Source organism: Kitasatospora sp. NPDC101176 (genome assembly GCF_044768035.1).
Lineage (GTDB): Bacteria > Actinomycetota > Actinomycetes > Streptomycetales > Streptomycetaceae > Kitasatospora.
On sequence record NZ_JBIWPA010000005.1, the window covers coordinates 307,346 to 421,114 of the forward strand.

92 protein-coding genes and 1 riboswitch (2 of these 93 only partly in view) are annotated in these 113,769 nt (G+C 74.7%); of the genes, 45 read left to right on the forward strand and 47 right to left on the reverse strand.

What is annotated here, in order from left to right; all coding sequences use genetic code 11:
- Positions 1-873, reverse strand: the 5' portion of a protein-coding gene (locus ACIRS1_RS11090) for an aldo/keto reductase (RefSeq protein ID WP_360217896.1). It extends 123 nt beyond the left edge of the window; the window shows 873 of its 996 coding nt (coding positions 1-873); it begins with the start codon at positions 871-873; its stop codon lies off the left edge, out of view.
- A 143-nt stretch (positions 874-1,016) separates the two neighbouring features.
- Between ACIRS1_RS11090 and ACIRS1_RS11095 the strand changes: the two genes are divergently transcribed.
- Positions 1,017-1,802 carry an SDR family NAD(P)-dependent oxidoreductase gene (locus ACIRS1_RS11095; RefSeq protein WP_402838642.1) on the forward strand — a complete coding sequence of 262 codons (786 nt, stop codon included), beginning with the start codon at positions 1,017-1,019 and terminating at the stop codon, positions 1,800-1,802.
- A gap of 60 nt (positions 1,803-1,862) precedes the next feature.
- On the opposite strand, the gene ACIRS1_RS11100 is transcribed toward ACIRS1_RS11095, so the two are convergent.
- Entirely contained in the window at positions 1,863-3,212 is a 1,350-nt protein-coding gene (locus ACIRS1_RS11100; protein WP_402838506.1) for an MFS transporter, read from the reverse strand.
- Positions 3,209-4,492 carry a hypothetical protein gene (locus ACIRS1_RS11105; RefSeq protein ID WP_402838507.1) on the reverse strand — a complete coding sequence of 428 codons (1,284 nt, stop codon included), beginning with the start codon at positions 4,490-4,492 and terminating at the stop codon, positions 3,209-3,211. The genes ACIRS1_RS11100 and ACIRS1_RS11105 overlap by 4 nt, the downstream gene beginning before the upstream one ends.
- Before the next feature lie 148 nt (positions 4,493-4,640).
- On the opposite strand from ACIRS1_RS11105, the gene ACIRS1_RS11110 reads away from it, so the two are divergent.
- The 3 genes from ACIRS1_RS11110 (at position 4,641) to ACIRS1_RS11120 (ending at position 7,747) form a co-directional block, all read left to right on the forward strand.
- The gene (locus ACIRS1_RS11110; protein ID WP_402838508.1) at positions 4,641-5,453 is read left to right on the forward strand and encodes a class II glutamine amidotransferase; all 813 of its coding nucleotides are present in this window, start codon (positions 4,641-4,643) and stop codon (positions 5,451-5,453) included.
- On the forward strand, positions 5,366-6,181 hold the full coding sequence (locus tag ACIRS1_RS11115) for a hypothetical protein (RefSeq protein WP_360217885.1): 816 nt from the start codon (positions 5,366-5,368) through the stop codon (positions 6,179-6,181). The genes ACIRS1_RS11110 and ACIRS1_RS11115 overlap by 88 nt, the downstream gene beginning before the upstream one ends.
- Positions 6,182-6,346: 165 nt before the next feature.
- Positions 6,347-7,747 carry a glutamine synthetase family protein gene (locus ACIRS1_RS11120; RefSeq protein ID WP_402838510.1) on the forward strand — a complete coding sequence of 467 codons (1,401 nt, stop codon included), beginning with the start codon at positions 6,347-6,349 and terminating at the stop codon, positions 7,745-7,747.
- A 174-nt stretch (positions 7,748-7,921) separates the two neighbouring features.
- Here ACIRS1_RS11120 and ACIRS1_RS11125 read toward each other — a convergent pair whose 3' ends face one another.
- The 10 genes from ACIRS1_RS11125 to ACIRS1_RS11170 all read right to left on the reverse strand — a co-directional run bounded on the left by ACIRS1_RS11125 (position 7,922) and on the right by ACIRS1_RS11170 (position 18,573).
- Positions 7,922-9,295 carry an MFS transporter gene (locus tag ACIRS1_RS11125; RefSeq protein ID WP_402838512.1) on the reverse strand — a complete coding sequence of 458 codons (1,374 nt, stop codon included), beginning with the start codon at positions 9,293-9,295 and terminating at the stop codon, positions 7,922-7,924.
- 74 nt (positions 9,296-9,369) lie between these two features.
- Positions 9,370-10,671 carry an ATP-grasp domain-containing protein gene (locus tag ACIRS1_RS11130; protein ID WP_402838514.1) on the reverse strand — a complete coding sequence of 434 codons (1,302 nt, stop codon included), beginning with the start codon at positions 10,669-10,671 and terminating at the stop codon, positions 9,370-9,372.
- 149 nt (positions 10,672-10,820) lie between these two features.
- Positions 10,821-12,098 (reverse strand): DegT/DnrJ/EryC1/StrS family aminotransferase, encoded by a 1,278-nt coding sequence (locus ACIRS1_RS11135; RefSeq protein WP_402838515.1) that lies wholly within the window; start codon positions 12,096-12,098, stop codon positions 10,821-10,823.
- Positions 12,099-12,281: 183 nt separating this feature from the next.
- Positions 12,282-13,091, reverse strand: a complete 810-nt coding sequence (locus ACIRS1_RS11140) for an SDR family NAD(P)-dependent oxidoreductase (protein ID WP_387899930.1) — start codon at positions 13,089-13,091, stop codon at positions 12,282-12,284.
- The gene (locus ACIRS1_RS11145; RefSeq protein WP_360217867.1) at positions 13,088-13,822 is read right to left on the reverse strand and encodes a cupin domain-containing protein; all 735 of its coding nucleotides are present in this window, start codon (positions 13,820-13,822) and stop codon (positions 13,088-13,090) included. The genes ACIRS1_RS11140 and ACIRS1_RS11145 overlap by 4 nt, the downstream gene beginning before the upstream one ends.
- On the reverse strand, positions 13,822-14,988 hold the full coding sequence (locus ACIRS1_RS11150) for a 2-deoxy-scyllo-inosose synthase (protein ID WP_402838518.1): 1,167 nt from the start codon (positions 14,986-14,988) through the stop codon (positions 13,822-13,824). The genes ACIRS1_RS11145 and ACIRS1_RS11150 overlap by 1 nt, the downstream gene beginning before the upstream one ends.
- Entirely contained in the window at positions 14,985-16,301 is a 1,317-nt protein-coding gene (locus tag ACIRS1_RS11155) for a D-arabinono-1,4-lactone oxidase (protein WP_402838519.1), read from the reverse strand. Before ACIRS1_RS11155 ends, ACIRS1_RS11150 begins: the two co-directional genes overlap by 4 nt.
- Entirely contained in the window at positions 16,298-17,392 is a 1,095-nt protein-coding gene (locus ACIRS1_RS11160) for a polysaccharide deacetylase family protein (RefSeq protein ID WP_402838520.1), read from the reverse strand. The genes ACIRS1_RS11155 and ACIRS1_RS11160 overlap by 4 nt, the downstream gene beginning before the upstream one ends.
- A 34-nt stretch (positions 17,393-17,426) precedes the next feature.
- Complete coding sequence (locus tag ACIRS1_RS11165; RefSeq protein WP_360217855.1) at positions 17,427-18,257, reverse strand: phytanoyl-CoA dioxygenase family protein; 831 nt, start codon at positions 18,255-18,257, stop codon at positions 17,427-17,429.
- Positions 18,258-18,306: 49 nt separating this feature from the next.
- The gene (locus ACIRS1_RS11170; RefSeq protein ID WP_396317250.1) at positions 18,307-18,573 is read right to left on the reverse strand and encodes a hypothetical protein; all 267 of its coding nucleotides are present in this window, start codon (positions 18,571-18,573) and stop codon (positions 18,307-18,309) included.
- A 295-nt stretch (positions 18,574-18,868) separates the two neighbouring features.
- Between ACIRS1_RS11170 and ACIRS1_RS11175 the strand changes: the two genes are divergently transcribed.
- From ACIRS1_RS11175 to ACIRS1_RS11185, 3 genes are all read left to right on the forward strand, one after another.
- Entirely contained in the window at positions 18,869-20,080 is a 1,212-nt protein-coding gene (locus tag ACIRS1_RS11175) for a helix-turn-helix domain-containing protein (RefSeq protein WP_360217849.1), read from the forward strand.
- 192 nt (positions 20,081-20,272) lie between these two features.
- Entirely contained in the window at positions 20,273-22,162 is a 1,890-nt protein-coding gene (locus tag ACIRS1_RS11180) for an ABC transporter ATP-binding protein (RefSeq protein ID WP_402838522.1), read from the forward strand.
- A complete protein-coding gene (locus ACIRS1_RS11185; RefSeq protein WP_402838524.1) occupies positions 22,159-23,985 on the forward strand; it encodes an ABC transporter ATP-binding protein in 1,827 nt (608 codons plus the stop codon). The genes ACIRS1_RS11180 and ACIRS1_RS11185 overlap by 4 nt, the downstream gene beginning before the upstream one ends.
- Before the next feature lie 223 nt (positions 23,986-24,208).
- Here the strand turns inward: ACIRS1_RS11185 and ACIRS1_RS11190 are convergent, their stop codons facing one another.
- From ACIRS1_RS11190 to ACIRS1_RS11205, 4 genes are all read right to left on the reverse strand, one after another.
- Complete coding sequence (locus ACIRS1_RS11190; RefSeq protein WP_402838526.1) at positions 24,209-25,315, reverse strand: hypothetical protein; 1,107 nt, start codon at positions 25,313-25,315, stop codon at positions 24,209-24,211.
- Between the two features lie 140 nt (positions 25,316-25,455).
- Entirely contained in the window at positions 25,456-26,637 is a 1,182-nt protein-coding gene (locus ACIRS1_RS11195; RefSeq protein ID WP_387899916.1) for a glycosyltransferase, read from the reverse strand.
- Positions 26,638-26,897: 260 nt separating this feature from the next.
- Positions 26,898-27,299 (reverse strand): YccF domain-containing protein, encoded by a 402-nt coding sequence (locus ACIRS1_RS11200; protein ID WP_360217834.1) that lies wholly within the window; start codon positions 27,297-27,299, stop codon positions 26,898-26,900.
- 579 nt (positions 27,300-27,878) lie between these two features.
- Positions 27,879-30,281, reverse strand: a complete 2,403-nt coding sequence (locus ACIRS1_RS11205; protein WP_402838529.1) for a collagenase — start codon at positions 30,279-30,281, stop codon at positions 27,879-27,881.
- Positions 30,282-30,565: 284 nt separating this feature from the next.
- Here ACIRS1_RS11205 and ACIRS1_RS11210 point away from each other — a divergent pair, with 284 nt between their 5' ends.
- The 3 genes from ACIRS1_RS11210 (at position 30,566) to ACIRS1_RS11220 (ending at position 35,104) form a co-directional block, all read left to right on the forward strand.
- The gene (locus ACIRS1_RS11210; RefSeq protein ID WP_402838531.1) at positions 30,566-31,054 is read left to right on the forward strand and encodes a hypothetical protein; all 489 of its coding nucleotides are present in this window, start codon (positions 30,566-30,568) and stop codon (positions 31,052-31,054) included.
- Positions 31,055-31,141: 87 nt separating this feature from the next.
- A complete protein-coding gene (locus ACIRS1_RS11215; RefSeq protein ID WP_402838533.1) occupies positions 31,142-32,782 on the forward strand; it encodes a multicopper oxidase family protein in 1,641 nt (546 codons plus the stop codon).
- A gap of 510 nt (positions 32,783-33,292) precedes the next feature.
- Positions 33,293-35,104 carry an amino acid transporter gene (locus ACIRS1_RS11220; protein WP_402838644.1) on the forward strand — a complete coding sequence of 604 codons (1,812 nt, stop codon included), beginning with the start codon at positions 33,293-33,295 and terminating at the stop codon, positions 35,102-35,104.
- A gap of 274 nt (positions 35,105-35,378) precedes the next feature.
- Here the strand turns inward: ACIRS1_RS11220 and ACIRS1_RS11225 are convergent, their stop codons facing one another.
- Together ACIRS1_RS11225 and ACIRS1_RS11230 are read right to left on the reverse strand one after the other, a co-directional pair.
- Positions 35,379-36,014, reverse strand: coding sequence for a transglycosylase family protein (locus ACIRS1_RS11225; RefSeq protein WP_402838535.1), 636 nt, complete (start codon positions 36,012-36,014; stop codon positions 35,379-35,381).
- Between the two features lie 293 nt (positions 36,015-36,307).
- Positions 36,308-36,748: a hypothetical protein gene (locus ACIRS1_RS11230; RefSeq protein ID WP_360214921.1), complete on the reverse strand. Its 441-nt coding sequence runs from the start codon at positions 36,746-36,748 to the stop codon at positions 36,308-36,310.
- A 579-nt stretch (positions 36,749-37,327) separates the two neighbouring features.
- Between ACIRS1_RS11230 and ACIRS1_RS11235 the strand changes: the two genes are divergently transcribed.
- Positions 37,328-38,980 (forward strand): purple acid phosphatase family protein, encoded by a 1,653-nt coding sequence (locus ACIRS1_RS11235; RefSeq protein WP_402838538.1) that lies wholly within the window; start codon positions 37,328-37,330, stop codon positions 38,978-38,980.
- Between the two features lie 87 nt (positions 38,981-39,067).
- Here the strand turns inward: ACIRS1_RS11235 and ACIRS1_RS11240 are convergent, their stop codons facing one another.
- A complete protein-coding gene (locus ACIRS1_RS11240; protein ID WP_402838540.1) occupies positions 39,068-39,661 on the reverse strand; it encodes a hypothetical protein in 594 nt (197 codons plus the stop codon).
- A gap of 328 nt (positions 39,662-39,989) precedes the next feature.
- On the opposite strand from ACIRS1_RS11240, the gene ACIRS1_RS11245 reads away from it, so the two are divergent.
- Entirely contained in the window at positions 39,990-41,117 is a 1,128-nt protein-coding gene (locus ACIRS1_RS11245; protein ID WP_402838541.1) for an NADH:flavin oxidoreductase, read from the forward strand.
- Positions 41,118-41,282: 165 nt separating this feature from the next.
- Here ACIRS1_RS11245 and ACIRS1_RS11250 read toward each other — a convergent pair whose 3' ends face one another.
- A complete protein-coding gene (locus ACIRS1_RS11250) occupies positions 41,283-41,987 on the reverse strand; it encodes a sirohydrochlorin chelatase (protein WP_402838543.1) in 705 nt (234 codons plus the stop codon).
- The gene (locus ACIRS1_RS11255) at positions 41,987-43,108 is read right to left on the reverse strand and encodes a uroporphyrinogen-III synthase (RefSeq protein WP_402838545.1); all 1,122 of its coding nucleotides are present in this window, start codon (positions 43,106-43,108) and stop codon (positions 41,987-41,989) included. Before ACIRS1_RS11255 ends, ACIRS1_RS11250 begins: the two co-directional genes overlap by 1 nt.
- A 191-nt stretch (positions 43,109-43,299) precedes the next feature.
- Here ACIRS1_RS11255 and nirB point away from each other — a divergent pair, with 191 nt between their 5' ends.
- From nirB to ACIRS1_RS11275, 4 genes are all read left to right on the forward strand, one after another.
- Positions 43,300-45,909, forward strand: a complete 2,610-nt coding sequence (gene nirB / locus ACIRS1_RS11260; RefSeq protein ID WP_402838547.1) for a nitrite reductase large subunit NirB — start codon at positions 43,300-43,302, stop codon at positions 45,907-45,909.
- Complete coding sequence (nirD, locus tag ACIRS1_RS11265; protein ID WP_360214900.1) at positions 45,906-46,280, forward strand: nitrite reductase small subunit NirD; 375 nt, start codon at positions 45,906-45,908, stop codon at positions 46,278-46,280. Before nirB ends, nirD begins: the two co-directional genes overlap by 4 nt.
- Positions 46,277-47,608, forward strand: coding sequence for a nitrate/nitrite transporter (locus ACIRS1_RS11270; RefSeq protein WP_402838548.1), 1,332 nt, complete (start codon positions 46,277-46,279; stop codon positions 47,606-47,608). Before nirD ends, ACIRS1_RS11270 begins: the two co-directional genes overlap by 4 nt.
- 117 nt (positions 47,609-47,725) lie before the next feature.
- Positions 47,726-48,322, forward strand: coding sequence for a hypothetical protein (locus tag ACIRS1_RS11275; protein ID WP_402838550.1), 597 nt, complete (start codon positions 47,726-47,728; stop codon positions 48,320-48,322).
- Positions 48,323-48,425: 103 nt separating this feature from the next.
- Here ACIRS1_RS11275 and ACIRS1_RS11280 read toward each other — a convergent pair whose 3' ends face one another.
- Both ACIRS1_RS11280 and ACIRS1_RS11285 read right to left on the reverse strand, forming a co-directional pair.
- Positions 48,426-50,063 (reverse strand): amidohydrolase, encoded by a 1,638-nt coding sequence (locus ACIRS1_RS11280; RefSeq protein ID WP_402838551.1) that lies wholly within the window; start codon positions 50,061-50,063, stop codon positions 48,426-48,428.
- 55 nt (positions 50,064-50,118) lie between these two features.
- On the reverse strand, positions 50,119-51,537 hold the full coding sequence (locus ACIRS1_RS11285) for an APC family permease (protein WP_402838553.1): 1,419 nt from the start codon (positions 51,535-51,537) through the stop codon (positions 50,119-50,121).
- Positions 51,538-51,819: 282 nt separating this feature from the next.
- On the opposite strand from ACIRS1_RS11285, the gene ACIRS1_RS11290 reads away from it, so the two are divergent.
- Positions 51,820-52,449 carry a hypothetical protein gene (locus ACIRS1_RS11290; RefSeq protein WP_402838555.1) on the forward strand — a complete coding sequence of 210 codons (630 nt, stop codon included), beginning with the start codon at positions 51,820-51,822 and terminating at the stop codon, positions 52,447-52,449.
- Here the strand turns inward: ACIRS1_RS11290 and ACIRS1_RS11295 are convergent.
- On the reverse strand, positions 52,437-52,901 hold the full coding sequence (locus ACIRS1_RS11295; RefSeq protein WP_396317244.1) for a hypothetical protein: 465 nt from the start codon (positions 52,899-52,901) through the stop codon (positions 52,437-52,439). The two genes, ACIRS1_RS11290 and ACIRS1_RS11295, sit on opposite strands and share 13 nt — an antisense overlap.
- Positions 52,902-53,371: 470 nt before the next feature.
- On the opposite strand from ACIRS1_RS11295, the gene ACIRS1_RS11300 reads away from it, so the two are divergent.
- Positions 53,372-54,181 carry an FAD binding domain-containing protein gene (locus ACIRS1_RS11300; protein ID WP_387899890.1) on the forward strand — a complete coding sequence of 270 codons (810 nt, stop codon included), beginning with the start codon at positions 53,372-53,374 and terminating at the stop codon, positions 54,179-54,181.
- A 103-nt stretch (positions 54,182-54,284) separates the two neighbouring features.
- Here the strand turns inward: ACIRS1_RS11300 and ACIRS1_RS11305 are convergent, their stop codons facing one another.
- Entirely contained in the window at positions 54,285-54,770 is a 486-nt protein-coding gene (locus tag ACIRS1_RS11305; protein ID WP_360214876.1) for a universal stress protein, read from the reverse strand.
- A gap of 332 nt (positions 54,771-55,102) precedes the next feature.
- On the opposite strand from ACIRS1_RS11305, the gene ACIRS1_RS11310 reads away from it, so the two are divergent.
- Both ACIRS1_RS11310 and lysA read left to right on the forward strand, forming a co-directional pair.
- Positions 55,103-55,297 (forward strand): hypothetical protein, encoded by a 195-nt coding sequence (locus ACIRS1_RS11310; RefSeq protein WP_402838557.1) that lies wholly within the window; start codon positions 55,103-55,105, stop codon positions 55,295-55,297.
- A 185-nt stretch (positions 55,298-55,482) separates the two neighbouring features.
- Entirely contained in the window at positions 55,483-56,838 is a 1,356-nt protein-coding gene (gene lysA, locus ACIRS1_RS11315) for a diaminopimelate decarboxylase (RefSeq protein ID WP_402838559.1), read from the forward strand.
- 41 nt (positions 56,839-56,879) lie between these two features.
- On the opposite strand, the gene ACIRS1_RS11320 is transcribed toward lysA, so the two are convergent.
- Together ACIRS1_RS11320 and ACIRS1_RS11325 are read right to left on the reverse strand one after the other, a co-directional pair.
- Entirely contained in the window at positions 56,880-57,767 is an 888-nt protein-coding gene (locus tag ACIRS1_RS11320) for a LysR family transcriptional regulator (RefSeq protein WP_402838561.1), read from the reverse strand.
- Positions 57,768-57,920: 153 nt separating this feature from the next.
- Entirely contained in the window at positions 57,921-58,586 is a 666-nt protein-coding gene (locus ACIRS1_RS11325; protein WP_402838563.1) for a hypothetical protein, read from the reverse strand.
- A 316-nt stretch (positions 58,587-58,902) separates the two neighbouring features.
- Here ACIRS1_RS11325 and ACIRS1_RS11330 point away from each other — a divergent pair, with 316 nt between their 5' ends.
- Positions 58,903-60,810, forward strand: coding sequence for a transglycosylase domain-containing protein (locus tag ACIRS1_RS11330; protein WP_402838564.1), 1,908 nt, complete (start codon positions 58,903-58,905; stop codon positions 60,808-60,810).
- Between the two features lie 120 nt (positions 60,811-60,930).
- Here the strand turns inward: ACIRS1_RS11330 and ACIRS1_RS11335 are convergent, their stop codons facing one another.
- Positions 60,931-62,217: a hypothetical protein gene (locus ACIRS1_RS11335; protein WP_402838566.1), complete on the reverse strand. Its 1,287-nt coding sequence runs from the start codon at positions 62,215-62,217 to the stop codon at positions 60,931-60,933.
- A 382-nt stretch (positions 62,218-62,599) separates the two neighbouring features.
- Between ACIRS1_RS11335 and ACIRS1_RS11340 the strand changes: the two genes are divergently transcribed.
- The 5 genes from ACIRS1_RS11340 to ACIRS1_RS11360 are packed head-to-tail and all read left to right on the forward strand — an operon-like array spanning position 62,600 to position 68,486.
- Positions 62,600-63,943, forward strand: coding sequence for an extracellular solute-binding protein (locus ACIRS1_RS11340; protein WP_360214856.1), 1,344 nt, complete (start codon positions 62,600-62,602; stop codon positions 63,941-63,943).
- Positions 63,940-64,884, forward strand: a complete 945-nt coding sequence (locus ACIRS1_RS11345; RefSeq protein WP_402838569.1) for a carbohydrate ABC transporter permease — start codon at positions 63,940-63,942, stop codon at positions 64,882-64,884. The genes ACIRS1_RS11340 and ACIRS1_RS11345 overlap by 4 nt, the downstream gene beginning before the upstream one ends.
- Positions 64,881-65,708: a carbohydrate ABC transporter permease gene (locus ACIRS1_RS11350; protein ID WP_402838571.1), complete on the forward strand. Its 828-nt coding sequence runs from the start codon at positions 64,881-64,883 to the stop codon at positions 65,706-65,708. The genes ACIRS1_RS11345 and ACIRS1_RS11350 overlap by 4 nt, the downstream gene beginning before the upstream one ends.
- A 2-nt stretch (positions 65,709-65,710) precedes the next feature.
- The gene (locus ACIRS1_RS11355; protein ID WP_402838573.1) at positions 65,711-67,429 is read left to right on the forward strand and encodes a glycoside hydrolase family 36 protein; all 1,719 of its coding nucleotides are present in this window, start codon (positions 65,711-65,713) and stop codon (positions 67,427-67,429) included.
- Between the two features lie 37 nt (positions 67,430-67,466).
- Entirely contained in the window at positions 67,467-68,486 is a 1,020-nt protein-coding gene (locus ACIRS1_RS11360) for a LacI family DNA-binding transcriptional regulator (protein ID WP_360214844.1), read from the forward strand.
- 16 nt (positions 68,487-68,502) lie between these two features.
- Here the strand turns inward: ACIRS1_RS11360 and ACIRS1_RS11365 are convergent, their stop codons facing one another.
- A complete protein-coding gene (locus ACIRS1_RS11365) occupies positions 68,503-69,387 on the reverse strand; it encodes a DeoR/GlpR family DNA-binding transcription regulator (protein ID WP_402838575.1) in 885 nt (294 codons plus the stop codon).
- A gap of 154 nt (positions 69,388-69,541) precedes the next feature.
- On the opposite strand from ACIRS1_RS11365, the gene galT reads away from it, so the two are divergent.
- Together galT and galK are read left to right on the forward strand one after the other, a co-directional pair.
- On the forward strand, positions 69,542-70,642 hold the full coding sequence (galT, locus tag ACIRS1_RS11370; protein WP_402838577.1) for a galactose-1-phosphate uridylyltransferase: 1,101 nt from the start codon (positions 69,542-69,544) through the stop codon (positions 70,640-70,642).
- Positions 70,639-71,829, forward strand: coding sequence for a galactokinase (gene galK / locus ACIRS1_RS11375; RefSeq protein WP_402838579.1), 1,191 nt, complete (start codon positions 70,639-70,641; stop codon positions 71,827-71,829). The genes galT and galK overlap by 4 nt, the downstream gene beginning before the upstream one ends.
- A 6-nt stretch (positions 71,830-71,835) precedes the next feature.
- On the opposite strand, the gene ACIRS1_RS11380 is transcribed toward galK, so the two are convergent.
- Complete coding sequence (locus tag ACIRS1_RS11380; RefSeq protein WP_402838581.1) at positions 71,836-72,498, reverse strand: NADPH-dependent F420 reductase; 663 nt, start codon at positions 72,496-72,498, stop codon at positions 71,836-71,838.
- A 167-nt stretch (positions 72,499-72,665) separates the two neighbouring features.
- Here ACIRS1_RS11380 and ACIRS1_RS11385 point away from each other — a divergent pair, with 167 nt between their 5' ends.
- Positions 72,666-73,550, forward strand: a complete 885-nt coding sequence (locus tag ACIRS1_RS11385; protein ID WP_402838583.1) for a helix-turn-helix domain-containing protein — start codon at positions 72,666-72,668, stop codon at positions 73,548-73,550.
- Between the two features lie 165 nt (positions 73,551-73,715).
- Positions 73,716-75,035 (forward strand): cytochrome P450, encoded by a 1,320-nt coding sequence (locus tag ACIRS1_RS11390; RefSeq protein ID WP_402838585.1) that lies wholly within the window; start codon positions 73,716-73,718, stop codon positions 75,033-75,035.
- A gap of 73 nt (positions 75,036-75,108) precedes the next feature.
- Here ACIRS1_RS11390 and ACIRS1_RS11395 read toward each other — a convergent pair whose 3' ends face one another.
- Complete coding sequence (locus ACIRS1_RS11395; RefSeq protein WP_360214826.1) at positions 75,109-75,522, reverse strand: Fur family transcriptional regulator; 414 nt, start codon at positions 75,520-75,522, stop codon at positions 75,109-75,111.
- Positions 75,523-75,710: 188 nt separating this feature from the next.
- Between ACIRS1_RS11395 and katG the strand changes: the two genes are divergently transcribed.
- Entirely contained in the window at positions 75,711-77,927 is a 2,217-nt protein-coding gene (katG, locus tag ACIRS1_RS11400; protein ID WP_402838587.1) for a catalase/peroxidase HPI, read from the forward strand.
- A gap of 208 nt (positions 77,928-78,135) precedes the next feature.
- On the opposite strand, the gene ACIRS1_RS11405 is transcribed toward katG, so the two are convergent.
- On the reverse strand, positions 78,136-78,717 hold the full coding sequence (locus ACIRS1_RS11405) for a histidine kinase (protein WP_402838589.1): 582 nt from the start codon (positions 78,715-78,717) through the stop codon (positions 78,136-78,138).
- Positions 78,718-79,385: 668 nt separating this feature from the next.
- Between ACIRS1_RS11405 and ACIRS1_RS11410 the strand changes: the two genes are divergently transcribed.
- Both ACIRS1_RS11410 and ACIRS1_RS11415 read left to right on the forward strand, forming a co-directional pair.
- Complete coding sequence (locus ACIRS1_RS11410) at positions 79,386-81,395, forward strand: ATP-binding cassette domain-containing protein (RefSeq protein WP_402838591.1); 2,010 nt, start codon at positions 79,386-79,388, stop codon at positions 81,393-81,395.
- A 14-nt stretch (positions 81,396-81,409) separates the two neighbouring features.
- The gene (locus tag ACIRS1_RS11415; RefSeq protein WP_360214814.1) at positions 81,410-81,880 is read left to right on the forward strand and encodes a DUF5990 family protein; all 471 of its coding nucleotides are present in this window, start codon (positions 81,410-81,412) and stop codon (positions 81,878-81,880) included.
- Positions 81,881-82,015: 135 nt separating this feature from the next.
- Here ACIRS1_RS11415 and ACIRS1_RS11420 read toward each other — a convergent pair whose 3' ends face one another.
- Complete coding sequence (locus ACIRS1_RS11420) at positions 82,016-84,331, reverse strand: M9 family metallopeptidase (RefSeq protein WP_402838593.1); 2,316 nt, start codon at positions 84,329-84,331, stop codon at positions 82,016-82,018.
- Positions 84,332-84,691: 360 nt separating this feature from the next.
- Here ACIRS1_RS11420 and ACIRS1_RS11425 point away from each other — a divergent pair, with 360 nt between their 5' ends.
- On the forward strand, positions 84,692-85,294 hold the full coding sequence (locus tag ACIRS1_RS11425) for a superoxide dismutase (protein ID WP_387899865.1): 603 nt from the start codon (positions 84,692-84,694) through the stop codon (positions 85,292-85,294).
- A gap of 218 nt (positions 85,295-85,512) precedes the next feature.
- Positions 85,513-86,358, forward strand: a complete 846-nt coding sequence (locus ACIRS1_RS11430) for a polysaccharide deacetylase family protein (protein WP_402838596.1) — start codon at positions 85,513-85,515, stop codon at positions 86,356-86,358.
- 112 nt (positions 86,359-86,470) lie between these two features.
- Here the strand turns inward: ACIRS1_RS11430 and ACIRS1_RS11435 are convergent, their stop codons facing one another.
- Complete coding sequence (locus ACIRS1_RS11435) at positions 86,471-87,652, reverse strand: methyltransferase domain-containing protein (protein WP_402838598.1); 1,182 nt, start codon at positions 87,650-87,652, stop codon at positions 86,471-86,473.
- The gene (locus ACIRS1_RS11440) at positions 87,649-87,822 is read right to left on the reverse strand and encodes a hypothetical protein (protein ID WP_360214799.1); all 174 of its coding nucleotides are present in this window, start codon (positions 87,820-87,822) and stop codon (positions 87,649-87,651) included. The genes ACIRS1_RS11435 and ACIRS1_RS11440 overlap by 4 nt, the downstream gene beginning before the upstream one ends.
- Positions 87,823-88,136: 314 nt before the next feature.
- Between ACIRS1_RS11440 and ACIRS1_RS11445 the strand changes: the two genes are divergently transcribed.
- Positions 88,137-88,988: a helix-turn-helix transcriptional regulator gene (locus ACIRS1_RS11445; RefSeq protein ID WP_360214796.1), complete on the forward strand. Its 852-nt coding sequence runs from the start codon at positions 88,137-88,139 to the stop codon at positions 88,986-88,988.
- A 13-nt stretch (positions 88,989-89,001) separates the two neighbouring features.
- Positions 89,002-89,571 (forward strand): class IV adenylate cyclase, encoded by a 570-nt coding sequence (gene cyaB, locus ACIRS1_RS11450; RefSeq protein ID WP_396317236.1) that lies wholly within the window; start codon positions 89,002-89,004, stop codon positions 89,569-89,571.
- Between the two features lie 97 nt (positions 89,572-89,668).
- On the opposite strand, the gene ACIRS1_RS11455 is transcribed toward cyaB, so the two are convergent.
- From ACIRS1_RS11455 to ACIRS1_RS11470, 4 genes are read right to left on the reverse strand one after another with little or no spacing between them, the layout of a single operon-like run.
- Positions 89,669-90,106, reverse strand: a complete 438-nt coding sequence (locus ACIRS1_RS11455) for an SRPBCC family protein (RefSeq protein ID WP_402838599.1) — start codon at positions 90,104-90,106, stop codon at positions 89,669-89,671.
- A gap of 3 nt (positions 90,107-90,109) precedes the next feature.
- Complete coding sequence (gene meaB, locus ACIRS1_RS11460) at positions 90,110-91,114, reverse strand: methylmalonyl Co-A mutase-associated GTPase MeaB (RefSeq protein ID WP_402838601.1); 1,005 nt, start codon at positions 91,112-91,114, stop codon at positions 90,110-90,112.
- A 12-nt stretch (positions 91,115-91,126) separates the two neighbouring features.
- A complete protein-coding gene (gene scpA, locus ACIRS1_RS11465; RefSeq protein WP_402838602.1) occupies positions 91,127-93,334 on the reverse strand; it encodes a methylmalonyl-CoA mutase in 2,208 nt (735 codons plus the stop codon).
- Positions 93,331-95,208, reverse strand: a complete 1,878-nt coding sequence (locus ACIRS1_RS11470) for a methylmalonyl-CoA mutase family protein (protein WP_402838604.1) — start codon at positions 95,206-95,208, stop codon at positions 93,331-93,333. Before ACIRS1_RS11470 ends, scpA begins: the two co-directional genes overlap by 4 nt.
- 337 nt (positions 95,209-95,545) lie before the next feature.
- Between ACIRS1_RS11470 and ACIRS1_RS11475 the strand changes: the two genes are divergently transcribed.
- Positions 95,546-96,616, forward strand: coding sequence for an NlpC/P60 family protein (locus tag ACIRS1_RS11475; RefSeq protein ID WP_387899857.1), 1,071 nt, complete (start codon positions 95,546-95,548; stop codon positions 96,614-96,616).
- 142 nt (positions 96,617-96,758) lie between these two features.
- Here the strand turns inward: ACIRS1_RS11475 and ACIRS1_RS11480 are convergent, their stop codons facing one another.
- From ACIRS1_RS11480 to ACIRS1_RS11495, 4 genes are all read right to left on the reverse strand, one after another.
- Positions 96,759-97,658, reverse strand: a complete 900-nt coding sequence (locus ACIRS1_RS11480; RefSeq protein ID WP_402838607.1) for a M56 family metallopeptidase — start codon at positions 97,656-97,658, stop codon at positions 96,759-96,761.
- Positions 97,655-98,023 carry a BlaI/MecI/CopY family transcriptional regulator gene (locus ACIRS1_RS11485; RefSeq protein WP_387900023.1) on the reverse strand — a complete coding sequence of 123 codons (369 nt, stop codon included), beginning with the start codon at positions 98,021-98,023 and terminating at the stop codon, positions 97,655-97,657. Before ACIRS1_RS11485 ends, ACIRS1_RS11480 begins: the two co-directional genes overlap by 4 nt.
- A gap of 186 nt (positions 98,024-98,209) precedes the next feature.
- Positions 98,210-100,975 carry an FtsX-like permease family protein gene (locus ACIRS1_RS11490; RefSeq protein ID WP_402838609.1) on the reverse strand — a complete coding sequence of 922 codons (2,766 nt, stop codon included), beginning with the start codon at positions 100,973-100,975 and terminating at the stop codon, positions 98,210-98,212.
- On the reverse strand, positions 100,972-101,733 hold the full coding sequence (locus tag ACIRS1_RS11495; RefSeq protein WP_360214770.1) for an ABC transporter ATP-binding protein: 762 nt from the start codon (positions 101,731-101,733) through the stop codon (positions 100,972-100,974). Before ACIRS1_RS11495 ends, ACIRS1_RS11490 begins: the two co-directional genes overlap by 4 nt.
- Positions 101,734-101,900: 167 nt before the next feature.
- Positions 101,901-102,077, forward strand: a riboswitch (M-box (ykoK) riboswitch).
- Between the two features lie 355 nt (positions 102,078-102,432).
- Between ACIRS1_RS11495 and ACIRS1_RS11500 the strand changes: the two genes are divergently transcribed.
- The 3 genes from ACIRS1_RS11500 to ACIRS1_RS11510 all read left to right on the forward strand — a co-directional run bounded on the left by ACIRS1_RS11500 (position 102,433) and on the right by ACIRS1_RS11510 (position 105,662).
- Complete coding sequence (locus ACIRS1_RS11500; protein WP_402838610.1) at positions 102,433-104,097, forward strand: NRAMP family divalent metal transporter; 1,665 nt, start codon at positions 102,433-102,435, stop codon at positions 104,095-104,097.
- A gap of 69 nt (positions 104,098-104,166) precedes the next feature.
- The gene (locus ACIRS1_RS11505) at positions 104,167-104,901 is read left to right on the forward strand and encodes an MgtC/SapB family protein (protein WP_360214764.1); all 735 of its coding nucleotides are present in this window, start codon (positions 104,167-104,169) and stop codon (positions 104,899-104,901) included.
- An 80-nt stretch (positions 104,902-104,981) separates the two neighbouring features.
- Complete coding sequence (locus tag ACIRS1_RS11510) at positions 104,982-105,662, forward strand: YoaK family protein (protein ID WP_402838612.1); 681 nt, start codon at positions 104,982-104,984, stop codon at positions 105,660-105,662.
- 62 nt (positions 105,663-105,724) lie between these two features.
- Here the strand turns inward: ACIRS1_RS11510 and ACIRS1_RS11515 are convergent, their stop codons facing one another.
- Positions 105,725-106,384: a hypothetical protein gene (locus tag ACIRS1_RS11515; protein ID WP_402838614.1), complete on the reverse strand. Its 660-nt coding sequence runs from the start codon at positions 106,382-106,384 to the stop codon at positions 105,725-105,727.
- A gap of 432 nt (positions 106,385-106,816) precedes the next feature.
- Between ACIRS1_RS11515 and ACIRS1_RS11520 the strand changes: the two genes are divergently transcribed.
- Genes ACIRS1_RS11520 through ACIRS1_RS11530 form a run of 3 tightly spaced genes read left to right on the forward strand, consistent with a single transcriptional unit; the run spans position 106,817 to position 110,255 of the window.
- Positions 106,817-107,341, forward strand: coding sequence for a PadR family transcriptional regulator (locus tag ACIRS1_RS11520; RefSeq protein WP_360208132.1), 525 nt, complete (start codon positions 106,817-106,819; stop codon positions 107,339-107,341).
- Complete coding sequence (locus ACIRS1_RS11525) at positions 107,338-108,024, forward strand: ABC transporter ATP-binding protein (RefSeq protein WP_402838616.1); 687 nt, start codon at positions 107,338-107,340, stop codon at positions 108,022-108,024. The genes ACIRS1_RS11520 and ACIRS1_RS11525 overlap by 4 nt, the downstream gene beginning before the upstream one ends.
- Positions 108,021-110,255, forward strand: a complete 2,235-nt coding sequence (locus tag ACIRS1_RS11530) for an FtsX-like permease family protein (protein ID WP_402838618.1) — start codon at positions 108,021-108,023, stop codon at positions 110,253-110,255. Before ACIRS1_RS11525 ends, ACIRS1_RS11530 begins: the two co-directional genes overlap by 4 nt.
- 143 nt (positions 110,256-110,398) lie before the next feature.
- Here ACIRS1_RS11530 and ACIRS1_RS11535 read toward each other — a convergent pair whose 3' ends face one another.
- Positions 110,399-110,848 (reverse strand): NUDIX domain-containing protein, encoded by a 450-nt coding sequence (locus tag ACIRS1_RS11535; protein ID WP_360208124.1) that lies wholly within the window; start codon positions 110,846-110,848, stop codon positions 110,399-110,401.
- 20 nt (positions 110,849-110,868) lie between these two features.
- Positions 110,869-112,377, reverse strand: coding sequence for an SDR family NAD(P)-dependent oxidoreductase (locus ACIRS1_RS11540; RefSeq protein WP_387899845.1), 1,509 nt, complete (start codon positions 112,375-112,377; stop codon positions 110,869-110,871).
- Positions 112,378-112,656: 279 nt separating this feature from the next.
- Here ACIRS1_RS11540 and ACIRS1_RS11545 point away from each other — a divergent pair, with 279 nt between their 5' ends.
- Positions 112,657-113,769, forward strand: partial view of a GuaB1 family IMP dehydrogenase-related protein gene (locus ACIRS1_RS11545; protein WP_360208121.1) — the 5' portion only. The gene runs 327 nt beyond the window's last position; the window shows 1,113 of its 1,440 coding nt (coding positions 1-1,113); the start codon lies at positions 112,657-112,659; its stop codon lies beyond the right edge, outside the window.

A 113,769-nucleotide genomic window follows, 5' to 3' on the forward strand; every position in this document is an offset into this window, starting at 1 on the left:
GGTGCGGGCGCCCGGGATGACGCTGGTGACGCCCGGCTGCTGGACGATCCAGCGCAGCGCGGTCTGGGCGGGGGTGGCGCCCTCGGGCGCCAGCGCGGAGAATTCGGCGGCCGCCTCCACCCCGGTCGCGTAGTCGACGCCGGAGAAGGTCTCGCCGACGTCGAAGGAGTCGCCGTGCCGGTTGTAGGTGCGGTGGTCCTCGGCGGGGAACACCGTGTCGTGCCGGTAGGCGCCGGAGAGCAGCCCGGAGGCCAGCGGGACGCGGGCGATGACCGCCACGCCGGCCTCCCGGGCCGCCGGCAGCACCTCGGCGAGGGGCTTGCGGCGGAACGGGTTGAGGATGATCTGGACGCTGGCCACGTTCGGGCGGGCGATCGCGGCGAGGGCCTCCGCGCAGGTCTCGACGCTGACCCCGTAGGCGGCGGTCCGCTTCTCGGCGACGAGCGTGTCGAGCGCCTCGTAGACGGCGGGGGTGGCGAGGACCGCGGTCGGCGGGCAGTGCAGCTGGACCAGGTCGAGGGTGTCCACGCCCAGGTTCTCCCGTGAACGGTCGGTCCAGCTGCGGAAGGCGTCCAGGGTGAAGGCCTCCGGCTGCTGGGGGCCGCGGCGGCCCAGCTTGGTCGCGACGGTGATCGCGGCGGCCCGGTCGGGGGCGAGCCCGCGCAGGTACCCGCCGATCAGGCGCTCGCTGCGGCCGTCGCCGTAGACGTCGGCGGTGTCCAGGAAGGTCACGCCGGAGCCGACCGCGGCGTCCAGGACGGCGTGGGCGTCCGGTTCGGAGACGTGCCCCCAGTCCGCGCCGAGCTGCCAGGTGCCCAGGCCGATCACCGACAGCTGCCGGTGGCCGAGCCTGCTCGTCGTCCGCTTCTCCATGAGGGCCGTCCTCGGGTCGTGGGGGTGGGGTTTCCGGACACCATCCTGGCACAGGAATTGCCAGACTAGACAAATGTTTGCCAAGTTCCTATCGTCCAGAGCAGATATCCGGAGGAAGACCGATGAACCGGGAGGTTCCGACCATGCGGTTGAACAAGGCGACCGTGTTGCTCACCGGTGCGGCCGGAGGCATCGGCCGCACCCTGGCGCGCCGGCTCGCCGGGGCGGGCGCCACCCTGATCGTCACCGGCCGGCGCCGGGAGCCGCTGCGGTCGCTGGCGGCCGAACTCGGCGCCCGGCCGGTGGTCGCCGACCTCGCCGACCCGGAGCAGGTCCGCCGGCTCGCCGAGGACTGCCCGGACGTCGACGTGCTGGTGGCCAACGCCGCCCTGCCCGCCAGCGGCGAGCTGCTCGACTACACGCCCGAGCAGATCGACCGGGCGCTGGCCGTCAACCTGAGCGCACCGGTGATGCTCAGCCGGCTGCTGACGCCCCGGATGGTGGCGGCCGGCCGCGGGCAGCTCGCCTTCGTCGGCTCGATGTCGGGGAAGGCCGCGACGCCCTACTCGTCGCTGTACACCGCGGGCAAGTTCGGGCTGCGCGGCTTCGCGCTGAGCCTGCGGCAGGACCTGCGCGGCACCGGGGTCGGGGTCTCGCTCGTCCAGCCCGGGTTCGTGGGCGGGGCCGGGATGTTCGCGGACACCGGGGCCGAGGTGCCGAGCGGCGTGCGCACGGTGTCGCCGGAGCAGGTCGCGACCGCCGTCCTCCGGGCGATCGAGGAGGACCGGGCCGAGACCAACGTGGCACCGCTCACCCTGCGGCTGCGCTGCGCGGTGGCCGGGCAGTTCCCCGGCTACGCGGAGCGCGGCGGGCGCGGGGACGAGACGGCGGCCCGGCGCATCGTCGCGGCGCAGCGCGCGCTGCGCTGAGGCCGGCCGGCCGTGCTCCGGGGCGCCCCGTGACGCCCCGGAGCACGGCCGGCCGCGGGCTCACACCCCGGCCCCGGCCCCGGCCCCGGCCCCGGCCCCGGCCCCGGCGCGGCGCCCGGGGCGGGCGGCCCGGGCCACCAGCGGCCCGGTCAGGGTGCCGACGGCGAGCAGCAGCGCGGCCAGCAGCAGCCATCCCGGCCGGCCCCAGGAGAGCACGAAGACCCCGAGGACGGCGGGGCCGAGTGCGTCGCCCAGGCCGGCGCCGAAGCCGAACACCCCGGAGTACTGGCCCTGGGCCCCGGGCTCGGCGAAGCCGAAGGAGTACTCCATCGACGCCGCGGCGTGCCAGAGCTCGCCCGCCGTGTACACCGCCGTCCCGACGGTGAGGAGCAGCGCGGCCGCCCACCACGGCGGCCCCTCGGCGGCCGCCGTCAGCAGCAGGGCGGCGGCCAGCGCCCCACCGGCCCAGCGCAGCCGCCGGCCGGCCGCGTCGACGCCGGTCACGTTGCGCGCCGCCCGGACCTGGAACGCCGCGATCAGGCCGGTGTTGAGCAGCAGGACGGCGGAGGTGGTCCAGCGGGGGGCCGAGGTGTGCCCGACGATCCACAGCGGGAGCGCGAACGCGGGCACCGAGTAGTGCAGCTCCAGCAGCCCGTTGGCCGCCGTCGCGACCAGGAAGGGGCGGTTGCGCAGGGCCGTCCAGCCGGTCCGCGGCCGGTCCGCCCCGGCCGCCCGCGGGGCCGGCCGGGGCAGCCGGGCCAGCACCAGCGCGCAGGCCAGGAAGGCCAGCACCCGGCCGACCAGCAGGGCGGTGTAGGCGCCGCGGGTGTCGGCCTGGACGGCCAGCCCGGCCAGCACCGCGCCCAGCGACAGGGCGAGGTTGGTCACCGCCTGCAGGTAGGCGCGGAACGCGGCCGGCCGGGTGCCGCCGAACGCGCGGACCAGCGGGTCGCGGCTGGCCGGGTTGGCCGCGTGCACGGCCGCGGTCAGGCAGGCGACGGCCAGGAACGGCCAGAACCCGCGGACGAACAGGTAGCCGGTCGTGAAGGCGGCGCCGAGCAGCATGACGCCGATCTGGGTCCGGCGGGCGCCCCAGCGGTCGGCGATCCGGCCGCCGGCGAGCCCGGCGAACAGCCCGGTGACGCCGCCAGCGGTGAGGCCGAGCGCGACCTGGCCGGTCGGCAGGCCGACCACCCGGGTGAAGTAGAGGGCGCTGCTCGCGACGAACAGGCCGCTGCCGAAGGTGTTCACCACCGTCGCGGCGGCGAGGACCCGCTGCGGCCCCGGCTCGGGGAGCAGCCGGGCCCACGGCGCCGGGCGGTCGGCAGCGGCGGGTGCCGCCGGTGTCCCGGGTGCCGCGGGTGCGGTGGGGGTCGGGGGTGCGGCGGGGGTCGGGGCGGTGAGCGTCATGCCGGGACCCCGACCGGCGCCGCGGACCCGTTCGGTACGGTGACCAGCCGGTCGTCGAACCAGCGGCGCAGCTCGTCGAAGCGGCGCAGCAGCGCGGCCTCGGACTCCGCGGCCACCAGGACCTGGGCGGCCCGCTGGTCGGTGCTCGCGAGCGAGTCGGACCAGCTGGTGCCCGGGGCGGCCTCCACCCGGGCGTACTCGACGCCGGGCAGGGCCTCCAGCTCCCCGGCGGAGGGGCAGGCGACCACGGTGCCCGGCCGGCCCGGCAGGAAGCTGCTGCCGATCACCCGGGGGTCGGTGCGCACCTCCCGGTCCGGCAGGCGGCCCAGCCCGCAGAGCAGCATGGCCTCGCCGAGGTCGATCCCGAACTTGGCCAGCGTCTCCTCGTGGATCAGCCCGCCGCCGCGGCGGGCCGCGCACTCGCTGAAGACCAGCCGGCCGTCGGCGGGGTCGTGGAAGAGCTCCATGTGGAACACCCCGTCGGTCAGGCCGAGGGCGCTGAGGGAGCGGCGCACGAGCGGCTCGGCCAGGGCGTACCGCCAGGCTTCGCGCTGCGGGTCGATCCGGCGCATCCAGAGAGGGCGGTCCTGGTCGACCACGCTCAGGCAGGGGCTGCCGTAGGCGCCGAGGGCCAGGAAGCGGACCTCGCCGTCGAGCACGAAGCCGTCCGCGATCCACTCCTCCCCGCTGACGAACTCCTCCAGCAGGAAGGTCCGTTCGGTGGAGCGCCCGGCCCGCAGGCGGTCGCCGAAGGCGCGCAGTCCGGCGAGGTCGGTGACGGTGGCGGTCAGCCGGGTCGAGGCGCCGGCGACGGGCTTGACCACCGCGCGCGGGTAGGGGAGCGCGGTCAGCCCGGTCAGGTCGTGGACGTCCTCGATCACCGTGGTGCGGGCGGTCGGGACGCCGGCCGCGCGGACGGTGCGCTTCTGGACCTCCTTGTCGCGGAAGCGCACCGCGGTGTCCGGGTCGATGGCCCGGCAGCCCAGGTGGCGGGCCAGCAGTCCGGCCGTCACCAGGGCGAACTCGTCGGTGGTGACCACCGCGTCGTAGCGCAGACCGGCGAGGCCGGCCCGGTGCAGGGCGGCCAGTACGGACTCGGCGTCGCTCTGGCTGTCGGCGTGGACGGCGGTCAGCTGCGCCGGGACGGGCACCGCGCCGGCGTCCCGTTCCGGGGCGCCGGTGACCACGACGGCGTCGACGCCGAGGCGTACGCACGCGTCGAGGGTGTACCTGGCCGCGCCCAGGAGCAGGACGAGCGGCCGGGGGTCGTTCTCTGTCACGTTCCCTCCCTGTTCTCCGACCGAGCATATACAGATGTTGCCAGTGAGAGGCAAGTTATTGCCAAGAGTTGCCAGGCCTTCTAGAGTCGACCCCGACAACCGGCGCCCAGCGCAGCCGCCCACTCAGACAAGGAGGGCATCCGGACCCATGTGCCGCCTGATCCTGGCCTCCGGGACGTTCGACCCGGCGGACATCGTGGCCGCCGCCGTACAGATGAGCCGTGGCCTGACCGCCGACCACGACAACGCCACCACCGTGCACGCACACGGCTGGGGCGCGGTCTGGCGCGACCCCGGGAGCGGAGCGCTGCGGGCGCACCGGGACGAGCGCCCGGCGGCCGAGAGCGCCCCCGACTCCCCGGTGGCCACCGCCCGCACCGACTTCCTGGCCATCCACGTCCGCAACGCCACACTGCCCGAGAACCGCGGTCCCGCCTTCACCCACCCGCTCGAACGCCCCGGCGACCCCTGGTACTTCATGCACAACGGGTACCTGCCGACGGCTTACCGCGGGCTCGGGCTGGCCGCCTCCGCCTTCGACTCCGCGGAGTACTTCGACTACCTGATCCCGCCCGGCACCGACCGGCTGGACGAACGGACGGCGCTCGCCCGGCTCCGGGCCCTGGAGCCCGGCGGCACCTCCGGCAACGCCGTCGCCGTGCACCCCGACCGGGCCCACCTCGTGCACTGGAGCCCGCCGGACACCCGCACCCCGCGCTTCTTCGCGATGCGGCGCACCACCACCGCGACGGCGCAGATCGTCGCCTCCGAGACCGTCCCGGCCCTGGCCCCGTCCGCCGCCTGGCGGCCGGTGGCCCCCGGCACCGTGCTGACCTTCCCGTTCACCGCCCCCACCACCGAGAGGACCCCGACATGCCCGAGCTCTGGGGCCGCGTCGTCCACCACCTCGACCAGCCCGGCGAGCCCGCTCCGGACGGTCCCGGCCTCCTCAAGGGCCTGATCTCCGGCGACCACGCCGTCGTCGTCCTGCGCGGCCTGCTGTCGGAGGAGGAGTTCACCGCCAACCGGGAACGCGTCGTGCCGCTGTTCGGCCGGGCCGACACCACCGAGTACAGCAACGGCAGCCTGACCACCCTCGGGCCCTACCTGGCCAAGCACCTGGCCGCCCCGGACACGTACTTCGAGCAGGCGGCCGCCGCCGAACGGCTCACCGCCGGCGTCGGCTTCGACCTCGCCGACCGGGTGCGCGCCCGGCTCGCCGAGGTGCTCGGGCTGGACGCCTTCGACGTGGCCGCCGAACCGGACGGCCGCGAGTACGCCCGGAAGAACGTCCGGATCTACTCCGACGGCGTCCGCACCCCGCTGCACAACGACAACATGATGCGCGACGCCGCCGGGACCGGCCTGGTGCTGGCCGGGCTGCTGCATCACCTGAGCGTCGTGGTCTGCATCCAGGAGTGCGACGGCGGCGGCGAGCTGGAGATCCACCGCAAGCAGTGGGAGCCCCTGGACGAGGAGTTCAAGGTGGTCGGCGGCCTCGGCTACGACCAGGCCGTCACCCGCGGCGCCCCCGCCCACCGCTTCAAGCCGCAGACCGGCGACGTCTACCTGCTCAACCCGACCCACTACCACTCGATCGAGAAGCCGACCGGGACGGACCGGGTCACCATGGGCTTCTTCTTCGGCTTCTTCGACCCCGCCCTGACCCGCGCCGTGGCCTGGGTCTGACCCCCACCTCCCCCGGCCGCGCGGCGCCGGCCCCCGCCCCCGCCCCCGCGGGCGGCGGACAGGCCGGCGCCACGCCCGGACCCCGGCCGCACCGGCGGCCCGGACCCCGGCCGCACCGGCGGCCCGAGCCCCCGGCCCGAACCCCGAGAGAGAGCCGAACCGACGATGGCGAGCCCTGACAGCAACGGCGGCGTGCCCGCCGCCGAATCCCGCGCGAGGATCCAGCGGATCGTCGAGCAGGAGGACATCGAACTGATCCGCTTCCTGTGGGTCGACCACAACTCCGTCACCCGCGGCAAGGCGGTCTCCCGCCAGGCCCTGCCCGGCCGGATGGACTCCGGCATCGGCCTGGCCCGGAGCCGGCAGGCGTCCAGTCTGCTCGACCTCGGCCAGCCCGTCCCCGGGTTCGACGCCGTCGGCGAGGTCCGGCTCGTCCCCGACCCCGACTCCTTCGTCCGCCTGCCGCACGCCCCCGGTTCGGCCGCGATGCTCTGCGACCTGCTCACCGTGGACGGCGACCCCTGGGACGCCTGCCCGCGCACCTTCCTCAAGGAGGCCCTGGCCGCCGCCGGCGAGTACCAGGTGGTCGCGGCCTTCGAGCCGGAGTTCACGCTCTGCTCCACCCAGCCGTCGCCGGGCGTGCTGGACCTGTTCGACGACAGCCTCTGCTTCGACAACGAGGGCTTCGACGCCGCCGACTCCTACACCGTGGACCTGCTGCGCGCGCTGCGCTTCCAGGGCCTGACCGTGGAGACGTACCACCCCGAGTTCGGCGCCGGCCAGCACGAGATGACGCTGCGGCACGCGCCGGCCCTGCGCGCCGCGGACAACTACGTCTGGCAGCGCGCCACCACCCGGGGCACGGCCCGGCGCAAGGGCCTGTGGGCGACCTTCGCACCGGTGCCGGCCCCCGGCATGCGCGGCAACGGCAACCACGCCCACCTCTCGCTCTGGCAGCCCGGCCAGGACGGCCGCCCCCCGGTGAACCTGTTCGCCGACCCCTCCGACGAGCTCGGACTCTCCACCCTGGCCCGGCACTTCATCGGCGGACTGCTGGCGCACCTGCCCGGGCTCACCGCGCTCACCAACGCCAGCGTCAACAGCTACCACCGCCTGCGGCCCGGTATGTGGGCGGGCGCCTTCGGCGCGTACGGACTGGACAACCGCGAGGCCGCGATCCGCATCCCCACCCGGCTGCGCGGCGACGAGACGGGCTCCACCAACGTCGAGGTCAAGATCTGCGACTCCACCGCCAACCCCTACCTGGCGCTGGGCGCCCTGATCCACGCCGGGATGGACGGCATTCGCCGAGGCCTGGACCCGGGCGAGCCGCTGCACGCCGACCCCAACAGGCTCTCCGCCGACGAGCTGCGCCGGCTCGGCGTCACGGCGCTGCCGCGGACGCTGGAGGAGGCCGTGGACGCGCTGGAGCGGGACGAGTTCCTGATGTCCGTGCTCGGCCCGGCCCGCGCCGCCCTCTACCCGGCGATCAAGCGGGCGGACGTCCGGGACATGAAGGAACTGGGTTCCGACTCCGAGTACTTCACCCACGCCGTGCGGTTCTGAACCGGCACGGTCTGCACCGCCACCCGGCGGTCCGGACGGCCCCGTCCCGGACAGCCCCGTGGTCTCCCGTCCTGAGCGCCGCCCCGGACCCCCGTCCCGGGCCGCCGGGCGGCAACGATCGGAGGCGCCGGCCATCGCGGCCGGCGCCTCCGATCGTGTGCGTTCGGGCCCCGCTCAGCGCCTGGCCGCCCGGGCCGCCAGCGGCGGCGCCAGCACGGCGGCGGCCGCGTAGCCCAGTCCGAGCACCACCCACCCGGCGCCGCCCAGCCCGGACAGCGCCAGCGTGATGACGAACGGCCCGCAGGAACGGCCCAGTTGGGTCCCCACGCTCCAGGCGCCCTGGTACTCGCCGAGCCGGCCGTCGACCGCGAGCTCGTAGGACAGGCCCCAGGCACCGGCCGACTGCAGCAGCTCGGCGGCGGTCAGCAGGGCCACCGCGAGGAGCAGCACCGCCACCGCGGGCAGCGGCGGCAGCGACCCGGTGGTGGCGAAGACCAGCGAGCAGGCGAGCACGGCCAGCCCGCCCCGGCGCATCGCCCGGGCCGCGCTGCCGGTGTCGGTGACGCCCCGCCCCGCCCGCATCTGGAAGCCGATGGCCAGGAACACGTTGGCCAGCAGCAGCGCCGAGGCCGTCCAGGACGGCGCCGCGGTGTGCTGGGTGACCCACAGCGGCACGGCGATCTCCAGCAGCTCGCCGTGCAGGATCAGCAGCCCGTTCACCAGGGCGAGGCCCAGGTACCAGCGGTCGCGCAGCACCGTGGCCCCGCCGCCGGTGCCGGCCGGGCGGCCGCGCGGCGTCTCCGGCAGGCGCAGCGCGACGAGCCCGACCAGCAGGACGCACACCGCGCCGCCGGCGATCAGCAGCCGGAAGGCGAACGGGGTGCCGACGACCAGCGCGGCGCCGAGCGCGGGCGTGCCCAGGGTGGCGCCGACGTTGTGCACCACCCGGTTGTAGGCCAGCGTGTCCACCCGGTTCTCCGGGGTGGTCAGCGCCCCGAGGTAGGCCTGCCGCACCGGGTCGACGGCGCTCTCGGCGAGCCCCGCCAGGCAGACCACCAGGAGGAACTCCGCGAAGGAGTCGACCAGCAGGTAGCTGCCGAGCAGCAGGCCGCGGACGACGCCGAGCCCGACCAGCAGCCGCCGGTGGCCGATCCGGTCGCCGAGCAGCCCGGCGGGCAGCGCGGCCGAGAGCCCGATGAGCGTCGCCATCGAGAGCCCGGTGCCGACCTGCACGGCGCCGAGCCCGGCGACCCGGGTGAAGAACAGCACGCCGCCCGCGAGCATCACCCCGCGGGCGAGCGAGTCGAAGAACGACAGGGCGGCGTAGACCCGCAGCGGCCCCCGCGGGGGCACCGCCCGGGCCCACCGGTCGGCGGCCGGGCCCGGCTCCGCGGCCGGCGGGGCGGCGGTGCCGCCCTCGGCGGTCCCCGGGGCGGTCTGGTCCGCGGCCGACCCGGAGGTGGCCGTCGTCGCGGTGGCGGCCGGGCCGACGGCGGTCGTGGTGGTGCTGGTGGCCGTCCCGTCGCCCGACGGGTTGTCACCGGCCATGGTCTCTCCTCTCCCGGTGTGCGGCGGCGGGGCCGGTGCGCACTGCCCCCGGCCCCGCCCTGGTCCCCGTGTGCTCAGCGCAGGCGGTACACCCGGTCCTTGAGGGTGTCGACCACCTCGCGGTCCCGGCGCAGCTCCTCCTGGTCCGCGCCGGCCATGAACAGCCGCAGCGGGCTGGACAGCAGGTCCACCGTCGGCCGGATGCGCCGGCCGGGCGCGGAGCGGACCACCACCGAGTGCACGGTGGGCAGTGCCGCGATCCGGTCCACGACGGACTCGTCGACCGAGTCGACGACCCCGTCCAGCGCGGTCGGGCTCTCGTAGACCGCCGCGGCCAGCCGCGGCCGGTAGACCCGCCCGCCGAAGCGGCGGGCGAAGTCCTCGGGCTCCAGCAGCGCGCGGGCGACCAGGGCCGCCGGGTTGGTGCCGAGCACGTGGTCGTAGAAGTCGGGCTGCATGGCGCCGTTGAACCGGGCGCCGACCTCCACCAGCGCCGGCCCCTGCGGGGTCATGATGACCTCGGCGTGCGAGGCGCCGTGCCGGATGCCGAGCGCGTCCAGCACCCGGCGCACGTACGCGACGAGGGCGGGCACCGGCTCCGCGTCCGGGTCGCGCAGGACGTCCCGGTCGTAGATCTTCCGGCCGCCGTCCACGACGTTCTTCTCGTACTCCCACACGGCCGCGACGAAGCTGTGGCCGTCGGCGCTGACCGAGTCCACGCAGTACTCGGTGCCCGGCAGGAAGGACTGCACCAGGACCTCGGTGTTGCGCTCGGCGAACATCGAGGTGCCGGCCAGCACCCGGTGGGCCGCGGACTCCACCTCGGCCTCGTCGTGGCAGATGTAGACGTTGTCCGAGGAGGCGGAGGACAGAGGCTTGACGACCACCGGGTAGTCGGCGCGCGCCCGGGCCCAGCCGACCACCGCCTCCGCGGTGTCGGCCTTGAACTGCTCGGCGCAGCGGATGCCCGCGGCCCGCAGCGCCTCGATCATCCGGAACTTGTCCCGCCGGGCCGCCGACAGCGCGGTGCCGTTGCCGGGCAGGCCGAGCCGCTCGGCGAGTGCGTCGGCCAGCGGGACGCCCGGCTCCTGCCCGGCGACGACGGCGACCGGCGCGAGCGCGGCCAGCCGGGCGACGGTCGCCTCGAAGGCGGAGGCGTCCGGGCAGACCAGGCTCTCCCGGTAGTCCTCGGCGCGGGGCGGGATCATGGCGGGCCTGGGCTCGGCCGTGCTGAGGACGTGGACGGCCGGGTGGCCCGCGGCGGCGAAGGCGCTCACCAGGGCCGAAGCGTTGGAGTAGCCGTCCACGATCACGACGGGCCGGTCGGAGGGCACGGGGTGGGCGGCGCGCGGCGCCGGCGCGGTAGACGTGGTCAACGTGGGGTCGCTTTCTGGGAGTTCTGCCGGGAGGCGGCGCCGTGGTGCGGCACGTTCCCCGAACGGTCGAGGGCTGGACGGGGCAGTCGAGGGCGGGGCGGTCGAGGGCTGGTCGGGCGGGGAACAGGTCGGGCGGAGGGCGGGGCCGGTCAGCGGGCCAGCGCGGCGCGCCCGGCCAGCACCTTGCGGAAGGCCGCGGCGAGGTCGCGCACGTCGGACTCGTCGCCCAGCAGCGCGGCGTGGTGGAAGGTCAGGAAGCCGGCCGCCACCCGGCGGCTGACCGGCAGGTCGTAGCGGCCCGGGTCGAGCCGCTTCAGGTGGTCCGGGCCGAGGTCGAAGCGGCGCCTGGTGGCCGGGGCGTACAGCGGGCTCTCGTACAGCGGCCGGTACACCGGCCTGACGTGCAGGCCGAGTTCGGCGGTCAGGGCCTCGGCGACCAGGCCCGCGGGCAGGCCCCGGAACTCCTGCTCGGGCAGGCCGACCGCGTAGCCGAAGTACGTCCGGTCGGTGGTGCCGGGCGCGCTCGTCTGGGGGCGGAAGCCGTCCGCCGCGAGCAGCGCGTCGAGCCGCTCGGCGTTGGCCCGGCGGGCGGCGTTCTGGGCGTCCAGCTCCCGCAACTGCGCCACCAGCAGGGCGGACTGGAACTCGGACAGGCAGCGGTTGCTGCCCATCAGCTCGCCCGTCTCCACCAGCTCCGGCAGACCGACCGGTGGCGGTGCGGCGGCCCGGGTCCGGCCGTCGGCCCGCAGGTGCGCGATCCGGCGGGCGAGGACCGGGTCGTCGGTGACGGCGGCCCCGCCCTCGCCGCTGGTGAGCACCTTGGTGTGGTGCATGCTGAACGTCCCGACGTCGCCGAGCGTGCCGGCCCGGCGGCCGCGGTAGACCGCGCCGTGGGCCTGGGCGGCGTCCTCGATCAGCGCCAGCCCGTGCCGGTCCGCGACCGCCCGCAGACCGTCCAGGTCCGCCACCGCCGAGTACAGGTGCACCACGACGACGGCCCGGGTCGCGGGGGTGACGGCCGCCTCGACGGCCGCCGGGTCCAGGCACAGCGTGTCCGGGTCGACATCGGCGAAGACCGGCACGGCGTTGACGCCGGCCACCGTCGAGGCCGAGGCGGCCCAGGACACGGCGGGGACGATCACCTCGTCGCCCGCGCCGACCCCGCAGGCCTCCAGGGCCGTCATCAGGGCCGCCGTGCCGCTGGCGGTGGGGACGCAGTGGGCCGCGCCCAGGTATCCGGCGAACGCGGCGGCGAAGCGCTCCTCCTGGGTCGGGGCCCCCAGGTACGGGCTGGCGATCGACCAGCGGCCGGAGTCCAGCACCTCGTTCAGCGCGGCCCGCGCGCCGGCCGCCGGGCGGGGCCAGCGCGGCCAGGCCCGGCCGGTCCGGACGGGTGCGCCGCCGTGGACGGCCAGTGCCGTGCTCATGCGCGCACCTCGCCGGGCCCGGCGGGGGCCGCCGCCCCGGCGCACCTCGCGGTGCCGAACTGGTCTCGCTCGCGCATGGGACGTCCTCCTGAGGGGGTGCGGGGTGGGTGCCGCCGGGGCCGGCGGCACCGGACGGGCCGGGCCGGTGGGCGCCGACCCGGGCCGGGGCCGGCCGGCGCCGGTTCAGAGCAGGCCGCGGACGGTCCCGCCGTCCACGCCCCAGACCGAGCCGGTGACGAAGGACGCGGCCTCGGAGGCCAGGAAGGCGATCACCCGGGCCACCTCCTCCGGCGTGCCCATCCGGCCGAGCGGCAGCTGGCGCTTGCTCAGCTCGTGTTCGACGGCGGCCTTGGCGTCGCGGCCGTGGACGCTGCCGAGGGTGTCGGCGAAGCCGCCGGGGCGGGTCCACAGCGGTGTCCAGACCGGGCCCGGCGCGACGGCGTTGACCCGGACGGCCGGGCCCTCGGACAGGGCCAGGCTCTTGGTCAGGCTGAGCAGCGCCACCTTGGAGACCTGGTAGTCGGCGGGCCCGGCCTCCGGCTGGCGGGCCAGGTCGGAGGCGTTGGTGACGATGCTGCCCCGGCCGCGCCGGCGCATCCCGGGCAGCACCAGTCGGGCGGCCCGGACGGCGCTCAGGAAGTTGAGCTCGAAGGTGTCCAGCCAGTCCTGGTCCGAGAGCTCGTCGAAGGTCCGGGCGTAGCACTGGCCGACGTTGTTGACCAGGACGTCCACCCGGCCGCCGAGGCCGTCCAGGGCCGCGCCGACGGCGTCGGCGACGCCGCCGGCGGTGGCGAGGTCCCCGGTCACCGTCAGGACGGCGGGTGCGCCGTCCGCCCCGCCCAGCTCGGCCGCGAGCTGCTTCAGCCGGTCCTCGTCGCGGTCGACCAGGGCGAGCCGGGCGCCCTCGGCGGCGAACAGCCGGGCCGTCTCGGCGCCGATGCCGCTCGCGGCGCCGGTGATCAGGGCGTGCTGCCCGTCGAGTCCGAGCCTCATCCGACCCCCACCTCCGTGCTGATCAGCCGGAGGCGGTCCGAGACACCGGTGTTGGCCACGGTGACGGCGTACCCGGGGGGTACGGCCACCGACAGCCCGGCCGAGCCGACGGTGGGCACGCCGTCCACCGAGATCACGGCGCTGCCCTCCAGGACGTGCAGCACGATGCTGCGCCCGGCCGGCACCCGCTCCTCCAGCCGGCCCGAGGCCGGTACCTCCAGCAGCCGGAACCGGTGCCAGTCCCCGGTGAAGTACGGGGTGAGGTCGACCTCGGCGGCCAGGCCGGTGCCGGCCGGGGCGAGCAGGTCGGGGACGTGGATCCGGCCGGGGGCGGCGGCGGGGCCCTCGCCGGGGAAGACCTCGGTCACGAAGAAGTGCATGTCCTCGGTGCCGCGGTTGGCGATCGAGTGGGCGGAGCCGATCGGGGTGGTGACGAGGTCGCCGGCGGCCACCTCGATCTCGACCCCGTCCATGGTGACCACGGCCCGGCCGGAGACGATGTAGTAGATCTCCTCGGTGCGCAGGTGCACGTGCTCGCCGACCGAGCCGCCCGGCTCGATCACCACGTACTCGACGCAGTTCCACTCGCCTTCCAGGTGCATGCCGTTCATCAGCATCTTCCAGCGGCACACCCCCTCGCCGCCGACCTGCGCCCGGGTGACGGCAGGGCCGGAGACGTCGTTGGTGATGGGGCCGAAGGGGCGGCGCTCGCCGCGGACGACGGTGGCCATCAGGCGCTCACCAGCTCGGCGCGGCGGGCCAGCACGGAGTCGATGCCGATCCGGACCACGGCCTCCTCGACCTGGGTGATCTGGGCGCCGCCGGGGCGGTGCGGGCGGCCCAGGCCCTCCAGGAGGATCAGGTCGCAGCTGCCGTCGCGGTGCGGCAGGTAGCCGCGCTTGTTGTCGAGCCGCACGACGCCCAGCAGCGCGTCGGTCTCCAGCCCCTCGGGCAGCGCGGTGGGCGCGCCGTTGAGTTCCAGCAGGCGGCGGTGGGCCGCCTCGTCGGCGCGGTCGAGCAGCCCCAGCTCGCGGGAGACGCGGGCGGCGGCGAGCATGCCGACGCCGATGGCGAAGCCGTGCCGCAGCCGGCCGTCCGTCAGCAGCTCGGCCGCGTGGCCGACGGTGTGCCCGTACTCCAGGGCCAGGGCCTCGTGCTTCTCGGTCGGGTCGTCGTGCATCACCGAGGTCTTGGCGTCCACGCACAGGTCGATGAACGAGGTGATCACGTCGGGGGAGTAGCGGCCGTCCGGGCGCAGCAGCGCGGCGACCTCGTCGTACCGCTCCGGCACGATGGCCAGCACGTTCTTGATCATCTCGCAGAGCGCGGACTGGGTCTCCGCGGCCGGCAGCGACTCCAGGAAGTCCAGGTGGTTCCAGACCAGCACGGGGGCGTGGAAGGTGCCCAGGTGGTTCTTGCCGCAGCGGGAGTTGACCGCCTGCTTCAGCGAGAGCACCGAGTCGGACATGCCCAGCAGGGTGGTCGGCATGTGCACCAGCCGGATCCCGCGGAAGATCAGCGCCGCCAGCAGGCCGGCGATGTTCCCGACCACGCCGCCGCCGAGGGCCACCACGACCGAGCGCCGGGTGATGCCGCTGCGCAGCGCCTGCTCGGCGAGGCGGTCCAGCGTGGTGAGGCTCTTCTCGGTCTCGTCGGCGGCGGCGCTCAGGACGACGGTGGGGGCGAGCAGGGACAGCTGCCGCTCGGTCTCGGCGACGACGTGGGCGGGCAGGCCGGCGTCCGCGACGACCACGAAGCGGTCGGCGTCCAGCCGGGCGAAGCGGGTGCGCAGGTCGAGCCAGGCGGTGCGTCCGTGCCGGACGTGGAAGTCGTAGCGGACGTCGCCGAAGCGCACCTCGCGGTCGAGGCCGGCGGTCGGGGCGGTCATGACGCTCATGGGTTCTCCCTCACGGAGACGGGGCGGTGGGTGTCGGTCGGGTGCGGGGCCGGGTGCGGCCCGCGCGGGAAGAGGGCGTCGACGAAGCCGTTGCGGAACTTGCCGTCGGGGTCGAGCCGGTGGGCCAGCGCCGCGAAGTCGGCGGCCCGCCGGTAGCCGGCGGCGGTCGCGGCCGGGGCGGCGGCGGTGAGCTTGCCCCAGTGCGGCCGGGCGCCCAGCGGCATCAGCCGCCGCTCCACGGCCTCCAGGACGGGCCGGACGGCGGGCAGGTCCCGCACCCAGGTGAAGTGGAAGGTCGCCGAGTCGCGCCGGTAGGCGGGGCTCAGCCACAGGTCGTCCGCGCGGACCGTCCGCAGTTCGGCGACGTGCAGCACCGGGGCGACCAGCTCGCCGAGTTCGCGCACCGCGGCGATCGCGGCCGGGGCGGCCTCCCGCGGCAGGTAGTACTCGGACTGCAGTTCGGCGCCGGCGCCCGGGGTCAGGTCCGGCCGGAAGTGCGGCAGGCGTTCGTGCCAGGGCCCGGCGACGCCCAGCTGCGGCGTGCTGGAGCCGGCCGGCATGCCGGGGACGGGGTGCATCGGGCGGTCCGCCGGGCGGCCGCCGCTCCAGGTGCCGGCGGGGCGGTCGACGCGGTGCTTGAGCCAGACATCGGCCCGGCCGCTGCGCCAGTCGGTGAATGCGCTGACGCTGTAGGCGGCGCCGAACACCTCGTCGTAGCGGTCGGCGACCTCCTCAAGCGGCACGTCGACCCGCACCCGCTGGGCGACCCGGTAGGCCGGTTCGACGGCCAGGGTCAGCCGGGTGACGACGCCGAGCGCGCCGAGCGCGACCACCGCGCCGGGGAAGACCTCCGGGTCGTCGGCCCGGCTGAGCCGGACGGTCCCGCCGTCGGGGCCGACCAGTTCCAGTGCGGTGACGGCGCCGGACAGGCACTGCTGCCCGTCGCCGGAGCCGTGCGTGCCGGTGGCGACGGAGCCCGCCACCGAGATGTGCGGCAGCGAGGCCAGGTTCGCCAGGGCCAGGCCGGAGCGGTGCAGGGCGGCCGCGACGTCGCCGTAGCGCAGGCCGGCCGCCACGGTCGCCGTCGACCGGTCGGGGGCGACGACGACCTCGGGCGGGAGGCCGTCCAGCACCACCTGGTCGTCGACGGTGTCGGCGACCAGGCTGAAGGAGTGGCCGCTGCCCAGGGCGCGGATTCGGGCGGCCCGTGCCACCAGACGGCGCAACTCCTCGACGCTGCCGGGGCGGTGGAGCCGCTTGCGGGCGTAGACGACGTTCCCGGCCCAGTTCGCGGCCGGTTCCCGGGCGCTCACCGGGCACGCTCCGCGCGGCCCGCGCCCGCCGGGGACGCGCCGCTGAGGCCCGCGCCCGCCGGGGGCGCCTGGGTGGGCGGCGCCAGCTCGTCGACGGTGACGAAGCGGTAGCCGCGCCCGTGCAGCCCCTCGATGATGGCGGGCAGCGCGTCCACGGTCTGGGTGCGGTCGCCGCCGCCGTCGTGCAGCAGCACGATGGAGCCCGGCCGGGCCTGCTCCAGCACCAGGGCGGAGATCGCCTCGGCGCCCGGCATGGTCCAGTCGTCGGGGGCGACGTCCCAGAGCGCGATCCGCGCGAAGGTCTCCTCCAGCCAGCCCAGCACCTCGGGCGTCCGCGCCCCGTACGGGGGGCGGAACAGGGTGGGGGCCGGGCCACCGGAGGCCGTGGCGATGGCCTCGTCGGTGCGCTCCAGCTGCTCGACGAGCTGCGCGCGGGTCAGCTCGGGCAGGAACGGGTGGGACCAGGTGTGGTTGCCGATCAGGTGGCCCTGCTCGCGCATCCGGACCAGCAGGTCGGGGTGCGCGCCCGCGTTCATGCCGACGCAGAAGAACGTCGCGGGGACGCGGTAGCGCTCCAGCACGTCGAGGATCCGGTCGGTGTAGGGCGGCAGCGGGCCGTCGTCGAAGGTCAGCGCGACCTCGCGGCGTCCGGCCCCGCCGTGGCTGATCAGGCGTCCGGCCCGGGTGAGGGCGGCCACCTCGGCGGTGGTGGAGGCGATCCAGGCCTCCAGCTCGCCCTCCCGGCCGGTCTGGGTGCCGCGCCGGCGCTCCAGCGGAACGAGTGCGGAGGGCCGCAGCCGTGCGGTGCGGGCCAGTTCCTCGGCGCCGACCGAGCTGAACGGCGGGCGCGCGGGCAGGGCGTGGGCGTCGATCCGGTGCACGGTGATCCCGGCGGCCATCAGGCGGCCGTCGAGGATCCCGTTGGTGCTCTCCACCACGGTGACCAGCGGCCCGTCGAGGCCGCGCAGGTGGCGGATCAGTTCCTCGGTGCGCGCCGGTGCGAAGTGCAGCGGCGCCGCTGCGAGGCCGTCCTGGTCGACGGTGTGGACGTGGTACCCCTCGGCGCTCCAGGAGACTCCCGAGTAGAACATCCGAGTTCCTTCCTTGGGTGGTCCGGTGGTCCGGTCACGCGGGCTTGCGGTACTCCGTGAAGTGCCGCTCGGCGAAGAGCTCCGGCCGCGTCCCGCGGTCGAGCTCCAACTCGCGTGCCCGGCGCAGCATGTGGCGCCAGTACGGCTTCACCGGCGGCCACAGGGCGCCGGTCTGGCAGTACGACGCGTCGACGAAGTAGCGCTCCTTGCCGGGGTGGTGCGGGTTCGGCCGGCGGGCGTGGAACAGCGCCGAGTGCAGCACCACCGTGGAGCCGGGCGGGAGTTCGTCGACGACGACCTCGCCGGGCAGCACCCCGGTGTCCAGGTGGGCGAGGGCGGTCTTGGGCGCGGCCCGGTGGTGCGAGCCGGGCAGCACGACCAGGGCCGAGGTCTCGCGGTCGAGCCCGTCGAGGTAGTGCAGGGTGTGCACCATGCCGTACGCGCGGTCCGAGGCGAGCGCCTGCTCGTAGTCGTGGTGCCACTGCTTGCCGGCCAGGCCGGGGGCCTGGCGGTCGCTGTGCAGGTGGTGGAAGACGAAGGACGGGCCGAGCAGCCGGTCGAGCACGGCCAGCAGCGGCGGGTGACCGATCAGTTCGCCGTGGGCGGGCAGTTCGAGTTCCAGCACGGGCGGGTCGCCGTGCACCGCGGGTTGGAGGCAGCAGGCGATGGAGCGGGCCCGCAGGCCCTCGTCGACCCAGCGGTCGACCTCCGGTCTGAGCCGGTCCACCAGGTCTGCGGGGAGGAACGAGGGGAGGATCAGGTAGCCCTGTTCCGCGAACCGGTCGAGCTGTTCGGGGCTCAGCGGCGCCGTGGCGTCGAGTGGGGTCGCGGTGGCGTCGAGGCGGGTCGGGTAGTGGAGCGACACGTGCGTTGACTCCGTTCGGCTGGTTCGGACGAGCGGGCGTGGGGGCCGCTTACGGCCAGTCGATGCCGTTGCCCGGGGTGTTGATCCCGGGGCCGTGGGTGCCGCCGGTGGCGGTGGGCGTCGGGGTGGCGGTGGGAGTGGCGCCGGACGGCCCGGTGGGCCAGTCGATGCCGTTGTCCGGGCCGCTGGCGGCGCTGGTGCGGGTCGGCGGGGCCGGCCAGTCGATGCCGTTGCCGGGCCCGTTCAGGCCGGCCACGGCGGCGAGGCCGAGGACGGCGAACAGGGCGGCGGCGGTCAGCCGGGTGCGAGCACGCATGGGTCACTCCAGGACATGGGTGTGTGTGGGGGGTGTTGCTGGGGGCAACTCGTGGTGTCTGCCGTTGCCAACGAGGCCAACTTAGTCAGGCCGTCCGAGCCTTGGCAATAGGTTGCCTCAAGTTGGCAAGTCTAGACCAACTGACGTAGCCTAGGTTTGCCCATCTGTCCCGATTTCCACTACGCTGCGGTGCTGTCATCAGCTCTCGCCCGCCATCGGATGCTGAATTCAGGCGGCTTCGCACTCGCTGAGCAGCACCTGAATGCGGGCCTCCGGACATCAGGGACTCACATTGATGGAACAGCCTCTTTTCGGGCGCCGACTGAAGGAATTGCGCGCCAAGCGCGGCCTCTCCCAGGCGGCACTGGCCGGCGAGGAGATCTCCACCGGATACCTCTCGAGACTGGAGTCGGGGCTGCGGCAGCCGACCGACCGGGTGGTGGGTTACCTCGCCGGGAAACTCGACGTGGACCGGTCCGCCTTCGACCTGCCGCCGTCGGGCAACTCGCTTGCCCAGGCGCTGAGCATCGCCACCTCGATGGAGGGCGACGAGGCCGTCGAGGGGCTCATCACCGCCCTCGAGTCCGGCGACGAGCAGGACCCGCTGCAGCGCTGGCAGGCGCTCTGGCTGGTCGCCCGGCACTGGCGCACCCTCGGCGACCGCCCCCGGGAGCTGGCCTGCCTGCAGGAGCTCGCCGCGATCGGCGGCGAGCTGGCGCTCCCCGAGCTGCAGTGCCGGGCGTGGACCCAGCTGGCCCGCTTCGAGCGCTCCGCCGGCGAGATCGACGAGGCCATCGGGCACGCGGCCGGCGCGCACCGCCTGGCCAAGGAGTCCGGGCTGTCCGTGCTCACCGTGGCCGGGGCCCTGCTGGCCCTGGTCTCCGCGGAGGCCGAGGCGGGCCGGCTGCCGGACGCGCGGGCGCACGTGGACGAGCTGCTCGGCCTGGTCGGGGACCGCACCGACGCGCTGCGCGCCGAGGCGCTCTGGGCGGCCGCCACCGTGCGCTACCGCCAGGGCGACCACGAGGGCGCGATCGAGCACCTGGAACGGGCCATCGAATGGCTGGACAGCCGGGTGGACCTCACCCTCTGGATGCGGCTGCGCCTGGCCGGCGCGTCCCTCGCGCTGCAGCTGACGCCGCCGCGCACCGAGCTGGCCCGGGCCAGGATGGCGGAGGCCGAGTCGGCGCTCGCGCTGGTCGGCACCCCGATGCTGCGCCAGGAGTTCCGCACGCTGCAGGCCTACCTCGCCTTCGAGGAGGGCCGCTACGCCGACGCGCGGGCCGCCCACGACGAGCTGTTCCGGGGCGACCTGCGGCTGACCTACCGGGACCAGATCCGGCTGAGCATCATGAACAGCCGGCTGCTGATCATCGAGGGCCGGCGGAGCGAGGGCATCAAGCAGCTGAAGGAGCTGGCCGAACAGGCCCGGCAGGCCTCCAACATCGATCTCGCGGCCGAGGTCTGGCGCATTCTGGCGGAGATCCTGGAGGAGGGTCCGGCCTGAGACACTTTTCTTGTCACGTCGTTGCCTGAGAGTTGCCTACTCTGGCACAGTTGCTTCATGGCCCGCGGTCGCGACCCTCACTGCCCGCGGGCCTGACCCCGGCAACTGAAAGGAGACCCAGGCCGTGACAAGACGTGCCAACGGGCACCACCAGGCAGCAGCGCACCGGCCCGCCCCCCGGTCGGAGCGGACATGAGCGCCACCACCGCCGAACTGCGCCGTCGCACCGCCCGCTGGCTCTCGGTGGCCCGGCTGCTGCGCCACGTCCCACCCGGGACCCTCGCGGCGACCCTGCTGCTGAACGTGCTGCTCGGGATCCTGCCCGTCGGCTTCGTCGTGGCCATGAGCGTCCTGCTCCAGCGGGTGCCCGCCGCCGTCACCGGCGCCGCCCCGCACGCCTGGACCGCCGTCCTGACCGCCCTCGGGGTGGCCGCCCTCGCACTCGCCCTGCAACAGGCCCTCGCCCCCTTCCAGGCCGCCGCGGGCGAACTGGTGATGCGTCACGTCGACCAGCGCTGCCGCGGCCTGCTGATGCACGCGGCCCTCACCGACGCCCCCGCGATGGCCCTCGACGACCCGCGCCTGCTCGACCGGCTCGACGCCGCCAGGACCGCCTTCGACCGTGAGTCCGCCTCCCCCGGCGACGCCGCCGCCGGCGCCCTCGCCCTGGTCGCCCGCTACACCCAGCTCACCGGCTCGGTGCTCCTCGTGGGCTTCGCGCTGTCCCCCGCCGCGGCCGTGGTGATCGGCCTGACCGCCCTGGTGATCCGCTTCGGCCAGCGCGGCTCGCTCGGCGCCTTCGGCGACTTCTACGACGGCATCACCGGCCACAAGCGCCGCGTCGGCTACCTGCGCACCCTCGCCTCGGGCACGCACGCCGCCAAGGAGATCCGGCTGCTCGGCCTGATCGGCTGGCTGCGCGACCGGTACGCGCGCGAGAACCTCGGCTACCTGACCACCATGTGGCAGGGCCGGCGGCGCATCCTCGGCCGCCCCTTCGTCCTGCTGTCGGCCGTCGGCGTGGCCGGATCGGCCGCCACCGTCGCCATGCTCGCCGTCGCCGCGGTGGACCACGGCCTCGGCCTGCTGGAACTCGGCATCGCCCTGCAGGCCGTCCTCACCCTGATGCGCTTCGGCGTCTACTTCCCCGAGTGCGACGTCCAGACCCAGTACGGCGCCATCGCGCACCAGGCCCTGCTGGACTTCCGCGACGGCGCCCGCGCCCTGCCCGCCCTGACCCCCGGCGCCGACCGCCCGGCGGCCGGCCTGCCCGAACGCTCGATCCGCTTCCACGACGTCGGCTTCCGCTACGGCGCGGGCGGCCGCGCCGTCCTCGACGGCCTCGACCTGGAACTGCCCGCCGGCACCTCGACCGCACTGGTCGGCCTCAACGGCGCCGGCAAGACCACCCTCGTCAAGCTCCTCACCCGGATGTACGACCCGACCGCCGGCCGGATCACCGTCGACGGCCACGACCTCACCGACATCGCACCCGAGGAGTGGCACCGGCGGCTCGCCGTCATCTTCCAGGACTACGTCCGCTACGAGCTGAGCGCCCGCGAGAACATCGCCCTGGGCGCACCCGGCTTCGCCGGCGACGAGGCCGACCTGCTCGCCGCCGCCCGCCGCGCCGGCGCCACCGAGGTCCTCGCCGCGCTCCCGCAGGGCCTGGACACCGTGCTCTCCCGCCAGTACCGCAACGGCCGCGACCTCTCCGGCGGCCAGTGGCAGCGGATCGGCCTCGCCCGCGCCATGTACGCCGTGCGCGCCGGCGCCTCGGTCATGGTCCTCGACGAGCCCACCGCCCAACTCGACGTCCGCGCCGAGGTCGAGTTCTACGACCGCTTCCTCGAGATGACCCGCGGTCTCACCACGCTGATCATCTCCCACCGCTTCTCGACCGTCCGCCGGGCCGACCAGATCGTCGTCCTGGAACACGGGAAGGTCGTCGAACGCGGCAGCCACGACGAACTGGTCGCCGCCGGCGGCCGGTACGCCACCCTGTTCCGCCTGCAGGCCGAGCGCTTCACCGACCAGGCCGAGCCGGCGGAACCCGACCTGCTGACGGACGCCGCCTCATGACCCACCTCGCCCGCACCATGCGCTGGCTGTTCGGACTCGCCTGGCGCACCGACCGCGGCCGGTTCCTCAAGGCCGCCACCCTGATCTCCCTCGGCCACCTGGCCGTCCCGCTGGGCGCGCTCGCCCTGCGGGCCTTCACCGACGACCTGCTCGACCACCGCCTCGCCCCCGCCCTGCTGCTGGCCGGTGTCATCGCGGCGGCCCTGGTGGCCGAACTGATGATGGGTCACTTCGCCCACCTCCACTACTTCGAGCTCGGCGAGCAGGCCGAGGGCGAGGTCACCTCCGAACTGATGGCCCTCGCCAACGGCACGCCCGGGATCGAGCACCTGGACAGCTCCGAGTTCGCCGACACCGTCGAACTGGTCCGGGAGGAGGTCCAGCGGATGCGGGCCTACGTCGAGGCGCTGCTGCAGATCGTGGCCCTCGTCGTGCAACTGGCCATCACCACGGCCGTCCTCGGCTCGCTGGAACCCTGGCTGCTGCTCCTCCCGCTCGCCGCCCTGCCCCCGGTGCTGACCGGCCGGTCCGCACAGCGCCGCATCGACCGCTCGCGCACCGCCGCCGCCGAACAGAACCGCCGCGCCCGCCACCTGCTGCACACCGCGACCACTGCCAGGTCGGCCAAGGAGGCCCGGCTGTTCGGGACGGAGGCCGCGCTGGTCCGCCTGCACGACCGCAGCTGGGAGCAGGCCACCGGGCGGCTCTGGCGCGGCCAGCTGTCCGCCGCCGCGTTCCGGGCGCTCGGCCAGCTCGCCTTCGCCGCGGCCTGTTGCGGGGCGGTCTACCTGGTCATCCGGCAGGCCGTCCGCGGCCGGCTGACGATCGGTGACGTCGTCCTGGTGATCACCCTGGCCGTCCAGGTCAACGGCCAGGTGGCCGCCGCCCTGAGCACCCTGTCGACGCTCCAGGCGGCCGGGCACACCGTCCAGCGGCTGCTCGGCCTGCGGGCCTGGCCCGCCCGGCAGGCCGGCACGGCCACCGCGGGCGGGGCCGCGCCGGGAGCCGGCCCCGCGGCCGCCGCGCCGGCCGGGAGCGTCCCGTTGCGGCTGAGCCGCGGCATCCGGCTGGAGGGCGTCGGCTTCAGCTACCCCGGGACCGACCGCCCCGTCCTGCGCGGTGTCGACCTCGACCTGCCGGCCGGGAGCACGGTGGCACTGGTCGGCGAGAACGGCGCCGGCAAGAGCACGCTGGTCAAGCTGCTCTGCGGGCTCTACCAGCCGACCTCGGGGCGGATCCTGGTCGACGGCGTGGACCTGCGCGACGCACCGCCGCAGGAGTGGCAGGCCCGGGTCTCCGCGCTGTTCCAGGACTTCGCCCGGTTCGAGCTCACCCTGCGGGAGAACGTCGGCGTCGGCGACCTCGGCCGGATCGACGCGGACGAGGTCCTCGTCGCCGCGCTCGAACAGGCCGGTGCCGGGCCGGTCCTGCCCCGGGTCCCCGGCGGCCTGGACGGCCCGCTCGGACGCGGCTACGTGGACGGCGCCGAACTGTCCGGCGGCCAGTGGCAGAGCCTCGGCCTGGCCCGCTCCGCGCTGCGGGACGAACCGCTGCTGCTGATCCTGGACGAGCCGGCCGCCGCGCTGGACGCCGCCGCGGAGCACCGCGTGTTCGAGCGCTACGCGGGCTCCGCCGAGCAGGTGGGCCGGCACGGCGGCGTCACGCTCTTCGTCTCGCACCGCTTCTCCACGGTCCGGATGGCCGACCGGATCGTCGTACTGGACGGCGGCACCGTCGCCGAGTGCGGCGACCACGTCGAGCTGGTGGCGCGCGGCGGCCTCTACGCGGACCTGTTCGCGCTCCAGGCGCGCAGCTACAGCTGAGGGACGACCGCGGGGACGGACGACGGCGGTGCGGCAGGCCCCGGGCCCGCCGCACCGCCGTCGTCCTCCGTACGCCCCCGTCCGTCCTCCCTCGTCCGAGCACCGTCGTCCGGGTGTTCTCGTCCGGGCGCCGGGCCCGGTCACGCCTCGGGGCCGTGGACCGCTCGGCAGCGGTCCACGGCCCCGGAGAGGCGGGCCCGAACGGGTGGGCCGGGTCAGGCGGTCAGCCGGCCACCGCCGCGGCGCCGGCCAGGACGGCGTCCCGCACCAGCGGACGGAGCAGCGCGCCGACCGCCGGCAGCAGCCGGTCCGGCACCACCCGGCGGACGGCGCCCGGGCCGAGGGTCGCCAGCGCCGCGCCGGCCAGCGGGCGGTCAGGGTCGATGCCCGCGCCGCGCCCCGGGTCCACCTCCGCGGTGATGACGCCGAGCAGGAACGAGACGATCCAGACCTCGGTGAGCACCACCTCGCTCACCCGGTCGGTCAGCAGCTCGCTCTCCGGGCGCCGGCCCAGCGACTCCCGAAGCTCGGCCGCCAACCGGTCCACGGTGACGCCGCGCTCCAGCAGGGCCTCGCGCGCCGAGGTCCGCACCCGCCCGTCCACCGTGGAGTCGTCCGGCACGCAGGCGTCCGAGTACTGGCCCCAGAAGTCGTAGTACGGGACGGTCTCCAGGCCGGTGAGCAGCGAGTACGGGCCGCCCGCCGGGAGGGCCGCGCCGACCGGGGCCAGACAGGCGGCGGAACGGCGGCCGTGCACGTTGTTGCCGACCAGGCTGACGTCGTTGTGGTGGTCGACCAGGTTGGCCACCGGGATCAGCGTCCGGGTGCCCCGGTCCGCCAGGTAGTTCAGCAGCGCCAGGTCGTCCGGGTGCCCGCTGTCGGCCTTGGTCCGGACGAACTCGCCGAAGCCCAGCGCCACGTCGGCGGGCAGGACGAGTGCGACCGAGGGCACGTAGTCGTCGACGGCGGGCGCCAGGTCGTGCCCGAGCAGCGCGGCGATCCGGACCGCGTACGAGGTGCGCGAACCCCACTCGGTGAACAGGCACAGAGCGGCGTCCGGTTCGGCCTCGATCAGCGGGAGCAGGCGGTCGAGGAGGTCCTCGACCGGCAGGGCGTCGTCCTGGAGCACCAGGTGGTGGGTGGCCCCGGGGCGGACCGACTCCCAGGCCACCCGGGCGCTGCGCAGCGCCGAGGGCGGGCCGTCGGGCTCCGGGTCGAGCACGACGGTGAGGTCCAGGCCGGGGAAGCGCTCGACCAGGGCGTGGGCGGCCGCGGCCCGCCGGGGGTGGGTCATCACGGCGGCGGAGAGCCGGATCGGGGGCGGGGTCATGTCTCGTCTCCTCGTCTTCGGTGTCTTCTGGTGTCTGCTGGTGCCGGCGGTGGAGCCGGCGTCGTCGGCGAACGGACGCGGGGCCGGCGAAACGGGTGCGGGGCCGGCGGCACGGCCGCGCGCCGCCGCCCCCGGGGCGGTCAGCGCCGGTCGTCGCCGGCCGGTGCGCCGACCTTGCGCGCGACCCGCTCGGCGGAGTTCCGGACGGCCGCCCGGTAGGGCTCGCCGAGGCCGCAGACCGGTGCCAGCAGCCGGCACTCGTCGACGCTCGCGTCCTCGTACGGCAGGGCGAAGCCGACCAGCGGGAGCACCTCGGCCGGGGCGCGTCCGGCGAACAGCGCCGCCGCCTCCGGGTCGGCGATCCGCCCGTGCTCGTCGAGCAGCACGCCGAGGGCCAGCACGTCGCGTCCGTCGACGGTGCCGCGGACGGCACCGAGGGTGTGTCCGGGGGCGGCTGCGGCCAGCTCCCGCTCGACCTCCGGCATCAGGCGGTCGGCCTCCAGCCACCCGCCGAAGGCGAGGGCCAGTTCCAGGTCGAGCCGGGGCCACTTGGCCAGGTAGTACCGGTTGGTCTCGACGGCCGAGCGGTCCTGGGCGCCGGAGTCCCGCCGGTGCGGCAGGTGGACGCCGTAGACGTCCTGGCCGAGCGTGATCGGGAGCCCGGCCCGGGCGATCCGCAGCCCCCACTCCTGGTCCTCGGCGCCCCAGCCGAGGAAGCCCTCGTCGAGCAGCAGCCCGTGGGTGCGGACGGCCGCGGTCGGCAGGGCCATCAGGCCGGTGCGGGCGAAGGCCCAGGGGAACCGGGCGAAGGCCGGGGCGTGTCCGGCGGACCAGCGAGGGTCCAGCCGGGCCCGGTCCGCCGACTCCAGGTCGGCGAGAACCTGGCGGTAGTGCGCGTAGTCCGGGGCCTCGACGGTGTCCAGGTCGGTGGAGATCACCTCGTCGTAGCCGAAGACCTGGCCGAGCACGCAGACCTGCTGGCCGTGCTGGAAGTGCCGTTCGTAGAGGGTGCGCAGGGCAGCCGGGGGGATGACGACGTCGGCGTCGAGCACCATGACGGCCTTCCCGGTGGCGTGCCGGATGCCCAGGTTCCGGGCGTGGCTGGTGTTCCACTCCTTGCTGGTGAGCACCGAGACGATGTCGAGCCGCCCGGTGAACTCGCGGCACAGCGCGACGTACGCCGGGTCGTACTCCATCACCCCGACCACGACCTCGAACTCGGAGCGGTCCAGGGTCTGTTCGGCGAGCGAGGTGAACACCGCCCGGATGTTGTCCAGGCGCTGCTTGTAGGGGATCACCACGCTGATCTTCGGTTCGGTCACTGCTGCCTCTCGTCTGGCCGTGGGGAGCTGAACTGGCGCACCCCAGCCTAGGAGGATTGGCAACCTCAGGCAATAACGTGACTGAAGTTTGGAAACCTAAGGCAAGCTCTGGCAAGGTGGCTGGTGCGGCCGGGTTCCGACCCGCCCGCACCTGCCCGGACGTGCGAAAACGGCTCCGCACCGGTGAACCTGCACCGGTGCGGAGCCGTTTCCGTTCCGCCGCCCGCCGCCCGCCGCGCGGGGGCGCCGTCCAAGGATCCCTAGCGGGCGCCCCACGCCTCGTCGGTCGGCACGACCTCGCGGCCGAGCGGCATCAGCGAGATCGGGATCATCTTCAGGTTCGCCCACCCGAAGGGGATCCCGATGATCGACAGGAACAACGGGACGCTGGTGATCAGGTGCGCGAGGGCCAGCCACCACCCCGCGAAGATCAGCCAGATCACGTTCCCGATGCAGGACGCCGCCCCGGCCTCCGGCTTCTCCACCGTCGTCCGCCCGAACGGCCAGAGGATGAAACCGGCGATCCGGAAGGACGCAATGCCAAATGGAATGGTGATGATGAGAATGCAGCAGATGATTCCCGCGACCGCGTAGGCGATCGCCATCCAGATCCCACAGAAAAGCAGCCAGATGACATTGAGGATGAATTTGAAAACCGTCATGGCTGACACCTTCTCACGGCTGGCGGGCTGGCCCCTACGATCCAGCCATTCCCGCCCCGCCCCGTGTCTACGCCCCTAGGGGTCGATCGTCGGGGTCCGCTCGGGGGTGCGGGTCGGGACGGCCGTGCAGGCGCGGGACCAGCCACGGGCACCGGACCCCCGTCCGGCCGGGTGGGGGCGGGCCGAGGCGTCGACCGCCGGGCCCGCCCCGCCGCCGGTGGCCGGGGCCGGGGCCGCGGGGTCACGGCCGCGGCCGGGCGGCGGATTTCCGCGGACGGGAATTCCTCCTCGCCTCTGCCGGTGTGTGACGGCCCGGTTCCCCGGAATCCCCGCGCCGGCGGTCGGGGCGGGATATCCCGCGATTCCGGCAGTCGGCCGCGGCGGCGGGCGGACGGATCCGGCCGGCGGATTCGGGCCGCGGTCGCGGCGGCGGCCGGGCGGCGGGTGCAGGGCCCGCCGCCCGGCCTTCGGGGGCCGCACGGCCCGCCCGGCGCCGGCGGGCGGTGTGGCCGTGCGGCGGCTCCGTCGGCCCGGTGCGGATCCCACACGGTCCGCACCGGGCCGGGTCGAGGGGAGGGCCTACCGGCGCAGCGGGCCCTCGCAGGTGTAGTCGGCGGTGCCGGCCCGGCCGGTGGGCCAGACGTCGACCTTTCCGAAGGTGCAGTTCATGTCGTTGAGGTTGTCGGCGCCGGCGACGTCCCTGGTGCGGGCGAGGACGAAGTAGTCGACGGTGTCGGACATGTCCTTGAAGACCTTGTCCGGGTCGGTGGCGTCGGTGAGGTTGGCGGTGATGCGGCCGGTGCAGACGAAGCGCATCGGCTTGTTGGCCCAGTCGCCGTTGTCCGTGCAGTCCGGGGTGTTCTGGGTGGCCGCGGCGAAGGCAGTCCGGACCTCGGAGGCCCAGGCGAGGTCGAGCGAGCCGTTGGCGGTGAACGAGGTGGACGGCACGAACAGGTGGTCGACGTCCTTGATCTGCGCGTCGAGGAAGGCGGAGTACTCGCGGTTCAGGGCGGCGTCGGCGCCGAGGCGCTCGCGCCAGGCGTCGAAACCGGCCGGGTCGTCGGCGCGCTGGTGGTCGTACATCTCGCGGAGCAGCGAGGGGTGGGCGGTCCAGAGGAACTCGAAGAAGGTGCCGGCGTAGTTGTAGAAGTGGAACGCCGGGGTGTCGTCGTAACCGGCGTGCAGGATCTGGGCGATGGTCATCCGGGGGATGCCGGAGGCCTCGTCGGAGGCGAGCTTGGCGACCAGCGACTTGCGGACCCGGATGCCCTGGTCGCGGGTGGATCCGTCGAAGAACTCGGCGGTGCCCTCGTCCATCGCGGTGGTCCGGTCACCGGCGTACCAGCGGGTGTCACCGAAGTAACCCGGCACCGCCCAGCGGCCGTTGAGGTAGTGCACGTACTCGTGGCGGAAGAGTTCCTCGAGGGTCAGGGTGGAGTCCTGCGGGACGCGCCGCTGGTAGGTGTAGAAGGTGGCGCCGCGCTCGATGTAGATGCCGCCGTTGTTGGTGCTGTAGCCCGTGAGGATCGGGTGGTAGACCTCGTAGTCGGCGCGGGAGGCGTAGAGCTGGATGTGCAGGGTGCTGTTGACGTCGCCGGCGAGCGGCTGGTCGGTGCCGAGGACGCGCAGGAACTGGCTCTTGACCTGCTTGCTGGCGTAGTACATCTGGTCGACGGTGGCCTTGTCGAGGGCGGTGCGGACCTCGATGGCGCCGTTGTCGTAGGTGTAGGTGTTGGGGAAGAGACGCTTCTCGAGGTCGGCGACGCAGACGCCGAACTGCTGGCAGACGCCGTAGGTGTTGGCCCAGCCGATGAGCTTGGCCCACGGGTCGGACCACTCGCCGAAGGTGGCCTTGGTGGTGGTGAGCAGGGCGCCGAGTTCGGCGACCACGCCGTCGTGCAGGGCCGCGACCTGGCCGAGGCGGCCGTACTCGCCCATCGCGTCGCGGGCCGCCCAGGCGTTGGCGGTGCCCTTGAGGTGGCCCCAGCCGGCGTAGGCGCGGATCGCGGCGCGGAAGTCGCCGTCGGCGGTGACGGCGGCGAGGTAGGCCGGGTCCTGGTTGGCGACGCCGAGGTAGTTCATGTTGAGGGCCTGGAGGACGGCGTTGCCCCACGCGGAGCTGTCGGCGACCGTGGTGCCGGGGGCGAGGACGCCGAGCAGGCGACGGGCGAGGCCGAGGTTGTGCTGGCGCAGCCCGTCGGCGCCGGCGGTGATGGTGGCCTCGCGCAGGATGTCGGCGGCGAGGTCGGTGCGGTCGAAGGCGTGCGCGCTGCCGGTGTAGGCGGTGACGGCCTCTTGGAGGACCGCGAGCGTGCCGGGGTCGGTGACGTTCAGTTCGTGGTGGCTGAAGCCGTGGTAGACGGTGGCGTGCAGGTACGTCCACAGCTCGTAGAGGTGCGAGGCGTTGCTGCCGTCGTCGGTGGCGGACAGCTGGGTGATCCGGTGGGCGACGGCCTGGACGTGGGCGTTGTCCATGGTGGTGGTGAAGCGGGCGTCCCAGGTCCAGATGATGCCGCGCAGGCAGCCGTCGGCGGTGACGGCCGGGTCGGTGAGGAAGGCGACCAGCTGGTCGGCGCCGAGGCCGGTCAGTCCGTCGACGGTGCAGGGCACGCCGGCGCGGGTGGTGGGTGCGGCGGTGGCGGTGGCGGGGGAGGCCGGGGCGGCGGTGGGTGCGGGGGCGCCGACGCGGTCGGGCAGCAGGCCGGGGACGGGGGAGCCGCCGAGCGAGCCGCCGCCGGGCGCCGGGGCGGCGGAGCCGGGTCGGGCGGCGGCGCTGCCGAGGTGGTCGGCGTCGTCGTAGGCGGTGCGCTGGTCGGCGCCGACGGGGCTTCCGGCGGTGGGCGCGGTGGCGCCGGGGGTGGGGGCGGTGGCCGTCGTGGCGGCCGGGGTGAGCGCCTGGGCGGTCTGCAGGCTGGGCAGCGTGAGGGTGGCGGCCATGGTGGCGGCGAGCAGGACCCGCTTGGCGACACGGGAGGTTGACACCGGTACTCCTGGTGGGGGAAGTGGCAGGGCGGTGCGAGGCGGCAGTGCCGTGGGTTTCCGGCCCGGGACTGCCGGGGGGTGGGGTGGGGCCGGGGCGGACGGTGGGGTCGTCGGTGCCCTTGGGGTGCTGCGTAACATAGCAATGTGAAATTGCACCTGCCAAGAGGGTGAACGAAGTTGACCCCGGATCGGGCGGACGCACCGGCTCCGGGTAGCCTTCGGGATACCCTGCGGGGGTACGTGGGCGGCCTCGCTCGGAGGCACGGACGGTCGGGAGGCGGAGGATGGCGCGGTCGCGACCCCTCGGGCCGACCCGGCTCGCCCTGCCCCCGGCGCCCCGGGCACTGCGGCTGCTGCTCCTCGCCGCCCTGCTGCTCGGCCTCGTCACCATGCACACCCTCGGCCACCCCGCGGGCGGGCACGGTCCCGGTGGCGACGGCACGGGCGCCCGGGGGCACGCGGCCGCCGCCGCGCCGCACCGGGCGACGGCCGCGCAGCCCGGCGAGCCCGCCGCGCCGCACCCGCCGACCGCCGGACGGCCGGCCGGCTCCGCCACCGCCCACCCCGCGGCGGCCGGTACCGACCCGATGTCCGTCTGCCTCGCCGTCCTCGTCGGCTGGACGCTGCTGCTCCTCGCCGCCGGCCCGCTGCCGCACCGCGACCGCGACGCCGCGGCCGCCGTCCGGGCCCGGCTGCTGGCGGCCGTCCGCGCGCTGCCCCCGCCCGGGGGCGGGCGGATCCTCCTCGCCCGGCTGTCGGTGCTGCGTCAGTAGGCGCGCGCCGGCCGTCCCGTGCCCGCGCGCGGAACGGCCGACGCGTCGTCCGACTCACCCACACCACCGCACGAGGTGCACTCCGTCATGCGCACACCCACCCGTCGTACCCTGCTCGGCGCGGCGCTCGCCGCCGCCGGCACCGGCCTGCTCACCGCCTGCTCCTCCGGCGGCACGGGAGGCATGGACCACTCCGCCATGGGCCACCCCGGCACGAAGGGCCCGAACGGCACGCCCGTCCCGCCCGGCGCGAGCGACCCGAACGCCCCGGCCGCCACCGCCACGACCGCCGCCCCCGGCGGCTTCGTCACCCCCGACGGCCCCGAGGTCGCCGCCGCCGAGGCCGCGCGCCGGCCCGGACCCGAGCGCAGGGTCGCCCTCACCGCCACCGAGACGACGCTCGACCTCGGCGGCCGGACCGTCAGGAGCTGGGCCTACGGCGACCGGCTGCCCGGCCGGGAGATCCGCGCCACCGCCGGCGAGACCCTCGCCGTCACCCTCGCCAACCACCTGCCGCAGCCGACCTCGCTGCACTGGCACGGTCTCGCGCTGCGCAACGACATGGACGGCGTGCCGGGCCTCACCCGGGAGGCCGTCCGGCCCGGCGCCGCCGCCGAGCACCGCTTCGCGCTCGGCCACCCGGGCACCCACTGGTTCCACCCGCACTCCGGGGTGCAGCAGGAGCGCGGCCTGTACGCGCCGCTGATCGTCGAGGACCCCAGGGAGCCGCTGCGCTACGACCGGGAGTGGGTCGTCGTCCTGGACGACTGGCTGGACGGCGTCGACGGCAGCACCCCGGACGCCGTCCTGGCCGAACTCACCGCAGGCACGGGCGGGACGGACCACGCGGCGGGCGGCCACGACATGCCGGGGACGTCCGGCACGGCCGGCGCCACCGGTCCCTCCCGGATGCTGATGGGAGCCCGCAGCGCCCTGCTCGGCGGCGACGCCGGCGACGTCGCCCACCCCTTCCACCTGGTCAACGGCCGCCTGGCGGCCGCACCCGAGACCTTCACCGCCAAGCCCGGCGACCGGGTGCGGATCCGGCTGGTCAACGCGGGCGGCGACACCGCCTACCGGGTCGCCCTCGGCGGCCACGAGCTGACGGTCACCCACACCGACGGCTTCCCCGTGGAGCAGACCACCACCCAGGCGCTGCTGCTCGGCATGGGCGAGCGCTACGACGTCCTGGTCACCGTCAAGGACGGCGTCTTCCCGCTCACCGCGCTCGCCGAGGGCAAGGGCGCCACCGCGCTCGCCCTGCTGCGCACCGGCGGCGGCACGGCCCCGGACGCCTCGGTGCGCCCGGCCGAGCTGGACGGGCAGCTGGTCACCGCGGCACGGCTCAAGGCCGATCCGGCGGTGCGGCTGCCGGCCAGGGCGCCGGACCGCACGGTGCGACTGGACCTCACCGGCGGTATGGCGAAGGCCGATTGGGCGTTCAACGGCCGCCGGTACGAGCCGTCGCAGCGCCATCCGGTGGCGGCGGGGGAGCGGGTCCGGCTGGAGTTCCGCAACACCACGGGCATGTGGCACCCCGTCCACCTGCACGGGCACAGCTTCGCGCTGGCCGGTGACGGGCCCCGCAAGGACACCGCGGTGGTGCTGCCGGGCGAGACGCTGGCGGTCGACTTCGACGCCGACAACCCGGGTCTGTGGATGGTGCACTGCCACAACGTGTACCACGCGGAGGCGGGCATGATGACCGTCCTGGGGTACCGGGCCTGACCGGCGGGTGCCGGGGCGGGGTCGGCCGTCCGTCCCGCTCCGGCGCCTGCTCGGCGGAGGCCCGCCCCGGCGCCCTTTCGCCCGGGTCCCGCTCTCGCCGTTCGCCCCTCCCTCGCAGGAGTCCCGCCGCGGTGCCGTGGGAGTCCCGCCCGGGGCCGGGCTCCGGCGGCACCCCCGCGCCCCCGCCGTGCCACCCGCCGCGACCTGCGGAGCAATGACGCTTTCTTAACGCGGGCCGATGACGATTCCTTGACGCCCGTCGCATAGCCTGGCGCACTGCCGTCGCCCGACGGCGCTTTTACGGGGTCTTTAAACAAGAGGTGCAAGGTGGCTTCGTCGGGGTCGACGGACACGGCGACGGCGGATCCGTCGTCGGCGCGAATACGGTTGCGCAACTGGCTGCTGGAGGACGTGTCCGCGGAGAAGCCCTCCGCCGCCGAGGGCTCCGGGCACGGTGGGGCGGAGTCGGGGGACTCCGGCGCCCACAAGGGCGAGCGCTGGTGGCGGGTGATGTGCCTGACCGGCCTGGACTACTTCTCGACGCTCGGCTACCAGCCGGGCATCGCCGCCCTGGCCGCGGGTGTGCTGTCGCCGATCGCGACGATCGTGCTGGTGGTCGTCACCCTGCTGGGAGCGTTGCCGGTCTACCGCCGGGTCGCCCAGGAGAGCCCGCGCGGCGAGGGTTCGATCGCGATGCTGGAGCGGCTGCTCTCGTTCTGGAAGGGCAAGCTGTTCGTCCTCGCACTGCTGGGCTTCGCGGCGACGGACTTCCTGATCACCATCACGCTGTCGGCCGCCGACGCGAGCGCGCACCTGGTGGAGAACCCGCACCTGACCGGCGTCCTGGGCGGCAAGCAGGTGCTGATCACGCTGGTCCTGGTCGCGATGCTCGGAGCGGTCTTCCTCAAGGGCTTCGGCGAGGCGATCGGCCTGGCCGTCGTCCTGGTCGGGATCTACCTGGTGCTCAACGTGGTCGTGGTGGCCGTCGGCCTCTGGAAGGTCGTCGAGGCCCCGCACGTCGTCACCGACTGGACCGACGCGCTGACCGCCCAGCACGGCAACCCGGTCCTCATGGTCGGCGTCGCGCTGGTGGTGTTCCCGAAGCTCGCGCTGGGCCTGTCCGGCTTCGAGACCGGTGTCGCCGTGATGCCGCACATCGAGGGCGACCCGGACGACACCGAGGAGGAGCCCACCGGCCGGATCCGCGGCACCCGCAAGCTGCTCACCACCGCCGCCGTGATCATGAGCTGCTTCCTGATCGCCACCAGCTTCATCACCACGCTGCTGATCCCGGCCGACCAGTTCAAGCCGGGCGGCGACGCCAACGGCCGCGCGCTGGCCTACCTGGCGCACCAGTACCTCGGCGGGGCCTTCGGCAGCGTCTACGACCTCTCCACCATCGCCATCCTCTGGTTCGCCGGTGCCTCCGCGATGGCCGGCATGCTCAACCTGCTGCCCCGCTACCTGCCGCGCTACGGCATGGCGCCGCACTGGGCGCGCGCGGTGCGGCCGATGGTGATCGTGCTGACCCTGATCGGCTTCCTGGTCACCTGGATCTTCCACGCCGACGTGGACGCCCAGGGCGGCGCCTACGCGACCGGTGTGCTGGTGCTGATCAGCTCGGCCGCGATCGCGGTCACCATCGCCGCGTACAAGGCGCGCCAGCGCGGCTGGACCACCGCCTTCGCGATCATCGCGGTGATCTTCCTCTACACCACGGTGCTGAACGTGACCGAGCGCCCCGACGGTCTGAAGATCGGCGCCTGCTTCATCGCCGGCATCATCCTGGTCTCGCTGCTGTCCAGGCTCCGGCGGGCCTTCGAGCTGCGGGTCACCGACGTGGCGCTGGACGAGGTGGCGGAACGCTTCGTCAGGGACTACGCGCACCGCCCGCTGCGGCTGATCGCCAACGAGCCCACCCACCGCGACGTCGCCGAGTACCGCGACAAGATCCGCCAGATCCGCGCCGACAACGACATCCCCGGTGAGGACGACCTGGTCTTCGTCGAGGTCACCGTCCGGGACGCCTCCGACTTCGAGGCCGCGCTGACCGTGCGCGGCGAGGTGCTGCACGGCCGCTACCGGGTGCTGACGCTGGAGAGCTCCAGCATCCCCAACGCGATCGCCGCTCTCGCCCTCACCGTCCGCGACCGCACCGGCCAGCAGCCGCACCTCTACTTCGAGTGGACCGAGGGCAACCCCTTCGCCCAGTTCCTGCGGTTCTTCCTGTTCGGTCAGGGCGAGGTCGCGCCCGTCACCCGTGAGGTCCTGCGCGAGGCCGAGCCGGACCGCTCCCGCCGCCCCCGCGTCCACGTCGGGTAGGGCGTCCGTCCGGCCCCTGCACCCGCGGCAACGCCGTGGGGGCCCCCCCCCCCCGCCCCCCCCCCCGGGGCCGGGGGGGGGGCCCCCCGGCCGGGGGGGGCCGCGGACCGCCCAAGCACGCCCGGCCAGCGGGTGGCGGGCCCCCCCCCCCCCGCCCCCGCCCCCCCCGCGCCCCCGGGGGGTGGGCCGCCCGCCCGCCCCCGCCCCCCGCGCCCCCCCCGGGGCCCCCCCGGCCCCCCCGGGCCCGGGGGGGCCCGACGGCGTTCACGGATCGCTAGGAGGGCAGGCGCAGCAGGAGTCCGGGCTGGATGAGGTCCGGGTCCCCGCCGACGGCGGCGCGGTTGAGCGCGTAGAGGGCGGGCCAGCCGCCGGGCACGCGCAGGGCGTCGGCGAGGTCGGCCAGGGTGTCGTCGTCGCGGACCGTCCAGGTGCCGGCCCCGGCGGTCGGGGTGGTGGTCGGGGCGGTGGCCGGGGCCGCGGCGGCCGGTGCGGCCGGCAGGGGGAGGGCCTCGTCGTGCGCGCGCCCGTGGTCGCGGGTGGCGCGGGCGCCGCACACCGGCCAGGGCGAGAGGCCGCGCTTCGCGGCGAGGTGCTGGGCCACCGCGATCTGCTCCTCGCGGCTGGCGAGGTCGGCGCGCGGGGCGTAGGCGAGGCCGCCGTACTCCCGCCAGGTGGGGGCGTCGAACTGGAGGCCGCCGAAGTAGCCGTTGCCGGTGTTGACGTGCCAGTCGCCGCTGCTCTCGCAGGCCGCCACGCTCTCCCAGTCGTACCTGCCGCCGTGCCTCCCGCCGGGGTCGGAGCCGGTGGCGCGGCCTGGTGGCGCGGCCTGGGCCGTGGGGGCGGCGACGGCGACGGCGACGGCGCACAGGGCGGCGGGGAGGAGACGTCGGAGACACGCGGTGGCAGGCATGGGCGGCTCTCAGCTTCGGGAACAGGGCCTGCACCGCCCGGAGGCGGCGCACTCCCACCGACGCACGCCGAGTGGGGCGGGCCGCCGCCGACACGTCCGGCAGGTCACCCGCCCGGCCGCGCCGGACCACCCCGCCGGCCCGCGGCCATCCGGCCGTACCGGCCGTTCGGGATCCGGGCGGGATCCGGGCGGGAACGGAGCGGCGAACGGAGCGGGGAGGGGCCTGGAGCGCCTCCCGGAGGACCGGCGCCCCGAGCCCGGGCCGGCACCCCGGCCCGGGCCGATCCGCGGGGTCAGGCCTTGATGGTGAGCCAGGCGCCCAGGCCGTTGCAGCCGCCAGCGTCGTAGCTGGTGCTGCGGTAGCCCGCCGGGATCGGCGAGTAGGGGCAGGTCCAGACGCCGTTGCGGACCAGCTCCTGGAACCAGGCGCCGACGCCGCTGCACCCCTGGGGGTTGTAGTTGGTCAGCACGTAGCCGGAGACGATCGGGGAGCCCGAACAGGTCCAGAGGCGGTTCTGCGCGGGCTGCTGGTACCACGAGCCGTGGTTGTTGCAGCCGCTCGCGTTGTACATGGTGATCACGTATCCGGCCGGGACGGGCGCCCCGGAGCAGCTCCAGCCGCCGGCCGCGGAGGCGGTGCCGGCCGTCGTGCCGGTGAGGGCGGCCGCCAGCACGGCGACCACCGCGGCGGCCCTTCCGAAGCGGGTCATCAGTCGGCGCAGGATCCTGGTCACGGCGACACCGTTCCGATCGTCGTCAGCCGGCCGTCGGGACGGCGCGGGGAGGGAGGAGCAGAGGAGGGCGGGGCTGCGCCGCACCCTAGCGGCGGACGATCGGTCGGCGGCAGGCCCGGACCGAAAGATCGCCGAAGCTGACCGGAAACGATCCGTCAGCCGCGGGCGGGCGGGCACGAGCACCCGCAGTGGCGGGCGGCGGACGTGGAGTAGGGGGTACGGCCGACGTCTTGTCGCAGCTCGGGGCATCTGGCAGGCTCGGCCGCGACGCCGCGAAGGGTGCCGCCGGGGCACTCCTGACCGAGGGGCCGAGAGGCGGTTGGGCGACAGCCGCACGCGTGGTGCACGACCGGCACCCTGCAAGACCCCCTGGACCCCGGCGCCAGCTTCCACCTCCCCTGCGGGGTGCCCGGGCGCGGGCCCGTGCCGGGGGCCCGTGGCCCGGTGCGGCCGCGGTCCGGGCGGGACCGCCGGCCGAGCGTTCAACTGCCGTTCGCCGGCCGCACCGTCCGAAGTGGCGCGCCGGTTCCCGTCCGGCTGGGACTCTCCTGGGCGTTTCCCCGAGCCCAGGAGGCGGCAGTGGCACACCCTTCGGAGCACCCCACGCACCCCACGCACCCGGCGCACCTCGCGCCCCCGGCGCGCCCCTCGCGCCGGACGGTCCTGCGCACCGGTACGGCGGCCGGCGCCCTCGCCGCGCTGCCCGCGTCCACCCTGCTGTGGACCCGGCCGGCGATCGCCGGCACCCCCGGCCCCGAACAGATCCACCTGCAGTGGGGCGAGGAGCCCTCCCGCGAGATGACGGTCTCCTGGGCGACCGCCGGCAGCGTGCGCCGGCCCCGGGTCCGGATCGGCACCCCGCGCGGCGGCGCCGGCCACAGCGTCGACGCCGAGACGCGGACCTACGTGGACGGGCTCAACAAGGTCGAGACCTACACCCACCACGCCCGTCTGGACGGCCTGCGGCCCGACACCACCTACGTCTACGAGGTGCTGCACGACGGCTCCGACCCGGTGCGCGGCACCTTCCGCACCGCCCCCGCCCGCGGCCGGGCCGCCTTCCGCTTCACCAGCTTCGGGGACCTGGGCACCGGCGACGGAGTGTTCAAGAAGTCCTCGATCCACGGCGCCGCGGCCGTCCGCCAGGTGGAGCGGTTCGCGCCGCTGTTCCACCTCCTCAACGGCGACCTCGCCTACGCCAACAACAACACGGACCTCCAGCCGCAGTGCTGGAACGCGTTCATGAACAACCTGTCCACCTCCGCCGCGAACCGCCCGTGGATGCCCGCGCCCGGCAACCACGAGGTCGAGGCCGGCGGCGGGGACCTCGGCTACGCCTCCTACCTGACCCGCTTCGAGCTCCCCGACAACGGCACCCGGGACCACTGCGGCACCTGGTACAGCTTCCAGATCGGCGCGGTGCTCTTCGTCAGCCTCGACGGCAACGAGATCGCCGTCGAGGACGACGCCAGCATCGACCCGGCCACCGGGCTGTCCATCTACATCAGCGGCTACAGCGAGGGCGCCCAACTCCGCTGGCTGGAGCGGATCCTGGCGCGCGCCCGGCGCGGCCGCGAGGTGGACTGGATCGTCGTCAACCTGCACCAGTTCGCGATGTCCTCCTCGGCCGCCAGCCACGGCGGCGACATGGGCATCCGCGAGCACCTGCTGCCGGTGCTCGACCGCTACTCCGTCGACCTCGTGCTGGCCGGTCACGACCACGACTACGAGCGCACCCACCCGGTCCGCGGCACCGAGCCCGGCGGCCTGCTCACCCCGGCCGTCGCCGACGACGACCTGCGCCTGATCGACACCTCCAGGGGCACCGTCCACCTGATCCTCGGCGGGGGCGGCACCGCCGGGCACGACGACGTCTACCTGCCCACCGACCCCGACGGCGTGCGGCAGGCCTCGGTGCGCACCCAGCGCCTCACCTTCAAGGCCGACCCGGACGCGAAGGAGAAGGCGCACTGGTCCGCGGTCATCGACCCGGACACCGCCTTCCCCCACGGCGTCGCGGTGTTCGACGTCGACCCGGGCACCCTGCCGGGCGGCCGGACCACCATCACCGTCAGCTACTACCACTCGGCGGCCGCGACCGTCGCCGACCCGTTCCCCGTGCCGGTGCTCTTCGACCGCTTCACCCTCCGGCGCGACCGCAGCGACGGCCGGCACCGCCACGACGAGGACGGCGCCACCGACGCGCGGGCGGAGGCGGCCGCCGGCCGTTAGGGCGTGTCCGACCCGGGGTCACGCCGAGGGCGGGAGCGGGACGTCGGACCGGCCGACCTCCCGCTCCCGCCCTTCGGCGCGCGGTGGTCAGCCGAGCAGGAGGAACTTGGTGGAGGTGGCGCCACGGTAGGTGCTGCAGTCGTAGTTCTGGGTGGTCTGGCTGTAGGTGAAGCCGCTGGGGACGTCACAGGCCCAGAGGCCGCTGACCGGCTTGCGGAGGTGGAAGGCGTTCGACTGGACGCCCTGGGTGAGGCTGCAGGCGGTGCCCCAGGTGAGGTAGTCGTAGGTGAAGTCCGGCGTGCCCATGCAGGCGGTGAGACCGTCGTAGGGCTTGCGCAGGTGGTACTGGTTGGACGTCACGCCGGAGATCTGGCTGCAGGCACTGCCCCAGGTGATGGCGTCGTAGACGAAGCCGGGCGCGCTCTTGCAGGCCGTCAGACCGTCGACGGGGGTCCGCAGGTGGAACTGCGGCGAGTTCCAGCTGCCGCCGCCGCTGCAGGAGCGGTTCATCGACACCTGGTCGTAGACGTACCCGGCCGGGACGTCGCAGGCCCAGGCGCCGTCGAGGCTGCTGGTGGTGGCCTGCGCCGGGGTGGCGGCGACCGCGCCGGAGAGCAGCAGGACGAGGGCCGCCAGTGCGGCGATCACCAGACGGACGGGGCGGGTGTGTGCGGCGGGCATGTCTCTCCCAGGGTCGAGGCCGGACGAGGGGGGTGGCACGGGAACGACGGGGCGTGCGGTACCGGGCGGGCAACGGGAGTTGCGGCCCGCCGACGGTTCTAGCGCGGCGTGCTCACGGCCGCCTCGGGCGCCGGTCGAGGTGGGCGGCGCCGCCCGGCGGCGCGCCGCGGTGCCGTGACGCCGGACGGGCGGCTGCGGCCCGCGGGGGAGTGCCGCGGATCACACCGCCGATCGCCCGGTGCGCGAAATGCGCCGGACGCCGTGGCGGTTGGAACCGCACGTATTCCATGCACGTGCACATAACGTCCGCTACCCGCGAGGAACACCCATGACCGTCACCGCGTCCGCCGCCTCCCGCGCGGCCGAGATCCTCTCCCGCCCGGTCACCCTGAACGGCCTGACCGTCCCGAACCGCATCGTGATGGCGCCGATGACGCGCATGTTCTCCCCGGGCGGCGTCCCCGGCGCGGACGTGGCGTCGTACTACGCCCGCCGTGCGGCCGCGGGCGTGGGCCTGATCGTCACCGAGGGCACCTACGTCGGCCACGCGTCCGCCGGGCAGAGCGACCGGGTGCCCCGGTTCCACGGCGAGGAGCAGCTGGCCGGGTGGGCGAAGGTCGCCGAGTCCGTGCACGCGGCGGGCGGCACGATCGTGCCGCAGCTGTGGCACATCGGCATGGTGCGCAACCAGGGCGAGCCGCCCTACGCCGACGCCCCCGCCGTCGGCCCCTCCGGTCTGCGCCTCGACGGCACCGAGGGCGCCGGCCGGGCGATGACCCGGAGCGACCTGGACGAGGTCGTCGGCGCCTTCGCCGAGTCCGCCGCGGCGGCCGAGCGGATCGGCTTCGACGGCGTCGAGCTGCACGGCGCCCACGGCTACCTCGTCGACCAGTTCCTGTGGGCGGGGACGAACCGCCGCACCGACGCCTACGGCGGCGACCCGGTAGCCCGCACGAAGTTCGCGGCGGAGATCGTGGCCGCGGTCCGCGAGCGGGTCTCGGCCGACTTCCCGGTGATCTTCCGCTACTCGCAGTGGAAGCAGGAGGCGTACGACGCGCGGCTCGCCGAGACCCCGGAGGAGCTGGAGTCGATCCTGGCCCCGCTCGCCGCGGCCGGCGTCGACGCCTTCCACGCCTCGACCCGCCGCTACTGGGTGCCGGAGTTCGAGGGCTCGGACCTCAACCTGGCGGGCTGGACCAGGAAGCTCACCGGCCGGCCCACGATCACCGTCGGCTCCGTCGGCCTCGACGGCGACTTCATCCACGCGTTCGCCGGCGAGGGCGCGCCGGTCCAGGGCCTCGACAACCTGCTGGACCGCATGGAGCGCGACGAGTTCGACCTGGTCGCGGTCGGCCGTGCGCTGCTCCAGGACCCGGAGTGGGCGGCGAAGGTCCTCGGCGACCGGTTCTCCGAGCTGAAGCCGTACGACGCGGCGGCGGTGCGGACGCTCAGCTGACGCCGGTCGTCAGCCCGGCCCCCGGCCCCGGCCCCCGGCCCGTCGCGCGCAGCAGCGCGGCGGGCCGTCGCACGCTCCGGTGGTGGCCCGGGCCCGGGCCGTGGTGCGTCGCCCGGCCGGGCGGACGGGCGGACGGGCAGACGGGCGGGCGGACGGCCAGGCCGCTCAGGCCGCCGGGCGCAGCGCCGTCGCCTCCCGGGCCTCGTCGTAGCGGTGCAGCACGAGGCGGGCGACGGCCGGGTGGGCGGACAGCGGAGCGCTGGTCCAGGTCGCGGCGGTGGTGGCGGCGCGGCGGGCGAAGAAGCCGGGGGCGAGCAGGTAGCTGGCGAGCGCGGTGCGGGGGTGACCGGCCTCCCGGAGGGCGGCGACGGCCCGGTGCGGGGTGGGCTCCGCGGCGGAGAGGTGGGCCGGGGTGACGGTGCCGCCGAGGCGGGCGGCGAGCAACCGGGCCATCCGGGCGGTGTCGGCGAGGGCGGTCGGGTCGGTGGAGCCGGCACCGGCGAGGACCACCGGGGCGCCGGGCGGGGCGCCGGCCTCGGCGAGGCGGTCGGCGAGGGCGTCGGCGAGCAGCGGGTGGGGGCCGAGCGCGGGGGCGAGGTGGGAGAGCGGCAGACGGGCGTCGGCCAGTGCCGCGGGCAGGTCGACCCGCACGTGGTGGCCGGTGCCGAGGAGGAGCGGGACGAGGACCGGCCGCGCACCGGAGAGCCGGGCGAGGGCGTCGCCGAGCGAGGGGCGGGCGAGGTCCAGGAAGCAGCAGCGGACGGTCAGTCCGGGCCGGAGGGCGCGGACCAGCCGGAGCAGGGACCGGGTCGAGGCGGCGGCCACCGGGTCCCGGCTGCCGTGGGCGACGGCGAGCAGGACGGGCGGCATCAGCCGGCCGCCAGGCGGTAGCCGCGCTTGGGGACGGTGCGGATCAGGGCGGCGTGCGGTCCGAGCGCGGCCCGCAGCCGGCCGACGGCGGCCTCCACGGCGTGCTCGTCGGCGGTGGCGTCCGGCCAGGCGGCGCGCAGCAGCTCGGCGCGGCTGAGGACGCGGCCGGGCCGTTCGGCGAGGGCGCGCAGGACGGCGGCGCCGCGCGGGCTGAGCCAGTGGCTCTCGCCGTCGACCAGGGCGGCGTTGCCCTGCAGCGTCAGGACCGTTCCGGACAGGGCGAGTTCGCGCCTGCCGCGGTTGGGCAGGGTGTCGGCCAGCAGCCGGACCAGCGAGCCGAGCCGGCCGCGTTCGGGGTGGACGGCGGGCAGGCCGAGGTCGGTGAGCGGCCGGGCGCACAGGGCGCCGACGCAGACCGGCAGGACGTCGGTGCGCAGGGCGTCGACCAGTGCCTCGTACAGGCCCTCGGCCTCCGCGGTGGCCAGCAGGGCGGTGATGGCGGGGGCGCTGGTGAAGGTGAGCGCGTGCACCTGCCGGCGGACGGTCTGGTCGAGCAGGCGCCGCACCGCGCCCGGGTCCTCGGGCGGCGCCCACCGGTAGACCGGGACGGAGATGACCTCGGCGCCGCGTTCGCGCAGCGCGGCGGCGAAGGAGTCCAGGCGCACGCCGTGCTCCTGAACGGCGATCCGGCGCCCGGCGAGCGGGCGGGCGAGCAGCCAGGTGAGCAGCTCGTCGGTGGCCTCGGTGCCGGGGGAGTAGCCCTCGTCGAGCCCGCTGGCGCGCACCGCGCCGGTGGCCTTGGGGCCGCGGCTGAGCACGACCGCGCCCCGGCAGGCCAGGGCGAGCTCCGCGCCCCGGCCCCAGCCCTCCGCGGCGCTCATCCAGCCGCGCCAGCCGACGCCGGTGGTGGCGACGACGTAGTCGAGCGGGCCGGCCAGGCAGCGGTCGGTGGCCGCGCGCAGGGCGAGGTCGTCCGCGAGGGGGAGGATGCGCAGCACCGGGGCCTCGACCACCTGGGCGCCGCGCCGGCTGAGCAGGGCGCTGAGCTCCTCGCGGCGGCGCGCCGCGGTGACCCCGACGGTGAAGCCGGTGAGCGGTCCTGGCTGGGTGAGGGTTGCCATGCCGGGAAGCGTGCGGTGCCCGTGTTACGGGGGCGTTGCCCGGCCGTCACCCACAGGTAAGCGAAACCGCGGCTCCGGTTACGGCGGATGTCCGGGAGCGCACCCGGTGGCCCGGGCGCCGTGAGCGAGGCGTACCGCGCCCGCAACACCCGTGACCCGGACCGGAAACAGCGGGCGGTCAGATTTCCGGCATGACGACAAGCACCCACGACCGGATCCGGGACCTCGTCCTCGTCGGCCACGGCATGGTCGGCCAGCGCTTCCTGGAAGCCTGGACGGAGCAGCCCGCGGCACGCGGCTGGCGGGTCACGGTGCTCGCCGAGGAGCCCCGGCCCGCCTACGACCGGGTCCACCTCAGCTCGCTGTTCGACGGCAGCACCCCCGAGGACCTCTCGCTCTGCCCGGACGGCTTCGTCGCCGAGCACGGCGTCGACCTGCGCCTGGGCGATCCGGTCACCGCGATCGACCGGACGGCACGGACCGTCACCACCCGCTCCGGCGCGACCGTCCGCTACGACGCGCTGGTACTGGCCACCGGATCCGTGCCGTTCGTGCCGCCGGTGCCCGGCAAGGACGCCCCGGGCTGCCACGTCTACCGCACCGTCGAGGACGTGGCCGCGATCCGGGAGGACGCGGCCACGGCCGGCACCGGCGTGGTGGTCGGCGGCGGGCTGCTCGGACTGGAGGCGGCCGGAGCCCTGCGGGCCGGCGGACTGGCCACCCACGTGGTCGAGTTCGCGCCCCGTCTGATGGCCGTGCAGGTCGACGACGGCGGCGGCGCGGTGCTGCGCCGCAAGATCGAGGACCTCGGCGTGACGGTCCACACCGGCGCCGGCGCGAGCGCCGTGCTGACCGGCCCGGACGGGCGGGTGCGCGGCCTGGCCCTCTCCGACGGGCGGGAACTCGCCGCCGGGCTGGTGGTGTTCTCGGCCGGGGTGCGCGCCCGTGACCAGCTGGCCCGCGACTGCGGCCTGCCGGTCGGCGAGCGCGGCGGCGTCGTCGTCGACGCGCACTGCCGCACCGCCGACCCGGCCGTCCTCGCCGTCGGCGAGTGCGCCCAGGCCGCCGACGGCCGGGTGTACGGCCTGGTCGCCCCCGGCTACCAGATGGCCGAGACCGCGGCCCGCACCCTGGCGGAGCTCGACGGCGAGGGCGCCGGGCGGCTCGGCGAGGGCTTCACCGGCGCCGACACCTCCACCAAGCTGAAGCTGCTCGGCGTCGACGTGGCCAGCTTCGGCGACCCGCACGGCAGCGCCGAGGGCGCGCTCGACGTGCTGTACAGCGACAGCCGCAGCGGGGTCTACCGCAAGCTCGTCATCGGCGCGGACGGCGCGCTGCTCGGCGGCGTCCTGGTCGGCGACACCGACGCCTACGGCACCCTGCGCCCGCTCGCGGTGGCCGGCAAGCCGCTCACCGTCGCCCCCGAACAGCTCGTGCTGCCGGCCGGGTTCGGCGCCGCGGGCCCGCTGGCGCTGCCCGACGACGCGGTGCTCTGCTCCTGCCACAACGTCACCCAGGGCGCCGTCCGCGCGGCCGTCCGCGAACAGGGCTGCGACGGCGTCGCCGCGGTCAAGAAGTGCACCCGGGCCGGCACCGGCTGCGGCAGCTGCCTCAAGCAGCTCGGCACCGTCGTCACCGAGGAGCTGGAGGCCGCCGGCGTCAGCACCGCCAAGGGGCTGTGCGAGCACTTCGCCCACACCCGCGCCGAGTTGTACGAGATCGCCCGGGTCACCGGCGCCACGACCTTCTCGGAGCTGCGCGACCGCCACGGCTCCGGTGAGGGCTGCGAGGTCTGCAAGCCCACCGTCGCCTCGATCCTGGCCAGCCTCGGCAACGGCCACATCCTGGACGGCGAGCAGGGGGCCCTGCAGGACTCCAACGACCACTTCCTGGCCAACCTCCAGCGCAACGGCTCCTACTCGGTGGTGCCGCGGGTGCCCGGCGGCGAGATCACCCCCGAGGGCCTGATCGTGATCGGCGAGATCGCCCGGGACTTCGGCCTCTACACCAAGATCACCGGCGGACAGCGGATCGACCTCTTCGGCGCCACCGTCGACCAGCTCCCGGTCATCTGGAGCAGGCTGGTCGACGCCGGCTTCGAGTCGGGCCACGCCTACGGCAAGGCGCTGCGCACCGTGAAGTCCTGCGTCGGCGAGACCTGGTGCCGCTACGGGGTACAGGACTCCACCGCCCTCGCCATCGAACTGGAGCTCCGCTACCGGGGGTTGCGCTCCCCGCACAAGCTCAAGTCCGCCGTCTCCGGCTGCGCCCGGGAGTGCGCCGAGGCCCAGAGCAAGGACTTCGGCGTCATCGCCACCTCGGCCGGCTGGAACCTCTACGTCGGCGGCAACGGCGGCATGACCCCGCGGCACGCCGACCTGCTCGCCGCGGACCTCGACCGCGAGACCCTCATCCGCACCATCGACCGCTACCTGATGTTCTACATCCGCACCGCCGACCGGCTGGAACGCACGTCGGTCTGGCTGGAACGACTGGAGGGCGGCCTCGACCACCTTCGGGCCGTCGTCCTCGACGACTCGCTCGGCATCGCCGCCGAGCTGGACGACCTGATGGCCCGTCATGTCGGCACCTACCAGGACGAATGGGCGCAGACCCTCGCCGATCCCGACCGGATGCGGCGCTTCTCCTCCTTCGTCAACGCCCCGGGTACCCCCGACCCCGCGGTGACCTTCGTCCCCGAACGCGGCCAGATCCGCCCCGCCCGCCCCGGCGAGGCCGGACAGACCCTCACCGCCCCGGTCCTGATCGCCGGGGCCCGACTGGAGGTGGTCACCCCGTGACCGTACAGATCCACGACGGCACCGCCTGGCGGACCGCCTGCGCCCTGGAGGACCTTCAACCCGGCCGCGGCGTGGCCGTGTTGCTCCCCGCCGCAGGACAGATCGCGCTGTTCCGCGACGCCGCCGGCACGCTGTACGCCGTCGACAACCTCGACCCGTTCAGCGGCGCGCAGGTGCTCTCCCGAGGCCTGCTCGGCAGCCGCGGTGACCGGCCGACCCTCATCTCGCCGATGTACAAGCAGGTCTACGATCTCACCGACGGCCGCTGCCTGGACGAGGACACCGCCCCCGACGGCGCTCCCGCCGTCCTTCGCCGCTGGCCGGTACGGATCGCCCCGGATGGACTCGCCCCGGAAGGAGAGGCGGCATGACCACCGTCGCCGACGTCAGACAGCCCGCAGCGCTCAGCGGTTGGGATCCGGAGGACGAGGAGTTCTGGGCCCGTGCCGGGGCCCGGATCGCCCGGCGCAACCTGGTCTTCTCCGTCCTCTCCGAGCACATCGGCTTCTCGGTGTGGAGCCTGTGGTCGGTCCTCGTGCTGTTCCTCGGGCCCGAGTACCACATCGACACCGCGGGCAAGTTCACCCTCACCGCGCTGCCGACCGCGCTCGGCGCCCTGCTGCGGCTGCCCTACGCCTTCGCCGTCGCCCGCTTCGGCGGGCGCAACTGGACGGTGGTCAGCGCGCTGCTGCTGCTCGTCCCCACCGCGCTCGCCGCCCTGGTACTGGAACCCGGGGTCTCCTACGGGACGCTGCTCACGGTGGCCTGTGTGGCCGGCGTCGGCGGCGGCAACTTCGCCTCCTCGATGGCCAACATCAACGCCTTCTACCCGCACCGGCTCAAGGGCTGGGCGCTCGGCGTCAACGCCGGCGGCGGCAACCTCGGCGTCCCGGCCGTCCAACTGCTCGGCCTCCTCGTGCTGGCCACCGCCGGCGCCGCCCACCCGCGGCTGCTGCCGCTGATCTACCTGCCGCTGATTCTGCTCGCCGCGGCCGGGGCGTGGTGGCGGATGGACAACCTCGCGGTCTCCCCGGCGGGGGAGGGCCGGGCGCTGCGCGAGGTCGCCCGCGACCCGTACGGCTGGGCCGTCTCCACCCTCTACATCGGCACCTTCGGCTCCTTCATCGGCTTCGGCTTCGCCTTCGGGCAGGTGCTCCAGGTGCAGTTCCACGCGCGCTTCGACACCCCGGTCAAGGCCGCCGCGCTCACCTTCCTCGGGCCGCTGCTGGGTTCGCTGCTGCGCCCGGTCGGCGGGCGGCTCGCGGACCGCTTCGGCGGCGCCCGGGTCACCCTCGCCACCTTCGCGGCCATGGGCGCCGGGACGGCCGTGGTGATCACCGCCTCCCGGGCCGGCTCGCTGCCGCTGTTCCTCGGCGGGTTCATCGCCCTGTTCGTGCTCAGCGGCATCGGCAACGGCTCGACGTACAAGATGATCCCCGCCCACTACCAGGCCCTCGCGCGGGCGGCGGTCGCGGCCGGGGCCGACCCGGCGGCCGCCGAGGCCGACTCCCGGCGCCGCGCCGGCGCGCTGATCGGCCTCGCGGGCGCGGTGGGGGCCTTCGGGGGCGTCCTGGTGAACCTGGCGTTCCGGCAGTCCTTCCTGGCCAGCCACAACGGGGACGCCGCCTACCTGGGCTTCCTCGCGGCGTACCTGGGGTGCTCGGTGCTCACCTGGGCGGTGTGGCTGCGCCGGCGCTGAGGTCCGCGGCCCGCCCCGGGGCCGCTGGGCCGTCCGTGCGACGACCGGACGGCTCGGCGCGCGGGCCGACGGCCGGGAGGCTAGCGTCGGCCGCAACACGTCCTCGGATCCGGGAGGTTGGCAGTGCAGCGGTGGCTCGTCCTGACGGTTCTCACCACGGCCCTCACCGGCCTCACGGCGCCGGCCCTGGCCGCCGACCCCGATCCCGGCTCCGACCCGGCCGCCGCGGCGCCCGTCACAGCGCCGGTCACCGATCCTTCGGCGCCGACCGACCCGGGGCCGACGGATCCGGCACCGACCGACCCGGCGCCGACCGACCCGGTGCCGGTCACGGACCCGGTGCCGCCCGCCACGGCGGTCACCATCGGCGACGTCCTGATCGACCCGAAGATCCCCGGCCGGGTCCGCTTCAACGTCGGCTACCTCTGCGGGGTCGCCGGCGGGGCCCGCTCGCTGACCGTCTCGGTGGAGCAGAAGGACCCGGAGGACTCCTCCTCGATCGCCTTCGGCTCCAGTCGGACGGCCGAGGCCGACGTCGTCTGCGACGGGACGCCGCAGCAGCGGCAGCTGATCGTCCAGTCCAAGACGGTCAACTGGATCCCGGGCGCGCCCGCCATGGTGATCGCCACGGTCGCCGACATCGGCTCCACGCCGCCGGCCTCCGCCGACGCGCGCGCGGTGAACCTCGCCGTCGCCCCGGCGCCGGCCTCCTGACCCCGCCGGACCGCCCCGGCCGCCGGCCTCCTGACCCCGCCGGACCGCCCCGGCCGCCACCCGACGTGCGGGTGGCGGCCGGCGGCGTGCCCGGGGCGGCTCGTCAGTCCGCCGCGTGGACCAACTCCCCGCCCACGTAGGTGCGCAGGACCCGGGCGTCGGCGATCTCCGCGGCCGGGGCGGTGAGGATGTCCCGGTCGAGGACCACCAGGTCGGCGAGCCGCCCGGCCGCGAGGACGCCCGCGTCGTCGTGGCCGTTCACGTGCGCCGACCCGGCCGTGTAGGCGGCGATCGCGGAGGCCAGGTCGAGGCGCTGCTCGGGCAGGAAGACCCGGCCGTCGGAGGTGCCCGGCTCCATCCGGTTGACGGCCACGTGCAGGCCGGCCAGCGGGTCCGGGCTGCTCACCGGCCAGTCGCTGCCCGCGGCCAGGGTCGCCCCCGCGCGTTGCAGCGCGCCGAACGGGTACTGCCAGGCGGCGCGCTCCGGGCCGAGGAACGGGATCGTCAGCTCGTCCATCTGCGGCTCGTGGGCGGCCCACAGCGGCTGGATGTTGGCGATCGCGCCGAGCCGCGCGAAGCGGTCGACGTCCTGCGGGTGGACCACCTGCAGGTGGGCGAGGTGGTGCCGGGTGTCCCGCCACCCGTTGGCCGCGCGGGCGGCCTCGACCGCGTCCAGCGCCTCGCGCACCGCCCGGTCGCCGAGGGCGTGGAAGTGCACCTGGAAGCCGAGGGCGTCCAGCTCGGTGACGTGGCCGCGCAGGGCGAGCGGATCCACGAAGCTGAGGCCGGAGTTGGCGGTGGCGCAGCCGCAGCCGTCCAGGTACGGGCTGGTCATCGCGGCGGTGAAGTTCTCCGCGATGCCGTCCTGCATGATCTTCACCGAGCCGGCCCGGAACCGGCCGTGGCTCAGTTCGCTGCGGCGGGACACGAGTTCGGGGATCTGCTCGGATCCCCGTTCGCGGTCCCACCAGAGCGCCCCGGTGACCCGGGCGGTGAGCGTGCCGGCCCGGGCGGCGGCCAGGTAGGCGTCGGACGGGTCGGGCTGCCCGTTGAACTCGCCGAGCAGCGCGTCCTGCCAGCCGGTGATGCCCAGCGAGTGCAGCAGCCGCTGCGCGCGCAGCAGCCCGGCGAGCCGGTCGGCGGCGGTGGACGGCGGGACCAGCCGGGCGACGAGCGCGGTGGCGCCCTCCTGCAGGGTGCCGCCCGGGGTGCCGTCGGCCTCGCGCTCGATCCGCCCGTCCGCCGGGTCGGGGGTGTCCCGGGTGACGCCGGCGAGCTCCAGGGCGCGGGTGTTCGCCCAGGCGCCGTGGTGGTCGCGGTTGGTGAGGTACACCGGGCGGTCCGGGACGACCGAGTCCAGCAGCCGGCGGCTCGGCAGGCCGCCGTCGAAGCTCTCCATCGACCAGCCGCTGCCGGTGATCCAGGCCTGCTCCGGGTTGGCCTCGGCGTAGGCGCGGATCCGCTCCAGGTAGTCGGCGACGCCGACGGTGCCGGTGAGGTCGCAGCCGGCCAGCTCGGAGCCGCCGTAGACCGCGTGGACGTGCGCGTCCTGGAAGCCCGGCAGCAGCAGCCGGCCGGTGAGGTCCACGACCTCCGTGCCCGGCCCGATCAGCTGCCGGACCTCGTCGTGGCCGACGGCGGTGATCCGCTGTCCGGTCACGGCCAGGCTGGTCGCCCGGGTGCGGGCGGCGTCACCGGTGTGGATCGGGCCGTGGGTGAAGACCAGATCGGCATCGGTCATGGGTGGTGCTCCGTTCTCGGGGGATCAGGGTGGGGCGTCCGGCGGCCGCCGGGCGTCAGCCCGCGTCGCGCAGGAAGTACGGCGAGCGGCGCCGCCAGCGGGCCCAGGCCGCGGCCGGCAGCCCGGTGACGACCATCAACGCCGTCACCGTCAGCTCGAACCACCCGTTGTCGGCGGCCAGTTCGAAGTGGTCGGCGGAGTCGTAGAACGACCAGGCGAGGTAGCCGCCGACGGCGAGCAGCGCCGCAGCGCCCAGCAGCGGACCGACCACCGCCCGCAGCGCCTCGCCCACGCCGGCCCGCAGCAGGTGGCGGAACCGGACGGCCGCGGCCACGGCGGTCAGCGCGTAGTAGAGGGCGACGACGATGCCGATCGCGTTGACGGCGGCGGAGATCAGGTCGTTGACGGTCGGGATGACCAGCGAGGCCACGGCCAGGAGCGCGGCGACGCCGGTGATCAGCAGGGTGCCGACGGCCGGGGTGGCGTGCCGCGGGTGCAGCCGGGTCCAGACCGGGCCGAGCATGCCGTCGCGGCCCATCGCGTACATCCCGCGGGCGGTGGGGATCACCGAGGACTGCAGCGAGGCGACGGCGGAGAACATCAGGGCGATCAGTGGCAGCGCGGCGAGCGGCTGGCGGGCCAGCGCGGCGCCGAAGTACGTCAGCCCGTGCGCGCCGTTGTCGGCCAACTCTCCCAGGGGGAGGACCCGTTGGAAGGCCGTTCCGGCGAGCAGGAACAGCAGCATCATCACCACCAGGGCGACCATTCCGCCGCGCGAGGCGTCCCGGGGGTCGCGCACCTCCTCGCCGACGCTGAACACCGACTCGAAGCCCCAGTAGCAGAACACCGCGAGCACCATGCCCTGGGCGAGCGCGTCGAAGGACGGGATGTCGAACGGGTTGAACCACTGCAGAGAGAACGGCTGGTCACCGGCGAACAGCCCGTACCCGCAGAAGCCGATCAGCACCACGTACTCGAAGACCAGCAGCGCCTTCTGCAGGCGGGCGGCGAGGTCCAGCCCGCGCACGGCCACCAGCGCCGCCCCGACCAGCACGACCAGGCCGAGCAGGGTGCACTGCACGGTGGAGTCCGCGTCCAGCCGCAGCCCGGCGACGCTGCGCAGGTGCGCCTCGTCGAGCAGCTGGATGACGGCGGAGCCGGTGACGGTCGTGGTGTACGCCATGAAGACGATCGTGCCGACGGTGTTCACCCAGCCGGTGAGGAAGCCGAGCCAGGGGCTGAGCGTGCGGCCCACCCAGCGGTAGCTGCTCCCGGCGTCCGGGTCGACGGCGTTCAGCCGCCCGTAGCCGCCGGCGATGGCCAGCACCGGCAGGAAGGCCAGCAGCATGATCGCCGGCAGGTGCAGACCGACCACGCCGGCCATCAGCCCGAGGCCGATGCCGATGCTGCTGGTGGCCGCCGTACTGGAGGCGGCGATCGCCGCCCCGTCCAGCAGCCCGATGGACTTGCGCATCTCGACACGGCTCGCGTCCGCTCTCGGACCGGCACTCTCGTCGTTCACCGTCGATGCCAACGGATCACCGCCTTGGTCGTGGGGGGTGTGCGGGGGGTGCGGTCATGAAACCGGGGCCGCGCACACACGTCAATGCCGTTGTCATAAGCACCCCCGGCCCGGGGTGCCGGGCCTGATTCCGGGCGCCGGGCTCCGGGGGTGGGCGGGTGAGCAGGGCTGCTGTCGGGCGCCAGCTTGTTCTACAGTGCTGTAGAACAAGCTGGAGAGGGAACGGGGACGCGCATGGACAGGCCGCTTCGACTGCCGCAGCAGGACCGGGCCGACTTCGAGACGGTGCTGGGCCGGGTGCTCGCGGGGCCGCAGGTGCGGGCGGCCCTGCAGGCGGCGGGCGGCGAGGCGGGCGGGGTCGAGCGGCTGCGGCGCAGCGCCCGGGAGAACGCGGAGTTCGTCCTGGCGGCCGCGGCCCCGGAGTACGAGCGGTACGCGGCGCTGCGCGCGGACGCCGATGCGGTGGCGCGGCTCCCGGTGGACGGCCCGGAACGGGGGCGGGTCGCCGGGTGGTGGGGGGTGCTGGCGGTGATCGTGCCGGTGGTGGCCGGGGCGGCCGCCGGGGTCCTGCTGCTGCTCGGGTACGTCCTGGGGCTCGACGAGGACGTGGAGGTGCTGGGGCATGCGCTGGTGGGCGCCGGGTGGGTCGCGGCCGGGGTGGCGGCGGTGGCGCTGGCGGTGGGCGGGTTCGGCCTGCTGGGGGCGGCCTCGCGCTCCGGTGCGGGCGACGCCGGCCAGGAGCCCGGCGCCGTGGGCGAGTTGGCCTCGGCGCGGGACGCCTGGCGGGCCGCGCTGGCGGAGCGCGGGCTGGCGCCGTTCCTGCTCGCGCAGGTGAACGCGGGGGCGCCCGGTCAGCGGCGCTGACCGGGCCCGCGGCCCCGGGCGGTGTCGACCAGCAGGTGGGCGGCGTCCAGCGGGACGGCGAGCCGGCGGGCGATCCAGGGGGCGCTGCGGCCGGTCCGGGCGAGCATCCAGGCCGAGTACAGCTGGCCCAGCTGGGGCGCGTGCGGGCAGAGCAGGAGGGGCCGGACGGCGTCCATCGGGAAGTCGTGCAGCGCCTCGGCGCTGTACTCGCGGCCGTTGGGGCCGGGCGGCGGGAGCGGGAGCGGCCGGCGGGCGTCGAGCCAGCGGCCGAGCAGGACGGCGCCGACGGCGAGCAGGCCGGAGCCGGAGGCGCCGATCAGGATGGCGTGGATGACGGGGCGGTCCTCCTCCTCGGCGAGGCCGAGGGCGAGCTCCTCGGCGACGAGCAGGGCGAGGACGGTGAGCAGGACCGCGGCCTCGCCGGGGCGCGGGTAGGGCCGGGACGTCGTCATGGGGTGCCTCATTCCGCGGCTGTGCGGACCGGGGTGGGGTGAGGGCGGCCGTGGGCGGCGTGGCGGAGCCCGCGGGGTCCTGGATGTGACGTGGCGTCAGGCTGGTTGCGCGGAGGGCCGGTTCACCGTCTGGGAGAGGCGGACTCGGGGCTTCCGGAGCGGGGTCGGGGGTGCCGGCGGCCCGGACTGCTGGTGTCCATGCGTCTCGCCTCCTTCCGGTCGGGCGCGCCGCGCGGGCGCGTTCGTCGACGGGGCGGGTGCTTCCTCCCAAGCTCCGGACAGCATAGCCCGGCCCGTCGGCGAACTTCGACACGGCTGTCGAAGTTCGAGCCCGGTCGGACCGGCCCGCTGGACGATCGACCAGGTCGCGACGGGCGCGACTGGTGCGGGTGCCCACTCGTGCCGGCGGGCCGGCCCGGCTTCAATCGGCCTACCGAAGGAAATCGACCGGCCGGGGACGGTGCAGCGACATGGATCTGAACACGGTGGCGGAGGTGCGTGACGCCCGCCGCGGCGGCACCTGGCGGCCCGGCGACGCCTGGCTCGGCGGCGGCACCTACCTGTTCTCCGAGCCGCAGCCGCACATCCGCCGGCTGATCGACCTCGGCCGGACGGGCTGGGAGCCGCTCACCCCCACCCCCGAGGGCGGCCTGGAGATCGCCGCGACCTGCACGATCGCCCAATTGTCCCGCTTCGCCGAGACGCTGGACCGGCCGGCCGCGCCGCTGTTCGAGCAGTGCTGCCGGGCGTTCCTCGCCTCCTGGAAGATCTGGAACATGGCCACCGTCGGCGGCAACCTCTGCAACGGGCTGCCCGCCGGGCCGATGATCTCGCTGACCGCCGCCCTGGACGGGCGCTGCCTGCTGCGGGCCCCGTCCGGCGAGCAACGCAGCGTCCCGGTGGCCGAGTTCGTCACCGGAGCCGGCGTCAAGGACCTGCGGCCGGGCGAGCTGCTGCGCTCGATCACGCTGCCCGCCCGCGCACTGGAGAGCCGGACGGCGTTCCGGCAGGCCTCGCTCTACGGGCTGGGGCGGTCCGGCGCCCTGCTGATCGGCACCGTCGACCCGGTGGACGGCTCGCTGACCATCACCGTGACCGCCTCCACCGTGCGCCCGATCCGGCTCTGGTTCCCGCCCCGGCCCAACGCCGCGGCCGTCGAGGAGGCCGTCCGCGACGGCATCCGGGCGGAGGAGTACTTCGACGACATCCACGGGCTGCCCGCCTGGCGGCGCCACATGACCTTCCGCTTCGCGGAGCAGATCCGCGCCGAACTGGCCTAGGAGTTCACTGCGGCCCCGGCCCGGCCGGCCCGGGCCGAGACCCGCACGGCGCGCGGACGGGCAGGACTCCCACCCGTCCGCGCGCAGCGGGCGTGCTCGGGTGTCAGCGGGCCGGCAGCGGGAGCGGCGCGCCGTTGCGGGCCGGGAGCTCGAGCCGGGTCAGCAGCGCGGACGGCGCCACCTCGACGACCCGGCAGCCCGCGCGGTGCCGGCAGTACCGGGCCACCGAGCCGTGCCGCAGGCGCTCCAGGCGGCGGCGGGTGGCGGCGCCGAGGACGAGCAGGTCGTCCGCCCCGGTGACGGCGCCGACCAGCGCGGGCCCCGGCTCGGCGTCGACCACCAGAGGGTGGACGACCACCCCGGACGGGTAGCCGCCGTAGGCCTGCTCGAAGGCCACGTCCAGCCGCCGCCGCGCGGCGTGCTCCAGCTCGTCGCGCCCCCGGAGGTCGCCCCGCTCGCCCGCCGTCCACGCGGCGACGGGCACCAGCAGCGCCCGCGCGCGGGCCGCCTCCCCGACGGCGTGGTAGAGGGCGGCCAGGCTGCTCAGTGACCCGTTCAGGCCGACGATCACTCGGGTGGTCCCGGTCATGGCCGTTCGCCTCCGTCTGTCCGGTGCCGCACTCCCCGTTTCGGATGACTCCAGTGAACCCCGGAACCCGCCCGTCCGTACCGCTGTTGACACCACCATGACGCCCGCCGCACACCTCCTGACGGACTGCTGACGACGGGGCTCGCACACGCCCGGGCGGCCCGCGGCACGGGCGGTGCCGGTCCGTCCCGTCCCGACCCGGCCGGTGTCAGGGCGGCGTCAAGGTCGGCGGCCCGGGCGTAGGCCCTGCGTCAAGGACGGGTGCGGCCGGTGCGCGGAGGGACTCCACTGGAGGAGCCCGGCCGCACGGCCGCCATCCGAAGGGACCGCACATGACCACCGCGACCACCACCGCCGCCGAGACCGACGCGCCGCTGGGGCGCCCCGTCCGCCTGCTGCCCGTCACCGGCCGCCGGGACCGGCCCGAGCCGCCCGAGCCGTCCCCCGCGCCGGGCGTCGGGCCGGAGGGCGGCCACGACCGCACCCGGCCGGCGCACTGCCGGTTCGCCATGCACGTCGAGGACTGACCGGCACCGTCGAGGACCGACCGGCACCGTCCGCGCCAGGCGGGACCAGGCGGGACCAGGCGGGACCAGGCGGGACGAGGTGGGACCAGGTGGGACCGGTCAGCACCGTCGACGCCCGTCGAGGACAGCCCCGAGCACCGACCCGACCGCGCGCCACCGGCACCACACCCACAGGAGCAGCCGTCATGACCGAGCTCAGCACCCCGGCCGTCCCCACCCCCGCCCCCGCGACGGCCGCCGAGGCCCTCGGCGGCCCCTGGCCGGCCTCGGCGCGGTCCGGCCCGGGCGGCGAGGTGCTGGTCGGCGGAGTCGGACTGGCCGAGGCCGCCGAGCGGTTCGGCACCCCGCTGTACGTGCTGGACGAGGCCGAGGTCCGTTCCCGGGCCCGGGCCTACCGCCGGGCGCTGCCGCACGCCGAGGTGCTGTACGCGGCGAAGGCCTTCCTGTGCAGCGCGATGGCCGACTGGGTCGCCGAGGAGGGCCTGGGCCTCGACGTGTGCTCCTCCGGCGAGCTCTGGCTGGCCGCCTCGGCCGGCTTCCCCCCGCAGCGGATCCTGCTGCACGGCAACGCCAAGTCGCCGGAGGAGCTGCGGCTGGCGCGGCGGCTGAGGGTCGGCCGGATCGTCATCGACGGACCGGCCGAGATCGCCCGGCTGGCGGCGCTTGTCGCCGCCGACGCCCCGCAGCGCGTGCTGGTCCGGGTGGTGCCCGGGATCGCGGCCGGGCACCACCCGGCGGTGCGGACGGGCGTCGGCGGGCAGAAGTTCGGCTTCCCGGTGGACGGCGGCGACGCGGCCGGGGCGATCGCCCGGGTCCTGGACCAGCCCGGGCTCGAACTGGTCGGGCTGCACTGTCACCTGGGCTCGCAGATCACCGCGGTGGAGCCCTACCTGGAGGCGGTGGACGCCCTGGTGCGGCTGCTCGCCGAGGTGCGGGAGCGGCACGGCGTCGTCCTGCCCGAGCTGGACCTCGGCGGCGGCCACGGCATCCGCTACCTGCCCGGTGACGCGGAACTGGACGTCGCGGACTTCGCCGCCCGGGTGACGGAGCGGCTGGCGCTGCGCTGCGCCGGGGCCGGCCTGGCGGCGCCGCGCCTGGTCGTCGAGCCGGGCCGGGCACTGGTCGGGCCGGCCGCGGTGGCGGTCTACCGGGTGCTGTCGGTGAAGCACACGGCGGACGGCCGCTGCTTCGCGGCGGTGGACGGCGGCATGAGCGACAATCCGCGCCCGGCGCTGTACGGATCGCCGTACAGCGTGCGGCTGGTGGGGCGGCGGTCGACGGCCGGGGAGGCCCGGGTGGACGTGGTGGGCCGGCACTGCGAGGCCGGCGACGTGCTGGTGCGGGACGCCGTCCTGCCCGCCGACCTGCGGCCGGGGGACCTGCTGGCGGTGCCCGCGGCGGGCGCGTACCAGCTGTCCATGGCCTCCGGCTACAACCTGGTGGGCCGCCCGGCGGTGGCGGCGGTGAAGGACGGCCGGGCGCGGCTGCTGATCCGCCGCGAGACCGTGGAGGACTTCCGCGCCCGGGAGGTCGGCCGCTGACCCGCGGCCCCGGCGACCCGGGGGCAGTCGTTGACGGATCGTCAGAAGCGGTGCGTGCCGAGGTCGCGGACGGTGTCGGCGAGCGCGCGGATGGCCTCGTTCTCCGACGCGGTCCGCCAGACCAGCGCGTAGGAGAGGGTCGCCAGGTCGGGGACGGGTATCCAGCGGATGTTCGGCATGCCCCAGTGCCGGGTGACGTGGCTGGGGAAGCCGTGGACGATCTCGCCCATGCCGACCCGGTTGATCAGCTCCTCCGCGTTGGTCACCGGTTCGCCGCGCTCGATCGCCCGGCCCCGGGAGGTGTGGAAGGGCAGGTAGCCGTCCTCCCAGTAGTCCGGCATCGCGGGCGGCATGGCGTGCTGGAAGTCGGCGAACATGTCCAGCCGCGCGGTGGTCCGGTCGGCGAGCTCGTGGTCGGCGGACACGGCGAGGATCCGGGGGTCCGTCAGCAGGACCGGGCCGACGGTGAAGTCCGGTTCCTCCACGGGCAGCCAGACCACGAGGACGTCCAGGTCGCCGTCCCGGAGCCGGCCGAACGGATCGAGGTACACCAGCTGGCGGATCTCCAGCTCCCACTGCGGGTGCCGCCGGCGGAACTCCTTCCAGTAGCCGTGCAGGTCGACGACGTTGAACGGCATCATGCCGACGCGGAGCCGGCCGGTGGCGCCGCGCGCGGCCAGCCGGGCGCGGTCCAGGGACGCGTGCAGGCCCGCGTAGACCGGTTGCAGGTCGTCGCGCAGCTGGCGGCCGACGGCGGTCAGGCGCACGGTGCGGCTGGTGCGCTCGAACAGGGGGGCGCCGATGCGCCGCTCCTGCGTCCTGATGGCCTGGCTGACCCGGGCCTGGGAGAGCCGGACCCGTTCCGCGGTCCGGCCGAAGTGCAGTTCCTCGGCCAGCGTCAGGAAGATCTCGATCTCCCGAAGCTCCATGACGCCCCTCCCGGTGTCCCCTCCCGCCGGCCCGGCGGCCGCCGGGGCCGCAGAAGTATACGGTGATCGTTTCTCCTGCCCGGCCCGCTGTCGAGGGGTCAGAACAGCTGCTCCACGGGGGAAGCCGGCGTGGTCGGGTCCCCGGCCGGCCGTTCAGGCCTCGCCCGGGGCGTCCCAGGCGTCGCAGTACTCGATGTGGATCTCGCGGGCGTTGCCGAGGACGCCGTCGTTGGTGTGCAGTTCCGTGCAGTAGTGCGGGCGTCCGGGGTGGAGCGGTGCGTGGACCGGGCCCTCGCGGGCGACGTCGAGGAAGTGCCGTGCCGTCTCCCGGAAGACCTTGGCGCTGCCGGTCATGAACAGCGTCTCGGCGTGGAGGTGCTGGTGGAACAGGTCGCGGTTCTCCCGGTGGTGCCGGGCCGCGAAGTCGGGCTCCGTGCCGGCGTCGTGGTCCGCCTCGGGCAGGTCCGCGGTCCCGGGGCGGCCGGGGCCGAGGCGGCCGCGCAGCTGCTTCCAGCGCGCGGGGGCGAACCGCAGCGAGTGGTGCAGGAGGACCAGGTCGAGGTACCGGCCGGCGCCGTCCGGTTCCGCCCCGGCCGGCGGGCGGTTGGCCCGCAGCGGCAGGTGGATCAGCGAGCGCGGTGAGCGGGCGGCGAGCAGCCACAGTCCGGCGACGGTCAGGGCGGCGGTGTGGTCGAGGTACGCGCCCAGGTACCGGTCGTGGTCGACGAGCAGGGCGCGGGCCGGCGGCCGGGCGGGCCGGACGACCCGGAACTCGTCGGCTCCCAGGCGGGCCCGGTGGACGGCGACGGACAGTTTCACGGCTTCTCCGGTGTGCTGCTGCGGCGAGGGTGCTCGACCCCCGCGGTGTGCTCGAGCTCCCTGAGCGGGACGGCCCGCCCTCGGCCTGTCCGGTGGGCGCGCACCGGTGCGGCGGCCGGCGGCCCCGCTCGGTATGACCATGATCACACCGAATCCCGGCTGCCCTGCACGGGCCCCCACCGCATCTGTCCCTGCGGGGGGTCTGTATGCCCACGAGTGAGTCGGAGGCGGGATTGTGCGTGCTGATCGGGCTGGCGGGGACGGGACGTCCGGGCGGCGTCGGTGGATCGACTACCCGCGCCGCGGACGGCGCGGGGTGCGCCGCTGGCTGCCGTCCTGGCGGCTGCTGCTCCTGGTGTCGGGGGCCGCGGCGGCGGCGCCGGTCGGGCTGGTGGCCTGGTTCTTCGTCCGGACGGCCGTCCCGGAGGACCTGAACTCCTTCGCGACCCAGCAGAACAACGTCTACTACTGGGCGGACGGCACCGAGATGGCGCGGGTGGGCCAGATCAACCGGCAGGAGGTGCCGCTGGACCGGGTGCCGGAGCCGGTGCAGTGGGCCGTGCTGGCGGCCGAGAACGAGACCTTCTACGAGGATCCGGGGATCTCGCTCACCGGCATCGGCCGCGCGGTCGTGCAGATGGTCTCGGGCGGCGACACCCAGGGCGGCTCGACGATCACCCAGCAGTACGTCAAGAACATCTACCTGAACCAGCGCCAGGACGTGTCCCGCAAGGCGCGCGAGATGGTCATCGCGATCAAGCTGGACCACCGGATGAGCAAGCAGGACATCCTGGCCGGGTACCTGAACACCAGCTGGTTCGGGCGCGGCAGTTACGGAATCGAGCGGGCCGCGGCCGCGTACTACGGCAAGGACGTCTCGGAGCTCGATCCGAGCGAGGGGGCGTTCCTGGCCGCCGTGCTGAACGGGGCCGGGCAGTTCGACCCGGCGATCGGCGCGGACAACCGCCGCCGGGCCGAGGACCGGTGGTCCTGGATCCTGGACCGGATGGTCGAGGTCGGCCGGCTCTCCGCCGCCGAACGCGCCCGGTACACGGTCTTCCCCGAGCCGAGGCCGCAGCCGAGGGCGGCGGGGCTGAGCGGCCAGATCGGCTACCTGGTGGACATGGCCAGGAGCTACGCGGAGAGCCACGCCGACATCACCGCGGCCCAGTTCGACCTCGGCGGCCACCAGGTCTTCACCACCTTCGAGAGGCCGCGGGTCGACGCCCTGGCCGCGGCCGTGCAGGACGCCACCAGCGGCGTCGACCCCGGCCGCCGGGAGGCCGACCGGCTGCTGCGGGTCGGTGCCGCCTCGGTGGCCCTGGATGGGAGGATGGTCGCGCTGTACGGCGGCCCCGACTACCTCAAGCAGGGCTTCGACAACGCCAACGCCACGACGGTGCCGGTGGGTTCGGCCTTCACGCCGCTGGTGTACGCGGCGGGGCTCAGCCAGGGCGTGCAGCGCCGCCGGGGCGGCGCCCGCACCCCGGTGCTGCCCACGACGACCTACGACGGCGACAACGGCGTCAAGGTGATGACCCCGGAGGGGCCGTACTGGGGCAGCGACGGCAAGATCGTGAGGACCGTGAACGAGGGCGGCCGGGACTGGGGCACGGTGACCCTCAGGAGCGCGGTGGAGCAGTCCGTCGACGGGCCGCTGGTGCAGCTCGGGATGGACGTCGGCCTGGAGCAGGTGCAGCGCACCGCCGTGGACCTGGGCCTGCTGCCGGGCAGCATGGGGGACCTGGTGCCGGCCTTCGCGGCCGGGAACTCCACCCCGAGCGCGATCCGGACCGCGGGCGCCTACACCGCCTTCGCCGGGGGCGGCAGCCGGACGGACCCGTACTCGGTGCTGCGGATCACCCGCAACGGCGAACCGCTCGCGCTGCGCCTGCCGGCGCCGGTGCGGGCGCTGCCCGCGGCCGCCGCGGGGGAGGTGGACGCGGCGCTCAAGGGCGCGGTGCGCACCGGGAGCGCCCGCTCGGCGGCGGAGGCCGGGCCCGACCTGGCCGGGAAGCCCGGCACCACGCCGGACCGCACCGCCGGGTGGTGGGTCGGTTACGACGGGCGGACGTCCACGGCGGTGACGGTCTTCCGGGCGGACCTGAAGGACATGAAGCTGCTCTCCCTGGAGGGGGTGGGCGGTGCCGCCCCGGACACCCCGGACTCCGTGCTGCCGGGCCGGATCTGGACCTCGTACACCAGGGCGACCGGCGGCCGGTAGGGCGGTGGTGACCGGCCGCGGCGGGCGGCGGTCCGGTGGCGCCCCCGCCGTCGCGGGCCCGTCGCGGGCCGTGGTGGCCGCGGTGGCCGTGGCGCCGGCACCACGGCCACCACAGCGGGGTCAGCGGGTCGGCCGCGACCAGTCCCCGGGCTGCCCCGGGTCCAGCCGGCGCAGCTTGTCGAGCACCTTGGGGTCCTGGGCGTCCAGCCAGTCGGCGACCTCGCGGAAGGAGACGCAGCGGACGCCGTCGCGCCTGCAGACGCTCCTCATCACGTCCTCGACGGCCTGCATGTAGATGCCGCCGTTCCAGGTCTCGAAGTGGTTCCCGATGAAGAACGGGGCCCGGCTGCCGTTGTAGACCCGTTCGAAGCCGCTGAGGTAGCTGTCCCTGGTCTCCTTCTCCCAGGCGGCGTACTTCCTGGGGTCGCCCTCGGAGGTGTTCCCGGACTGGCCGGCGAGGAAGTTGAAGTCCATCGAGAGGCCCTGGGTCGACCGGCCCGGGTAGGGCAGCAGCTGGAGCGGGAAGTTCCAGAGGCCCTCCTTCTTTCCGGGCCAGACCTGGAACTCGCCCGGTGAGCTGGCGTCGTACCGGAAACCCACGGCCTTCTCGGCCGGGAGCAGCGCCTGCTGACCCTCCAGGCAGGGGGCCCGGCCGCCGACGAGCTCCTTGGTGTAGTCGAAGGGCAGCGGCGGGAGGTTCTTGAGGCCGGTGTTGGTCTTCCAGTGGGTGACGAAGGAGACGGCCTGGTCGAGCTCGCTCCGCCACTCCTCGGTGGTCCAGTCCTTTCCGCCCTTGGCGTTGCAGAAGTGCCCGTTGAAGTGGGTGCCGATCTCGTTGCCCTCCTGCCAGGCGAGGCGCAGTTGCTCCAGGGTGTCCTTGATGTGGCCGTCGGTGGCGAAGTCGATGGAGGCGGTGCCGGGGTCGTGCCGCGGCGGGTGGTACAGGGTGCGCTTGGCCTTCGGCAGGGTGTAGATGCCGCTGAGGAAGAAGGTCATCCGGGCGTTGTTCTCCGCGCCGAGCCTGCGGAAGCGGGAGAACAGGTGGTCGTCGCCCTCCAGGGCGCCGTCCCAGGAGAAGACCACGAACTGCGGTGGCTTCTCGCCGGGTTTCAGCTTCTCGGGCTTGAGCGGCCCGGGCTGGGGGCCGGTGTCGGAGGTGGAGCCGTCGCCGAGCACCCTGACCCGGCCGTCCCAGGCCGGTGTGGGGGCGGGTGGCCCGGACGGCGTGGCCGCCGCGGCCCCGGCGCCCCCGGCCGGGCCGTCCGCGGCAGAGGTTTCGGCCCCGGCGGTCTCGGCGGCCCCTGCCTCGGCGGGTCTGTCCTGCGGGCCGGAGCCGTCCGCGGCCAGGGAGAAGGCCGCGAGGACCCCCACCGCCAGGAGGGCGGCCACGCCACGGGCGGTCCGCACACTGTCCTCCGCTTCCCCGACGCCGCGGTCCCGAGGGCCTGCCCCGTGGGTTTGACGCTGCGTCAGCTGTAGTTCGAATACGTCGACCTGTCACTGATGAAGATCACCTGGGGCCTCGTTCGGGTTGTCAGGGGATTCGCCGGGGTCGGAGCGGGCGGATAACGGAACGGTTTCGGAGCCGGTCCTCCGCGTGCCGGGGTCTTGACGGCGCGGGGAGGGTGGGCGTTTGCTGTGACCCGCTCGTTCGAACCTGTTTGGTTCTGGTTTGTTTTGTGTGTTTGAACGTTCAAACCGAACCCGGGCTCCCGCGATGCCCTGCGCGGCCCCACCCATCCCCCTTCGCTCCGCCCCCACCTCGTGCCACCCCGTCGAGAGGAATGCAATGTCACACCTTTCCCGTCGCGACCTGCTCCGCGCCTCGGGCGCGGGCCTGCTGGCCCTGGCCGCCGGCGGCACGCTCGCGGCCTGCGGCGACTCCGGCTCGGGCGGCGGCTCCGGCGGGGACGCCGAGACCGGCACGATCACCGTCTGGTCCTGGGCCACGGCCGCCGCCGCCCTGCGCGGGGTCGTCCCGGCCTTCGAGAAGGACAACCCGGGCATCAAGGTCGACGTCCAGGACATCGGCAACCCCGCCATCTGGGACAAGATCACCGTCGGCCTCGCGGCCGGCGGCCAGGGCCTCGGCGACGTCCTGCACATCGGCTGCGACTACCTCCCGGGATACCTGGAGAAGTTCCCCGGCGGCCTCGCCGACCTCTCCGCGTTCGGCGCCGACGCCCACCGCGACAAGTTCGCCAAGGGCCTGTGGCCGGTCGTCAGCGGCAAGGACGGCCACGCCTACGCGCTGCCCTGGGAGGTCAACCCGCTCGGTTTCTTCTACCGCAAGGACTACTTCGACAAGGCCGGCGTCGACCCGGCCACCCTCGCCACCTGGGACGACCTGATCGCGATCGCCGACCGGTTCAAGGCCGCCAACCCCGGCATCTCGCTGATCGGCATCAACAAGGCCGCCAACCCCAGCCCCGACCTGGACTTCCTGCAGTCCCTGATGCAGCTCCAGGGCGCCTTCTACTTCGACCTCCAGGGCAAGGTCACCCTCGGCTCCGAGCCCGACGTCCGCGCCCTGGCCACCCTCAAGCGCCTCGACGACGCGGGGCTGGTCGCCGACGCCCCCGGCGACCAGGGCTGGTCCACCCTGATGAAGGCCGGCAAGCTCGCCATCGCCCCGATGCCCGCCTGGGCCGCGCACTACCTGGAGACCAAGTTCGCCGACCAGAGCGGCAACTGGCGCCTCGCCAAGCCCCCGGCCGTCACCGCCGGCGGGAAGCGCACCGCCCTGGTCAACTCCACCCACCTGGCCGTCGCCGGCTCCAGCCCGCGCCGCCGCGCCGCCTGGAAGTTCGTCGAGTACGCGCTCACCCGCCCCGCCTCCGTCAACAGCATGTTCGACGCCGGCGGCGTCTTCCCCGCCCTGACCGAGGCCTACGGCGACCCGATGTACGCCAAGCCCAGCGCGTACTTCGGCGGCCAGCCGGTCCTGCGGACCTTCGCCGAGCTCGCCACCGACGGCGGCGACCCGACCAACTACTCCGGGGACTACGCCCGCGCCCTCAAGCTCGCCAGCGACGCCCAGACCAAGGTCTTCCTCAAGGGCGGCGACCCGGCGGCCGTCCTCCAGGACGCCGCCAAGCAGCTCGCCCAGCAGACCGGACGCGGCATCGCATGACCACCGCCACCCGACCCGCCCTCCCGACCCGGCCCGGCGCCCCGGCCGGGCCGGCCGCCGAGCGGGCCCACCGCCGGGCCCGGCGGCGCCGCACCGCCCTGCCGTACCTCCTGCTCGCCCCCGCCCTGATCGCCTTCGGGCTGTTCAAGGCCTACCCGATCGTCGACTCGCTGCTGCTGTCGTTCACCACCGGATCCGGCGCCGCCACCCGCGCCGCCGGCCTGGCCAACTACCGGCGGCTGCTGGACGACCCGCTGTTCTGGACGGCGCTGGGCAACACCGCGCAGATCCTCGTCGTCCAGGTGCCGCTGATGCTCGGGCTGGCCCTGCTGATGGCCGTCGGCATCAACTCCGTCCTGGTCCGCTGGCGGGCCGTCTGGCGGCTCGGCGTCTTCATGCCGGCCGTCACCGGCCTGGTCGCCACCGGCGTGATGTTCGCCTTCCTGCTCAACACCGACCACGGCGCGGTCAACTGGCTGCTGGACGCCGTCGGCCTGCCCACCGTCGACTGGCTCGGGCAGCCGTTCTGGGCCCGGATGTCCGTCGTCCTGGTGCTCACCTGGCACTACACCGGGTACAACGCGGTGATCTACCTGGCCGGCCTGCAGGGCATCCCCAAGGAGCTGTACGAGGCCGCGATGGTCGACGGCGCGGGCCCCGCCCGCCGCTTCACCGCCATCACCGTCCCGGCGCTGCGCCCGGTGCTGCTGTTCACCGTCGTGCTGTCCACCATCGGCACGCTCCAGCTCTTCGACGAGCCCTACGTGCTGACCGGCGGCGGGCCGGACAACGCGAGCCTGACCGTCTCCATGTACCTGTACCAGAACGGCTTCCGGTACTTCGACTTCGGCTACGCCTCCGCCATCGCCTACGCGCTCACCCTGCTGGTGTCGGTGCTCGGCGCGGTCCAGATGCGCCTGATGGGAGAGCGCGACAAGTGAAGTCCACGAAACTGCGGGGCTGGCCGCTGACCTTCCTGCTGGCGGGCGTCACCGGCCTGTCCGTCGGCCCGTTCTACTGGCTGGTGATCGCCACCACCCGCACGGACTCCGAGATCTTCGACTGGCCGCCCAAGCTGCTGCCCGGCGGGGCCCTCGGCGACAACCTCGAACGCCTCCAGCACAAGATCGGCCTGCTCCGGGTCGTCGGCAACTCGCTGCTGGTCGCCGGCGTGCAGACCGCCGGTGCGCTGGTCGTCGCCCTGCTGGCCGGCTACGCCTTCGCCAAGTTCCGCTTCCGCGGGCGGAGCCTGCTCTTCGGGCTGCTGCTCTCCACCCTCGTGGTGCCCGAACAGGTCATGCTGGTCCCGCTGTTCAAGATGATGATGAGCTTCGGCCTGCTCGACTCCTACCAGGCGATCATCCTGCCCGGGCTCTGCGTGCCGTTCGCGATCTTCCTGATGCGGCAGTCCCTCACCAGCCTGCCCGACGAACTGCTGGACGCCGCCCGGGTCGACGGCGCGGGCGAGCTGCGGGTCCTGTGGAGCGTCGTCGTCCCGGTCATGCGGCCGGTGCTGGCGGCTCTGTCGATCTTCCTGTTCCTCGGCTCCTGGAACCAGTTCGTCTGGCCGCTGATCGCGCTGCGCAGCCCGGAGATGCACACCCTCCCGGTGGCCATCGCGACGCTCTACGGCAACAAGAGCACCACCGACTACGGCGCGATCCTCTCCGGCACCGCGCTGTCCACCCTGCCGATGATGGTCCTCTTCCTGGTCCTCCAGCGGCAGTTCATCTCCGGCCTGCTGGCCGGCGCCACGAAAGGCTGAGCATGACCGAGATCTGGGAACCGCACGCCCCCGCCGCGGCCGGCGGCCTGCGCCCGCTGCCCGTCCAGGGCCTGGACCTGCGGGTCAGCGGCGCGGCGACGGCCCGCGAGGTGGGCGACGGCATTCTCGAGGTGACCGCCGAGGACGAGGGCGAGGTCCGGATCGAGTGGCGCCTGCCGTGCGTCGACGCCACCGCCTTCTGGACCCCGGAGCCGCGCGGCACCGGCTGGCTGCCCGCCGCCTGGAGCGCCCCGCGCCGCACCAGCCTGGCCAACGGCGCGCCGATCGCCGCCCTGATCGGCACCGGCGACGTGGCGATCTGCGCCTTCGCCGCCGAGCGTGCCGACGTCCTGGCCGGCGCCGGAGTGCTCGAGGAGACCGGCGAGTTCCGGTTCTGGGCCCAGGCCGCCGGCCGGCTCACCGTCCGCATCGACACCTCGCGCCGCCACTTCGCCCGCTGCCTGGCCGGCCTCGCCGCCTGGTGGTGGACCGGTCGCGAGGCCGACATCCCGCCGGCCGCCCGCCGCCCCGCCTACTCCACCTGGTACTCGATGCACCAGGACGTCTCGCCGGAGGCGGTGGAGACGCAGGCCGCGCTCGGCAAGGAGCTCGGCATGGACGTCATCATCGTCGACGACGGGTGGATGACCGCCGACCGCACCCGCGGCTACGCGCACTGCGGGGACTGGGAGCCGGTCTCGCTGCCGGACACCGCCGCCCACGTGCGGCGCGTCCACGACCTCGGCGTGCAGTACCTGCTCTGGTACGCGCTGCCGTTCATCGGCAAGGACAGCGCCGCCTTCGAGCGGATCGGCGGGTACGCGCTCGCCGACGCCGCCCACATGGGCGCGATCGTCGCCGACCCGCGCCACCCGGAGGTCCGCGAGTTCCTGATCGGCCGGCTCGCCCGGGCCGTCGAGGAGTGGGGCATGGACGGGCTCAAGGTCGACTTCGTCGACTGGTTCGCCCGCGCCGACGCCCCGCCCGCCGGGCCCGGAGCGGACTGCGAGAGCGTCGACGAGGGCGTGGAGCGGCTGCTCGCCGGGATCCGCCGCCGGATCGCCGCGGTGAAGCCGGGGGCGATGATCGAGTACCGCCAGCCGTACGTCAGCCCCGACCTGTGGCCGTACGTCACCATGATCCGCGCCACCGACTGCCCGCTCAGCCCGCAGGAGAACCGCCAGCGCACCGTCGACGTGCGGCTCGCCGCCGGGCCCGTCCCGGTCCACGCCGACATGCTGATGTGGCACCCGGCCGAGCCGCCGGAGCAGATCGCCTGCCACCTGATCAACGTGCTGTTCTCGGTGCCGCAGGTGTCCGTCGACCTCGCGGCGCAGAGCACCGCCCAGCGCGAGGCGATCGCCTTCTGGCTCGGCGTCTTCCGCGAGCACGCCGGCACCCTGCAGCTCGGCGAACTGCGCCCGGCCCGGCCGGACCTCGGCTACCCGATGGTCACCGCCGTCGGCGGCGGCACCGTCGCGGTCGCCCGCTACGCCGCGCTGCCGGTGGACGTCTCCGGGGACGGCTGGCGCACCCTGCTGGTCGCCAACGCCGACGCCGACCCGGACGTCCGGCTCACCGGAGGCAGCGGGACGGCCGAGGCCACCGTGCAGGACGCCCGGGGGCGTATCGTCCGGCAGGGCGGGATCGACCTCGACGGGGCGGGCGTCGTGCCCGTGCCGCGCGGTGGACTGCTGACCCTGCGCCGCCCGGCGGTCTGACCGACCGGCCGTCCGAGAAACCGTGCTGGGAGCTGCGATGCCCGAGGGAACCCGCCGACCGCGCCGCGGCGCCACCACGATCGAGGAGGTCGCGCGGGCGGCCGGGGTGTCCCGGCAGACCGTCTCCAACGCGCTCAACGCGCCCCAGCGGGTCCGCCCGGACACCCTGGAACGGGTGCGCACGGCCGTCCGCGAGCTCGGCTACCAGCCCGACCAGTCGGCCCGGTCGCTGCGCAGCGGCGCCCGGCGCACCCTCGGCTACCTCGCCCCGGTGGACGACCCCCTCGACCCCAACCCGCTGATGGCCGGCTTCCTGGAGGCCCTGGTCGACGCGGCCGGGGCCCGGGGCCAGCGGGTGCTGCTGTTCCGCCCGGCCCCGGGCGGCACCGACCCGCTGGCCGCCATCGACGAACTGGTGGCGGCCCGTCAGGTCGACGGACTGGTCCTCGCCGACGTGCTGCGCGACGACCCCCGGATCGCGCACGCGGCCCGGGTCGGCGTCCCGTTCGTCGCCTTCGGACGGACCGGCCCGGGGGAACCGCAGCACTGGGTGGACATCGCCAACGACACGGCGACCGCCGCGGTGGTGCGCCACCTGGCGGGGCTGGGCCACCGGCGGATCGGCTACCTCGGCCGCGCCGAGGAGCTGCCGTGGATGGCCGCCCGGCGGGCCGGATTCCTCGCCGAGGCGCGGCGGCTCGGCCTCTCGGCGGTGACGGCGGCGCGCCCGGACGTGGCGGCGGTGCGGGAGCTGCTGGGCGGGCGGGAGCGGCCGACGGCCTTCGTGGCGGGCAGCGACCTGCTGGCGCTGGACGTCTACGAGGCGGTGCGGGCCGAGGGGCTGGCGGTCGGGCCCGCCGGGGTGGCCGTCACCGGCTTCCACGACACGCCGCTCTGCCGGCACCTGCACCCCGCGCTCACCTCGGTGCGGTTGCCGCTGCGGGCGATCGCGGTCGCGCTGGTGGAGCGGCTGCTCGACCAGGTGCGGGGCGGCGGGGCGCCGGGGGAGGGGCTGGAGCTGCCGGCCGAGCTGGTGGTGCGGGCCAGCTCGGGGTGAGCGGCCACGGCGTCCGCTACGGGGTGCCCCCGCCAGCCTCGCCGCCGCCGGTGCCGGCACTGCCACCGGCAGCGGCGGCGCCACCGGCACCGCCCTCGCCGGAGGGTGCCACGATCAGCTCGCCGACCAGCCCGGCCGCCGCCGCCCGGTGCTCGGCCGGCAGCGCGTCGTCGGTGACCAGCACGTCCAGCTGGTCCAGTTCGGCGAAGGAGGCCAGGCCGACCGCGTTCCACTTGGTGTGGTCGGCCACCACGACCACCCGCCGGGCGGACTGCAGGAAGGTCCGGTTGGTCTCCGCCTCGGCGAGGTTCGGGGTGGTCAGCCCGGTCTCGGCGGACAGCCCGTGGCAGCCCATGACCAGGACGTTGACGTGCAGGGAGCGGATCGCCTGGTCGGCGACCGGTCCGACCAGCGCGTCCGAGGGGGTGCGGACGCCGCCGGTGCGGATCACCGTGGCGGTGGCGGGCGTGCCGTCCTCGTCGGGCTGCTCCAGCAGCTCGGCGATCCGCAGCGAGTTGGTGACCACGGTGAGGCCCTCGACGGCGCGCAGGTGCCGGGCGACCGCGAAGGTGGTCGTCCCGGCCGCCAGTCCCACGGCCGAGCCGGGCGGCACCAGGGCGGCGGCGGCCCGGGCGATCGCCTCCTTGGCGGGCAGCTCCCAGTGCGCCTTGGTCTCGAACCCGGGCTCGCCGCTGGCCGGCGCCTCGATCCGCACCGCCCCGCCGTGCACCTTGTGCACGAGCCCGCGGCGGGCCAGCGCGTCCAGGTCGCGGCGGATCGTCATGTCGGACACCCCGAGGTCCCGGACGAGCTCGGTCACCCTGACACCGCCGCGCGCGCGGACCTGCTCCAGGATCAGCACGCGGCGCTGCCCGGCGAGCGGTTGGGCGCTGTCAGCCATCGGGGGGCCTCCTCGGGGTGGGGGTGGTCCGACCGGTCACGGTCACCGCCATCATGGCAGGCGCGGACGGCTTCCGGACAGCCAGGTCTGATGGATAATGTTGGATAATGTTGTTTCGTGTCGGATAGCTAGCCCGAAGAGAGGGACGAAGGCCATGGCCGGGACCCTGACCCAGCCCACCGCCAGGACCGTGACCACACTCGCGGACGGGCGGCAGCTGATCTACTACGACAGCGGGGAGGCCGTCCCCCGGGACGCCGTCGACCGCCGACCGCTCGACCCGCCCGCCCACGGCTCCGAGATCCGGTTCGACCCGGCCACCGGGGACTGGGTCACCATCGCCGCCCACCGCCAGGCCCGCACCTACCGGCCACCCGCCGAGGAGTGCCCGCTCTGCCCGTCCCGGGACGGCCGGCTCAGCGAGATCCCGGCCGAGGACTACCAGGTGGCCGTCTTCGAGAACCGCTTCCCCGCCCTGGCCGGGACGGCGGCACCGGTGCACCCGGCCGACGGGCCGTGGACCAGCGGCCCCGGCACCGGCCGCTGCGAGGTCGTCTGCTTCACCGCCGACCACGACGCCTCCTTCGCCGACCTCGACGAACGACGTGCCCGTCTCGTCCTCGACGCCTGGACCGACCGCACCGCCGAACTCGCCGCCCTGCCCGGCGTCGAGCAGGTCTACTGCTTCGAGAACCGCGGCGCCGAGATCGGCGTCACCCTCGCCCACCCGCACGGGCAGATCTACGCCTTCCCCTTCACCACCCCGCGCACCGAACGGATGGCCGCCCGCGCCGGGCGGCACCGCGCCGCCACCGGCCGCAACCTCTTCGAGGACCTCGTCGCCGCCGAACGCGCCGACGGCGCGCGGGTGGTGCTCACCGGCGAGCACTGGACGGCCTTCGTCCCCTACGCCGCCCGCTGGCCCTACGAGGTGCACCTCCACCCGCACCGCAGGGTGCCCGACCTCACCGCCCTCGACGCGGCGCAGCGCGCCGAGTTCCCCGGCCTGTACCTGGAGCTGCTGCGCCGCTTCGACCGCCTCTTCGGCGGCGGCCGCACCCCCTACATCTCCGCCTGGCACCAGGCTCCCGCCGGGCGGCGCGACGAACTCGCCCTGCACCTGGAGCTGTTCACCATCCGGCGCACCGCCGACAAGCTCAAGTACCTGGCCGGGGTCGAGTCCGGCATGGACGCCTTCGTCAACGACGTCACCCCCGAGGACGCGGCCCGACGGCTGCGGGAGGCCACCCCGTGAACACCGCACGCCCCGTGAACACCGCACGCCCCGTGAACACCGCGCCGAACACCCCGCCGGCCACCTTCGAGGAGCTCTACGGCCACGCCCCCGAGGGCGAGTGGGCCGCCCCCGGCCGGGTCAACCTGATCGGTGAACACACCGACTACAACCTCGGGTTCGTCCTTCCGATCGCCCTCCCGCAGACCGTCCGCGCCCAGGCCCGGCGCCGTACGGACGGGGTGCTGCGGCTCTGGTCCGCCCAGGGCGACACCGCGGTCACCGAACTGCGGGTCGCCGACCTCGCCCCCGGCTCCGTCGCCGGCTGGGCGGCCTACCCGGCCGCCGTGGTGTGGACCCTTCGCGAGGCCGGGCACCCGGTCGACGGCGCCGACCTCCGGTTCGACGGCGACGTGCCCGGCGGCGCCGGCCTCTCCTCCTCGGCCGCCCTGGAGTGCGCCGTCGCGCTCGCCTGCAACGACCTGTACGGGCTCGGCCTCACCGCGCCCGAACTCGCCCTGCTCGCCCAGCGGGCCGAGAACGCGTTCGTCGGCGTCCCCTGCGGGGTCATGGACCAGACGGCCTCGATGTGCTGCCGCCCGGGCGCGGCCCTGCACCTGGACAGCCGGGACCTCGCCATGCGGCAGGTGCCGTTCGACCTGGCCGGCGCCGGACTCGCCCTGCTGGTGCTCGACACCCGGGTCAAGCACGACCTCGGCGACGGCGCCTACGCCGCGCTGCGGGCCGGCTGCGAACGTGCCGCCGCCCTGCTCGGCCTGCCCGCCCTGCGCGCGCTCGGGCCGGCCGACCTGCCGGGCCCCCTGGCCAGGCTCCCCGCGGAACTGCGGCCGCTGGTCCGGCACGTGGTCACCGAGAACGAGCGCGTCACGGCCGCCGTCGCCCACCTGGACGCCGGCGACCTCGCCGCGCTCGGCCCGATCCTCACCGCCGGACACGCCTCGCTGCGCGACGACTACCGGGTCTCCTGCCCGGAGACCGACCTCGCGGTCGAGGCCGCCGTCGCCGCCGGCGCCCACGGCGCGCGGATGACCGGCGGCGGCTTCGGCGGGTCCGTCATCGCCCTCGTCGACGAGGACGCCGCCGAGCGCGTCGCCGCCGCCGTCACCGCCGCCTTCCGCGCCGCGGGACACCGGGCCCCGCGCACCCTGACCGCCGTCCCGGCCGAGGGGGCGCGCCGCCTCTCCTAGGGTCCGTCAGGCGCGGTGCGCCGCCGGGCGCTCCGGGGAGGCCTCCGCGAGCGCCCGGGTCACGGCCGCCACTCCGGCGCGCAGCCCGTACACCGGGGTGCCCGGCTGCTGCCGCCAGGAGTCGTCGATGCCGCCCGCGTCGACGGTGTCGAAGCCCAGCTCCTCGATCAGCGAGCGCACCACGCGCTTGGCCGCGTCGTCGTCCGCGGCCACCGGGACGGCGAGGCGCTCCGGGTCACCCGCCGGGCGCGGGCGGTCCACGATGTCCTGCGCGTAGGTGCCGTTGAAGGCCTTCACCACCGGGTGGCCGAGCCGGCGCTCCGTCCACCGGCTCTCCGTCAGCCCGCCGTCCTCGATCTCGTCGATCCGGCCGTCGCGCTCCTTCGGGTAGTAGTTGCCGGTGTCGATCACCACGACGCCCTCGCCCAGGCCGCCCAGCAGCCCGGCGGGCAGGTCCGGCACGTTCTTCAGCGGCACCGTGACCACCACGACCTCCGCACCCTCGACGGCCTCGACGGCCGAGACGGCCTTCGCGCCGGTCTCCTCGACCAGGGCGCCGAGCGTCTCCGGGCCGCGCGAGTTCGCCACCGACACGTCGTGCCCCAGCGCCGTCAGCCGCCGGGTCAGGTTGCCGCCGATGTTGCCCGCGCCGATGATGCCGATCTTCATGGGAAGCCCCTCTTCACGCGCCGCTCCGTACCTGTCGCCCAGCCCCAACGACAGGCCGGCCGATCCGATTCCCGCCCCGGAGAGGCGTTCGCGGCCGCGCGGAGGCCCGGAACCTGGTCCTGGCAGGGCCAGGCACGGCGGGGCGCCGAGGGGCGAGAATCACCCGTATGAGCACCCTGAGCGAGTTCCTCCGCACCCGCCGCGGCCAGCTGCGCCCCGAGGACGTCGACCTGCCCGACTACGGCGGCCGCCGCCGGGTCGCCGGGCTGCGCCGCGAGGAACTCGCCCACCTCGCAGGGGTCAGCGTCGACTACTACACCCGGCTCGAACAGGGCCGCGTCGGCAACCCGTCGGAGGCCGTCCTCGACGCCGTCGCCCGCGCCCTGCGCCTGGCCCCCGACGAGGCCGGCCACCTGCACCGCCTCGCCCGCCCCGCCGGCCGCACCGCCCGCCCCCGCCGCGCCGCGCGCCAGCAGCCCCGGCCGTCCCTGCTGCGCCTGCTGGAGCAACTCGACCACACCCCGGCCCTGGTGATGGGCCACCGGATGGACGTGCTGGCCTGGAACCGCGCCGCCGTCGCCCTCCTCGGCGACTACGCCGCGCTCGCCCCCGAGGACCGCAACATCGCGCGGATCACCTTCCTCGACCCGGCCTCGCGCGAGCTCTACGCGAACTGGGAGACCTGCTCGCGCGAGAACGTCGCCTTCCTCCACCTGGAGGCCGGCCGCCGCCCCGACGACCCCGGGCTGGCCGAACTCGTCGGTCAACTCTCCCTCCGGAGCGAGGAGTTCCGCCGGCTATGGGCCGAACACCCGGTCGCCGACAAGACCTCCGGCCGCAAGGTCTTCCAGCACCCCGTGGTCGGGCCGCTGGACCTCGTCTACGACACCCTCCGTCCCGCCGACGACCCCGGCCAGGCCTTGATCACCTACACCGCCGACCCCGGCACCCCCTCCGACGACGCCCTGCGCCTCCTCCTCTCCTGGTCCGCCCACCCCCACCCCGAGCCGCCTACCCGCGCGGCGCTGCCCGAGTCGCCGGGCCGGCCCTGAGCGGTGGTCCGGGGCCGCGCCACGCCGTGAGGCGGACGGTGCCGCGGCGTCAGGATCCCGCTGCCGCGGCGGAACCGGCGGTTGCACCGGCTGCACCGGACGTGCCGGACGGGTACCCGCGGCCACCCTGGCGCGGCGCCCCGGGCTGCCGTACCGTCCGTCCACGTGACCCTCGACCAGGCGCGGCAGGAACGGGTGAACCGGATCTTCCTGCCCGCCACCTACGCCGACGGCGTGCCGTACGGGCTGTTCCGGGAGCTGCGGGCCGAGGCGCCGGTCTGGTGGGTGGAGGAGCCCGCGGTCGGCGACTGGCCGGCCGGGCGCGGTTACTGGGCGGTGCTGCGGCACGCGGATGTGAAGCACGTGCTGCGCAGCCCCGAGCTGTACTCCTCCCACCTCGGCGCGACCCAGATCCGCGACCCGGACTCCCCGGCCGACCTGGACTTCGCCCGCGCCATGATGCTCAACCAGGACCCGCCCGACCACGCGCGGCTGCGCCGGATCGTCGCCGCCGCGTTCACCCCGCGCGCCGTGGCCGAGCTGGCCGAGGCCGTCGACGCCCGGGCCCGGGAGCTGGTCGAGGCCGTGCGACCGGCCGGCTCCGCGGACTTCGTCCGGCTCGCCGCCGACCTGCCGGTGTGGACCCTCGCCCGGGTGATGGGCGTGCCGGAACAGGACCGGGGGCTGCTGCTGGACTGGGCGAACCGGGTGATCGGCTACCAGGACGACGACTACGCGGGCTCCGGCGCCACCGACCCGGCGGGGCTGACCGCCCTCGGCCGCGCCGCCCTGGCGCACCGCCCCACCACCCGGACCGCTCCGGACGGGCGCCCCGTCAACCCGCGCTCGCGGGCCGCCCTCGCCGACATGTTCGCCTACGCGCACGCCCTGGCCCGCCGCCCCCGGTCCGGCGGCGGCATCCTCGCCCGGACCCTCGCGGCGGGCCTGGGCGCGGCGGAGTTCGAGACGATGTTCTTCCTCTTCGCCGTCGCCGGGAACGAGACCGTCCGCAACGGCCTGCCCGGCGGCCTGCACGCGCTGCTCGCCGACCCGGACCAGTACCGACTGCTGTGCGAGCGGCCCGAGTCGACGGACTCGGCGGTGGAGGAGCTGCTCCGCTACTGGCCGCCGGTCATCGACTTCCGCCGGACGGCGACCCGGGACGTCGAGCTCGGCGGTCGGTCGATCCGCCGGGGGGACAAGGTGGTGGTCTACCACGCCGCCGCGAACCGGGACGAGGCGGTGTTCCCCGAACCGGACCGCCTCGACATCACCCGCACCCCGAACGACCACGTCAGCTTCGGGTTCGGCCCGCACTTCTGCCCGGGCGCCCGACTGGCCCGCCTGCAGATGCGATCGGTGCTGCGTCACGTGGCCGAGCTGCTGCCCGGGCTGGAACCGGTGCCCGGGCGGCCGCCGCGACGGCTGGTCTCCAACTTCCAGAACGGTCTGAAGAGCCTGCCGGTCCGCTGGCCGGTCGGGTGACCGGCGGGCAGGCGGGCGGGACGGGCACGGGCCGGGTGCCGCCGGCCGGTCGCCGGGGGAGGGGTGCCGGGGGTCAGCCGGCGCAGGTCGGGCAGAGCCCCCGGTAGGTGACCTCGGCGTCGGAGACGGCGAAGCCGAAGCGCTGGTCGGCCGGGAGGTCGGCGAGCGGGTCGCCGACGGGGTGGACGTCGCGGATGGTGCCGCAGCGGGTGCAGACCAGGTGCTGGTGGGGGTGGTGGGCGTTGGGGTCGTAGCGCTTGGCGCGGCCGTCGGTGGCGACCTCGATGACCTCACCGAGGGTGACCAGCTCGCCGAGGGTGTTGTACACGGTGGCCCGGGAGATCTCGGGCAGCCGCTCGGCGGCTCTGGCGTGCACCTCGTCGGCGGTCAGGTGAACGTGTTCGCCGTCCAGGACCTCCGCCACGACACGCCGCTGCGAGGTGAGTCGCCAGCCGCGCCCGCGCAGCCGCTCCAGCAGGTCACTCATATCGGTTCACCTATTCAGGTCAATGGGAAGACCGGATTTTACCAACCGTTGTCGGCTTCTCTCCGAATCCCGATCGGATATGGGTTTGGTGTCTTTCTTGACTTGGATTGCGTCCATCGTAGGATCGGCTCCGGCGATAGCCTAGGTAGCAGAAGACACCGTGATCCGCCTTGTAGGGAAGGATTCCCATGTCTGAGAACCACGATGCAGTCGTTGTCGACGCGAAGGCGGAGGGCTGCCCGGTGAACCACGGGCGGGCACTGCACCCGACCCAGGGCGGCGGGAACCGCCAGTGGTGGCCGGAACGGCTCAACCTGAAGATCCTCGCCAAGAACCCGGCCGTCGCGAACCCGCTCGGCGGGGACTTCGACTACGCCGCGGCGTTCAGCGCGCTCGACCTCCCGGCCGTCAAACGGGACATCTCCGAGGTGCTCACCACGTCCAAGGACTGGTGGCCGGCGGACTACGGCAACTACGGCCCGTTCATGATCCGGATGGCCTGGCACAGCGCCGGCACCTACCGCATCCGCGACGGCCGTGGCGGCGCCGGCGGCGGCCAGCAGCGGTTCGCCCCGCTGAACAGCTGGCCCGACAACGCCAGCCTGGACAAGGCCCGCCGCCTCCTGTGGCCGGTGAAGAAGAAGTACGGCAGGAGCCTCTCCTGGGCCGACCTGATCGTCCTGGCCGGCAACGTGGCCCTGGAGGACATGGGCCTCACCACCTTCGGCTTCGGCGGCGGCCGCGTCGACGAGTGGGAGCCGGACGAGGACGTCTACTGGGGCCCGGAGACCACCTGGCTCGGCGACGAGCGCTACACCGGCGACCGCGAGCTGGAGAACCCGCTCGCCGCCGTCCAGATGGGCCTGATCTACGTCAACCCCGAGGGTCCCAACGGCAACCCGGACCCGATCGCCGCCGCCCGCGACATCCGCGAGACCTTCTACCGGATGGCGATGAACGACGAGGAGACCGTCGCGCTGATCGCCGGCGGCCACACCTTCGGCAAGACCCACGGCGCCGGCCCCGCGGACAACGTCGGCCCCGACCCCGAGGCCGCGCCGATCGAGCAGCAGGGCCTCGGCTGGAAGAGCTCCTACGGCACCGGCGTCGGCGGCGACGCCATCACCTCCGGCCTGGAGGGCGCCTGGACCGCCACCCCGACCACCTGGGACAACAGCTTCTTCGAGACGCTGTTCGGCTACGAGTGGGAGCTCACCAAGAGCCCCGCCGGCGCCCACCAGTGGAAGCCCAAGGACGGCGCCGGCGCGGGCACCGTCCCGGACGCGCACGACCCGGCCCGGCAGCACGCCCCGGTGATGCTCACCACCGACCTCTCGCTGCGCTTCGACCCGATCTACGAGCCGATCTCCCGGCGCTTCCTGGAGAACCCCGACCAGCTCGCCGACGCGTTCGCCCGCGCCTGGTACAAGCTCACCCACCGTGACATGGGCCCGGTGGTGCGCTACCTCGGCCCCGAGGTACCGAGCGAGGTGCTGCTGTGGCAGGACCCGCTGCCGGCCGCCACCTACCAGGCGGTCGACGCCGCCGACGTCGCCGACCTCAAGCAGCGGATCGCCGCCACCGGCCTGTCGGTGGCCGAGCTGGTCTCCACCGCCTGGGCGGCCGCCTCCTCCTTCCGCAGCAGCGACAAGCGCGGCGGTGCCAACGGCGCCCGGATCCGGCTCCAGCCGCAGATCGGCTGGGAGGTCAACGAGCCCGACCGGCTGGCCGCGGTGCTGCGCACCCTGGAGGGCGTGCAGCAGGAGTTCAACGGACGGGCCGGGGCGAAGCAGGTCTCGCTGGCCGACCTGATCGTGCTGGCGGGCGCCGTCGGTGTCGAGCAGGCCGCCGAGGCGGCCGGCCACGCCGTCGAGGTGCCGTTCACCCCGGGCCGGGTGGACGCCACCCAGGAGCTCACCGACGTCGACTCCTTCGCCGCGCTGGAGCCCACGGCCGACGGCTTCCGCAACTGGGTCGGCAAGGGCAACCGCCTGCCGGCCGAGTTCCTGCTCCTCGACAAGGCCAACCTGCTGAGCCTCAGCGCCCCCGAACTGACCGTGCTCGTTGGCGGTCTGCGGGTGCTGGGCGCCAACCACGGGCAGTCCGCGCTGGGCGTCCTCACCGACACCCCCGGGGCGCTGACGAACGACTTCTTCGTCAACCTGCTCGACCTGGACACCAGCTGGAAGGCCACGTCCGAGGACGCGCACACCTTCGAGGGCCGCGACGCGAGCGGCGCGGTCCGGTGGACCGGCAGCCGGGCCGACCTGGTCTTCGGCTCCAACTCCGAACTGCGCGCCGTCGCCGAGGTCTACGCGAGCGACGACGCCGGGGCGAAGTTCGTGACGGACTTCGTCGCGGCCTGGGCCAAGGTCATGGAGCTGGACCGGTTCGACCTGGTCTGATCGCGGTGGAGTGATCACGATCGGGTGTTGCCGGCCGGGTGACTCCGGCTGAGTGGTCACGGCCGGGTGGTCACAGCCCGGTGATCACGGCCGGGTGGTCACGGCGGTGGGTTCCCGCTCGACGCGGGACGGGGCCCGGGGGTTCGCCCCCGGGCCCCGTCGTGCGTCCGGGCGGCACGGCGGCGCGGCGGCGGGCCGGGGCGGGTGCTCAGGCGTCGTCGGCGGCCTTCCGCTCCCCGGCGGGCCCCTCCGGGGCCGCCGCAGTTCCGGTCTCCGCCGCGGCCTGCCCCTCCGCGGCCCGCTGCTCCTCGGCCTTGTGCTGGGCGGCCCGGAGCTGCTCGGTGAAGGTCTGCGCGTCGATGCGCTCGACGGTGGCCCCGTGCCCGGCGGCCAGCTCGTCGGCCGGGCCGGGGGAGGCCTCCCGGAGCTCCAGGACGAGCATGGCGCCGCCGTCCGGGACGCGCGGCGACAGCATGATCAGCCCGGCGCCGCCCTCCGTCGCGTAGTGCTCCTCGGCGGCGTTGCCGATCGCCGCGCCCGCGGCGAAGCCCAGCAGGACGCCGATCGGGCCGCCGAGCATCCCGACCAGGCCGCCGAGGACGCCGGACCCGACGGTCGTGACGCCCGCGCCCTTGGTGAAGGTGTCCCGGACCTCCAGCAGCCCGTCGGCGCTGCGCTCCAGGGCCGCCGCCTGTCGCAGGCCCGGCAGCCGCTGCGCCTCGTCGAAGGCCGGGCGCCACGCGTCGGCGCTCGGAAGGGTCAGCAGGACGACGTTGTGCTGGTCGCTCATCGCACTCCGTTCGGGCCGGGGCCGGGTGCGGCCACGGGGGTGTCCGGGTTCCCATCGTGACCCTCGGTGCCCGGCCCGGCCACAGGAGCGACGGGCGGCGGGGCCTGACCGGGCCGGGCCCGTTCGCACCAGGGGCCCGGCCGGGGCGCCCGCCGCCGCCCGGATTCCGGACAGGCCTGGGCCACCGCCGGCGGCGTCCGGCGGTCCACCCGCCCGGGCGCCCTCCTGACGGCTCCCGACGCCCTCCTGACGGCTCCCGGCGATCGCCCGAGGCAGGGTGGCCGCCCGCGTCCGGAGGACCACGTCCGCCAACTGATCGGTACCGCCGGAACCTCCCGCCGCATCCGGTCGGCGGGATCAGCGGGCTCGTCCGGATGCCCCGGCGCCCGGCCGCGCAGCCCCGGTGTCCGCGGACGCTTCCGGTGATCGGCCGCCACCAACTCGCCGTCGCCGACACGGAATCGCCCGGATCGAGTGAGACCGGCCGGGACACGCCGGGCGGCCCCGCGGACCGCTGCCAGGATCGGGGTCCGCACCGGCAGCCCGCCCCTTCGCAGAGTGCCCACCGGCACCGCTGCCGCCCCGCCACGCCCGTCCGGCGGTGAGGGCTGCCCGCGTGCGGATCCGCCGCGGCCGCAGGCCGCCGTACCAGGGAGCAGGGAGCCACCGTGTCCGAGCAGTTCGTGAAACCCGCCGAACCCCGTACCGAAGCCCCGCCGGAGCACCGGCCCGAGGAGCACCCCGCGGAACAGCCGGACGAGCACCACGAGGACCAGCACGACGACCAGCACGAGGAGGAGCTGCGCCTGCGGTTCCCCGGCGACCGCCGGGCCCGGGCCGGCGCCTCGATGTCCGCCGGCGCGATGCTGCGCCGCCTGCCCCACCTGGTGCGTCGGGCGCTGGCGCTGGCCTGGTCGGCCGACCGGGTGTCGACCGTGCTGCTGCTGGTCTGCCAGGCCCTCGCAGGCGTGTTCGGTGCGCTCGCGCTGTACGCCACCACCGGCACCCTGGACGCGCTGCTGGTGGCGGGCCCGGTGGGGGAGCACCTGCGGGTGGCCGCGCCGTCGCTGCTGCTGCTGACCGCGTCCGCGGGGCTGCGCGCCGTGCTGGGGATCGCGGTGGTCGGCCTGTCCGGCCGGGTGTCGCCGCGGATCACCCGGGAGGCGGAGCTGGCGCTGATCGCCGCCGGGTGCGCGGCCGAGCTGAAGGCGTACGACGAGCCCGCGTACAACGAGCAGTGGGAGGCCGCCGACCGCGGCGCCTCGACCACGCCCGACCTGCTGTCGAACGCCCAGGACGTGATCGCCTCCACGGTCTCGCTGGCGGCCGCGGCCGGCGTCCTGGCGACCCTCCACCCCTGGCTGGTGCCGCTGCTGCTGCTCGGCTCGGTGCCGACCGGGGTGGCCGCCGTGAGGACCGCGCGGATCCACTACCTGGCCGCGGTGACCACCAACGAGGACCGCGGGGCGCTGCGCGTCTACCGCTGGTTCCTGGTCGACAAGACCCGTGCCGACCAGGTCCGTTCGGACCAGGTCACCCCGTTCCTGATGGCGAAGTACCGCCGGGCGGAGGCCAAGATCGTCGAGGCGACCGACCGGGCCACCCGGGAGGCGGCGAAGGTGTCACTGCTGGCCGCGCTCGGCACCGGGGCGGGCCACGCGCTGATCTGGGGCGCCCTGCTCTACCTGGTGGCGAGCGGGCGGATCGACCTGGCCGCCGCCGGAACGGCCACCTTCGCGCTGCGCACCGCGTCGTCCGGCCTGCAGGGCCTGGTCGGCAACGGCGCCCGGCTCTACCGGATGGGCCTCTACCTGGACGACTACTTCACCTTCCTGGACGAGGCCGGCGGCCATCGGATCCGGCGCGGCCGGCTGCTGCCCGGAGCGCCGCGGCTGGTCGAGGTCGTGGACCTCGGCCACGTCTACCCCGGCGAGCAGCAGGAGCCGGCGCTGCGCGGCGTCAGCATGACCCTGCGGGCCGGGGAGGTGGTCGCGGTGATCGGCCAGAACGGCAGCGGGAAGTCGACGTTGCTGAAGCTGCTCGCCGGCCTCTACCTGCCGCAGTCCGGCCGGATCAGCTGGGACGGCGTGCCGGTCGAGGAGCTGGACGCCGAGGGGATGTGGGCGCGGGTGGCCCGGGTGCCGCAGGAGTTCGCCCGCTGGCCGCTCGGGGCGGCCGAGAACATCCACCTGGGGCACCTCACCGACCGGTTGATGGCGGACGTGGAGCTGGCGGCGGCCCGGACCGGCTTCGACGAGGTGGTGTCGCGGCTGCGCTCGGGCTGGCGCACCCTGCTCGCCCAGGGCTGGTGGGGCGGGGCCGAGCTGTCCGGCGGCGGCTGGCAGCGCGCGGCCGTCGCCCGGGCGCTGTACCGCACGGTGCGCAGCCCGGGTCTGCTGATCCTGGACGAGCCGACCTCGGACCTGGACCCGCGCGCCGAGCACCGCATCCTGCACGCGCTGCGCGCCCTCGCCCCCGGGCGGATCACCCTCCTCGTCACCCACAACATCGCCAACGCGGTGGTGGCCGACCGGGTGATCGTGATGGACGCCGGCCGGATCGTGCAGACCGGCACCTGGGCCGAGCTGGCCGCCTGCCCGGACGGGCTGTTCCGCGAACTGCTGGACCTCCAGCGGGACCGCGCCGTCCCCGCCCAGCGGACCGGGGAGCCGGCGTGAGGGAGGATGGCGGTATGGAGCTGAGGATCGAGGCCACCGACCTGCCGGGGCGCGAGTGCGGCGCCACCCCGGGATTCCCGGGCTACCGCGACATCCACGTCGCCGTCCAACGCCGGGGGCGCCCGGCCGAGTTGCTCGACCTGCACCCCGGTGACGCGGCGCGCGCCGGCTGGTCGCTGGAGTGCGAGGCGAGGCCGCTGCCGGGCGGCGGGGCGGACATCACCGGTCGCTACGTCCAGGGCGGCCCCGGCGGCCGGTTCGTCTACCTCAACTGGGTGACCGGGGACGGCGACGGCTGGTCGCTGTTCCGTCGGGCGAAGCTGATGCTGGCGGCGGTCGACCGGGAGACGGTCGAGGCGGCCGTGGCGGGCGGTCTGCTGGTGGCCCGGCTGCGGCTGACGGACGCCAAGGGGCACCCGCTGTGCGCCGCGGTGCGTCCGCCGCTGGTGGCCTGGTCGGCGGGGGAGCGGCCGGCGGCGGACTGACGGCGCGACGCCGAAGGGCGGTGCCGACCGGCGGGGTGCCGACCGGCGGGTGCCGGAAAGCGGGTGCCGGACGGCAGGTGCCGGAAGCGGGTGGGCCCCGCGTCGCCGCGGGGCCCACCCTTCGTGCGGTGAAGGTCAGTTGTACGTGGTGGTGACGGTCACGCCGCTGAAGCCCTGCTGCCCGTAGAGGCTGAAGTACACCCAGCCGGACGGCGGGTTGGCGACGGTGAGCGTCTCGCCGTTCCCGGCGTTGGTGGACCTGGCGAGGTTGGCGCCGGTGGTGGCCCAGGCGCCGCCGTTGTAGTACAGGTCGGCGTTGCCGGTGCCGCCGGCGGTGGTGATGGTCAGCTGCTTCACCCCGGCCGGCAGGTACAGGAAGCTGTAGCTGTAGTTGCCGGTGGTGGCGGCGACGTTGTCCCGGCGGCAGTTCTTGTCGAACTGCCGGGTGTCGGCGGCGCTGCAGAGCGGGGCCTGGTTGGTCGGCAGCGAGCCGCAGTTGTCGGCGGCGCAGGCCTTGAGCCAGGCGGCGAAGTCGGCGTCGTACGAGGTGCCGATGGTGTTCTTGAGGATGGCGCGGGCGCCGTTCCAGTCCCCGACGCGGTACTTGGCGAGCAGCGCGTCGACGTCCTGCGGGTGCGACTGGAGCATGTAACGGACGGCCAGGTAGCCCCAGTTGTAGATCCGGGTCGAGTCCGCGTTGTCGTAGGTGCTGTCGAACAGGGTGCTCAGCGCGTAGGTGCCCTTGCCGGCCTGGGCGACGGCGTCGTCGTAGTGGACGCCCCGGTAGCTGTACGAGACGTACTCGGCGAGGCCCTCGACCCACCAGATGGTGGGGGTGGTCATCCCGGCGTCGAAGTCGCCGTAGAAGTCGTAGCGGCCGTCGAGGTAGTGGGTGTACTCGTGGTTGAGGTTCCAGATCTGGAAGGACGGGCGCAGCCAGGACGCCTCGTGGGCGATGAAGCGGGCCTGGTTGCCGGCCGCGTCGGGCTTGCCCTCCTCGTACATGCCGCCGTTGTCGACCGCGATGTGGTACATCAGCCAGGCGTAGAGGCTGTAGTTGTAGTAGTCGTCGAAGACGACGACCTCGAGGCTGGTGTTGTTGTCGTTGGCGACCGGGCCGTTGTCCTTGACCACCTTGTGGAAGAACTGGTCCTGGTTGACGAGGCTGGTGCAGGTGTCGGCGAGCTGCTGCGCGGTCATGTCCTGGGCGCGGATGCGCAGGTTGGCGTTGCAGGTGTGGTCGACGGTCAGCACGAGCGGGACGAGCCGGGTCGGCAGGTCGCAGGTGCCGTAGTAGGCGCAGTTGCCGGCGTCCTTGTTCTCCGCGAACCAGACCAGGTTCATGGTGAGCGGACCGGTCGCCCCGACCAGCGGGTAGCGGTTGACCAGGTCCTTGACGATCGGGCGGCCCTGGGCCTTGAGCGCGTCGGTGACGAGCAGGTTGCCGATCTGGATGCCGATCGAGGTGACCAGGTCACCGCCGTTGAGCTGCGAGGCGTTGCGGGTGACGAACGAGGCCATGGTGGTGGCGAAGTCCGGGTCGGCCTGCAGCGCGGCGGTGAAGGCCGGCAGGTCGAAGCCGCGCGAGATGACGGTCTCGGTGTTGGCGACGGCGGTGGCCATCGAGCCGGTCCAGGTGCTGGTGTAGCCGGCCAGCAGGCGCTTGACGACGCCGGTGTAGCGGGCGTTCTCCTGGGCGCTGTCGATCAGCGTGACGGCCTCGGCGAGGGTCTGGCCGTTGGCCTCGGTGACGTCCTTGCTGTGCGGGGCGGCGAAGAACCCGTCGAGGGCGCCGCGGATCGCGCCCTGCAGGGCGGTGCCGTACTGGCCGACGACGTCCGAGTGGTACCACTGGACGTAGTAGCCGGCGCGCAGGAACAGCACCAGCTGCCCGGCCGCGGTCGAGTCGTCCCCGGGGTAGCTCGGTGCGACGTCGCGCAGGGCGTTGGCGACGGTCACCATCTGGGCCTCGTTGAAGGCGCCCCTGGCGTCGTTGCCGGTCAGCGTGAACAGCGAGTTGACGCAGTCCAGGCTCGCGGCCTTGACCTGCTGGACCAGCGCGGCGCCGGAGGTGCCGGTGAAGGCGGAGACGTCGCAGCCGGTGCCGGCCGCGGCGGCCGAGAACTGCTTCGGCGCCTTGGCGGCGGTGCCCGTGCCGACGGCACTGCCCGCGCTCGGGGCCTTGGCCTTGCCCTGGGAGTCCGCGGCCAGCGGGCGGGGGTCCTTGGGCGTGTCGGGCGACTTGGGCACGGGGATCGCCTGCGGCGCGGCCGATGCGCCGGCGGCCTTGGTGGCCGTCCTGGCGGCCGCGGCCGGGGTGGTGACCGGCGTGGAGCCGCCACCGCCGGCCGCGTGGGCCTGCGGTGCGAACAGGCCGAGTGCGAGGAAGAACGCGGCACCGAGCGCGGGCAGCTTGCGCGCCTGCGCCGTGGATATCCGGAAGGGACGCATCTGTGGGGGCCTCCGGGGCCGTTGAGGGTCGTCGTGTGGTTGGGGACACACGATCGCCTGATGTGTGACATGTAAAATGTCACAGGCTGGCGACCGGGGGAAGGCCCGGGTGTGAATTTCCGCCCGGCGAGACCGAACCGTTGTCGGGGCGGACGTGCCGTCAGGCCGGCCCCGGCGCCCGGGCGTCCCCTTCGTTCCGGTTCGACCCCTGATGACCCGCGGGAACCCGGCGGCCTCCCGTGACGCCCCGTGACGTGAGGAATAAGCAGGAGCCCATAGTTCGTTCCTGCAACTCATACGCAATAGTGTGGTGCCGGCACGATCACCACCGTTCAACCCGCCGAAAGGGGCCGTGTCCTGATGGGCACCTACTCGCTTCCCGACCTGCCGTACGACTACTCCGCACTCGAGCGGGCGATGTCGGCCGAGATCCTGGAGCTCCACCACTCCAAGCACCACGCCGCCTACGTCAAGGGCGCCAACGACACCCTGGAGCAGCTCGCCGAGGCGCGCGACAAGGACCAGCTCGGCGGCCTGGTCGGCCTGCAGAAGACCTTCGCCTTCCACCTGTCCGGCCACGTGCTGCACTCGCTGTTCTGGCAGAACCTTTCCCCGGAGGGCGGCGACCGCCCCGAGGGCGAGCTCGCCGACGCCATCACCGAGCACTTCGGCAGCTTCGAGGCCTTCAAGAAGCAGCTCACCACCGCCACCACCGGCGTCCAGGGCTCCGGCTGGGGCATCCTCTCCTGGGAGCCGCTCGGCAAGCGCCTGATCGTCGAGCAGGTCTACGACCACCACGGCAACGTCGGCCAGGGCACCACCCCGCTGCTCGCCTTCGACGCCTGGGAGCACGCGTACTACCTGCAGTACCGCAACGTCCGCCCCGACTACGTCACCCGCCTGTGGGACGTCGTCAACTGGCAGGACGTGTCGGCCCGCTTCGCGGCCGTCCAGGGCGCCTGACCCTCACCGGGTGAGCGGGAGGGCCCCGGACCGGTCGGGCGGTCCGGGGCCCTCCCCGTCGCCGGTGCCCGTCGCCCCGTCGCCCCGTCACCTCCCACGGCCCGGGGCCCGTCGTCGCCCTCCGTTCGGAACGACGCGCGAATCCGTGGAACCCCGCCGACCCGGCTCACGTCATCACCCTCGAAGAGTTCGCACACAGGCGGGGGAGCGGTCGGACGATGGACGTCAAAGCGCGCATGCAGGACCTGAGCGGCAGTCGGGTGGCCATCGCCGTGGCCGCCCTCGCCCTGACCGCCAGTGTCTGGGGGGTCGCGACCCTCACCGACTCGGACAGCGCACCCCGGCAGGACATCGCCCACGGACAGGGCTCCGCCGCCGGCGGCACCGGCGGGGACGGCTCCCACGGCGGGGACGGAGCCCAGGGCGGCGACGGCGGCACCCAGCAGGGCGGCATACCCGACGGCATAGCCCACGCCTCCGAGAGCGGAGGCAACGCCGCCAACATCACCATCGACGACGGCCCCGACCCCACCTGGACCCCGAAGGTCCTCGACGTGCTCAAGCGGCACGGCGTCAAGGCGACGTTCTGCATGATCGGCCCGCAGGCCAAGGCCCACCCCGACCTCGTCAAGCAGGTCGTCGCGGCCGGCCACCGGCTCTGCGACCACACCGTGGACCACGACACCTCCATGGACAAGAAGCCCGTCGCCTACCAGGAGAAGCAGATCCTGGACGCGAAGAAGATGATCGAGGACGCCGCGGGCGGCGCCAAGGTGCTCTACTACCGGGCCCCCGGCGGCTCGTTCACCCCCGACAGCCGGCGCATCGCCGCCGCGAACGGCCTGCGCCCGCTCGGCTGGAACGTCGACTCCAAGGACTTCGACAAGCCCGGCACCGCCACCATCGTCGCCACCGTCAAGAAGGAGATGCGCCTCGGCCCGACCATCCTCTTCCACGACGGCGGCGGCGACCGCCAGCAGACCGTCGAAGCCCTCGACCAGGTCCTCACCTGGCTGAAGGACCAGGGCCGCCCCACCGGCTTCCCCGTCCAGTCCACCCCCTGAGGCTCCGGCCTCCCCGCGGGAAGAGGCCGCACGGTCCGGCTTCATGGGGGCGTGCAGGCCTGCTGCGTTCGTCGTGCAGCAGGCCTCGGATCACGCGGGGGCGTGCTGCCGCCTAGGGCAAGGGCCACGCGTTCTCTGGGTCGTCGAGCCAGGCGGTCTGACCCTCGGCCGTGACGGTCAGGCCCAGCCGGTCCGGCCCGGGGCGGCCGTTGTCGAGCCACCACGCGTGGGCCGTCTCGACCTCCTCCCACACCCGCCGCGGACCGTGCTGCCACACCGTGTACCGCTCGGTGTTCTGCGTGCCGTCCCAGTCGACGGCCGCCCAGGAATCGCCGCTCGTCGTGGACACCCAGAGGCGGGTGTCCACATCGTCGAGGTGCGGGTCGTGGTGCCAGGCGTACCAGAGGTCACCCAGGCGATGGCCGAGCGCGAACTGGGTCTCGAACGCGGAGTCGGCGACTGCCCAGGGGGAGAGGGCGGTCGTGCACTCATCCGGGACGTGCTCGTCCATGACCACGTCCCGAAAGAGGAACAGGTCGCGGCGTTGGGTACGCATCAGCATGAAGGCGCTGTCGGGAGTGAAGCGGCCCGTGGCGGTGCCGTGGTCCTCGACGGTGAGACGGAGCAGGCCGCCACAGATCCACGGGTTCTGCCAGGGCGCGAGCACCGCACCACCGGGCCTGGTCTGGGAGACCCAGGAGTACGGGATCCGCTCGACCGAGCAGGTGGCGATCACCCGGTCGTACGGGGCTTCGGGGACCCAGCCCAGGGTTCCGTCTCCGCAGGCGACGGCCGGGGCATAGCCGGCCGTCTTGAGGTTGGAACGCGCGGCCTCCGCGACGGCGGGGTCGATCTCGACCGTGGTCACGTTCACGTCGCCCAGCCGGTGGGAGAGCAGCGCGGCGTTGAACCCGGTGCCGGTGCCGATCTCCAGGACCCGCATCCCGGCTGCGAGGTCGAGGAGTTCGAGCATCGCGAACACGATCGCCGGCGCCGAGGCCGAGGAGGACGGCAGGGCGTCGGTCAGGTCCGCCGGTTCTCGCCCGTCGTTGAGCTGTGTCACGACGGGCGCGTCCTCGTAGGCGGCCGCGAACCAGCGCTCCGGCTCCTGCTGACGGTCACAGGGGGTCAGGTCGTCGTCGATCCAGATCCGATCGGGGAGGAAGAGGTGGCGCGGCGTAGCCTCGGCAGCCCTGCGCCACTCGGGAGCCACCTCGTGCCCGAGGAAGTGGGTGACGGCCCGGAGCAGGCCGGACGTGCCGGCCTGCTCCGGGACGCTCCGGTCAGTGGTCACTTGCCCTTGCCGCCCGCCTTTCCGTGCTTGCCGGTCTTCGAACCGGACGAGGTGTCCGGGTTCGACGTGGCCGTGCCGAAGTCCTTCTTGCCCGCATGGCTCCCCTGGCCGCCGTCATTGGCGCCACTGCCGCCTCCGGAGCTCCCGCCCTTGCCGGTTCCCCATCCCATGGGTGCCTCCTACCTGATGGGCGTGACGGTCGTGGTCGTGGTGCTGCCGGCCCTACCGCTGACCGGGAACACCGGCCCCGGTCCGGGCGGTGCCGGAGGCGAGGGCGGTTTGGGCGGGGGAGTGCTCATGACGATGCTCCTCATGCTGACGCGGTCGATTGCCATGACCGATGCAGCGCCGGCGAGTTGGGTGCAGGGCGCCGAGAGGCGCTCGTGCAGCGGTCACTCCTCCAGGATCGGGTCACTGACCGTGAATGCCGATATCCAAGGGGTAATCTCACTCTGGGATGGATCGACCGACAGGGGCGCACCCCATGGGAACCGCACTCGAGCCGATCAGGCTGCCCGACCTGGCCTGGCAGAACGAGCAGGCGCGGCACGCACTGCGCGACCGTGACGTTGCCGCTCTGTTCCGCTACGTGCAGCACCACAGCGGGGCAAGTCAGGCCCGCCTGGCGGTCCAGGTGGGAATGACGCAAGGCCGGGTGAACGAGATCATCAACGGTCGCCGACTGGTCACGAAGATGGAGGTCTTCGAGCGGATCGCCGACGGACTCAACCTCCCGGACGACGCGCGCCGTCTCATGGGCCTGGCGCCGAGATCGGACCGTCGACGTGTTCCCGGAACGGCTTTCGACCTGGCCGCGTTTCCCGAAATCGTGCGCGTATACAGCGAACAGGCGTCGGCGACCGCCGAGATCCAGCAGGCGGCGAGGTCGGCAACCGAACTGGACGTCCTTGCCGTTCGCGGCCTTGGCCTCCTCGCCCTACGAGACTCCTTGCTGCGCCGACACCTGGGCGGCGACGGTGAGTCCGCGCCCCGCCTACGGGTATTGCTCCTGGATCCGGAGTCGCCGGCCGTTGCCGTTCGGGCGGCCGAGATCGGCGAGTCCACTGCCTCCCTCGTCGGAGGTATCCGGCTGGCAGAAGCCCGACTGCGGGAGCTCTCCCGGGTCGGGCGGGTCGAGCTGTACCGGTACTGCACCCTCCCGGTGTGGCGGACCATCAGGCTGGATCGCACGCTCTTCGTCGGATCGTTCGACGCGGATTGGGAAGGGCACGAGTCGGCAACCTATAAGGTGCTGCCCACCCCGCACGGTCCCCTCTACCGGGGTTGGCGTCGCCAGTTCGAGGTGATGGTGGACAGTGCCGAGCGCGTGTTCTGACGGAGGGAGCATCATGGCGATCGAGGCGGAGCTCAAGGCGGTCGTTCGCGACCCGGAGGGCGTGCTCGAGCAGCTCGAGGATCGCTACGGTGCGGGTCGGGCGGAGGTCTACCGCGACACGTACTACGACGTGCCGGACGGGAGCCTGATGGGGGCCGACCGCGAGCTGCGGATCCGTACGGTGCACAGCCCGGACGCCACGCGTACCGTGCTCACCTACAAGGGCGCCCGGGTGGACGAGGCCTCCGGGTCGAAGCCGGAGGCGGAGACCAGGGTCGAGGATGCCGACGCGATCCACGAGATCGTGCGGGGCCTGGGCTTCGTTCCGCGGATCGCCTTCGAGAAGCGGTGTCGCAACTACGGTTTCCGGCGTGACGGGCGCGGTCTGCTGGCCACCCTCGTCCGTGTACCGGAGCTGGACGGTGCGACGTTCATCGAGGTGGAGACGCTGGCTGCCGCGGAGGCGGACCTCGTGCCGGCGCTCGGTTCGGTCCGTGCCGTCCTGGCCGAACTAGGTATCGGGGAAGAGGACTTGACCAGCGAGTTGTATACGGATGCCGTTGCGGCGGCGAGGCCGGTCTGACCGCATGGTGCCGTCACGCCGCGCCTCCCGCGGTCGGGGGGCGGGGCGGCACAAGGCCGTCCAGGAGCGCCCGGCCCGGTCCGGTGGCCTCTGTGGCCTACGGTTGCGGCCCTTGTGGCCACGGTGCCGTGACCGGCGCCTCCAGGGTGGCCTTCATGACCTGGGCGCCGCGGGTGACCCGGAGGCGGACCTGGTCGGCCAGCTCGTGCGGGAGGACGTCGGTGGTCCAGACGAGGCGGCAGCGGGCGTCGTCCTCGGTGACGACCTGGAAGGAGGCGTGGTGGTGGGTGAGGGGGAGGGTGAAGCCCTCGACGGCGGAGTACGCGAGGCGGCGCAGGGCGTCGTCGACGCTGACGATCAGCTCGCGGATGACCGTGCCGCCGGGCATGGTGAGGTGCCGTACGTCTCCCTCGACGCGGGTGTCGAGGACGTAGCCGGGGATGAGTCGCCGGTGGACGGCTCCGACGTCCCGGACGGCGTCCCAGACCCGGTCCGCGGGGGCGTCGACCGGGACGTCCCGGACGATGGTGGCCACGTGCTATGCCCCCTGGTGCCCGGTGCCGAAGAAGCCGTCGAGGAGCTGCTGCGCGGCCAGCCCGGCCGGTAGGGTGCCGGCCCGGACCCGAGACTCCAACTCGGGCGCGAGGCGCTGCACTTCGGGGTGTTCGTGCAGCCGTGCGAAGAGCTGGTCGTGGACCATGGACCAGGTCCACTCGACCTGCTGCTCCCGCCGCTTCGCCGCCAGCGCGCCGGTGGCGTCCAGCACCTTGCGGTGCTGCTGCAGCCGTTCCCACAGCACGTCGAGGCCGGCGCCGTCGCGCCCGCTGCAGGTGAGGACGGGCGGGGTCCACGCGGCGTCCGGGGGCTGCAACAGCCTGAGGGCGCCGGAGAGTTCGCGGGCGGCGGCCTTGGCGTCGGTTTCGTGCGGGCCGTCGGCCTTGTTCACGGCGATGACGTCCGCGAGCTCCAGCACGCCCTTCTTGATGCCCTGCAGCTGGTCGCCGGTGCGGGCCAGGCTGAGCAGCAGGAAGGTGTCGACCATTCCCGCCACCGTCGTCTCGGACTGGCCGACGCCGACCGTCTCGATCAGCACCACGTCGTAGCCGGCGGCCTCCATGACCACCATGGACTCCCGGGTGGCCTTGGCGACGCCGCCGAGCGTCCCGGAGGTCGGCGAGGGGCGGACGAAGGCGTGCGGGTCGACGGCGAGGCGTTCCATCCGGGTCTTGTCGCCGAGGATGGAGCCGCCGGTGCGGCTGGACGTCGGGTCGACGGCGAGGACCGCGACCCGGTGGCCCTGCCCGGTGAGCATGGTGCCGAAGGAGTCGATGAAGGTGGACTTGCCGACGCCGGGCACGCCGGTGATGCCGACCCGGACGGCTCCTCCCGCGTGCGGGAGGAGCCGCTGGAGCAGCTGCTGGGCGAGCGCCCGGTGGTCGGGCCGGCTGGACTCGACGAGGGTGACGGCGCGTGCGATCCAGGCGCGTGAGCCGTCCAGGACACCGTCGGCGTACTGGTCGAGGTCGATCGTCCGGGGTGGCATCGGGTCAGCGGCTCACAGCTCGTGGCCGAGGTCGGCCGCCAGCGACTTCAGCAGGTCGTAGGCGGCGTCGGGGATGACGGTGCCGGGCGGGAAGACGGCCGCCGCGCCGGCCTCGTACAGCGCGTCGAAGTCCTGCGGGGGGATGACCCCGCCGACGACGATGGTGATGTCCTCCCGGCCGGCCTCGGCGAGCGCGGTGCGCAGCGCGGGGACGAGGGTGAGGTGCCCGGCGGCCAGCGAGGAGACGCCGACGATGTGGACGTCGGCCTCGACGGCCTGGCGGGCGACCTCGTCCGGGGTCTGGAACAGCGGGCCGACGTCGACGGTGAAGCCGAGGTCGGCGAAGGCGGTGGCGATGACCTTCTGACCGCGGTCGTGCCCGTCCTGGCCCATCTTGGCGACCAGGATGCGCGGGCGGCGGCCCTCGGCGCGCTCGAACCGCTCGACGAGGTCGCGGGTGCGCTGGAGGGGGGCGGAGGGGCCGGCTTCGTCTCGGTACACACCGGAGATGGTACGGATCTGGCCGGAGTGGCGGCCGTACACCTTCTCGAGGGCGTCGGAGATCTCGCCGACGGTGGCCTTGGCGCGGGCGGCGTTGACGGCCAGGTGCAGCAGGTTGCCGTCGAGGGAGCCGCCGCGCTGCGGGCCGGCCTCGGCGGCGCGGGTCAGGGCGCGCAGCGCGTCCTGGGTGGCGGCCTCGTCGCGTTCCTCGCGGAGCCGCCGCAGCTTCTCGACCTGGCGGGCGCGCACCGAGGAGTTGTCGACCTTGAGGACCTCGATCTGCTCGTCGCTGTCGACCCGGTACTTGTTGACGCCGATGACGGGCTGGCGGCCGGAGTCGATGCGGGCCTGGGTGCGGGCGGCGGCCTCCTCGACGCGGAGCTTGGGGATGCCCGCGTCGATGGCCTTGGCCATGCCGCCGGCGGCCTCGACCTCCTGGATGTGCTCCCAGGCCCGGCGGGCCAGGTCGTGGGTGAGCTTCTCGACGTACGCGGAGCCGCCCCACGGGTCGATGACGCGGCAGGTGCCGGACTCCTGCTGGAGCAGCAGCTGGGTGTTGCGCGCGATGCGGGCGGAGAAGTCGGTGGGCAGCGCGAGTGCCTCGTCGAGGGCGTTGGTGTGCAGCGACTGGGTGTGCCCCTGGGTCGCGGCCATCGCCTCGACGCAGGTGCGGGTGACGTTGTTGAACACGTCCTGGGCGGTGAGCGACCAGCCGGAGGTCTGCGAGTGGGTGCGCAGGGACAGCGACTTGGCGTTCTTGGGGTCGAACTGCTTGACCAGCTTGGCCCAGAGCAGCCGGGCCGCGCGGAGCTTGGCGACCTCCATGAAGAAGTTCATGCCGATCGCCCAGAAGAACGACAGCCGCGGCGCGAAGGCGTCCACGTCCAGGCCGACGTCCAGGCCGGCGCGCAGGTACTCGACGCCGTCGGCCAGGGTGTAGGCGAGCTCCAGGTCGGCGGTGGCCCCGGCCTCCTGGATGTGGTAGCCGGAGATGGAGATCGAGTTGTACCGGGGCATCTTCTGCGAGGTGTACGCGAAGATGTCCGAGATGATCCGCATCGACGGCTGCGGCGGGTAGATGTAGGTGTTGCGGACCATGAACTCCTTGAGGATGTCGTTCTGGATGGTCCCGGCCAGCTTCTCGGGCGGTACGCCCTGTTCCTCGGCGGCCACGATGTACAGCGCGAGAACGGGCAGCACGGCGCCGTTCATGGTCATCGACACCGACATCCGGTCGAGCGGGATGCCGTCGAAGAGCTGGCGCATGTCGTAGATGGAGTCGATGGCGACGCCCGCCATGCCGACGTCGCCGGTGACGCGCGGGTGGTCGCTGTCGTAGCCGCGGTGGGTCGGCAGGTCGAAGGCGACGGAGAGGCCCTTCTGGCCGGCCGCGAGGTTGCGGCGGTAGAAGGCGTTGGACTCCTCGGCGGTGGAGAAGCCGGCGTACTGGCGGACGGTCCACGGCTGGTTGACGTACATGGTCGGGTAGGGCCCGCGCAGGTACGGGGCGACGCCCGGGTAGGTCTGCAGGAAGTCGAGCCCGTCGAGGTCGGCCGGGGTGTAGAGCGGCTTGACGCCGATGCCCTCGGGGGTGTCCCAGGTGAGCTCGTCGACGTCCTTGCCGGTGGACTGCCGCCAGGCGGCCTGCCACTGCTCGTCGGTGACGTCCGGGGCGGTGTCGCCGTCCAGCCCGATTCCGGTGAAGTCGGGGATCATCACGCCACCTTGCTCTCGTCGGTGATCTCGTTCAGCAGTCCGGTCAGCGTGGCGACGGCGTCGCCGCCCGCGAAGACGAAGTCGTCGACGCCGGCGGGGGCGGTGGCGGGCCGGCCGGCCAGCAGCACCCTGCGGGCGCCCGCCTCCCTGAGGGCGGCCGCGACGGCCTCGGCGTGTTCGCCGTACAGCGCGTCGCTGGAGCAGAGGCAGGCGACGGTGGCGCCGGAGGCGGTGAAGGCCGCGGCGAGGGCGGCCGGGTCGACGCCCTCGGCGGCGGTGGTCGCGATGCCGCCGGCCTGGAACAGGTTGGCGGCGAAGGTGGTGCGCGCGGTGTGGGCGGCGGCGGTGCCGATGGAGGCGAGGAACAGCGCGGGCCGGGCGCCGGTGGCGGCGAGGTGGGCGTCGGAGCGGTCCCGCAGGGCCTCGTAGGCCTCGGCGCGGCGCACCTGCGGCAGGCCGCCGCCGGGGGCGGCCGGGGCCGGGCGGCGGACCAGCGGCTGCTCGTCGAGGTGGGGGAACTCGCTGACGCCGGTGACGGGTTCGCGCCGCTTGGCGAGCTTGACGGAGCGCTGCGCCCAGGTCGCGGCGATCCGCTCGCCGACCAGGCCGGAGACGAGCGCGGCCTGCTGGCCGCCGGCCTGCTCGATCTCCTGGAACCAGGCCCAGGCGGCCCGGGCGAGCTCCTCGCCGAGCTGTTCGACGTACCAGGAGCCGCCGGCCGGGTCGATCACCCGGGCCAGGTGGGACTCCTCCAGCAGGATCGACTGGGTGTTGCGGGCGATCCTGCGGGCGAAGGCGTCCGGCAGTCCGAGGGCGCTGTCGAAGGGCAGCACGGTGACGGCGTCGGCGCCGCCGACGCCGGCGGCGAGGCAGGCGACGGTGGTGCGCAGCATGTTCACCCACGGGTCGCGGGCGGTCATCATCACCCGGGAGGTGACGGCGTGCTGGCGCTGCGCGGAGGCCTCGGGGGAGGCGCCGGACACCTCGGCGACGCGGGCCCAGAGGCGGCGCGCGGCGCGGAACTTGGCGATGGTGAGGAACTGGTCGGCGTCGGCGGCGTAGCGGAACTCCAGCTGGCCGAGCGCGGCGTCGACGGACAGCCCGGCGGCGGTGAGCGCGCGCAGGTAGGCGACGCCGGTGGCGAGGGCGCAGCCGAGCTCCTGCGCGGGGGAGGCGCCGGCCTCGTGGTAGGGCAGGGCGTCGACGGTCAGCGCCCGCAGGCCGGGGTGGTCGGCGGCGCAGCGGGTGGCGAGGGCGGTGGCCTCGGCGAGCAGCGCGGCGGTGCGCCCGGTGTCGCCGGTGCGGGCCTGGAGGCCGAGCGGGTCGGCGCCGAGGCTGCCGGTGGCGGCGCCGGGGGAGACCTCGCGCTCCTGGTACAGGGTGAACAACTGCTCGGCGGCAGCGGTGAATTCGGGTCCGGCGTCGAGGACGACGGCGGCCAGGTCCAGGTACACGCCGGTGAGGGCCTCGGGCAGGGCGGTGACCGGGAGGGCGTCGCCGCCGATCTCCAGCCAGAGCGAGCCGACGCCGTTCTCGAGGTCGGCGAGGACGGCCTCGTTGGTGCGGGTGCGGTCCGGGTCGGCGTGCCGCTGGCGGACGTCCCAGCCGGAGACGGCGGAGCCCTGCGGCCGGCCGCCGCGCACGAAGGGCGCGAAGCCCGGGTAGCCGGGCTCGGCGGAGGTGTCGTCGGCGGTGTACAGCGGCCGGGCGCGCAGCCCGTCCGGGAGCTCGGTGGTGAGCGCCTGCTCGGCGGCGGGGCCGTCCGCGGGCTGTGCGCCGGACTTGCGCAGCACGCCCTCGACGAGCTGCTGCCACTGCTCACGGTGCGCGGCCGGGAACTCGGCGGCGAGGGGGAGCCCTTCGGGCGGGACCTTCATGTCCGCAGGTTAGCGCTCGTTCGCAGGCGCGCAGGAGGGGCGACCCGTGTGACCTTTCCCTCGATTTAGCGGACCGTTAGCACTCCGGGCGGCGGGGAGTGCCGTAGCGGGTGGCACCCGAGGTCAGAGGTGGTGTCGCGGGTCGTGGGAGGGGGTCGGGGGCGGGGGTCGCGGAAGGGGGATTGCGGAACCCCGCGGGTCATCTATTAAGTTACTTCGAAGAAGGTGGGTGGGGAGCTCCTCCCCCGTGCGCCCCCGTGCGCCCCCGCCCGTCCTTCACCCTGCTCCGGCCGCTGCCGGGGCCGCGCCCTGACCCCCCTGAAGGAGCCCATCGCCCATGGGAAAGCGCCGCAAGCCCAGCCCTCCGAGCCGGGCACGCCTGGCGGTCCTCACGACGGCCGTGGCCGGCGGCGCGGTGTTCGGCGCCGGCACCGCCAACGCCGAGCCCACCCCCAGCCTCGCCTCCGTCAAGGAGCAGGTGGAGCAGCTCAACGAGGAGGCCGAGCAGGCCATCGAGCGCCACAACGGCTTCCAGGAGAAGCAGCAGAAGCTCCAGGGCGAGGCCAACCGGATCCAGGAGAAGGTGGCCCGCGGGCAGGAGGCGATGAACGAACTGCGCACCCGGCTCGGCGCGGTGGCCGCCGACCAGTACCGCAGCAACGGCATGGACCCGTCCTTCCAGCTGATGCTCGACTCGGACCCGGCGGGGTACCTGGAACGGGCCGCGGTGCAGAACCAGGTCGCCGGCTCCCAGGCCGACCTGCTGAAGCAGGCCCAGGGCGAGCAGCGCAAGCTCGACCAGGACCGCGCCGAGGCCACCGCCACCCTCGCCGCGCTCGACTCGGTGGGCGCCCAGCTGGCCGAGCAGAAGAAGGACATCCAGACCAAGCTGGCCGCGGCCCAGGCGATGCTCAACAAGCTCAGCGCCGAGGACCGCGCCAAGATCAACGCCCAGCAGTCCGCCGAGAAGGCCAAGGCCGAGGCCCAGCGGGCGGCCGCCACCGACCGTGCCTCCCGCTCCGCCGAGCGCCCCGACATGAACGCCCCGGCGCCGCCCGCCGGCGGCCGGGCCGCCGCCATCGTCCAGTTCGCCTCCGCCCAGCTCGGCAAGCCGTACGGCTGGGCCAAGAGCGGCCCCGCCAGCTTCGACTGCTCCGGGCTCACCAGCTCCGCCTACCGCGCGGCGGGCGTGACGATCTCCCGGACGTCCCAGGCGCAGTGGAACGACGGCCCGCACGTCGACCGAGCCAACCTCCAGCCCGGCGACCTGGTCTTCTTCTACAACGACCTGCACCACGTCGGCCTGTACATCGGCGACGGCAAGATGATCCACGCCCCGCGCACCGGCAAGAACATCGAGGTGCTGCCGATCTCCGCGATGCCGTACATGGGCGCCGTCCGGCCGTAGCCCGCCCGGCGGGTCCCGCCGGGCCGGGACACCGCGCGTCCCCAAGGCCCGTCGGGCCCCGAAGCCCGTCGGGCCCCGAAGCCCGACGGACGCCGGGGCCCGACGGACGCCGGGGCCCGACGGACGCCGGGCCCGTCGGTTCCTACGGATGCGGCGCGCAGGCCAGCAGGTAGGGCAGCAGCGGGGCCGCCAGCACGGCGGTGCGCCAGGCGAGCCGGTCGCGCCGGTGGGCCGGGCCGGGCCGGGCCAGCCGCTGGACCCGGGCCAGGACGCCGGTGGAGGCCACCGCCAGCGTGGCCTCCGGGGGCCCGGCGGACGTGGCCAGGACGCAGAGCGCGGAGGCCAGTTCGGTGCGGGACGCCCGCGCCAGCGCCGCGTCGTCGGCCGCCATCTCCAGCAGCAGCGCCACCTGCGCCCGCCCGAGCCGGGCCAGCGGCAGCCGGCCGAACAGCAGCGCGAAGGTGTCGGCCGGCAGCCGGAACAGGTGGTGGCGGCCCCGGAGGTGGCCGTGCTCGTGGGCCACGGCCGCCGCCAGCTGCCGCTCGTCGAGCAGGCGCAGCGCCCCGCGGGACAGCACCACGCGGGAGCGGCGGCCCGGCAGACAGTAGACGGTGGGCCGGGCGTGCTCCAGCACCAGGGCGTCCCAGCGCCCGTCCCGGACGGCGACCACGTCCAGCAGCGCCCGGTGCCGCCGCCGCACCCGCCCGGCGCGCACCCCGGCGGCCGCCACCACCGTGCCGGGCACGGCCCCGGCGGCGGCCAGCAGCCACCAGTCGTGGGTGTGCGGGAGGACGGGCCCGGTCGGCTCGGTGTGCGGGAAGAGGCCGACCAGACCGGCCGGCTCGTGGGCGAACGGCTCCACCGTGTGGTGCGCCGCGAGCAGCAGCGCGACCAGGAACGAGGCCATCAGCGCCAGCCAGAGCGCCGCCGCGGCGGTCGGCCGGGTCTGGAGCCGCGCCTGGAGCCGGGCGGAACGGGTGAGCCACCGGGGCAGCAGGGCCCCGGTCACGGCCAGGTGGAGGCCGAGCAGCGCCAGGGTCACGCGGTGCCCCGGTCCTTCACCTGCTCCAGCGCCGCCAGCAGGGCGGAGGCCTCGTCACCGCTGATCCCCTCGACGAAGTGCAGCAGTGCGCCGGCCCGGTCCGGGGTGGTCTCCAGGGCCTGGTGCATCAGCTGCGCGGTGTACGCCTCCCGGGTGCAGGCCGGCTCGTACACCCAGGCCCGGCCGACCTTGTCCCGGCGCAGCCAGCCCTTGGTGTGCAGGATGTCGGCCACCGTGGTGACGGTGGTGTACGCGACGGGGCGCTGCCGCTGCAGGTCGTCCACGACCTCGCGCACAGTGGCCGGCCGGCCCCAGGACCACAGCCGGTCCATGATCTCGGCCTCCAGATCGCCCAACCCGCGCAGCACCGCCGGGCCCTCCCTCGTCAGCCGCGGGCGCCTTCCGCCCGCCGAACCCGCCCATGGTACGGGCGCCCGGTGCGGGGCGCCCGCCGACTCCGGCGCACGGCGGCGGCGCGCGCCCGCCCCCGGCGGACGGGGACGGGCGCGCGGGGACGGACCGGAGGGGACGGCCGGCCGTTCAGCGGCCGGTCAGGAGAGCCGCCGGCCCAGCCGGACCCGCGACCGGGTGAGCAGCGCCGCGAGCAGCCCGGCCAGCACCGGCAGCACCAGGGTGATCAGCAGCAGCTGCCCCCACGGCGCGGTGATCAGCGCAGGCTTGGCGCCGAAGCCGCTCGCCCGGGACTTCAGCAGCCCCACCGCCGGGACGAAGCCGTTGACCGCCCCGAGCAGCGCCCCCAGCAGGGCGATCAGGGCGCACTGCAGGCCGGCCAGGGTCCGCCGGATGCCGGGCGGTGCGCCGACGGCGGCCAGGGTGGCCTGGTCCTGCCGGGAGTCGGCGGCGGCCAGGCCGGTGGCGATCCCGGCGGCGCCGAGGACGACCAGGGCGGCGAAGCCGCCGAGCGCGAGGGTCTGGGCGTCACCCTTCGGCTGGTAGCCGCGTTCGACGTCCAGCTGGGCGGCGCGGTCCAGGCGGATCGCGGCGGCCTCGGCGCGCTGCTGCGCCTTGCGGTCCGGCGGGGTGGCGGGCAGCCAGAGCGAGCCGGTCGGTCGGGCGTCGAGTCCGAGGGCGGGCAGCGCGGAGGGGAGCACCAGGGCCTGGCCGTAGCGGGCGGCGTCCGGGGCATCGACGAGGGTGGCGTCGACGGTGACCTCCTGAAGGTCCGGCTTGGGGATCTCGCCGGGCTTGAGCGGGGCGCCGCCGCCTCCGCGCAGCTCGAGCACGGCCTTGCCGTCGCCGGCCAGCAGCTCGGGCGCGAAGACGAGGACCCGGCCGGCGGCGAGGGCCCGTTCGGCGGCCGGGTCGTGGACGCCGAAGCGGGCGCGCAGCACGGTGGCGTCGCCGGCGGCCAGCCGCGGCGGGCCGGTGGGCGTGCGCTGCTGCCCGGTGTCCTTGAGCTGGACGAGGCTGGAGCAGTTCGGGCAGAACCGGTAGATCGCGTCGGCGAGGTCGGCGCGCGCGCCCAGCCCGGTCAGTTCGCGTTCCGTCTCGGAGCGCAGTCGGGCGAGCTGGTCGCCGTCGGCGACGGAGCTCAGCTGGACGGCGCCGTACGGGGCCTGCGGCCGGTAGTCGCGCCGGTTCTCCGCGTCGGTGCTGGTCGTGTAGACGCCGATGGCGACGGAGCCGGCCACGGCGGCCATCACCGCGGCGATCGCCGGGGCGGTGCGCGAGCGGTGCCGGGCCGAGTCGCGCAGGGCGAGCCGGGCGGTGAGCGGCATCCGCCGGGCGGCCCGGCCGACCAGCGCGACCAGCACCGGCGTGCAGGCGAGCAGGCCGAGTTCGGCCGTGACGGAGCCCGCCAGCACGGTGAGCGTGCGGGTGTCGTAGGTGCTGACCACGGGCAGGCCGCGCGGCACCGAGGCGGCGCCGTAGAGCGCCAGGGCCGCTCCGGCGGCGAGCATCAGCAGGCCGAGGACGGTGACCCGGCGGTTCGGGGGGCGCACGGTGTCGCGGTCGGCGAGTCCGGCGGTGATGCTTCGGCGGGAGGCCTGGAGGGCGGGCAGCGCGGCGGCGAGGAGGGCGGTGGCGAGCCCGATCCCGGCGATGGCGAGCAGGTCCAGCGGCGGCGCCGCGAAGTGTCCGAAGCGGGAGCCCCCGATCCGCTCGATCCACGGGCGGAGCGCGGCGACCAGTCCGATGCCAGCGGCCACGCCGACCGCCGCGCCGACCAGTCCGAGGACGAGGCCGCCGCCGAGCACCACCGCGCCGACGTGCGACCGCCGGCCGCCGGCGGCGCCGAGCAGGGCGAGCTGACGGCGGGCGCGGCGGGCGCCGACCGCGAAGGCGGGCCCGGCGAGCAGGGCGACTTCGAGCAGTCCCATGCCGGTGACGGTGGCCACCACGACCTTGGTGGTGTTGCCGGCCGCGGCGTCGGCGGTGCGGTACGCGTCCCGGTAGTAGGGGACGGCGCCGCGCGGCGGCGGGTCGAGCGCGACCGAGCGGGCGGTGAGGGTGAGGCCGTGGGCGTTGAACTCCTGCACCTTCGCCCAGTCGAGGCGGGCCCCGGCCGGGAGGCGGACCAGCCAGGCGCCGGGCCCGGCGTCCCGCCGGTCGCCCCCCGGTGCTCCGGCGGCCGTCCCGGTGGGTTGCGCGGGCGGTGCGGCGGCGGCCAGCTGGTCGATCAACCCGCCGGGGAGGGCGACGAGTTCGACGCGGCCGAGGTCGCCCGGGTGCTCGACGACGCCGGTGATGGTGAGGGTCGTGCCGGGCAGCCCCTGGAGGGTGGTGGTGGCGCCGGTCGCGAGGCCGGCGCGGTCCAGGAAGGCCCGGGTGGCGGCGACCTCGCCCGGTGCGCTCGGGGCGCGGCCGCCGGTCAGGTCGAGCCGGCCGTGCCAGAGCGGGTCGCTGAGGTCGGCTTCGGCGAGGAGGGTGCGGACCAGTCCCTCCGGCGAGGTCGCCCCGGTCTCCGGGCCGGAGCGCGCGGGGGTGAGGGTGCTGCCGGGCGGCAGCAGGGCGGTGGCCAGGGCCAGCGGGCCGGTGGTGGCGGCCCTCTGCTGTTCGGCGGTCGGTGCCGCGCCCTCGCGGGGTCCGACGGCGAGGCTGCCGTCCTCGGCGATCGGGGCCTGTTCGACGGTGCGGCCGGGGGAGTGGGCGGTGACCAGGGCGTCCGCGCCGCCCACCACCCGCTCGACCCGTTCGGCCGGGCTGAGCTGTCCGCTGCGGTGGACGACGTCGGCGCCGGTGACGCCGAGGACGGGCAGCGCGATCATGGCCGCGATCAGGGCGCTGCGGCCCTTGGCGCGGACGGCGTCGCGGCGGGCGATGCGCAGTGTGACCCGCCACGCGCCGAGCCTCATCGGGCCGCTCCCCGGACCTCGCGGCCGACCAGTGGCCGGACGTCGGAGCCGCGCACGGTGGTGGTGGCCTCGACCGCGCCGTCCCGGAGGTGGACGACGCGGTCGGCCCAGCCGGCGTAGCCCGCTTCGTGGGTGACCATCATGGCGGCGGCGCCGGCGTCGCAGCGGGCGCGCAGCACGGCGAGGACGGCCTCGCCGGTGGTGGAGTCGAGGGCGCCGGTGGGTTCGTCGGCGAGGACGAGGCGGCGGTCGCCGATCAGGGCGCGGGCGATGGCGACGCGCTGCTGCTGGCCGCCGGACATGTCGTCGGGGAAGCGGTCGGCGAGCTCGGGGATGCCGAGCTCCTCCAGGGCGGCGTGCGCCTCGCGGCGGGCGGCGCGGGCGGAGAGGCCGTCGAGTTCGCGGGGCAGCGAGATGTTCTCGGCGGCGGTGAGCGCCGGGATCAGGTTGTAGTCCTGGAAGACGTAGCCGATGGAGCGCCGCCGCAGGTCGGCGAGTCGGCGCCGGCCGAGGGTGCCGAGGGTGACCCCCTCGACGACCACCTGGCCGCTGCTGGGGGCGTCCAGGCCGCCGGCCAGGGTGAGCAGGGTCGACTTGCCCGAGCCGGACGGGCCCATGACGGCGACGAACTCTCCGGGTCGGACGGCGAGTTCGACGCCCCTGAGGGCGTGCACCTCGGCCGCGCCGCGGCCGTGCACCCGGGTGACGTCGGCCAGGTGCAGGACCGGCGCGGGACTGTTCGGATCGGTGTGGGACACACTTCCCCCTCGTGCGCTGTTCAGCGGAATATGTCGCTGAACTATATATGCCGGAGAGGCGAGCGTGTAGGCGGTCCGGGTCGGTCAAGGTTCTACAAAGGTGTAAAAGTTCGGCTCCGGAACCGCCCCCTGGCCGCTGAAGAGGGGCTATGCTTGCCGAGGTTTGCAAGGCACCTCGTTCGGTGAGGCGTCTTCACGGACACAGGCCACTGACCCGACGACGTCGAGAGACGCCCAGGTTCAGGACAGGTCTTCCCGAGTTAAGGGTTGACCCCAAGTGGCTTCCGACCCGCCGGGCCGGACACGCCGTGGAGTGCCAAAGCTCTGACGAGTTGGGGTGTGCCGGTCCCGTCGCGGGCGCCGGTCCGCTCCTTGCCGTGTCGCGATGCGGCGCACGTACGGTGCGCCCCCGGCCGGGAGGAGGCGAGAGACATGGACTGCAGTAGTCCGGGCCATAGTCGCCCCCACCCCCGCATGCTCTCGATCACCTCCGGCACGCGCTGACCGACCCCCCTGTCGCACACCACCTCTGACGTTTCGTCAGGCGCCCGACCGCGCCCTGACGCAGGCGATCGGACGCACCGTCATGCCCGCACGGCCGCCGCCGCTCAGCGCCGCCGTGCGGTCCGGTGCCGTGCCCGCAGGGGCCCCGCCGCATGCCCCGGCCCGCCCCCGCGCAGGGGGCAGGGAGGACCCGTCATGACCGACACGATGCTCGACCCGACCGTCCCCACCGCCGTGCTCGACGACGCCCACACCGGCGACATCAAGGGCGCGCTCGGCACCATCCGACTCGACGACACCACCCCGCGCCACGCGCTCTCCGCCCGCTTCAGGACGCTGCTCGCCGTCATCGGCCCCGGCCTGATCGTGATGGTCGGCGACAACGACGCGGGCGCCTTCTCCACCTACGGGCAGGCCGGCCAGAACTACGGCACCCAGCTGCTGTGGACGCTGCTGCTGCTGGTCCCCGTGCTGTACGTCAACCAGGAGATGGTGCTGCGGCTCGGCGCCGTCACCGGGGTCGGCCACGCCCGGCTGATCCTGGAGCGCTTCGGGAGGTTCTGGGGCGCCTTCAGCGTCATCGACCTCTTCCTGCTGAACGCGCTGACCCTGGTCACCGAGTTCATCGGCGTCACCCTCGCGGCGGGCTACCTCGGTCTGCCGAAGGCGGCCTCGGTGGTGCTGGCCGCCGCCGTCATCATCGCCTCGGCCTTCACCGGCTCCTTCCAGCGCTTCGAGCGGGTCGCCGTCACCCTGTGCGCGGGCTCGCTGCTGCTGGTGCCGGTCTACTTCCTGGTCCACCCGAAGACCTCGCAGATGGCGCACGACCTCACGGTGCCGAGCATGCCCGGGGGTTCGGGACAGCTCGCGGCCGTGATGCTGGTCATCATCTCCATCGTCGGCACCACCGTGGCCCCCTGGCAGCTGTTCTTCCAGCAGTCGTACGTCATCGACAAGCGGATCACCCCACGGTTCATGACGTACGAGAAGGTCGACCTGTGGATCGGGATCGTCGTCGTGATCGTCGGCGCCGCCGCGATGATCGGCATCACCGCCGCGGCCTTCGCGGGCACCGACGGCGCGGGCGGGTTCTCCGACGCCGGTGCGGTGGCGCGCGGCATCGAGGCCAGGGCCGGCCACCTGGCGGGCGTGCTGTTCGCCGTCGCGCTGCTGGACGCCTCGATCATCGGCGCCTTCGCCGTCTCGCTCTCCACCGCCTACGCCATCGGCGACGTCTTCGGGATCCGGCACTCGCTGCACCGGGGCGTCAAGGGCGCCAAGGGCTTCTACGGCATCTACGCCGGGCTGGTCACCGTGGCCGCCGCGATCACCCTGCTGTCCACCGAGTACACCCAGGGCCTGATGACCCAGTTCGTCCAGGTGCTGGCCGGCGTCCTGCTGCCCTCCGCCACCGTGTTCCTGCTGCTGCTCTGCAACGACCGCGAGGTGCTCGGCCCCTGGGTCAACGGGCCGCGGACGAACGCCTTCACCTCGGCCGTGGTGGGCGTCCTGGTGATGCTGTCGCTGATCCTCACCGCCTCCGTGGTCTGGCCGGACATCAGCTCGCGGGCGATCCTGTGGATCATGACGGGCTGCGGCGTGGCGGGCGTCCTCGTCGCCGGGTACGCCTTCGCCGCGGGCCGCCCGGCCTGCGCGGAGGGCCCGGCCGAGCGCGCCGGCGGCCGGGGGCGCCCGGGGCCGGAGGCCAGGGGCGAGTGGCGGATGCCGCCGCTGGACACCCTGGCGAAGCCGGTGATGTCCACCACCCGCAAGGTCGGCATGGGCGCCCTGCGCGCCTACCTGCTGCTGGCGATGGTGATGGTCATCATCAAGATCGTCCAGACCGCCCTGGGGCACTGAGCCCAGACCGCCCCGGCGGGCGGGCAGCAGCCCGCGGCCCGTCCGCCCCCGAGCGAAGGAGGTGCCGTCGTGCACACCCTGACCACCGTCGACTTCCTGGTCCGGCTCGCCACCGGTATCGCCTGCGGCGCGCTGATCGGCATCGAACGCCAGTGGCGGGCCCGGATGGCCGGCCTGCGCACCAACGCCCTGGTCGCCGCCGGGGCGACCCTGTTCGTCCTGTACAGCGAGGCCGTCGTCGACGTCGGCAGCCCCACCCGGGTCGCCTCCTACGTCGTCTCGGGCATCGGGTTCCTCGGCGGCGGCGTCATCCTGCGCGACGGAGCCGGCGTCCGCGGCCTCAACACGGCGGCCACTCTGTGGTGTTCGGCGGCCGTCGGGGTGCTCGCCGCGGCCGGCAAGCTCGAACTGGCCGTCCTCGGCACCCTGGCCGTGCTCGCCGTCCACCTCGTCCTGCGCCCGGCCGGGCGGCTGCTCGACCGGGCGCCGCAGTCCGGCAGCGACCCGGACTCCACCAACCGGGCCACCGTCCACGTGGAGTGCGAGCGCACCTCGGAGACCCACATCCGCGCCCTGCTGCTGCAGGCACTGGCCGCCTCCGGCCTCGCCCCCACCGGCCTGCGCGCCCGGCGCGCCGACCACGGGGAGGCCACCAGTCTGCGCGCCACCGTCGCCGTCACCGGACAGGTCGCCCCCGCCCTCGAACAGGTCGTCAGCCGACTCTCCCTCGAACCCGGCGTCCGCGACCTGCACTGGCACCTGGAGGAGGAGCCCGACGACCCGGACCGCCCGGCGCTCGCCTAGCCCGAGCCCGGAGACCGGGACGGCCCGCGGAGCGGAGGTACCGTCACGCCAACGACCCAGCAACGACACCGGGAGGTCCGATGCCCACACCCGACCCCAGGCACGGACCGCTCGTGCCGATGCTGCTGGTGCTCACCCTCGTCACCGGCGTGGTGGACGCGGTCAGCTACCTCGAACTCGGGCACGTCTTCGTCGCCAACATGACCGGCAACGTGGTCTTCCTCGGCTTCGCCCTGGCCGGCGCCCCCGGACTCTCCGCCACCGCCTCGCTGGCCGCCCTCGGCGCCTTCCTGCTGGGCGCGCTGGCGGCCGGCCGCCTCGCGGAGCGGCTGCCCGGCCACCGCGGGCACCTGCTGAGCACGGCGGTCACCGCGCAGGCGGTGCTCGTCGCGGCGGGCACCGTCCTGGCGGCCGTCGCCGGGCACGGCTCCGACCCGGTCCGCTACACCCTGATCGGCCTGCTCGGCTTCGCGATGGGCGGGCAGAACGCGGTGGTGCGCTCGCTCAAGGTGCCGGACCTGACCACCACGGTGCTCACCATGACCATCACCGCCCTCGCCGCCGACCGCGCCGGGCCGCGCCGACTGGCCTCCGCGGCCTGGATGTTCGCCGGTGCGCTGCTCGGCGCCGTGCTCGTCCTGCACGCCGACGTCCCCGCCGCGCTGGCCCTGGCGGTGGCCCTCCTGGTCCTGGTCGCCGCGCTCACCCACCGGGCCGCCCGGCCGCACGCCGCGCCGCCCGGCTGGACCGACCCGCTCTGAGGCGCAGGCCCGGTCCGCATCGGGCCGGGTCGGGCCAGGTCGGGCCGAGTCCTGGCGTCGGGTCAGTCGTCCTGGCGGTGGCCGGCGCGGCCGCTCCAGAGGGGTTCGAGCCGGGCCCAGTCGCGGCTCCAGGCCTCGTCGGTGCGGCGCTCCAGGGTGTGCAGGCGCAGCCTCAGGGCGAGGACGAGCAGGGCCAGCAGGGCGAGCAGGGCGCCGAGGCCGGTGCAGGCGGCCGAGACGGCGATCGCGGTGCGGTCGAGCGGGGGCCCGGTCGGCTCCCCGGCCCGGTCGACCCAGACGGGCAGCACCGACCCGGCGGTGGTCGCGCGCGGCGCCTGGACGGTCCCGGTGTGCGGGACGCCGTCGGGGGACGTCCAGCGGGCCTCGACGTCGACGCGGTCGTGGTGCCTGCCGCCGAAGCGGCTGCCGGAGACGGCGCGGTGGTCCTCGGGGACGCTCAGCACGACGGCGTCCACGACGCGCAGCAGCCCGCGGTCGGCGTCGGCCCGGGGAACGGCGGTCCGGTAGCCGACCAGGGCGCCGCCGGCGGTCAGCGCCAGGGCGAGCAGCGCCCCGAGGAGGGTGGCCAGCCAGGCGCGGGAGCGGGCCCGGTCGACGGGCCGGAGCAGGGGGTCGGTTCCGGCGCCGAGGGCCCACCGCAGCCGGCGGCCGGTTCGCCGCAGGGGCGAGGCGGGCCGGGCCGGGCGCGGTGAGTCGGGCACGGTGACGGCTCCTCGGTGGCGTCGGGGCGGAACGGCGGTGGCGCCCGCCGGAGTTCTTCACCCAATCTCCCCCGGTGGACGCCCGGGCACAAGAGTCGTGCGGGCTCGTACCACCGGGACCATCGGGACCACCGGCCCGGGCCCGCGCCGGACGGGCCGGGACCACCGGAGCGGTCGAGGGCCGCCCGCATCCGGGACGTTCGGCCCTCGGCAGCCGGTGCGCGTCCGGGGCAGGCTTGGTCCGGCCGCCCCCTCGTGCCGGGGCGCGGCCGGGTCCGGTCGACCGTGGGGGTGCCGGGCCGGGTGCGGTGCAGGGGTCGGACGTGGGGCCGCCTCCTGCCCGCCGCGCCCTCTCCTCCGTGTTTCCGCAGCTCATGGGCGTATTCTCGCCAGCTATACACTCAGAGTATACGCCTGGGGTATGGTCTCCCCATGAGTGTTCCTTTGACCCTGTTGGGGCTGCTGGAGCGAGAGCCGAGCCACGGCTACGACCTCAAGCGCGACTACGACGAGTTCTTCGGGCGGGGGAAGCCCTTGCCGTACGGTCAGGTGTACGCGACCCTCGGCCGACTGGCCCGGGACGGCAAGGTGGTGGCCGGCGAGGCCGAGCCCGGCGACGGGCCCGAGCGCAAGCGCTACGTGATCACCGAGGCGGGGGTGACGGAGTTCGAGACCTGGCTCAAGGACCCGGTCGCACCCGAACCCACCCTGCAGAGCACGCTGTTCACCAAGGTGGTGCTGGCCCTGATGCTGGGCCGCGACGCCGAGGAGTACCTGGACACCCAGCGCGCCGCCCACCTGCGCCGGATGCGCGAACTCACCGAACTGCGCCGCAGCGGCGCCCTGGTGGACGCGCTGCTCGCCGACCACGGCCTGTTCCACCTGGAGGCGGACCTGCGCTGGATCGACCTCACCGCCGCCCGCCTGGACGCGCTCGCCGAGGCGGTGCGCCCGTGACCGCCGTGATCGAGGCCCGCGACGTCACCCTCGCCTTCGGCGAGACGCCCGCCCTGCGCGGGGCCAGCCTGTCCGTGGCGGCCGGCGAGGTGCTCGCCGTCATGGGCCCCAGCGGCTCGGGGAAGTCGACCTTACTGCACTGCCTGGCCGGCATCCTGGTGCCGGACGCGGGCGAGGTGCACTTCAACGGGGAGCGCCTGGACACCATGCCCGAGTCCCGCCGCAGCGCCCTGCGCCGGGACGCGTTCGGCTTCGTCTTCCAGTTCGGCCAGCTCGTGCCGGAGTTGACGGCGGAGGAGAACGTCGCCCTGCCGCTGCTGCTGAACGGAGTGCGGCGGGCGTCCGCGCTGGCCGAGGCCCGGCCCTGGTTCGCCCGGCTCGGCCTGGACGGCATGGAGCAGCGCCGCTCCGGTGAGCTGTCGGGCGGTCAGGCCCAGCGCGTCGCCCTGGCACGCGGCCTGGTGGCCCGTCCGCAGGTGCTGTTCGCCGACGAGCCGACCGGCGCGCTGGACTCGCTGACCGGCGAGCAGGTGATGGAGCTGATGGTCGACTCGGCCCGCGAGCAGGGCACCACCGTCATCCTGGTCACCCACGAGCCGCGGGTCGCCTCCTACGCCGACCGCGAGGCCGTCGTGCGCGACGGCCGGGCCCGGACGATCTCCGCCGGCGCGGTGGCCCGGTGATCCTCTTCTCGCTCCGCCTGGCCGTCAGCGGCGGCCGCGAGGCCGTCGCCCGCCTGGTCATGATCGCGGCCGCCGTGGCGATCGGCGTCGGCCTGCTGCTGTCCACGCTCGCCGGCGTCAACGCGATCGGCAAGGCCAACGAGCGCCAGCACTGGATGAACACCGGGACGAAGAGCCGCACCGACACCGCCCCGGTCGACCCGCTCTGGTGGTACGCCCACGACGACTACTACCAGGGCCGGAGGATCTTCGAGGTCGACGTCGCGGCCACCGGGCCCACCTCGCCCGTCCCGCCCGGCCTGGACCGGCTGCCGGCGCCCGGCGAGTACTACGCCTCACCCGCACTGGCGAAGCTGCTCCGCGACGTCCCGGGCGTCCAGCTCGCGGACCGCCTCCCGGGCCGGTCGGCCGGCGTCCTGGGCGACGCCGCACTGCCCTCCCCGGACACCCTCACGGTGATCGTCGGGCGCACCGCCGAGGAGGTCGCGGCCGCGCCGCGGGCCACCCGGGTCACCACCATCGCCACCGGCGTCCCCGCCGAGTGCGACAGCGACTGCTACGGCGAGGGCGTGCGCGGCGACGCGATGACGCTGATCCTCTCCACGGTGGCGGGCGCGCTGATCTTCCCGGTGCTGATCTTCATCGGCACCGCGACCCGGCTGTCCGCCGCCACCCGCGAGCAGCGCTTCGCCGCGATGCGGCTGGTCGGCGCGACCCCCGGGCAGATCTCGGTGGTCTCGGCGGTCGAGTCCACGGTGGCCTCGGTGATCGGCACCGCCGCCGGCTTCGGCCTCTCCTACGCGCTGCGCCCGCTGGTGGCGGCCGTGCCCTTCACGGGGGACCGCTTCTTCGCCGGCGACCTCGGGCTGGGCGTGCCGCAGGCCCTCGGGGTGGCCCTGGGCGTGCCCGTCGCCGCGGCGCTGGCCGCCCGGCTCGCCCTGCGCCGGGTCACCATCTCGCCGCTGGGCGTCTCCCGGCGGGTGACGCCGAAGCCGCCGCGGGCCTGGCGGCTCGTCCCGCTGGCGCTCGGCCTGGCCGAGCTCGGGGTCTTCGTCGGCCACCGGCCGGCCACCACCGACGGGCAGACCGCCGCCTACCTCACCGGCTTCCTGCTGGTGATGCTCGGGCTGGTGGTCGCCGGACCGTGGCTGACCATGGCCGCCGCCCGGGCAGTGGCCCGGCGCACCAGCCGCCCGGCCGCGCTGATCGCGGTGCGCCGGCTCGCGGACGACCCGAAGGCCGGGTTCCGCTCGGTGGCGGGCCTGGTGCTGGCGCTGTTCGTCACCACGGCGACGGTCTGCATCATCGGCACCATCAACGACAACCGCGGCGCCCTGAGCGGCGATCCGAAGACCCGCGCCTCGGTCGTCCACACCTCCCGGGACATCCTGGACCCGCAGGCGATCGAACGGGTGTCCGACGGCCTGCTGGCGGACGCCCGGGCCGTCCCCGGGTTCCGGGGGCTCGCACTGGCGCACACCAACCCGACCGGGGTCGGCCGGGACCCGTCGGACCCGCCGCGCTTCGCACCGGCGCTGGTGCTCTGCTCGGAGCTGGCGCAGGTGCCGGTGCTCGGCCACTGCGCCCCCGGGGCGAGCGTCGCGGCCGTCCCGGTGTTCCAGTTCGTCAGCCTGCACGCGGCGGCCGAGGAGCAGGAGTGGCCGGCCGTGCCGGTCCCCGCGGAGGAGGTCGCCGGGCTGCCGGTGAAGATGATCTACGCGACCACCGACGGCTCGTCCGCCGCGATGGAGCAGCTGCGCACCCTCTTCACCAGGGCCTATCCGACCTACCAGGCCCGGATGGTCCAGGACTGGGGCACCGCCTTCCAGAAGGAGCTCGCCGGCTGGCGCCAGCTGGCCGACGTGGTGCTGCTGACCACCCTGCCGATCGCCGGCTGCAGCCTCGCGGTCAGCGTGGTGGCCGGACTCTCCGACCGCCGCCGGCCGTTCGCGATGCTGCGGCTGACCGGAGCCCCGCTGGGGCTGCTGCAACGGGTGATCGGCCTGGAGAGCGCGCTGCCGCTGCTGCTGGTGTCGGGGGTGGCCATCGGGACGGGCTTCGCGGCGGCGGCCATGTTCCTCAAGTCGCAGATGGAGTACGACCTGGTGTCGCCGGGCGCGGTCTACTACGGGCTGACGGCCTTCGGGCTGCTCGCCTCGCTGGGGATCATCGCCTCGACGCTGCCGTTGCTGAAGCGGATCACCGGGCCCGAGGCGGCCCGCAACGGCTGACGGTCGCCACGGGGCCGGGGTCGTCCCCGCGACGGCTGACCCCGCCGTGGGCCATACTCCGGCCGCGACGGCCGGTGCCCCGGGACCACAGGGGAGTCCCGGGGCACCGGCGCGTCCCGTGCCCGGACGGCCGCGGCGCGCCGTCAGCCGACCGGGTAGCCGTGCGTCCCCGGGCGGCGGGTGACGCCGGCGCCCGGCAGCCAGCTGTCCAGCACCAGCCCGGACGGGTAGAACATCGGCTCCGGCAGGGCGTCCACCGGGAAGCGCTCCCAGCCGCCGCAGGCGTGCGGCTCGGTGACGACGGCCTCGGCCAGGCTCGGCGGCGCCAGCACGGCGGCGGTCAGCCGGGGCCGGCCGAGCTCGTGGTCGAGCAGCAGCGCGAGCACCCGCATCTCCCCGGCGGCCAGCACGATGCCGGTCTCCTCGGCGAGCTCCCGCGCCGCGGTCTCCTCGAAGGACTCGCCCGGATCGACCTTCCCGCCCGGAAGGCTCCAGGTGGGCGGTTCACCGGCGGTGGTCCGACGGCCGATCAGGACCCGGCCGTCGCCGGTGGGCACGATGATCCCGGCGCCGAGCAGCGGTGCGTGGGTCAACTCGCGTTCTCCTTCGGTGGTCACCAGTTGGAGCGGTCGTAGTCCTTGAGGAAGCAGCCGTACAGGTCCTCGCCCTGCTCACCGCGGACGATCGGGTCGTACACCCGGGCGGCGCCGTCGACCAGGTCGAGCGGGGCGTGGAAGCCCTCGTCGGCCAGACGCATCTTGTCCGGGTGCGGCCGCTCGTCGGTGATCCAGCCGGTGTCGACGGCGGTCATCAGGATGCCGTCGGCCTCGAACATCTCCTGCGCGCTGGTGCGGGTGAGCATGTTGAGCGCGGCCTTGGCCATGTTGGTGTGCGGGTGGCCGGCGCCCTTGTAGCCGCGGTGGAACACGCCCTCCATCGCGGAGACGTTGACCACGTACTTGCGGCGCGAGGCCGAGGCGGCCATCGCCGGACGCAGCCGGCTGATCAGGATGAACGGCGCGGTGGAGTTGCAGAGCTGCACCTCCAGCAGCTCGATCGGGCCGACCTCGCTGACGGTCTGCACCCAGCTGTTGGTGGGTGCGAGATCGGGCACCAGGCCGCCGGCGTCGATCGCGGTGCCGGCCGCGATCCGGTCGGGCGTCGCCGAGCCGGTGACCAGGGCCAGCGAGGTGACGTCCTCGGCGGCCATCCGCCGGTCGTCCTCGCCCGCCTGGTGGGGGAGCGCGGGCAGGTCGACGCTGCCGCTGCCGAACCGCCCGATGGTGGTGGACTGCGGCAGTTCGCCGGCCGGCAGCGGCGCGGACTCGGCGGCGATCAGCTCGCGGTAGGACTCCGGCGGGCGCCGGACGGTCTGCGCGGCGTTGTTGATCAGGATGTCCAGCGGGCCGTCCGCGGCGACCTCGTCGGCGAGCGCCAGGACCTGGGCCGGGTCGCGCAGGTCGATGCCGACGACCTTGAGGCGGTGGATCCAGTCGGCGCTGTCCGGCATCGCGGTGAAGCGGCGGATCGCGTCGTTGGGGAAGCGCGTGGTGATGGTGGTGTGGGCGCCGTCGCGCAGCAGCATCAGCGCGATGTACATCCCGATCTTGGCCCGGCCGCCGGTGAGCAGCGCGCGCTTGCCGGTGAGGTCGGCCCGGGCGTCCCGGTGGGCCCGGTTCTTCGCCGCGCAGGGCTGGCACAGGTTGTGGTAGAACGCGTCGACCTCGACGTAGCGTCCCTTGCAGGTGTAGCAGGAGCGGGGCCGCTCGAGGATGCCGGCGATCTCGGTGGTGGTGGCCGTGGTCAGACCGAAGGCGCCGGCGGTCTCGTCGTCGATCCGGGTGGGGGCGCCGGTGGCGGTGCGGGCGGTCACCGCACGGTCGTTGGCGGTCTTGCGGGCCCGGGTCTCCTGGCGGCGGCGCTGCTTGAGGGTGCGGAACACCCCGCCGACGGCCTGGCGGACGGTGATCGCGTCCGGGTGGTCGACGTGCAGTCCGTCGAGCTCGGCGAGCACGTCCAGGCAGAGCCGCAGGCGCTCGGGGTCGAGGCCGGGACCGTAGTCGATCTCCTCCTCGGTGTCCGTGCCGCCCTGGTCCTGCTCGATGTCCACGCCCGCCGTCATGCCTGTCGCCGCTTCCCGATCGCCTCGCCGTTACCGCGTGAATGCTACGGGAGTGGCCCAGGCCGGGGCGAAAGGCCGATCTTTTGGATGATCCTCCATGTCTACGCGCGGAGCTTTGATCATGGTTTGTGCACAGCGCCAGCAATCGCCCCCGAACTGGCTTTTGCCCCCACCGTCCCGGAGAATCGAACGTTGGGTGCGGGGCGCCCGAGTGCGCCCCGCGGCACCGCCGCAACCGCACCCGAGGTGTAATTTCTCCCAGCCAGAGAGCCCCCCTTCATGCGCTTCCTGAACGACCTCAAGCCCTCGTACGACCTCACGTACGACGACGTCTTCATGGTCCCCAGCCGTTCCGCCGTGGGCTCCCGGCAGGGCGTCGACCTCTCCTCCAACGACGGCACCGGCACCACCATCCCGCTCGTCGTCGCCAACATGACCGCCATCGCCGGCCGCCGGATGGCCGAGACCGTCGCCCGCCGCGGCGGGCTGGTCGCCATCCCGCAGGACATCCCGACCGAGGTCATCGCCGAGGTCGTCTCCTGGGTCAAGCAGCGCCACCTGGTCTTCGACACCCCCATCACCCTCGCCCCCGGCGCCACCGTCGCCGAGGCGCTGTCGCTGCTGCCCAAGCGCGCGCACGGCGCCCTCGTGGTCGTCGAGGACGGCCGCCCGGTCGGCGTCGTCAGCGACTCCGACTGCCAGGGCGTGGACCGCTTCACCAGCCTCGCCGACATCATGTCCCGCGACCTGCTGCTGCTGGCCGAGGACGTCGACCCGCGCGCCGCCTTCGAGAAGCTCACCGAGGCGCACCGCAAGCTCGCCCCCGTCGTCGACGGCGACGGCCGGCTGGTCGGCATCCTGACCCGCAAGGGCGCGCTGCGCGCCACCCTCTACACCCCGGCCGTGGACGCCGCCGGCAAGCTGCGGATCGCCGCCACCGTCGGCATCAACGGCGACGTCGCCGGCAAGGCCAAGGCCCTGATCGAGGCCGGCGCCGACGTGCTGGTGGTCGACACCGCGCACGGCCACCAGGAGTCGATGATCAGCGCGCTCCGCGCCGTCCGCGGCCTGGACCCGCAGATCCCGATCGTGGCCGGCAACGTCGTCTCCGCCGCCGGTGTCCGCGACCTCGTCGAGGCCGGTGCCGACATCCTCAAGGTCGGCGTCGGCCCGGGCGCCATGTGCACCACCCGGATGATGACCGGCGTCGGCCGCCCGCAGTTCTCCGCCGTCCTGGAGTGCGCCGCCGAGGCCCGCCGCCTCGGCAAGCACGTCTGGGCCGACGGTGGCGTGCGCCACCCGCGCGACGTCGCCATGGCGCTGGCCGCCGGTGCCTCCAACGTGATGATCGGCTCCTGGTTCGCCGGCACCTACGAGTCCCCGGGCGACCTC

What these genes read in the sequence shown, in the direction of transcription:
- ACIRS1_RS11430 (WP_402838596.1), top strand. Translation starts at nt 85,513, where the DNA reads ATGGACGTCAAAGCGCGCATGCAGGACCTGAGCGGCAGTCGGGTGGCC.
- ACIRS1_RS11255 (WP_402838545.1), bottom strand. Translation starts at nt 43,108, where the DNA reads ATGGCAACCCTCACCCAGCCAGGACCGCTCACCGGCTTCACCGTCGGG.
- ACIRS1_RS11190 (WP_402838526.1), bottom strand. Translation starts at nt 25,315, where the DNA reads ATGACCCCGCCCCCGATCCGGCTCTCCGCCGCCGTGATGACCCACCCC.
- ACIRS1_RS11300 (WP_387899890.1), top strand. Translation starts at nt 53,372, where the DNA reads ATGGATCTGAACACGGTGGCGGAGGTGCGTGACGCCCGCCGCGGCGGC.
- ACIRS1_RS11245 (WP_402838541.1), top strand. Translation starts at nt 39,990, where the DNA reads ATGACCGTCACCGCGTCCGCCGCCTCCCGCGCGGCCGAGATCCTCTCC.
- ACIRS1_RS11175 (WP_360217849.1), top strand. Translation starts at nt 18,869, where the DNA reads ATGGAACAGCCTCTTTTCGGGCGCCGACTGAAGGAATTGCGCGCCAAG.
- ACIRS1_RS11520 (WP_360208132.1), top strand. Translation starts at nt 106,817, where the DNA reads ATGAGTGTTCCTTTGACCCTGTTGGGGCTGCTGGAGCGAGAGCCGAGC.
- ACIRS1_RS11445 (WP_360214796.1), top strand. Translation starts at nt 88,137, where the DNA reads ATGGGAACCGCACTCGAGCCGATCAGGCTGCCCGACCTGGCCTGGCAG.
- ACIRS1_RS11510 (WP_402838612.1), top strand. Translation starts at nt 104,982, where the DNA reads ATGCCCACACCCGACCCCAGGCACGGACCGCTCGTGCCGATGCTGCTG.
- ACIRS1_RS11305 (WP_360214876.1), bottom strand. Translation starts at nt 54,770, where the DNA reads ATGACCGGGACCACCCGAGTGATCGTCGGCCTGAACGGGTCACTGAGC.
- cyaB (WP_396317236.1), top strand. Translation starts at nt 89,002, where the DNA reads ATGGCGATCGAGGCGGAGCTCAAGGCGGTCGTTCGCGACCCGGAGGGC.
- ACIRS1_RS11160 (WP_402838520.1), bottom strand. Translation starts at nt 17,392, where the DNA reads ATGTTCTACTCGGGAGTCTCCTGGAGCGCCGAGGGGTACCACGTCCAC.
- lysA (WP_402838559.1), top strand. Translation starts at nt 55,483, where the DNA reads ATGACCGAGCTCAGCACCCCGGCCGTCCCCACCCCCGCCCCCGCGACG.
- ACIRS1_RS11360 (WP_360214844.1), top strand. Translation starts at nt 67,467, where the DNA reads ATGCCCGAGGGAACCCGCCGACCGCGCCGCGGCGCCACCACGATCGAG.
- ACIRS1_RS11180 (WP_402838522.1), top strand. Translation starts at nt 20,273, where the DNA reads ATGAGCGCCACCACCGCCGAACTGCGCCGTCGCACCGCCCGCTGGCTC.
- ACIRS1_RS11290 (WP_402838555.1), top strand. Translation starts at nt 51,820, where the DNA reads ATGGACAGGCCGCTTCGACTGCCGCAGCAGGACCGGGCCGACTTCGAG.
- ACIRS1_RS11420 (WP_402838593.1), bottom strand. Translation starts at nt 84,331, where the DNA reads ATGCGTCCCTTCCGGATATCCACGGCGCAGGCGCGCAAGCTGCCCGCG.
- ACIRS1_RS11140 (WP_387899930.1), bottom strand. Translation starts at nt 13,091, where the DNA reads ATGAGGCTCGGACTCGACGGGCAGCACGCCCTGATCACCGGCGCCGCG.
- ACIRS1_RS11125 (WP_402838512.1), bottom strand. Translation starts at nt 9,295, where the DNA reads ATGGCCGGTGACAACCCGTCGGGCGACGGGACGGCCACCAGCACCACC.
- ACIRS1_RS11225 (WP_402838535.1), bottom strand. Translation starts at nt 36,014, where the DNA reads ATGCCTGCCACCGCGTGTCTCCGACGTCTCCTCCCCGCCGCCCTGTGC.
- ACIRS1_RS11170 (WP_396317250.1), bottom strand. Translation starts at nt 18,573, where the DNA reads ATGCGTGCTCGCACCCGGCTGACCGCCGCCGCCCTGTTCGCCGTCCTC.
- ACIRS1_RS11310 (WP_402838557.1), top strand. Translation starts at nt 55,103, where the DNA reads ATGACCACCGCGACCACCACCGCCGCCGAGACCGACGCGCCGCTGGGG.
- ACIRS1_RS11540 (WP_387899845.1), bottom strand. Translation starts at nt 112,377, where the DNA reads ATGACGGCGGGCGTGGACATCGAGCAGGACCAGGGCGGCACGGACACC.
- ACIRS1_RS11405 (WP_402838589.1), bottom strand. Translation starts at nt 78,717, where the DNA reads ATGAGCGACCAGCACAACGTCGTCCTGCTGACCCTTCCGAGCGCCGAC.
- ACIRS1_RS11150 (WP_402838518.1), bottom strand. Translation starts at nt 14,988, where the DNA reads ATGAGCGTCATGACCGCCCCGACCGCCGGCCTCGACCGCGAGGTGCGC.
- ACIRS1_RS11110 (WP_402838508.1), top strand. Translation starts at nt 4,641, where the DNA reads ATGTGCCGCCTGATCCTGGCCTCCGGGACGTTCGACCCGGCGGACATC.
- galT (WP_402838577.1), top strand. Translation starts at nt 69,542, where the DNA reads ATGGCCGGGACCCTGACCCAGCCCACCGCCAGGACCGTGACCACACTC.
- ACIRS1_RS11120 (WP_402838510.1), top strand. Translation starts at nt 6,347, where the DNA reads ATGGCGAGCCCTGACAGCAACGGCGGCGTGCCCGCCGCCGAATCCCGC.
- ACIRS1_RS11200 (WP_360217834.1), bottom strand. Translation starts at nt 27,299, where the DNA reads ATGACGGTTTTCAAATTCATCCTCAATGTCATCTGGCTGCTTTTCTGT.
- ACIRS1_RS11135 (WP_402838515.1), bottom strand. Translation starts at nt 12,098, where the DNA reads ATGAGCACGGCACTGGCCGTCCACGGCGGCGCACCCGTCCGGACCGGC.
- ACIRS1_RS11095 (WP_402838642.1), top strand. Translation starts at nt 1,017, where the DNA reads ATGCGGTTGAACAAGGCGACCGTGTTGCTCACCGGTGCGGCCGGAGGC.
- ACIRS1_RS11470 (WP_402838604.1), bottom strand. Translation starts at nt 95,208, where the DNA reads ATGAAGGTCCCGCCCGAAGGGCTCCCCCTCGCCGCCGAGTTCCCGGCC.
- ACIRS1_RS11365 (WP_402838575.1), bottom strand. Translation starts at nt 69,387, where the DNA reads ATGGCTGACAGCGCCCAACCGCTCGCCGGGCAGCGCCGCGTGCTGATC.
- ACIRS1_RS11345 (WP_402838569.1), top strand. Translation starts at nt 63,940, where the DNA reads ATGACCACCGCCACCCGACCCGCCCTCCCGACCCGGCCCGGCGCCCCG.
- ACIRS1_RS11440 (WP_360214799.1), bottom strand. Translation starts at nt 87,822, where the DNA reads ATGGGATGGGGAACCGGCAAGGGCGGGAGCTCCGGAGGCGGCAGTGGC.
- ACIRS1_RS11475 (WP_387899857.1), top strand. Translation starts at nt 95,546, where the DNA reads ATGGGAAAGCGCCGCAAGCCCAGCCCTCCGAGCCGGGCACGCCTGGCG.
- ACIRS1_RS11215 (WP_402838533.1), top strand. Translation starts at nt 31,142, where the DNA reads ATGCGCACACCCACCCGTCGTACCCTGCTCGGCGCGGCGCTCGCCGCC.
- ACIRS1_RS11415 (WP_360214814.1), top strand. Translation starts at nt 81,410, where the DNA reads ATGGAGCTGAGGATCGAGGCCACCGACCTGCCGGGGCGCGAGTGCGGC.
- ACIRS1_RS11115 (WP_360217885.1), top strand. Translation starts at nt 5,366, where the DNA reads ATGCCCGAGCTCTGGGGCCGCGTCGTCCACCACCTCGACCAGCCCGGC.
- ACIRS1_RS11185 (WP_402838524.1), top strand. Translation starts at nt 22,159, where the DNA reads ATGACCCACCTCGCCCGCACCATGCGCTGGCTGTTCGGACTCGCCTGG.
- meaB (WP_402838601.1), bottom strand. Translation starts at nt 91,114, where the DNA reads ATGCCACCCCGGACGATCGACCTCGACCAGTACGCCGACGGTGTCCTG.
- ACIRS1_RS11380 (WP_402838581.1), bottom strand. Translation starts at nt 72,498, where the DNA reads ATGAAGATCGGCATCATCGGCGCGGGCAACATCGGCGGCAACCTGACC.
- nirB (WP_402838547.1), top strand. Translation starts at nt 43,300, where the DNA reads ATGACGACAAGCACCCACGACCGGATCCGGGACCTCGTCCTCGTCGGC.
- ACIRS1_RS11355 (WP_402838573.1), top strand. Translation starts at nt 65,711, where the DNA reads ATGACCGAGATCTGGGAACCGCACGCCCCCGCCGCGGCCGGCGGCCTG.
- ACIRS1_RS11270 (WP_402838548.1), top strand. Translation starts at nt 46,277, where the DNA reads ATGACCACCGTCGCCGACGTCAGACAGCCCGCAGCGCTCAGCGGTTGG.
- ACIRS1_RS11210 (WP_402838531.1), top strand. Translation starts at nt 30,566, where the DNA reads ATGGCGCGGTCGCGACCCCTCGGGCCGACCCGGCTCGCCCTGCCCCCG.
- ACIRS1_RS11100 (WP_402838506.1), bottom strand. Translation starts at nt 3,212, where the DNA reads ATGACGCTCACCGCCCCGACCCCCGCCGCACCCCCGACCCCCACCGCA.
- ACIRS1_RS11490 (WP_402838609.1), bottom strand. Translation starts at nt 100,975, where the DNA reads ATGAGGCTCGGCGCGTGGCGGGTCACACTGCGCATCGCCCGCCGCGAC.
- ACIRS1_RS11500 (WP_402838610.1), top strand. Translation starts at nt 102,433, where the DNA reads ATGACCGACACGATGCTCGACCCGACCGTCCCCACCGCCGTGCTCGAC.
- ACIRS1_RS11295 (WP_396317244.1), bottom strand. Translation starts at nt 52,901, where the DNA reads ATGACGACGTCCCGGCCCTACCCGCGCCCCGGCGAGGCCGCGGTCCTG.
- ACIRS1_RS11220 (WP_402838644.1), top strand. Translation starts at nt 33,293, where the DNA reads ATGTGCCTGACCGGCCTGGACTACTTCTCGACGCTCGGCTACCAGCCG.
- ACIRS1_RS11425 (WP_387899865.1), top strand. Translation starts at nt 84,692, where the DNA reads ATGGGCACCTACTCGCTTCCCGACCTGCCGTACGACTACTCCGCACTC.
- ACIRS1_RS11280 (WP_402838551.1), bottom strand. Translation starts at nt 50,063, where the DNA reads ATGACCGATGCCGATCTGGTCTTCACCCACGGCCCGATCCACACCGGT.
- ACIRS1_RS11320 (WP_402838561.1), bottom strand. Translation starts at nt 57,767, where the DNA reads ATGGAGCTTCGGGAGATCGAGATCTTCCTGACGCTGGCCGAGGAACTG.
- ACIRS1_RS11285 (WP_402838553.1), bottom strand. Translation starts at nt 51,537, where the DNA reads ATGCGCAAGTCCATCGGGCTGCTGGACGGGGCGGCGATCGCCGCCTCC.
- ACIRS1_RS11250 (WP_402838543.1), bottom strand. Translation starts at nt 41,987, where the DNA reads ATGCCGCCCGTCCTGCTCGCCGTCGCCCACGGCAGCCGGGACCCGGTG.
- ACIRS1_RS11395 (WP_360214826.1), bottom strand. Translation starts at nt 75,522, where the DNA reads ATGAGTGACCTGCTGGAGCGGCTGCGCGGGCGCGGCTGGCGACTCACC.
- katG (WP_402838587.1), top strand. Translation starts at nt 75,711, where the DNA reads ATGTCTGAGAACCACGATGCAGTCGTTGTCGACGCGAAGGCGGAGGGC.
- ACIRS1_RS11385 (WP_402838583.1), top strand. Translation starts at nt 72,666, where the DNA reads ATGAGCACCCTGAGCGAGTTCCTCCGCACCCGCCGCGGCCAGCTGCGC.
- ACIRS1_RS11240 (WP_402838540.1), bottom strand. Translation starts at nt 39,661, where the DNA reads ATGCCCGCCGCACACACCCGCCCCGTCCGTCTGGTGATCGCCGCACTG.
- ACIRS1_RS11340 (WP_360214856.1), top strand. Translation starts at nt 62,600, where the DNA reads ATGTCACACCTTTCCCGTCGCGACCTGCTCCGCGCCTCGGGCGCGGGC.
- ACIRS1_RS11145 (WP_360217867.1), bottom strand. Translation starts at nt 13,822, where the DNA reads ATGGCCACCGTCGTCCGCGGCGAGCGCCGCCCCTTCGGCCCCATCACC.